This is a genomic window from Paraburkholderia sp. CI2 (assembly GCF_014201055.1).
Lineage (GTDB): Bacteria > Pseudomonadota > Gammaproteobacteria > Burkholderiales > Burkholderiaceae > Paraburkholderia > Paraburkholderia tuberum.
This window is the reverse complement of sequence record NZ_JACHDL010000005.1, coordinates 173,015-288,357: the sequence shown is the minus strand read 5'-3', so window position 1 is coordinate 288,357 and position 115,343 is coordinate 173,015. Positions and strand designations below refer to the sequence as shown.

Here is a 115,343-nt window from a genome sequence, read left to right as displayed (position 1 = left end):
ATCGGCGCATTCGCGAGCATGCCGATCTTCACCGCGTCGATGCGGATGTCGTCGAACACCGCGTCGAGCTGCGCGGTGACGAAGCCCGGGTCAGGCGCGTGAATCGCGCTCACGCCGCGCGTGTTCTGCGCGGTCAGCGCGGTGATCACGCTCGCGCCATAGGCGCCGAGCGCGGAGAAGGTCTTCAGATCGGCCTGGATGCCGGCGCCGCCGCCGGAGTCGGAACCGGCGATCGTCAGCACATTGGGAATCGATTGAGTCATGGTCGAGCGAGGAAGAAGGGGGGCGCGCTCGTGTGTGCCGCGGCCGGCCCGGCGCAGCCGATCAGTGCTTGGCTTCGCCGATCAGCGCGACCGAATCGAAGGCGCGCTGGTTCGCCTGATGGCGTCGCATCACGAGCCACATCATCAGGCAGACGAAGGTGCCGAACAGCACGATCACGATGGTGACCGGCACGTCGAGCCACACGAGCACCGCGTACAGGCACAGCATCACGAGCACGGACAGATTCTCGTTGAAGTTCTGCACGGCGATCGAATGGCCCGCCGACAGCAGCACGTGCCCGCGATGCTGCAGCAGCGCATTCATCGGCACGACGAAAAAGCCCGACAGGCCGCCCACGAACATCAGGAAGATATACGCGAAAATCAGATAGCCCGACACGTGCATGCGGCCAAAATACACGCCCCAGTGCGGGGGAAACAGATCGCGCGTGTAGAACGCCATCAGCATCACGGAGATACCCATCATGATGCCGACCGGCAATACCGACAGCGACTTCTTCAACGGCACACGCGAAGCCGCGAAAATCGCGCCGAACGCGACGCCAACCGCGACCACCGCCTGCAGGATCGCCGCCTCGGACAGCGACATGCCCAGCGACACTTCGGCCCACTTCAGCACGATGAATTGCAGCGTCGCGCCCGCACCCCAGAACAGCGTCGTCACGGCGAGCGAAATCTGTCCGAGCTTGTCACGCCACAGCACGAGAAAGCAGTCGGCGAAATCGGTGATCAGGCGGATCGGCCCGTGCTCCTGTCGCGGATAGCGCGCGCCGGTGTCGGGAATGCGCAGATTGAACAGCGCGGCGATCACGTAAATGGCCATGATCACGACCATCGCGGCTTCCGCGGGCGTGTTCACGGTGGGGACGTGCCATTTGAGAATCGGCGCGGCGATATGCGGGCTGATCAGCGCGCCGCCGAGCACCGTGCCGAGAATGATCGAGCCGACCGTGGTGCCTTCGATCCAGCCGTTCGCGGCAACGAGCCGGTCAGGCGGCAACAGTTCGGTGAGAATGCCGTATTTGGCGGGCGAGTAGGCCGCCGCGCCGAAGCCGACGATGCCGTACGCAATCAGCGGATGTGCGCCGACCAGCATCGTTATGCAGCCAACCACCTTGATCGTATTGGTGATGAACATCACGCGTCCTTTCGGACGGGAGTCGGCGAATGCGCCCACGAAGGCGGCAAGAACGACGTACGACAGCACAAAAAACAGCTTGAGCAGCGGCGTCATCCAGTTCGGAGCGTGAAGATCTTTCAGCAGTGCGATAGCAGCGATCAGAAGCGCATTGTCGGCCAGCGACGAAAAAAACTGCGCGGCCATGATGGTGTAAAAACCTTTTTTCATCTGATGCGATGCTGTCCTCGCTGCGGTCTGTCCGCCCCGGCCGTTTGTCATGTGTCCGGGCTTATGCCGATCGAAATGGGTTGTGCGCACGGCTTTATATCATGAAAATAGCTGAATTCGGACTAGCAGAATCCTTGATCGCACCGCCCAGCGGGCCGCCGAGCGCTGAAAACGCCCTGTAAGCCGCTGATTCGCAAGTGTCTTTACGAAAAAATCCCATGCCGCGCCCCCTTTCCGCCACGATTCATACCGCTGCTCTCGCCAATAACCTCGCTGTCGCGCGGCGCTATGCGCCGAAATCGAAAATCTGGGCCGTCGTCAAGGCTAATGCCTACGGGCATGGCCTCGCGCGCGTGTTTCCCGGTTTGCGCGCTACGGACGGCTTTGGGTTGCTGGACCTCGAAGAAGCGGTGAAGTTGCGTGAATTGGGCTGGGCGGGCCCAATTCTTCTGCTGGAAGGCTTTTTTCGGCCGACCGATATCGACGTAATCGACCGCTACAGTTTGACCACGGCGCTGCATTCGGACGAGCAGTTGCGCATGCTCGAAATGGCGCGTCTGTCGAAACCGGTCAATATTCAGTTGAAGATGAACACCGGCATGAACCGGCTCGGCTACACGGTCGAAAAATTCCGTGCCGCGTGGGAACGTGCGCGCGCCTGTCAGGGCGTCGGCCAGATCACGTTGATGACGCATTTTTCCGATGCCGATGCCGAGCGCGGCATCGCGCATCAGATGGAGGCGTTCGAGCGTGGCGCGCAGGGCATCGCCGGTGCGCGCAGTCTGTCGAATTCGGCCGCGACGCTGTGGCATCCGGAAGCGCATTTCGACTGGGTGCGTCCGGGCATCATCCTGTACGGCGCGTCGCCGTCCGGCGTGACGGCCGCGATCGACGGCACGGGCCTGCAGCCCGCGATGACGCTCGCGTCGGAACTGATCGCCGTGCAGACGCTCGGCGAAGGCAGCTCGGTCGGCTATGGGTCGAGGTTCACTGCGCGCGGTCAGATGCGCATCGGCGTGGTCGCGTGCGGTTACGCGGACGGCTATCCGCGCGTCGCGCCGGAAGGCACGCCGGTGATCGTCGATGGCGTGCGCACACGGATCGTTGGACGTGTGTCGATGGACATGCTGACCGTCGACCTGACCCCGGTGCCGACCGCCAACGTCGGCTCGCGCGTGGAATTGTGGGGCACCGCGCTGCCCATCGACGACGTCGCGCAGGCCTGCGGCACGATCGGCTACGAGCTGATGTGCGCGGTCGCGCCGCGTGTGCCGGTTCGGGCGGAGTAACGCGTGGCGAAAGCGAAGACGTTGTACATCTGCGGGGAATGCGGCGGACAGTCGCCGAAGTGGTCCGGTCAATGCCCGTCCTGCCAGACGTGGAACACGCTCGTCGAATCGGTCGCGGAGGCGCCGTCCGGTCACCGTTTCCAGTCGCTCGCGAAGAGCACGCCGGTACGGCGCCTCGCCGACATCGACGCGTCGGACGTGCCGCGCTTTTCCACCGGCGTCAGCGAATTCGACCGCGTGCTCGGCGGCGGCCTCGTGCCGGGCGGCGTGGTGCTGATCGGCGGCGATCCGGGCATCGGTAAATCGACGCTGTTGTTGCAATCGCTCGCGGAAATCGCGGCGGACAAACGCGCGCTCTATATCAGCGGCGAAGAATCTGGCGCGCAGATCGCGTTGCGCGCGCAACGGCTGGCGTTGCTCGAACCCGGCTCGAAGGCAAGCGAGCTGCAATTGCTCGCGGAAATCCAGCTCGAAAAAATTCAGGCGACGATCACGGAGCAACGGCCTGAAGTCGCCGTGATCGATTCGATCCAGACCGTCTATTCGGATGCTTTGACATCGGCGCCGGGCTCGGTCGCGCAGGTGCGCGAGTGCGCGGCGCAACTCACGCGCATCGCCAAGCAGTCGGGCACGACGATCATCATGGTCGGGCACGTGACGAAAGAGGGCGCGCTCGCGGGACCGCGCGTGCTCGAACATATCGTCGATACGGTGCTGTATTTCGAGGGGGATACGCACTCGTCGTACCGTCTCGTGCGCGCGATCAAGAACCGTTTCGGCGCGGTCAACGAACTCGGCGTGTTCGCGATGACCGAGCGTGGTTTGCGCGGCGTCGCGAATCCGTCGGCATTGTTTTTATCGCAGCACGAGCAGTCGGTGCCGGGCTCATGTGTGCTCGTCACGCAGGAAGGCACGCGGCCGTTGCTCGTCGAAGTGCAGGCGCTCGTCGATGCGGCCAACGCGCCAAATCCGCGACGCCTTGCGGTCGGCCTCGAACAGAACCGGCTCGCGATGCTGCTCGCGGTGCTGCATCGGCACGCGGGCATCGCCTGTTTCGATCAGGACGTGTTCCTGAACGCGGTGGGCGGGGTGAAGATCTCCGAGCCCGCCGCCGACCTCGCGGTATTGCTCGCAATCCATTCGTCGATGCGCAACAAGCCGCTGCCGAAGGGGCTCGTCGTATTCGGCGAAGTGGGCCTCGCCGGCGAAATCCGGCCGTCGCCGCGCGGTCAGGAGCGCCTGAAGGAAGCAGCCAAGCTCGGCTTCTCGGTGGCGGTGATTCCGAAGGCCAATGCGCCGAAACAGCCAATCGAAGGCTTACAGGTCGTTGCGGTCGAACGGATCGAACAGGCCATCGACCGCGTCCGCACGCTCGAATAGACGGGGGCCGGGACGGCTCGCCAGTACTTTGTACGCTTGCGGTACCGTAATGCCCGGTAAATATCTTCATATTGGCTGTAACCTGGTCGCCATCCCTTTTTTCTAAGCTGTAAGGATATGCATCCCGTCTGATGCTCGAAAAAGGATCGCGCCTTGAAACAGTCTCGTGAAACCGCTGCCCACCATAACATCCAGGTGCGCGGCTGCCGGGTCTCCGCACCGATTCATCAGCCGTGGGGCGGCGCTTGCCGGATCGTCGAGTGGATCGACACCGCGGGCCAGATCTCGCGGCGGGTGGTGGCCGAAGACGTAACGGCCGCCGAAGTGCGTGCCACGATCAGCCGCCATGTGGAAGGCCGCAAGCACCTGCTGTACGACGACGAAAAGTCGCCGCGCCAAACGCTGCCGAGGCAGACGCCGACGCGGCGTTGACGGCGGCGGGTTTTTCGATTGACCGGGCCTTGATCTTCATTGCGCCCGCGTCGCGGCTGCGCCACGCGCATTAGGCCCCGTCGTCGTGTGAGTCGGCGGCGCTCGCGGCCACCGCCGCATACGCGTGCGGATTGAACAGCGGATGCTGCGCCGCTTCAGCGGGCGTCAGCACCGGCGACACGCAGCAATCGAGCGATTCCAGCGATTCCACCCATTCGCCGAGCGTGCGCGTCGCAATCAGATTGGCGACTTCCTGAATGAGTGCCACGGCATCGGGACCGCCGATCGCCTGACCCAGGCTCCAGTGACGCGTCGCCCATTCCGGCCGATCGAGCGCCATGCACAGCGTTTCCCAGAACTTCAATTCGAGCGCGCCGACCGCGAGCCAGCGTTCATCGCTGGTGCGGTAGAGGTTGTAGCAGGGCACGCCGCCGTTCAACAGACCACTGCCCGCGGCGGGCGCCGCACCTTCGTTGACGAGCGACACCTGCGCGACGAAGTTGTGCGCATAGCTCGTGTGCGTCATCGATACATCGACGAAGCGGCCCGCGCCGCCTCGCGCGACATGCCAGAGCGCCGCGAGAATTTGCGTGACCGCGCTCAATGCGCCGCCGAGCAGATCGGCGATCTGGAAGTTCGGCAGGATCGGCGCACCGTCGCGGTTCGCCAGTTGATCGAGCACGCCTGCATAGCCGATGTAATTCAGATCGTGGCCGGCATGGTCCGCGAACGGACCGCTCGCGCCATATCCGCTGATCGCGCAATAGACGAGCCGCGGATTGGCTGCGCTGAGCGTCGCGTAGCCGAGGCCGAGCCGCTCCATCACGCCGGGCCGGAAGCTCTCGATCAGCACGTCGGCTTCAGCCGCGAGTGCGCGCAGCACCTGGCGTCCTGCTTCGGACTTGAGGTCGAGGCGCGTCTCGCGCTTGCCGCGATTGACCATCCGGTAAAACGCGCCGGGTCGGCCCGCGACACGATCGCTCGACGACTGCATCATCGTGCGAGTCGGGTCGCCCGCGCCGGGCGCCTCGATCTTCAGCACATCGGCGCCGAGCTCGGCGAGGCGCAGCGCGGCCACCGGACCCGGCAACAGACGCGTGAGGTCGAGCACGCGCAGTCCTTGCAACGGCGGCGCATCGGCTGCCGATGCAGCTTCGGATTCTGGGGCCGATAACCCGGACGATGAATTCGCAAATGACAAAGCCAAGCTCCCGTGGATGCCGGCGCGGTGCCGCTAGCCGATCTGTTCGAGTTCCTCGTGCGTCTCGAGCCATTCGGCTTCGAGCGTGTCGAGGCGCGCGTTCACGTCTGCCTGACGGCGGATCGCCTCCGTCAGCTTGCTCTTCTGCTCCGGTTCGTAACTCGCGGGATCGGCGACGAATGTATCGAGCGTCGCTTTCTCCGCGTTGAGTGCGTCCATTTCCTTTTCGATTTTCGCGATGCGGCTTTGCAGCGGCTTCTTCAGATGCGCGAGCTTCTGCCGCGTTTCCGCTTCGAGGCGGCGCTGTTCCTTGCGATTGACGTTGCTGTCGCCACTTGCCGCGCCGTTGGACGCTGCGTCCGACGCACCGGAAGCATTGGCCTTCAGCGCGGCGCGCTGCTCGGCTGCATGCTGCAGCAGCCAGTCGCGGTAGTCGTCGAGATCGCCGTCGAATTCCTGCAGACGATGCTTCGCGACCAGCATGAACTGATCGGTCGTCGCGCGCAGCAGATGCCGGTCGTGCGAGACCAGGATCAGCGTGCCTTCGAATTGCGCGAGCGCCATCGTCAGCGCGTGGCGCGTTTCGAGGTCGAGGTGGTTGGTCGGCTCGTCGAGCAGCAGCAGGTTCGGCTTTTGCCAGATGATCAGCGCGAGCGCGAGGCGTGCCTTCTCGCCGCCCGAGAACGGCGCGATCTTCGCGGTCGCCATGTCGCCGGAAAAGTTGAAGCTGCCGAGGAAGTCGCGCAGCTCCTGCTCGCGCGTATCGGGCGCGAGACGCGCGAGGTGCTGCAACGGGGTGTCGTCCGGACGCAGCGTTTCGAGCTGATGCTGCGCGAAGTAGCCGATGCGCAGACCCTTGCCTTCGCGTACGTGGCCGCTCAACGGTTCGAGCGTGCCCGCGAGCGTCTTGATCAGCGTCGACTTGCCCTGGCCGTTCGCGCCGAGCAGGCCGATGCGCTGACCATTCTGGATCGACAGCATCACGCGCTCGACGATCGGAATCCCGCTGCCGTCTTCGGCATGGTAGCCGCAGCGCACGTCTTCCATCACCATCATCGGATTCGGCGCGGAGTCGGGAGTGCGGAACTCGAACGTGAACGGCGACCCGACGTGCGCGGGCGCGATCAGCTCCATCTTCTCGAGCGCCTTCACCCGGCTTTGCGCCTGACGCGCCTTGGTGGCCTGCGCCTTGAACCGGTTGATGTAGCTCTGCAGATGCGCGACCGTGCGCTGCTGCTTTTCGTACGCGCTCTGTTGCAGCGCGATCTGCTGCGCGCGCAGCACTTCGAATTGCGAGTAGTTGCCGCCGTAGCGTTTGATCTGCTGGTTCTCGAGATGCAGCGTGACGTTGCAGGCGGAATCGAGAAACTCGCGGTCGTGCGAGATCACGATCAGCGTGCCCGCATAGCGATTCAGCCAATCTTCCAGCCAGACGATCGCGTCGAGGTCGAGGTGGTTGGTCGGTTCGTCGAGCAGCAGCAGATCGGAGCGGCACATCAGCGCCTGCGCCAGATTCAGGCGCATGCGCCAGCCGCCCGAGAAGCTGCTGACCGGCTCGCGGGTCTGCTCGAGCGTGAAGCCGAGGCCGAGCAGCAACGCTTCGGCGCGAGCCGGCGCGGTGTAGCCGTCGGCGTCGGCGAACGCGGCGTGCGCTTCGGCTTCTGCCGCGCCGTCGTGCGCCGCGGAGGCCGAAGCGATGCGCGCTTCGATGTGGCGCAGCGCGGCGTCGCCGTCTAGCGTGTAGGCGAGGGCGGTTTTGTCGACGGCGGGCGTTTCCTGTGCGACGTGCGCGATGCGCCAGGTCGGCGGGATCGAGAAATCGCCGCCGTCCGCATGCAGCTCGCCGAGCAGCACGGCGAACAGCGTCGACTTGCCCGCGCCGTTCGCTCCGACGAGGCCGGCTTTTTCACCGGGGTTCAAGGTGAATGTGGTGTTGTCGAAAAGCGGCTTGGTGCCGCGCGCGAGGCTGAACTGATTGAAGCGGATCACGACGTGGCCGGCTGAAGAAAACCGCTATTTTAGACTGCCCGGCGCGTTGCCGGGCGCGCGGCGCCGATTGCCCGTCTGTCACTTCGCGCGCAGCGCTCATCGGCCATCCGGCCGACTGTATCGGCAGCGCTTTTGGCATAGACTGACGGCTTTCACGGGAGGGCACATGACATCGATCTTTTCGTTTTCGGCACGCACGCTCGGCGGCGAGGAAGCGAGTCTCGCGCAGTACGAAGGCAAAGTTATGCTGATCGTCAATACCGCGAGCGAATGCGGGTTCACGCCGCAATACGCGGGCTTGCAGAAACTGTATGACGCGTACGCGGCGCGCGGGCTCGCGGTGCTCGGTTTTCCGTGCAACCAGTTCGGCAAGCAGGAGCCGGGCGACGCCGCGCAGATCGGCAGCTTCTGCGAGAAGAACTACGGCGTGACGTTTCCGATGTTCGACAAGATCGACGTGAACGGTCCGAACGCGCACCCGCTGTTCCGCTATCTGACGATCGAGGCGCCGGGACTGCTCGGTCTCGAGGCGATCAAGTGGAATTTCACGAAGTTTCTGATCGGCCGCGACGGCAACGTCGTCAAGCGCTATGCGCCGCTGACCAAGCCCGAGGCGATCACCGGGGATATCGAAGCGCTGCTGTAAGCGGGCACGCCTACAGGATCGGCGAAAAGAGCCGCGCGACGTGCATCAGCATGCGTCGCAGCGCGCTCGACTTGTGGTACTCGTCGCGGTCGATTTCGCGCGACTCGGCAAAGTCGTCGAGCAGCATCGTCTCGACTTCGAGCGCGAAGCCGCGGTCGACGGTCAGCACCATGATCTCGAAGTTCAGGCGAAACGAGCGGTTGTCGAGATTGGCGCTGCCGATCGCGGCCGCGCTGCTGTCGATCAGCACGACCTTCTGATGCAGGAAGCCCGGCTGATAGCGGAAGATGCGAATGCCCGCGCGCAGCGAGTCGTACGCATAGAGCTTCGACGCCGCGAACACCACGAGGTGATCGCGCCGGCTCGGAATCAGGATGCGCACGTCGACGCCGCGCAGCGCAGCGAGGCGCAACGCAGCGAATACGGCTTCGTCGGGGACGAGGTAGGGCGTCGTGATCCAGATGCGTTCACGTGCCGCGTTGATTGCTTCGACGAAAAACAGCGAGCAGGTCTCCTGCTTGTCGGCCGGGCCGCTCGGCAGCACGAGGCAGTGCATGTTGTTCGCGGCGCGCTCGTTGGCGCCGTGGTCGCCGGGCTGGTCGAAGGATGGGGTCACGGAATCCGCGGCCGGCGCGTCGAACTTGGGCAACTGCTGCGTGGCCCAGTACCAGTCCTCGATGAAGACGAACTGGATGCTTGCGACCGCCGGACCACGCACTTCGATGTGCGTATCGCGCCACGGCGACAGCGGCGGCTTCGCGCCCAGATATTCGACCCCGACGTTATGACCGCCGACAAACGCGCGCTCGCCGTCGACCGCCACGATCTTGCGGTGATTGCGGAAATTCAGTTGCAGACGGTTGACGAAGAGGCGGTTCGTGGCGAACGGCTGCATCTCGATGCCGGCGGCGCGCAGCGCCGCGACGTAGCGGTGCGGCAGATCGAAGCTGCCGATACTGTCATACAGGAAGTACACCCGCACGCCCTGTTTGGCTTTGGCGATCAGCGCGTCCTTCAGCATGTCGCCGAGCGCGTCGTCGCGCACGATGAAGAATTGCACGATCACATAGCGGCGCGCGTTCTCGATCGCCTCGAAGATCGCCTCGAAAGTCGCCGTGCCGTTGACCAGCGTGCGCACGCTATTGCCGGGCAGGAACGGCATGCCGCCGAGGCGCGTCAGCGACTGCACGAGCCGCGAGCCGAGCTGCTGCGTCGGCACCCCGGCCGACGACGCCTGCGTGTCCCACACCAGCGGATGCGCGCGCGTGCGCAGCAGCTCGTTCTCGACGCGGCGCGCGTCCGCGTAGCCGGCGAACTTGCTGCGGCCAAGGAACAGGTAGGGTACGAGCGTCAGATAAGGCATCGCGACCAGCGACACGGCCCACGCGATCGCCCCTTGCGAGGTGCGGGTATGGAGAATCGCGTGAGCGGCCGCGATGATGCCGAGAATGTGGGCAACAGCAACCAGCGTGCCGACGTGAAGCAGGTCGAATGACATAAGCTCGCGAACAGTTGGCGAAGCGCCGTGGTTCAGGAAACGGAGGCGGGCACGGGCTCGCTCCGTGGTCTGCGGCGAACGCGTCGGGCAACGGGCTCAGGCTGCGGTTGCGGGCAAGGCCACGCGCTGTCGCGGCGATTGCTCGTGACCCTGCCTGAGAAACGCGCTTGAAACGACGCTCAAACGGTCAGCATGCCGGACTCAGACCGGCAAGTCGCTGGCCTGGATCAGAAACACGTTGTCGTCGCCGGCGCTGGTCGACAGCCACACGAGGTCGAGACCGCCGAACGCGGCCTCGACGTGCTCGCGTTCGTTGCCGATCTCGATGACGAGCACGCCGTCTTCGGTCAGCCAGTTGCGCGCGTCGGCAATGATCCGTCGCACGATGTCCATGCCGTCCGCGCCACCGGCGAGCGCCATCTCCGGCTCGTGCCTGTATTCGGCCGGCAGCTCCTGCATCGACGTGGCGTTCACGTACGGCGGATTGCTGATGATCACATCGTAGCGGCGCTCGGCGAGCGGCGCATACAGATCGCCTTCGAACAGCGCGATGCGCTCGTCGAGGTGGTAGTCCAGCACATTGCGCGTCGCGACTTCGAGCGCGGGCGCGGACAGATCGACCGCGTCGACGTCGGCGTTCGGGAACGCGTGCGCGGCGAGGACCGCGAGGCACCCGGAGCCGGTGCACAGTTCGAGCACCGCGCCGACCTGCTCGGGGTCCTCGACGTACGGCTGCAGGCCGTCCTGCAGCAGCTCGCCGATGAACGAGCGCGGCACGATCACGCGCTCGTCGACGTAAAAGCGATAGCCGTGCATCCACGCTTCCTGCGTGATGTACGCGGCCGGCACGCGTTCGGCGGCGCGTCGCTCGATCACTTTCAGCACCGCCTCGATTTCGGCCGTGGTCAGGCGCGCGTCGAGAAACGGTTCGAGCAGGTCGAGCGGCAAATGCAGCGTGTGCAGGATCAGATAGGCGGCTTCGTCGTAGGCATTGGCCGAGCCGTGGCCGAACGACAGTTTGGCCTCGCTGAAGCGCGACACTGCATAACGCAGCAGGTCGCGGACGGTGCAAAAAGGAAGCGTCATCGCAAAGTTCCAGGTTACGCGATCAGTTGTTCGAGCACGCGGCGATACACGTTCTTCAGCGGCTCGATATGGGCGACTTCGATATGTTCGTCGATCTTGTGGATGCTCGCGTTCAGCGGGCCGAACTCGATCACCTGCTTGCAGATGCGCGCGATGAAGCGGCCGTCCGACGTGCCGCCGGTGGTCGACAGTTCGGTGTCCACGCCGGTTTCGTCCTTGATCGCCTGCGCGAGCGCGCTCGACAGCTCGCCGCTCGGGGTGAGAAATGGCAGACCGCTCACCGTCCATTGCAGTTCGTATTCGAGGCCGTGTTTGTCGAGAATCGCATGCACGCGCTTTTGCAGTCCTTCGACGGTGCTCGCGGTCGAGAAGCGGAAGTTGAACATCACGTCCGCGTGGCCGGGGATCACGTTGGTCGCGCCGGCGCCGCTGTGGAGGTTCGACACCTGCCAGGTGGTCGGCGGGAAATATTCGTTGCCTTCGTCCCAGCGCTCGGCGACGAGTTCGGCGAGCGCTGGCGCCAGCAGGTGCACCGGATTCTTCGCCAGATGCGGGTAGGCGATATGGCCCTGCACGCCCTTGACGATCAGCTTGCCCGACATCGAGCCGCGCCGGCCGTTCTTGACCATGTCGCCGAAACGCTCGCTCGAGGTCGGCTCGCCGACGATGCAGTAGTCCATGCGCTCACCGCGCTGCTGCAATGCTTCGACGACCTTGACGGTGCCGTCGGTGGCGGGGCCTTCCTCGTCGCTCGTGATCAGGAACGCGATCGAGCCGCGGTGCCCGGGGTGTGCCGCCACGAACTCCTCGCTCGCGACGACGAAGCCGGCGATCGACGCCTTCATGTCCGCCGCGCCGCGGCCGTACAGCTTGCCGTCGCGCTGGGTCGGCTCGAACGGCGCCGACTGCCATTGTTCGAGCGGGCCGGTCGGTACCACGTCGGTGTGGCCGGCGAACGCGAGCAGCTTGCCTTGCGTGCCGTCGACGCCGCGTTTGACGGCCCACAGGTTGGTCACGCCGTTGGATTCGATCGTCTCGTGCTCGAAGCCGAGCGCGGCGAGGCGCTCGATCAGGAGACGCTGGCAATGCTGATCGTCGGGCGTGACGGACGCGCGCGCAATCAGTTGTTCGGTAAGGGCGAGGGTGCCGGACATGGATTCAGTACAAGCCACTTTGAAATGAAAAAATGCCGGCTCGCGGTGAGGCACCGCAGCCGGCAACAGCCTTTGAACGACGCGGCGCGAGGCCGCGCGTTCGACTACCTCGTGCTGGAGCCTGGCGCTGAGCGCCGCGCTCAGACAAACAGCGCCGCGTACTCGTCCGCCGAAAAGCCGAGCGACTTCACCCGCCCGTTCACGACCAGCACCGGCCGCTTGATCACCGACGGCTTGTGGATCATCAGCGCGATCGCGCCCGGCTGCGTTTCCGCGGCCGCCTTCATGTCGTCGGACAGCGCGCGCCACGTCGTGCCGCGGCGGTTCAGCAGCGCGTCGAGCTTGACGTCCTTGAGCCAGTCCTGCACGAGCGGCTCGGTCACGCCGGCCTTCTTGAAGTCGTGGAACTCGAACTCGACGCCGTGCTCTTCGAGCCACACACGGGCCTTCTTCACGGTGTCGCAGTTCGGAATGCCGTAGACGACGGTTTTGGTGCCGCGCGCCATCAATCGCCTCGCAGCAACTCGTTCAGGCCGACCTTCGCACGCGTCTTCGCGTCGACCTTCTTGACGATGACCGCGCAGTACAGGCTGTGCGTGCCGTCCTTCGACGGCAGGTTGCCCGCCACCACGACCGATCCCGCCGGAATGCGGCCGTACGTGACTGCGCCGGTTTCGCGGTCGTAAATCCTGGTGCTCTGGCCGAGGTACACGCCCATCGAGATCACCGAGTTTTCCTCGACGATCACGCCTTCGACGACTTCCGAGCGCGCGCCGATGAAGCAGTTGTCTTCGATGATGACCGGGTTCGCCTGCAGCGGCTCCAGCACGCCGCCGATGCCGACGCCGCCCGACAGGTGCACGTTCTTGCCGATCTGCGCGCACGAGCCGACGGTGGCCCACGTGTCGACCATCGTGCCTTCGTCGACGTACGCGCCGATGTTGGTGTACGACGGCATCAGCACGACGTTCTTCGCGATGAACGAGCCGCGGCGCGCGATCGCGGGCGGCACCACGCGGAAGCCGCCGGCGGCGAAGTCTTCAGCGGTGTAGTTCGCGAACTTCGACGGCACCTTGTCGTAGAACTGGCTGTAGCCGCCGGCCGGCATCGGCGCGTTGTCTTCCAGACGGAACGACAGCAGCACGGCTTTCTTCAGCCACTGGTTGACGACCCAGTCGCCGTCCTTCTTTTCGGCGACGCGCAGCGCGCCCTTATCGAGTTGCTCGATCGCATGGGCGACGGCTTCGCGCACTTCTGCCGGCGCGGCCTTCGGCGACAGTTCGGCGCGGTTGTCCCAGGCGGTATCGATGATGCTCTGAAGTTGTTGCGACATAGGCGTGATTATCTGAAGGGTTGAAGTCTGAAGAAGGGGATGCCGTGTAGCTCAAGCGGGGCTCAGGCTGCACTCAGTTGACACTGGACGAGCGGCAGAATTCGACGATCCGCTGCGCGCCCGCCGTGCATTCGTCGACGTCGGCGACGAGCGCGAGGCGCACGAAATTGCGGCCGGGGTTCACGCCGTGCGCGGTGCGCGCGAGGAACGAGCCCGGCAGAACCGTCACATTATAGTCGGCGTAGAGGCGCTGGGCGAACTCGGTGTCCGTGAGGCCGGTGCGCTCGACGTTGGCCCACAGGTAGAACGCGGCGTCGGGCAGCCGCACGTCGAGCACGTCGGCGAGCATCGGCGTGACGGTCGTGAACTTGCGCAGGTACCTGGCGCGGTTCTCGCGCACGTGCGTCTCGTCGCTCCATGCGACCACGCTCGCGCTTTGGAACACGGTCGACAGCGCCGTGCCGTGGTACGTGCGGTACAGCAGGAATGCCTTGAGAATCGCGGCGTCGCCGGCGACGAAGCCCGAGCGCATGCCCGGCACGTTCGAGCGCTTCGACAGACTCGACAGCATCACGAGGCGCTCGAAGCCGCGTCCGAGCTTGTGCGCGGCTTCCAGTCCGCCGAGCGGCGGCGTCGACTCGTCGAAATAGATTTCCGAGTAGCACTCGTCCGAAGCGATCACGAAGCCGTAGCGGTCCGATAGCGCGAACAGCTCGCGCCAGTCGTCGAGCGTGAGCACGGCGCCGGTCGGGTTGCCCGGCGAGCAGACGTACAGCAGTTGCGTGCGGGCCCACACGTCGGCGGGCACCGCCGAGTAGTCGCACGCGAAGTTGCGCGCCGGGTCGCTGTTGACGAAGTACGGCTGCGCGCCGCCGAGCAGCGCCGCGCCTTCGTAGATTTGGTAGAACGGGTTCGGACAGAGTACGATCGCAGGCTCGCCGTCAGCATCGCGGCGCGGATTGAGCACCGTCTGCGCGAGCGCGAACAGCGCCTCGCGCGAGCCCGCCACCGGCAGCACCTCGGTCAGCGGATCGAGCGGCGGCAGGTCGTAGCGTTGCGTGACCCATTTCGCGATCGACTCGCGCAGCGGCGCCGAGCCGAGGGTGGCCGGATACGCGGCGAGGCCGCCGAGCGAGTCGATGACGGCGTCGCGGATCAGCGGCGGGGTTGGATGTTTCGGCTCGCCGATGCCGAAGCTGATGTGCGCAAGGCCGGCCGGCGGCGTGACGTCCTTGAAAAGCAGGCGCAGCTTTTCGAACGGATAGGGCTGAAGGGAGTCGAGTAGCGGATTCACGGACGAAATGGCCTGATCGGGATGGACGCGGACGAATGGCGGGACAACCGGGCACGCGCGCCGGCGGGCGGCGGCGAACGGACGATTATAGCGTGGCGCGCCCGCGGACCAGGCGGGAGCCAGGCGCGCGGCGCGGGAGCAATCCGCGAGGCGGCACACCGGGGCGCCGCGGCGGGAACGGCGCGAAATCCGCCACGGTTCGTGTAAAAGAATACGCAGGAGCAGCAATGTACGCAGCAGTTCAGGAGACGGCCGGCTGGACCCTCATACGACCCGCCCACGATGCCCGTCGGAGTCCCGCCCCATGACCAACTGGCTTCGCAACGGCTGGCCGACGCTCGCGATCATGCTGGGCGCGTCGGTCTGGGGGATGGTCTGGTATCCGCTGCGGATGCTGGCCGCGCTCGGGGTGACCGGCACCGCCGCGAGCGCGCTCACGAGCGGCACCGGCTGCCTGTTCGTGCTGCTCGTGCGGAATGGCGCGCTGAAGACCGTGCGGTGGCACTGGCTGCTGCCGGCGCTCGCGCTCGCCGCGGGCGTCACGAATCTCGGCTTCGTGTGGGGCGCTATCCACGGTCAGGTGATGCGCGTGCTGCTGCTGTTCTATCTGACGCCCGCGTGGACCGCGCTGTTCGCGCATTTCATCCTGCACGAGCGGCTCACGTGGTCGGGCGCGGCGCTGGCCGCGCTGTCGCTCGCGGGCGCGATGACGATGCTATGGTCGCCGCGTCTCGGCATTCCGGTACCCGGCAATCCCGCCGAATGGGCCGGGCTCGCCGGCGGCATGGGCTTCGCGATGAGCAACGTGCTGATCCTGAAGACGAGCCGCGTGCTGCCGGACATGAAGCCCGAAATGCGCACCGCGGTGATCTTCGGCGGCGCGGCGCTGTTCGGCGCGCTCGCGTCGCTGTTCGAGCCGATGTCCGCGCCGCCCGTCGGCGCGCATCTGGGCACGGCGGCGCTGCTGGTGCTCGGTCTCGGTCTGCTGCTCGCGTCGAACAACATGCTCGTGCAATACGGGCTCTCGCGCGTGCCGGCCAATCGCGCGTCGATCATCATGCTGTTCGAACTCGTCGTGACGGCGCTGTCGGCGTGGCTGTTCGCCGGCGAAGTACCGGGCCCGCGCGAATGGGCCGGCGGCGCGTGCATCGTGCTCGCGTCGGCCTTGTCGAGCTGGGTGCATCGGACGAAATTGGCGCCGCCCGATCCCGCCATCGGGGGCACGGACGGGCCCGGCGGCGACGATGGACGCGGTGGTCAATGCGGTAGCAAACGCGGCGGCCAACGCGGTGACGAACCCGGCCCTGACGGCGACAGTGACGACCGCCGAAAGGGCGGTAAGAATCGTCCGCGCGCGATGGTATGATTCCCCCTCATTAGCCGGCGCATGCGTACCTGTGTGTGCCTCAGAGATGCATGAGCGCATGCAGCCGGCAACCAAATTGCGAAGGCTCGCGAGGTTGCGTGGGGCCGTCCCGCTGCGGCGGTGAACGACTGGCGCAACCTCGCGAGCCACCTATCACTCTCTCTTTTCAAACAGCGAAATCGCCGTGCGGCTCACCTCGATCAAACTCGCTGGTTTCAAATCCTTCGTCGATCCCACGCATTTCCAGGTCCCAGGCCAGTTGGTTGGCGTGGTCGGTCCGAACGGATGCGGCAAATCCAACATCATCGACGCCGTGCGCTGGGTGCTCGGCGAATCGCGCGCCTCTGAATTGCGCGGCGAGTCGATGCAGGACGTGATCTTCAACGGCTCGACCGCCCGCAAGCCCGGCAGCCGCGCGAGCGTCGAACTCGTGTTCGACAACGCGGACGGCCGCGCCGCCGGCCAGTGGGGCCAGTATGCGGAGATCGCCGTGAAGCGCGTGCTGACGCGCGACGGCACGTCGAGCTACTACATCAACAATCTGCCGGCGCGGCGCCGCGACATCCAGGACATCTTTCTCGGCACCGGCCTCGGGCCGCGTGCGTACGCGATCATCGGGCAGGGCATGATCGCGCGGCTGATCGAGGCGAAGCCCGAAGAGCTGCGCGTGTTCCTCGAAGAAGCCGCCGGCGTGTCGAAGTACAAGGAGCGCCGCCGCGAGACCGAGAACCGTCTGCACGACACGCGCGAGAACCTCACGCGCGTCGAGGACATCGTCCGCGAGCTTGGCGCGAATCTCGAGAAGCTCGAGGGGCAGGCGGTCGTCGCGACCCGTTATCGCGAGCTGCAAAGCGACGGCGAGGAAAAGCAGCGTCTGCTGTGGTTGCTGCGCAAGAACGAGGCGGCCGGCGAACAGCAGCGCCAGCAACGCGCGATCGAGCAGGCGCAGATCGACCTCGAGGCGCAAACCGCGAAGCTGCGCGAAGTCGAGGCGGAACTCGAAACGCTGCGCGTCGCGCACTATTCGGCGAGCGACGCGATGCAGGGCGCGCAGGGCGCGCTGTACGAGGCGAACGCGGAAGTGAGCCGGCTGGAAGCCGAGATCCGCTTCATCGTCGAATCGCGCAACCGCGCGCAGGCGCAGATCGCCGCGCTGACCGCGCAGCGCGAGCAGTGGCAATCGCAGGCCGGCAAGGCGCAGGACGATATTGCCGACGCTGAAGAGCAACTGGCCGTCGCTGAAGAAAAAGCCGTGCTCGCCGAAGAGGACGCCGCCGCGAAGCACGATGCGCTACCCGCCCTCGAAGCGCGCTGGCGCGACGCTCAGGCGGAGCTGAACACCGAGCGCGGCGGCATCGCGCAGACCGAGCAGGCGCTGAAGCTCGAAGCCGCGCATCAGCGCAATGCCGATCAGCAGTTGCAGCAGCTGCAGCAGCGCCATGAGCGGCTGAAATCGGAACAGGGTGGCCTCGACGCGCCCGACGAGGTGCAGCTCGAGGCATTGCGCGTGCAGCTCGCCGAGCACGAGGAAATCCTTCACGACGCGCAGGACCGCCTCGCCGACGCGCAGGAAACACTGCCGCGGCTCGACGTTGAACGCCGCGCCGCGCAGGAGCGCGTGCAGGCCGAAAGCGCGCAGATCCATCAGCTCGACGCGCGCCTCGCCGCGCTCAGGCAGTTGCAGGAAAACGTGCAGACAGAAGGCAAGATCCAGCCGTGGCTCGACAAGCACGAGCTGGGCAGCCTGCCGCGTCTGTGGAAGAAGCTGCATGTCGAGGCCGGTTGGGAAACCGCACTCGAAGCGGTGCTGCGCGAGCGCCTCGCCGCGCTCGAAGTGTCGAATCTCGACTGGGTCAAGGCGTTCGCAACCGACGCGCCACCGGCCAAGCTCGCGTTCTACGCGCCGCCCGCGGCTGGTCAGCCTGCCCCGGCGGCGGGCGCGCTGCGCTCGCTGCTGTCGCTCGTGCGCATCGAGGACGCGGGTATTCGCGCGGTGCTGACCGACTGGCTGGGCCTCGCGTTCGTCGCCGACGATCTGCAGCAGGCGCTTTCGATGCGCGCGCAGCTGCCCGAGGGCGGCGCGTTCGTCGTCAAGGCGGGGCACGTGGTCACGCGCGTCGGCGTACAGCTGTATGCGGCCGATTCCGAACAGGCCGGCATGCTCGCGCGTCAGCAGGAAATCGAAAACCTCGGCCGCCAGGTGCGCGCGCAGGCATTGCTCGCCGACGAGGCGAAGGCCGCCGCGATCCGCGCCGAAGCCGCGCACACGCAAGCCGCGCAGGCGCTCGCCGAGCTGCGCCAGCAGGCCGAACGCGCGACGCAGCGGGTGCACGCGTTGCAGATGGACGTGCTGAGGCTCACCCAGGCACACGAACGCTACACGCAGCGCAGCACGCAGATTCGCGAGGAACTCGAAGAGATCGCCGCGCAGATCGACGAGCAGCGGGCGCTGCGCGCCGAGTCGGAAGCGAACTTCGAGCGTCACGACGGCGAGCTCGCCGAACTGCAGGCGCGCTTCGAAGACCACCAGCTCGCGTTCGAAGCACTCGACGAAGAACTGACGACCGCCCGCGGCGAAGCACGCGAGCTCGACCGCGCCGCTACCGACGCGCGCTTCGCCGCGCGCAACATGGCGAACCGCATCGACGAATTGAAGCGCAGCATCCAGGTCGCGCACGAGCAGAGCGAGCGCGTCGCGGGCGCGCTCGAAGACGCGCGCGCCGAACTGGAAACGATCAACGAGCAGACCGCGCACACCGGGCTGCAGGACGCGCTCGACATCCGCGCCGTGAAAGAAGAGGCGCTGCGCGCCGCGCGCGTCGAGCTCGACGACCTGACCGCGAAGCTGCGCTCGGCCGACGAAACGCGCCTCACCGCCGAGCGCGCCCTGCAGCCGCTGCGCGACCGCATCAATGAATTGCAGTTGAAGGAGCAGGCCGCGCGCATCAGCGGCGAGCAGTTCGTCGAGCAGCTGGCCGCGGCCGGTGTCGATGAAGCCGAACTGCAAGCCAAGCTGACGGCGGACATGAAGCCGTCGTACCTGCAGGGCGAAGTCACGCGCATCAACAACGCGATCACCGCGCTCGGGCCGGTCAACATGGCCGCGCTCGACGAGCTGAAGGCCGCGACCGAGCGTAAGAGCTTCCTCGATTCGCAGTCGGCCGACCTGACGAGCGCGATCGAAACGCTCGAAGATGCGATCCGCAAGATCGACGCCGAAACGCGCACGCTGCTGCAAAGCACGTTCGACGAAGTGAACCGCCATTTCGGCGAGCTGTTCCCGCGTCTCTTTGGCGGCGGCCAGGCGAAGCTGATCATGACCGGCGACGAAATCCTCGACGCCGGCGTGCAGGTGATGGCGCAACCGCCGGGCAAGAAGAATTCGACGATTCACCTGCTGTCGGGCGGCGAGAAAGCACTGACCGCGACCGCGCTCGTGTTCGCGATGTTCCAGCTGAATCCCGCGCCGTTCTGTCTGCTCGACGAAGTGGACGCGCCGCTCGACGACGCCAACACCGAGCGTTTCGCGAATCTGGTACGGGCGATGTCCGACAAAACCCAGTTCCTGTTCATTTCGCACAACAAGATCGCGATGGAGATGGCGCAGCAGCTGATCGGCGTGACGATGCAGGAGCAGGGCGTCTCGCGGATCGTCGCGGTCGACATGGAAACGGCGGCGGGTTTCGCCCAGAATATCGTTTGAGTTAACGCCTTCGCGGGCATCGGCATCCAGCGCAGCGGCCTCGATGAGCGCCGCGCGGTACGTGGAGCGGACGACATGCCCGCGCGGATAGAAGAATTGCTGATGGAGCATGCATGGACGAGTTGACACTCGGTTTGATCGGCGCGGGTGCCGTGGTGGTGGGGGGCGTGGTCGTGTACAACGCGTGGCAGGGCGCGAAGGTGCGCCGCAAGATGCCGCGGCCGATGCCGGCCGACACCGCCGAGAGCTTTGCGCGGGACGAGCATGAGGAGCAGAGCCCGTTCATCGAGCCGGCCCGGCCGACCACGCGGCGCGAGCCGAGCGTGAGCGCCGAGGCGGCCGCGGACCCGAGCGCGGCGCGCGTCGAGCCGACGTTCGGCGCGGGCGCCGCACCGCTCGATACACCGGCCGATATCCAGGCCGAGATGACGTCGCCGAACGGTTATCCATCGGCGGACGCCGATACCGTGGGCGAAGGCGAACATGCGGCGGCGCCGGGCGCGCACGCGAAGCGGCCCACGGCCGAAGCGCCCGCGGCCCAGCCCGCGTCCGCCGGGCACGAGCGGGTCGAACCGATCCTGCCGGCCGCCACGACGATTTCGTCGGCGCCGCCCGCGATCGTCGATCGACGCATCGACTGTATCGTGCCGATCCGGCTGAACGGCCCCGTGGCCGGGGACAAGGTGCTTCCGCTCGCGCAGCGCTTGCGTCGCGCGGGCAGCAAGCCCGTGCACATCGAAGGCAAACCCGAAGGCGGCGGCGCGTGGGAGCTGCTGCAGAACGGCACGCGCTACGAAGAGCTGCGCGCGGCCGCGCAGCTCGCGAACCGTAGCGGCGCGCTGAACGAGCTCGAATTTTCCGAGTTCGTGACCGGCGTACAGCAGTTCGCCGATGCGCTCGACGCGGCGCCGGAATTCCCCGACATGCTCGAAACCGTCGCGATGGCGCGCGAGCTCGACGGCTTTGCCGCCCAGTGCGACGCGCAGTTGTCGATCAACGTGCTGTCGGACGGCGCGCCGTGGTCGGCCAACTACGTGCAGGCGGTCGCATCGCAGGACGGTCTGCTGCTGTCGCGCGACGGCACGCGCTTCGTCAAGCTCGACTCGCGGCAAAGCCCGGTGTTCATGCTGCAGTTCGGCGACACCAACTTCCTGCGCGACGACCTCACGTACAAAGGCGGCGAGATGATCACGCTGGTGCTCGACGTGCCGGTCGCCGACGAAGACATCCTGCCGTTCCGGCTGATGTGCGATTACGCGAAGTCGCTGGCCGAGCGCATCGGCGGACGCGTGGTCGACGACGGTCGCCGGCCGCTGCCGGAAAGCGCGCTGCTCGCGATCGAAAAACAGTTGATGACGCTGTACGCGAAGCTCGAACAGGCGGGTATTCCGGCGGGTTCGCCGGCCACGCGGCGCCTGTTCAGCCAGTAAGCCTTTTTCAGCGTTCTACGCGTTTTGACGACGGCCGCACGATGTGCGGCCGTCGTCGTTTCCGGCTTGCGTCGCAGCGCGGCCCGCCCCGATTCAGCGATGTAAAGGGGCACGCTTCCTGCGATAATCCGATGTCCGACTTTCTTCTCGAGAAGCTTCCGACAGCATGGCCCGATCCTCCGTCCCTCCTTCCGCAACCAGCGCTCCGGCCGAGCGGGCCGTGTGGTTGCGCGCGGAACTCGAACGCGCGAACTACGCGTATTACGTGCTCGATCAACCGGACCTGCCGGACGCCGAGTACGACAAGCTGTTCAAGGAGCTGGAGCGCATCGAGGCCGAGCATCCCGATCTGATCGTGCCGGATTCGCCGACGCAGCGCGTCGGCGGCGAGGCCGCGAGCGGTTTCGAGCCGGTCGTGCACGATCTGCCGATGCTGTCGTTGAACAACGGTTTCGCCGACGAAGACATCGTCGCGTTCGACAAGCGCATCGGCGACGCGCTCGGCAACAACGCGAGCGAGCCGCCGGTCCCCGTCGACTACGCGGCCGAGCTGAAATTCGACGGCCTCGCGATCTCGCTGCGCTACGCCGACGGCGTGTTCGTGCAGGCCTCCACGCGCGGTGACGGCACAACCGGCGAGAACGTCACCGAAAACGTCCGCACGATCCGCTCGATTCCGTTGAAGCTGAAGGGTAAGCGCGTGCCCCACGTGCTCGACGTGCGCGGCGAAGTGCTGATGTTCAAGCGCGATTTCGAGCGCCTGAACGAACGCCAGCGCACCGCCGAACAACGCGAATTCGCGAACCCGCGCAACGCGGCGGCGGGCAGCTTGCGGCAGCTCGATTCGAAGATCACCGCGCAGCGGCCGCTGTCGTTTTTCGCGTATGGCATCGGCGTGCTGGAAGGCATCGAGATGCCGGCCACCCATAGCGAACTGCTCGACTGGTACAAGGAGATGGGCTTGCCGGTCAATGGCGAGCGTGCGGTCGTGCAGGGCGCCGAAGGCCTGCTCGGCTTCTTCCGCGCGGTCGGCGAGAAGCGCGACAGGCTCCCCTACGACATCGACGGCGTGGTCTATAAGGTCAACCGGCGCGACGAGCAGGATGCGCTCGGTTTCGTGTCGCGCGCGCCGCGCTTCGCGCTCGCGCACAAATTCCCCGCGCAGGAAGCGCTGACGAAGCTGGTCGCGATCGACGTGCAGGTCGGCCGCACCGGCGCGATCACGCCGGTCGCACGGCTGGAACCGGTGTTCGTCGGCGGCGCGACGGTCACGAACGCGACCTTGCACAACGAGGATGAAGTGCGCCGCAAGGACATCCGCATCGGCGACACGGTGATCGTGCGGCGCGCCGGCGACGTGATTCCGGAGGTGGTCAGCGCGCTGCTCGAGCGTCGTCCGGCCGACGCGCGCGAGTTCGTGATGCCGACGCGGTGCCCGGTGTGCGGTTCGGCGATCGAGCGGCTGCCCGACGAGGCGATCGCGCGCTGCACGGGCGGGCTCTTCTGTCCGGCGCAGCGCAAGCAGGCGTTGTGGCACTTCGCGCAGCGGCGCGCGCTCGATATCGACGGCCTCGGCGAGAAGATCATCGATCAACTGGTCGAACAGAACCTGGTGCGCACGCCGGCCGATCTGTTCAATCTCGGCTTCACGACGCTCGCGGAACTCGACCGCTTCGCCGAAAAGTCCGCGCAGAACCTGCTCGACTCGCTCGACAAGGCCAGGCACACGTCGCTCGCGCGCTTTATCTACGCATTGGGGATTCGCCATGTCGGCGAATCGACCGCGAAGGATCTCGCGAAGCACTTCGGCTCGCTCGATCCGATCATGGATGCGTCGCTGGAAGAACTGCTCGAAGTCAACGACGTGGGGCCGGTCGTCGCCGAATCGATCCACCAGTTCTTCGCCGAGGACCACAACCGCACGGTGATCGAACAGCTGCGCGCGCCGGGCAAGGTCACGTGGCCCGAGGGGCCGCCAGCGCCGAAGGCGCCGCAGGGCGTGCTGGCCGGGCAGACGGTCGTGCTGACCGGTACGCTGCCAAACCTGTCGCGCGAGGACGCGAAGGAAATGCTCGAGGCGGCCGGCGCGAAGGTGGCGGGGTCGGTATCGAAGAAAACCAGTTACGTGGTGGCGGGGGCCGACGCGGGCAGCAAACTTTCGAAGGCCGAGGAACTCGGCATCCCCGTACTCGACGAAGATGGTATGCGCAAGCTCCTGGAGGGGCACTGATGATTCACGACATTCTGAAGATGGGCGATCCGCGCCTGCTGCGAATCGCCGAGCCGGTCGTTCACTTCGACACGCCCGAGCTGCACCGGCTCGTGGAAGACATGTTCGAGACCATGCACGCGGCGAACGGCGCGGGTCTCGCCGCGCCGCAGATCGGCGTCGATCTGCAGGTGGTGATCTTCGGCTTCGGTTCGAACGAGCGCTATCCGGACGCGCCGCCGGTGCCCGAAACGGTGCTGATCAACCCGACCGTCACGCCGGTCTCGCAGGACATGGAAGAAAGCTGGGAAGGTTGCCTGTCGGTGCCGGGGCTGCGCGGCGTGGTGAGCCGGTTTTCGATGATCCGTTATCACGGCTTCGATCAGTTCGGCAATCCGATCGACCGGGTCGCCGAGGGTTTTCACGCACGGGTTGTGCAGCACGAATGCGATCATCTGATCGGCAAGCTGTATCCGATGCGGATTACCGATTTCTCGAAGTTCGGCTTTACCGAGGTCCTGTTCCCGGATCTCGATACGAATAGCGACGACTGACACAGCTGCCGCCAACAAAAAACCCACGCCAAAGTGCGTGGGTTTTTTGTTGTGCCGATGCGCCCGCTCTCAGCAAGGAGGCGCATTGGACGGACCTCAGAACGACTCGTCTTCCGACAGATAGCGCCACTGTCCCGGCGGCAGCGCGCCGAGCATCACCTGGCCCATGCGCACGCGCTTCAGGCCCACCACCTCGAGACCGACCAGTTCGCACATGCGGCGAATCTGACGCTTCTTGCCTTCGCGCAGCACGAAACGCAGCTGCTCGCCGTTCTGCCAGCTGACCTGCGCGGGCTTCAGCGCGACGTCGTCGAGCGACAGGCCGTGGCGCAGCAGCGCGAGTTTTTCGGCCGGGAAATGGCTTTCGACGTCGACCGTGTGATCGCCGTAGGCGACGCGCACCAGATACTCCTTGTCCACGTCCGAGTGACCGCCGATCAGTTGCTTCGCGATGCGGCCGTCCTGCGTCAGCACGAGCAGGCCCGTCGAATCGATGTCGAGACGCCCGGCCGGCGCGAGCTGGCGCAGATGCGACGCCGAGAAGGAGATCCCCGAACGGTCGCCTTCCCAGCGATTCTCCGGCGTGACGAGCGTGATGGCCGGCTGATAGCCGTCCTCCGCCTGGCCCGACACGAGCCCGACCGGCTTGTGAACGATCACGGTCACCTGGCTCGACTGAAAGGCTTCGGCGGCCGGGTCGAGGTCGATGCGCTGATCCGGGAACACCTTCGTGCCGAGCGTATCGACGCGCTCGCCGTCGACCATGACCCAGCCTTTCTCGATCCATTCGTCGGCCTCGCGACGCGAGCACAGACCGAGCTTGGACATCAGCTTCGACAGACGCAGCATGCCCGGCGCGTCTTCGCGATCGCGGCGGGGCGGGTGCGGGGTGTCGATGGTGGTGTCGACGGGGCGGGCGGTTGCTGATGCCGAGGCTCGCGGCTTGGCGGCGCGGGCTGGTCGGTCGTCGCCGAAGCGGCGGTTCGCGGCCGGCAACGTGCCGTCGAAGCTGCGCGCAGGGCGCTCGCGACGCTCGGTGCGTTCGCCGTAGCCGCCTTTTGCCGGCTTCGCGAAGCTGCGTTCGCCACGCTCGCTTTCGAAGCGGCGCGAGGTGCTGTCGCTGCGCGCGCCTCGATCGCCACCGCGACGCTCCTGCGGCTCACCGCGATCGCTACCGAAGCGCGGACGGTCGGCGGCCTCGCGCTCCCGGCGCACCGGACGATCGCCACGCGCGCCGCCTTCCGACGGCCTGCCTGTGCCTGGACGCGGACCGCTGAACGGACGGCGTTCGCCGGCGTCGCGGCCCGGTGCGCGCTCGCCAAAACTGCGCGGTGCGCGCTCGCCGCGCTCCGCATTGCCCTCGAAACGACGGGGTGCGCGTTCTGCACGCTCGCCGAACTCGCGCCGAGGAGCGCGTTCGCCACGCTCAGCGCTGCCTTCGAAACGACGCGGCGCGCGTTCGCCACGCTCGCCGAATTCGCGTCGAGGAGCGCGTTCACCACGCTCAGCGTTGCCTTCGAAACGACGCGGCGCGCGTTCAGTCCGTTCGCCGAATTCGCGTCGAGGCGCGCGTTCACCACGCTCAGCGCTGCCTTCGAAACGACGCGGCGCGCGTTCAGTCCGTTCGCCGAATTCGCGCCGAGGCGCGCGTTCACCACGCTCAGCGCTGCCTTCGAAACGACGCGGCGCGCGTTCAGGCCGTTCGCCGAACTCGCGCCGAGGCGCCCGTTCGCCACCTTCAGCGTTGCCTTCGAAACGACGCGGCGCGCGTTCAGTCCGTTCGCCGAAATCGCGTCGAGGCGACCGTTCGCCACGTTCAGCGTTGCCTTCGAAACGACGCGGCGCGCGTTCAGTCCGTTCGCCGAATTCGCGCCGAGGCGCCCGTTCGCCACGCTCGGCGTTGCCTTCGAAACGACGCGGCGTGCGTTCAGTCCGTTCGCCGAAATCGCGCCGAGGCCCGCGTTCACCACGCTCAGCGCTGCCTTCGAGACGACGCGGCGCGCGTTCTCCGCGCTCGCCTCGCTCAGCCGCACCTTCGAAGCGGCGCGGTGCGCCCGCGGCAGCCGCGCCCCGTTCGCGCACGCCCGACCCTTCGGCACGCGGCGCGCGTGCACCGGCGCCCGCCGGCTTCGCACCGACCGGCCGCTTCGCGCCACCACCCGTCGACGCCGCGCCTTCGCGCTTCGCGCCGGCCTCGGCCTCGAATGGCTTCGGCCGCGCTGGACGGGTCGGCTTACGCGCCGACGCGCTGCCGGGGCGGACAGGGGCGCGTTCGGACGACGCCGGCCGCGGATGCTTCGCTGTTAATTTGATTCGCATGAAATCTCACACTGCGATCGCGCGCAGTAGTTCGGTCTCGACCTGAATTTGCAGGCGGTTGTCCGACAGGCTGTGTCCTTCGAGCAGAAACACGTCCTCGACGCGTTCGCCGAGCGTATTGATCCGCGCCGAGGCGACGCCGACCCGGTGCTCAGCCAGCACGCGCGCGATCGAATAAAGAAGGCCCGGCCGGTCGTTCGCCGACACGGACAGGATGTAGTATTGGCCGCGCTCATCGGCCCGCAGGTCGACGCGCGGCGTAATGGGGAAGGTGCGCGACAGCCGTGACAGCCGGCCCTTCGACGGTCCCGGCAGCAAGGTGCCGTGGCCCGCGAGGCGCGCGGTCAGCTCCTGCTCGACCAGATTGGCGATGTCGCGATAGTGCACGTCCTCTTCGGTGTGCGCGACGAGGAAGTTGTCGAGCGCGTAGCCGTGGCGCGTCGTGCTGACGCGCGCATCGAGCACCGACAGGCCGTTGCGGTCGAAATACGCGCAGATGCCCGCGAACAGATCGGGCTGGTCCTTCACGTAGACGAGCACCTGCAGCGCCTCGCCGATCGGCGACGGCCGCGCGCGTACGAGCGGCGTCGGCGTTTCGACGTGGCGGTACAGCACGCGCGTCTGCCACGCGATGTCCGCCGCGTCGTGGCGCAGGAAATAGCCGACGTCCAGCTTGTCCCACAGCGCCCGTTGCGCGCCTTCCGGCACGGTTTCGAGACGCAGCAGCGCGAGCGCCTCTTCCTGGCGCGACTTCAGCTCGGAATGCTCGTCCGGCTGGGCACCGCCAAGCACGGCGAGCGTGATGCGGTAGAGGTCTTCGAGCAGCTTGCCTTTCCACGTGTTCCAGACCTTCGGGCTGGTGCCGCGGATGTCGGCGACGGTCAGCAGATAGAGAGCGGTCAGGCGGCGCTCGGTGCCGACCAGCTCGGCGAAGCGTTTGATCACTTCAGGGTCGCTCGTGTCCTGCTTCTGCGCGACCTGGCTCATCGTCAGATGCTGCTGCACGAGCCACACGACCAGCTCGCCATCCTCGCCTTCGATGCCGTGCTGGCGGCAGAAGCGCCGTGCGTCGGCCATGCCCAGCGTGGAATGATCGCCGCCGCGGCCCTTCGCGATGTCATGAAACAGTGCGGCCACGTACAGCACCCACGGCCGGTCGAAGTTGACGATCAACTGGCTGCAGAACGGGTATTCGTGCGCATGCTCGGCGACCGCGAAGCGGCGCAGATTGCGCAGCACCATCAGGATGTGCTGATCGACCGTGAACACGTGGTACAGGTCGTGCTGCATCTGCCCGACGATGCGCCGGAAATTCAGCAGATAACGCCCGAGCACGCTCGTCTGGTTCATCAACCGGAACGCATGCGTGATACCGGCCGGCTGCTTCAGGATTTCCATGAAGAGCCGGCGATTTTCCGGATCGCGCCGCCAGTGCTGGTCCATCACGTCGCGGGCGTTGTAGATCGCGCGCAGCGTGCGCGCCGACAGTCCCTTCACGCCCGGGGTGCGCTCGTATAGCAGGAACGCCTCGAGGATCGCATTCGGCTCGCGCTGGAACACGTCGTCGGAGGCGATTTCGAGCATGCCCTGCTTTTCGACGAAGCGATCCGACAGCACGCGCGTGATGCCGCTCGTGCTCGGAAACAGCTGCGCCTCGATGTTCTGGATCAGGATCGTCGCGAGTTGCGTGACCGCTTTCGCGGCCCAGTAGTAGCGGCGCATCAGCTGCTCGCTCGCGCGCTTGGTCGCGGTCGGCTTGAGGCCGAAGCTTTCCGCGACCGGCGTCTGCAGGTCGAACACCAGGATGTCCTGGCGGCGCCCGGCGATCACGTGCAGCCGCGCACGCAGCGACTTCAGAAAGCCTTCGTTGTGGCGCAACTCGCGCGCCTCGCGCTCGGTGATCAGTCCGCGTGCTTCGAGTTCGCGCCAGCTGCTGCCGAAGCCGGCCGCCTGTGTGATCCACAGGATCAGCTGCAGGTCGCGCAGCCCGCCCGGGCTTTCCTTGATGTTCGGCTCGAGCGCGTAGGGCGTGTCCTGAAACTTCGCGTGACGCTGGCGCATTTCGAGCACCTTCGCCTGGAAGAACGCCTTCGGGTCGAGCGCCGCACGGTAGCGCCGAGCGAAATCGTCGAACAGTGCGGTGCTGCCGGTGATGCGGCGCGCTTCCAGCAGCGAGGTACGCACCGTGACGTCGTTGGCCGCTTCCTCGATGCATTGCGACACGCTGCGCACGCTGCTGCCGAGTTCCAGCCCGAGATCCCACGCGAGGCTGATGAAGCGCTCGATGCGCGCGTCCAGATGCTCGAGCCGCGCGTCGGGCAACAGCACCAGGATGTCGATGTCGGAGTGCGGCGCGAGTTCGCCGCGCCCATAGCCGCCAACCGCGACCAGCGCGAGGTCGTCGGGCAGCTCGCAGGTGTCCCAGGCGGCGCGCAGCGAATGGTCCGTGGCGCGCGCGAGGGCGGCCATCAACGCGTCGACGTTGGTGGCCGTTCGGAAGCGTTCCAGCAACTGGGCTTTGGCCACTTTGTAGTCCGCCTTGAGCGACGAGGCATGGGAGGGGGCGACGGCTGGAACGCTACTCATTGGCAGGAAGGCGGTGTGGTCGGAATCGGTCAGGCCGTGGCCGCGACCACGGGCGGACGCGCGGGCGTGCCGGCCGACACGGTCAGCACGTCGTAGCCTGTCTCGGTGACGAGCACCGTATGCTCCCACTGCGCGGACAGGCTGCGGTCCTTGGTCTTGACGGTCCACTGGTCGGGCATCGTGCGGATGTCACGGCGGCCGGCGTTGATCATCGGCTCGATCGTGAAGATCATACCGGCCTGCAGTTCGAACCCGGTGCCGGGGCGACCGTAGTGCAGGATCTGCGGATCTTCGTGGAATACGGTGCCGATGCCGTGTCCGCAATATTCGCGCACCACGCTGTAGCCGAGGCCTTCGGCGTGCTTCTGGATCGCATAGCCGATGTCGCCGAGATGCGCGCCGGGTCGCACCTGGTCGATGCCGAGCCACATGCATTCGAAAGTGGCTTGCACGAGGCGCTTTGCCATGATCGACCCTTCGCCGACGATGAACATGCGGCTCGTGTCGCCGAAATAGCCGTCCTTGATCACGGTGATGTCGATGTTCAGCGCGTCGCCGGTTTTGAGCGCCTTGTCGCCCGGAATGCCGTGGCAGATCACGTCGTTGACGGAAATGCAGGTGGCTTTCGGGTAGGGCGGGTAGCCGGGCGGCTGGTAATTCAGCGGCGCGGGGACCGTGCCCTGGTCCTTCAGCATGTATTCGTGACACAGACGGTCGAGCTCGCCAGTGGTGACGCCGGCCTTGACGAACGGCGTGATGTAGTCGAGCACTTCGCTCGCGAGCCGGCAGGCGACGCGCATCTTCGCGATATCGTCTTCGTTTTTGATGGTGATAGCCATGGTTTCCTCGGAAGCCTTGCTGGATAAGGCTTACTGGGTGTTGCGGTGGCCGGGCGGAGGGGCGTCTGCCGGGCACGGAATGCCGGTCGATCCTTAACGCTCCCCGCGCGTGGCGGAATCGAGCCATTTTACAGCAGTGGGGGCCGGGTCGTTGCGCAGGATCGGGCGGCAATGGGCGAAAAGCGCCAGAATCGGCAAATTGGCGGCCCAAAGGACGCCAGGCCGGGCTTCGGGCCCGGCGGCGCGGTCCCGTGCGTAGGACCATCGGCCGCTGGTCGGGCCGGTTGAGTCAGTCGGTCGACGCGTGCTATACTCTCGGGCTAAGTCGGTCCTAGTCCGCTTTTATTCGCGAGTCCGCAAATTCGCGCATGGCAGCTGGGCGGAGCGGCTTCTCGCGGCACTCCGGTTGTTGGGTGTCGTGAGTGAGAGAAAGTCGTGTCAGGCAACCAATTCGCAAGCCGGCGCACCCAGGGTGTCGTCGCGTTCCAGCCAAGGTAGAGGCGGGCGCGGCCGATACGGCAGCCGGTTTAAGACCCAACCCTCGTGGAGAATTTCATGGCAGTTACGATGCGTCAAATGCTGGAAGCAGGTGTCCACTTCGGTCACCAGACCCGTTTCTGGAACCCGAAGATGGCCCCCTTCATTTTCGGTCATCGCAACAAGATTCACATCATCAACCTCGAAAAGACGCTGCCGATGTACAACGACGCGCTGAAGTACGCGCGTCAGCTGGCATCGAACCGCGGCACGATCCTGTTCGTCGGTACGAAGCGTCAATCGCGTGACACGATCGCCCAGGAAGCGCAGCGCGCTGGTATGCCGTTCGTGAACGCGCGCTGGCTCGGCGGCATGCTGACCAACTTCAAGACGCTGAAGGTTTCGATCAAGCGCCTGAAGGACATGGAAGCGGCGCTGGAAGCCGGTGAAACCGAGCGCATGAGCAAGAAGGAAGCGCTTCTGTTCGAACGTGAAATGGCCAAGCTGCAGAAGTCGATCGGCGGCGTGAAGGACATGGGCGGCATTCCGGACGCGATCTTCGTGGTTGACGTCGGCTACCACAAGATCGCCGTGACCGAAGCAAACAAGCTCGGCATTCCGGTCATCGCCGTGGTCGATACGAACCACTCGCCGGAAGGTGTGGACTACGTGATCCCGGGTAACGACGACGCCAGCAAGGCCGTCGCCCTGTACGCGGCTGGCGTGGCCGATGCGATCCTCGAAGGCCGTGCCAACGCGGTCAACGAAGTGGTCCAGGCTGCGCGTGGCGGCGACGGCGACGAGTTCGTCGAGGTCAACCCGGAAGCGTAAGGCTGCCCAGGGTCCGGCATAAAAGGGGGCTTTCTACAGGCCCCCTTTTTTTAAGTCGCGACGTCTATGACAGTTGTTGTAACGGGCATCTGGCAGAGTGCTCGGGGCGACGCGAGGCGCGTCGCTCGCAAAAAATGCGCGAAAACGCTGAAACGAATTCCTGCCGCCGGCATCGAAATGCGGGCGGCGTGTGACAGACAGAACTCAAGGAGCAAATGATGGCGGCAATTACCGCAAGCATGGTTGCAGAACTGCGCGCGAAGACCGACGCGCCGATGATGGAATGCAAGAAGGCGCTGACGGAAGCCGACGGCGATCTGGCGCGCGCTGAAGAACTGCTGCGCGTGAAGCTCGGCAACAAGGCGAGCAAGGCGGCATCGCGCGTGACGGCCGAAGGCGTCGTCGCATCGTTCATCAACGGCAACGCTGGTTCGCTCGTCGAGCTGAACTGCGAAACCGACTTCGTCTCGAAGAACGACGACTTCCTCGCGTTCTCGAAGAAGATCGCCGAACTCGTCGCGACGCAAAACCCGGCTGACGTCGCGGCGCTGTCAGCCCTGCCGCTCGACGGCCAAACCGTCGACGCAGTGCGCCTCGCGCTGGTCGGCAAGATCGGCGAAAACCTGTCGATCCGCCGTTTCGTGCGCTTCGACACCGCGAACAAGCTGGCGGCGTACCTGCACGGCACGCGCATCGGCGTGCTGGTCGAGTACACCGGCGCGGACGAACAGGTCGGCAAGGACGTGGCGATGCACATCGCCGCGATGAAGCCGGTCTCGCTGTCGTCGGACGACGTGCCGGCGGACCTGATCGCCAAGGAACGCAGCATCGCTGAACAGAAGGCCGCCGAATCGGGCAAGCCGGCTGAAATCGTTGCGAAGATGGTCGACGGCAGCGTGCAGAAGTACCTGAAGGAAGTGTCGCTGTTGAACCAGACGTTCGTGAAGAACGACAAGCAGACGATCGAGCAGATGCTGAAGGCGGGCAACTCGAGCGTGCAGAAGTTCGCGCTGTTCGTGGTCGGCGAAGGCATCGAGAAGAAGCAGGACGACTTCGCAGCGGAAGTGGCCGCCCAGGTCGCTGCGGCAAAGCAACAATAAGCGTTACCCAAGTTTCACCGCCGTACCGTTTGGACCCGCGGCGAGGCAAGACCTCGCCGCGGTCGGCAGCGCCGCAAGGCCGCGCACGAGTTGACCCTCGCCGCGCGGCCGCCGCTGGCGAACCTCAGGGTTCGCCAATTTGGCGGTGCTTGCCCGAATCAGCATTTCACCCCTACATTAGTCCCTTGTTGTTGCCCTGTTCTGCGCGATCTGGATACCCCTATGCCCACTGCCTATAAACGCGTCCTGCTCAAACTCTCCGGTGAAGCTCTGATGGGCGACGATGCCTTCGGCATCAATCGCGGAACCATCGAACGAATGGTGGCGGACGTGGCCGAAGTGGTCCGTCTCGGAACACAACTGGCCGTGGTGATCGGCGGCGGCAATATTTTTCGCGGCGTCGCGGGCGGTGCGGCGGGTATGGACCGCGCAACGGCCGACTACATGGGTATGCTCGCCACGATGATGAACGCGCTGGCGCTGCAGGACGCGATGCGTCACGCCGGCATCGAGGCGCGCGTGCAATCGGCGCTGCGCATGGACCAGGTCGTCGAGCCGTACATCCGGCCCCGCGCGATCCGCCAGCTCGAGGAAGGCAAGGTCGTGATCTTCGCGGCCGGCACCGGCAACCCGTTCTTCACGACCGACACGGCCGCTGCATTGCGCGGCGCGGAAATCGGCGCGGAAGTGGTGCTGAAGGCGACCAAGGTGGACGGCGTCTATTCGGCCGATCCGAAGAAGGATTCGAGCGCGACCCGCTACAGCACGATCAGCTTCGATGAGGCAATCGGCCGCAATCTGCAGGTGATGGACGCGACGGCTTTCGCTCTGTGCCGCGACCAGAAGCTGCCGATCCGCGTGTTTTCGATCGTCAAACCCGGTGCGCTCAAGCGCATCGTGCTAGGTGAGGACGAGGGCACCCTCGTCCACGTGTAAACTTCGTTTACATTACGTGGGCTTTGACGCGAGCCCGGGCCGCCGCATCGCGCGTGCCGGGCGGCTCGCACCGTTTTGAAGGTTCGGAGGTTTAAAAATGTCTGTGGCTGATATCAGGAAGGGCGCTGAACAGAAGATGCAGCGCTCCATCGACGCGTTCAGGAACGACCTGTCGAAGATCCGCACGGGCCGTGCGCACACGGGCCTGCTCGATCATATCCAGTGCGACTACTATGGCTCGCCGGTGCCGATTTCGCAGGTCGCGAACCTGACGCTGATCGACGCGCGCACGATCGGCGTGCAGCCGTGGGAAAAGAAGATGGTCCAGGTCGTCGAAAAGGCGATCCGCGAGTCGGATCTCGGTCTGAACCCAGCTACCCATGGCGATGTGATCCGCGTACCGATGCCAGCATTGACCGAAGAGCGTCGCCGCGAGCTGACCAAGGTCGTTCGCAGCGAAGCCGAAACGGCCAAGGTGGCCGTGCGCAACCTGCGCCGCGACGCCAACGAGCAACTGAAGAAGCTCGTCAAGGACAAGGAAATCTCGGAAGACGACGAGCGTCGTGCCGGTGACGACGTCCAGAAGCTGACGGACAAGTTCGTCGCCGAAATCGACAAGCTCGTCACAACGAAAGAAGCCGAGATCATGACGGTCTGACGCCGTTCGGCTCAGCACCTTCTGATTTCCACTTCTTTACTGGCATTACTGTCCCGACGGCCATGACCTATACCAGCTCAACCGTGCGCGTGCCTGAAGTCGCCGCGGTGCCGCGACATATCGCGATCATCATGGATGGCAACGGCCGTTGGGCCACGCAGCGGCGTCTGCCCCGCGTGGCGGGCCATACGCGCGGCGTCGACGCGGTGCGGGCGGCCGTCGAGGCGTGCGCGCGGCGGGGCGTCGAATATCTGACGCTGTTCGCGTTCAGCTCGGAGAACTGGCGCCGTCCGAACGAAGAGGTATCGTTCCTGATGCGCCTGTTCGTCACCGCGCTCGAGCGTGAGATCGGCAAGCTGCACGCGAACGGGATCCGTTTGCGCGTGGTCGGCGATCTCGAGCGTTTCGACGACAAGATCCGCGATCTGATCAAGCGCGCGGAAACCAAGACCGCGCGCAATACCCGTCTCACGCTGACCATCGCCGCGAACTACGGCGGGCGCTGGGACATCATGCAGGCCACCCGCAAGCTCGTCGAGCAAGCGGCGGCGGGCAAGCCGGTCGAGGTCAACGAGGACGCGTTCGCCGAGCACCTGTCGATGGCCTACGCACCCGAGCCGGACCTGTTCATCCGCACCGGCGGCGAGCGCCGCGTCAGCAACTTCCTGCTGTGGCAGCTTGCCTACACCGAGTTCTATTTCACCGACACGTTCTGGCCGGATTTCGACGCCGACGCGCTCGGTCACGCCATCGCTTCGTACACGGAGCGGGAACGCCGCTTCGGCCGCACCAGTGCTCAGCTCGAGCCGCAATCGCAGAACGTCGATTCGCTTCCATGCTAAAGACCCGTGTCATCACGGCGATCGTGTTGCTGGCAGTGTTCCTGCCTGTCACGCTGTTCGCGCCTGTCGGCGCATTCGGCGCGCTGATCGCTTTCGTCGTCGTGTTCGCCGCGTGGGAGTGGGCGCGCCTGCTGAAGCTCGGTGGCGCGGGTCCGGTGCTGTACGCGCTCGTCGCGGCACTCGGACTCGTCACCAGTACGCGGGTGGGCATCGGCACCGAGCCTGCGCGGCCGTTCTTCCAGGCGGCGGCGATTTTCTGGGTGATCGCCGGTCCATTCGTGCTGCTGCGCAAGCCCGTGCTCGCGCAGGGCGCGTGGCGCGCGTTTCTGTTTCTTGCCGGAATCGTCGGTTTGATCGCGTGCTGGCATGCTCTCGTCGCCGCGCGCATGCAGGGTGTGCCGTTCGTGCTGTCGCTGCTGCTATTGGTATGGCTCGCCGATATCGGCGCATACTTCTCCGGGAAGGCATTTGGCAAGCACAAGCTGGCGCCAGCGATCAGTCCGGGTAAAACCTGGGAGGGGGCGATCGGCGGCTGGCTGCTGGTCATGATCGTCGCGGCCGCGGCGATCTTTTTGCACGCGTTCGAGCCGACCCTGTATTCTGCGCTGCTGGCGCAACTGGGTGCGCTGCGCACGGTGCTCGCGCTGACCCTGCTGGTGGTTTTCAGCGTGGTCGGTGACCTGTTCGAATCGATGATGAAACGTCAGGCCGGCGTCAAAGACTCGAGCGGCCTGTTGCCGGGGCACGGCGGCGTGCTCGATCGCATCGACGCGTTGTTGCCGGTGCTGCCGCTCGCCATGCTGCTGCTCGGCTAGAGAAAGAGATATGCAAAAACGTCTGACATTGCTCGGTTCCACGGGCTCGATTGGAGACAGTACGCTCGACGTGGTCGCGCGTCATCCCGAGCGTTTTTCGATTTACGCGCTGAGCGCGCATCGCAACGGCGACAAGCTCGTCGGGCAATGCCTGCGCTTCGCGCCCGAAGTGGCGGTGGTCGGCGACGCCGACACGGCCGCGAAGGTCGCCGCGAAGCTGCGCGAAGCGGGCAGCAAGACCGAGGTCACGTACGGGCCGCAGGCGCTCGTCGACGTCGCGAAGGGCGAGGGCTGCGACACGGTGGTCGCGGCGATCGTCGGCGCGGCCGGTCTCGCGCCGAGCCTTGCCGCGGCGCGCGCCGGCAAGCGCATCCTGCTCGCGAACAAGGAAGCGCTGGTGATGTCCGGCGCGATCTTCATGGACGCGGTGCGCGACCACGGCGCGGTGCTGCTGCCGGTCGACAGCGAACACAACGCGATTTTCCAATGCCTGCCGCGTGAAGCGTCGCTGCATGGCGGCGTTTCAAAGATCATCCTGACCGCATCGGGCGGCCCGTTCCGCACGCGCGAACCGGCCACGCTCGTCGACGTGACGCCTGACGAAGCCTGCAAGCATCCGAACTGGGTGATGGGCCGCAAGATCTCGGTCGACTCGGCCACGATGATGAACAAGGGCCTCGAAGTGATCGAGGCGCACTGGCTGTTCAACCTGCCCGGCGAGCGCATCGACGTGCTGATCCATCCGCAGAGCGTGATTCATTCGCTGGTGTCGTACGCGGACGGTTCGGTGCTCGCGCAGCTCGGCAACCCCGACATGCGCACGCCGATCGCGCACGCGCTCGCGTTTCCGGATCGCGTCGATTCCGGGGTCGCGCAGCTCGATCTCGCGGAGATCGCGTCGCTGTCGTTCGAAAAACCCGACTACGCGCGCTTCCCGTGCCTCGCGCTCGCCATGAAGGCGCTTGCGGAAGGCGGCGTCGCGAGCGCGGCGTTGAACGCCGCGAACGAGATCGCGGTGGAGGCATTTCTCGCGCGCCGCATCGGCTTCATGGCGATTGCCGAGGCGGTCGACTCGGTGCTGAACGCGTTGCCGAACCGCAGCGCGCACGCGCTCGACGACGTCATCGAAGCGGACGCCGCCGCGCGCCGAGCTGCTACCGAATTCATCGCGCGTCTGCCTGACGGCGCCCGTCGCACGGAACGCGTCGTCCAGTGAGGCGTTTATGAATCTGCTGATCGAACTGGTCGCTTTCGCGGTTGCGATTGGCGTACTCGTGGTAGTCCACGAGTACGGGCACTACAGCGTCGCGCGTCTGTGCGGCGTGAAGGTGCTGCGCTTCTCGATCGGCTTCGGCAAGCCGCTCGTTCAGTGGGTCAGTCCGAAGACGGGCACCGAGTGGACGATTGCCGCGCTGCCGCTCGGCGGCTACGTGAAGATGCTCGACGAGCGCGAGACCGGCCCCGGTTCGATTCCCGAGGCGGATCTGCCGCATGCGTTCAACCGCCAGTCGGTGTGGCGGCGCTTCGCGATCGTCGCGGCCGGTCCGGTCGCGAATTTCTTGCTCGCGATCGTGCTGTTCGCGCTCGTGTTCGCAACTGGCGTGACCGAACCGGCCGCCGTGATCGCGACACCCGCGCCGAACACGCCGGCCGCGCTGGCGGGCTTCGAGGGCGGCGAGACCATCGTCGGTGTGCGCACCGGCCATAGCGATGAGACCGAGCCGGTGCGGTCGTGGTCGGATCTGCGCTGGAAGCTGCTCGGCGCCGCGTTCGATCAGCAGCGCATCGTGCTCAGTGCAAAAGACGCGCACGGCACGTCCGATTTTCCGATGGACCTGCGCGGCCTCGGCGAGAAAGACGTCGACGACGATCTGATGTCGCGCCTCGGCTTCGAGCCCGGCGGCGGCAAGCTGACGGTGGCGGGCGTGCAGGCGGGCAGCGCCGCGCAAAAGGCGGGGCTCGTCGCCGGCGACCGGCTGCGCGCGATCAACGGCACGCCGACCGATAATGCCTCGGCCTTCATCGCTTTTGTAAAATCGCACGCCGGCGTGCCGGTCACGCTGCGGGTGGAGCGCGGGGGCCGTGGCGGTCATGCGGCGGGCGCGCTCGAAGAAATCACCATCGTGCCGCAGCTGCAGCGCGATGCAGCGAGCGGGCAGCAGATCGGCCGCATCGGCGCGGAGCTGGCGACCCAGGTGCCGTCGATCGACGTGCGCTACGGGCCGCTCGAGAGCCTCCACCTCGGCGCGCGCCGTACCTGGGATCTCGCGGTGTACTCGGTCAGGATGTTCGGCCGGATGATCGTCGGCGAGGCGTCGCTGAAGAATCTGTCCGGTCCGGTGACGATCGCCGACTACGCGGGAAAGAGCGCACGTCTGGGTCCTGCCGCGTTTCTGTCGTTCCTGGCCCTTGTCAGCATTAGCCTCGGCGTGCTGAACCTGCTACCAATTCCGGTATTGGATGGGGGTCATCTGTTATATTATTTGGTTGAAGCTGTGACCGGTAAAGTTGTCTCCGATCGCTGGCAACTCGTTTTTCAGAGGGCGGGGCTTGCCTGCATCGTCGCGTTGTCGGCGATTGCGCTGTTCAACGATCTGGCTCGTTTAATCCATTTTTAAAGTGTCCGGCGGCGTTCACGAGGGCGGCCGCCAGGCCTGATGCAGCTATACATACTGGGGAAGCACGTTGTTCAAACCTCATCGCTTTGGTCCAAAGACGGTTGTAGCCGCGGCGTTCGCCGCGCATGGGCTGGTTGCTCACGCAACGACGCCCTTCGTGGTGCAAGACATTCGCATTGAGGGATTGCAACGCGTCGAACCGGGCACGGTGTTCGCGTACCTGCCCATCAAGCAAGGCGATACCTTTACCGACGACAAGGCGTCCGAAGCGATTCGCGCGCTGTACGCGACGGGCTTCTTCAACGACGTCAAGATCGCGACCGAAGGCAACGTGGTGATCGTGCAGGTGCAAGAGCGCCCGGCCATCGGTACGATCGACTTCGCCGGTATCCACGAGTTCGACAAGGACAACCTGATCAAGGCGCTGCGCGCGGTCGGGCTGTCGCAAGGCCGCTACTACGACAAGGCCCTCGTCGACAAGGCCGAGCAGGAACTGAAGCGGCAGTATCTGACGCGCGGTTTTTACGCGGCTGAAGTCACCACGACGATCACGCCGATCGACCGCAACCGCGTCGGCATCCTGTTCTCGGTGGCCGAAGGTCCGAGCGCGAAGATCCGTCAGATCAACTTCATCGGCAACAAGACATTCAGCACCGGCACGTTGCGCGACGAAATGCAGCTGTCCACGCCGAACTGGTTCTCGTGGTACACGAAGAACGACCTGTACGCGAAAGACAAACTCACCGGCGACCTCGAGAACGTCCGCTCGTACTACCTGAACCGCGGCTATCTCGAGTTCAGCATCGAATCGACCCAGGTGTCGATTTCGCCGGACAAGAAGGACATGTACCTGACGGTCACGCTGCATGAAGGTCAGCCGTACACGATTTCGAACATCCGCCTCGCCGGCAATCTGCTCGACCGCGAAGCGGAACTGAAGAAGCTGATCAAGATCAAGCCGGGCGACCGCTTCTCGGCCGAAAAGCTGCAGGCCACCACGAAGGCGATCGTCGACAAGCTCGGCGAGTACGGCTACGCGTTCGCGACCGTCAATGCACAGCCGCAGATCGACCAGAACAACCACACCGTCGACCTGACGCTTCAGGTCGACCCGAGCCGTCGCGTGTACGTGCGCCGCATCAACGTGGTCGGCAACACGCGCACGCGCGACGAAGTGGTGCGCCGCGAAATGCGCCAGCTCGAAAGCTCGTGGTTCGATTCGAACCGCCTCGCGCTGTCGAAGGACCGTATCAACCGTCTCGGCTACTTCACCGACGTCGACGTGACCACGGTGCCGGTCGAAGGCACGCCCGACCAGGTCGACATCGACGTGAAGGTCGCCGAAAAGCCGACCGGCGCGATCACGCTTGGCGCGGGCTTCTCGTCGACGGACAAGGTGGTGCTGTCGGCGGGTATCTCGCAGGACAACGTGTTCGGCTCCGGCACGAGCCTCTCGGTGAACATCAATACCGCGAAGACGTACCGTACGCTGACGGTCACGCAGGTCGACCCGTACTTCACGGTGGACGGTATCAAGCGGATCACCGACGTCTACTACCGCACGTACCAGCCGCTGTACTATTCGACCGATTCGAGCTTCAAGATCGTCACGATTGGCGGTGACCTGAAGTTCGGCATTCCGTTCTCCGAAGTCGACACGGTGTTTTTCGGCGTCGGCTTCGAGCAGAACCAGCTCGACATCGACTCGAATACGCCGCAAAGCTATATCGACTACGTGAACCAGTTCGGCCGCGTGTCGAACAACGTACCGCTGACGGTCGGTTGGTCGCGCGACGCGCGTGACAGCGCGCTGGTGCCGAGCCGCGGCTACTTCACGCAGGCGAACGCCGAGTACGGCACGCCGATCGGGGGCACGCAGTACTACAAGGCCGACATCAACGCGCAGTACTATTACTCGTTCGCGCGTGGCTTCGTGCTGGGCTTCAACTTCCAGGGCGGCTACGGTAACGGCCTCGGCGGCAAGCCTTATCCGATCTTCAAGAACTACTTCGCCGGCGGTATCGGTTCGGTGCGCGGCTACGAGCCGAGCTCGCTCGGTCCGCGAGACGCGAAGACCAACGACCCGATCGGCGGCTCGAAGCTGCTCGTCGGCAATATCGAGCTCACGTTCCCGCTGCCGGGCACGGGCTACGATCGCACGCTGCGTGTGTTCACGTTCCTCGACGCCGGTAACGTGTGGGGAACGGAAGGTAACAGCATCGGCGCAAATGGCCTGCGTTACGGCTACGGTGTGGGTCTCGCGTGGATCTCGCCGATCGGCCCGCTCAAGTTGAGCCTTGGCTTCCCGCTCACGAAGCACACTGGCGACCAGTACCAGAAGTTCCAGTTCCAGATCGGGACGGCGTTCTGATCGGGCGGCGGGTGTTCCCGGCGGCCGGCGTTGCCGGCGGCCGGCTGCGGCGGCGGACCCGGTCAAACTACAGTATCGAGAGGATGACTTTGCTAACCGGTATGTTTTCGAAACGTGTAGCGTGCGCATTGGCGCTGGCAATGACCCTCGGGGTCGGCATGGCGCACGCGCAGGAGGCGAGGATCGCCGCGGTGAATTCCGACCGCATCCTGCGCGAATCGGCGGCGGCGAAAGCCGCGCAGCTGAAGCTCGAGGCCGAATTCGCGAAGCGGGACAAGGATCTCGCCGACATGGCGCAAAAGCTCAAGTCGATGTCCGATGCACTCGACAAGAATGGCGCGACAATGTCGGCGACCGATCGCGCGCAAAAGCAGCGCGACCTGTCGCAGCTCGACTCGGACTTCCAACGCAAGCAGCGTGAGTTCCGCGAAGACCTGAACCAGCGCCGCAACGAGGAACTCGCGGCGGTGCTCGATCGCGCGAACAAGGTCATCAAGCAGATCGCCGAAACGCAGCACTACGATCTGATCGTCCAGGAAGCGGTGTACGTGAGCCCGCGCATCGATATCACCGACCAGGTGCTGAAGGCACTTGCGGCATCGGGCAACTAAGGACAATGAGGGCGACTGAGGGCGGCGCACGGTCGCCCCGCACGCCTCGGCGCGCGCCCTCGCAATGATTGAACAGGTTGGAGACAGGATAGGCATGGCATTTACGCTCGAGGACATCGTCCAGCGGTTCGGCGGTGAAGTAGTCGGTAACGGGGCGCAGCGCGTGAGCAGTCTTGCGCCGCTCGACCAGGCAGGCCCGGACCAGTTGGCGTTCCTCGCCAATCCGAAGTATCTGTCGCAGGTCGAAACGACCCGCGCCGGCGCAGTGCTGATCAATGCCGGCGACCTTGCGAAGCTCGCCTCGCGCGAAGCTCGAAACTTCATCGTCACGCCGAATCCCTACGCTTACTTTGCGCGCATCGCGCAAACCTTCATCGACCTGGCCGCGCCGAGGGCGGTCCCCGGCGTGCATCCGAGCGCAACCGTCGATCCTTCCGCCCAGGTCGCCGCGAGCGCGGTGATCGGTCCGCGTGTCACCGTGGAAGCGGGCGCCGTGATCGGCGAGCACGCGCGGCTCGACGCCAACGTCGTAATCGGCCGCGGCACCCGGGTCGGAGCGAACTCACATCTGTATCCGAACGTGACCGTGTACCACGGCTGCAAGCTCGGCGAGCGCGTGATCGTCCACGCGGGCGCGGTGATCGGCTCGGACGGCTTCGGCTTCGCGCCCGACTTCGTCGGCGAGGGCGACGCACGCACCGGCAGTTGGGTCAAGATTCCGCAGGTCGGCGGCGTGTCGATCGCGAACGACGTCGAAATCGGCGCGAACACCACGATCGACCGCGGCGCGATGGCCGACACGATCATCGAGGAGTGCGTGAAGATCGACAACCTCGTGCAGATCGGCCACAACTGCAAGGTCGGCGCCTACACGGTGATCGCGGGCTGCGCGGGCATCGCGGGCAGCACGACCATCGGCCGTCATTGCATGATCGGCGGCGCGGTCGGCATTGCCGGACACGTGACGCTCGCCGATTACGTGATCGTCACCGCAAAGTCGGGCGTGTCGAAGTCGCTGCTGAAGCCCGGCATGTACACGAGCGCGTTCCCGGCCGTGAACCACGCGGACTGGAACAAAAGCGCCGCGCTGCTGCGCAATATCGACAAGCTTCGCGATCGCATCAAAGCGCTGGAGAACGCCACCGTCGACAAAGCCGGCAATGCCACTGACGGCGCCGCAGGTCAACCCGCAGGCAACAAGATCTGACAGTTATCCCGGCGACCCATCCGCACCGCGTAAAATAGTGGTCGAGCATCATGAAGCAAAGCCGGTGGCCGTGACCGGGTGGCACGACCACCGGTCATCAGAGGCGCCGGTCGTGCGCGTTTTCAACCCACCTGCACCCAGCATCCGCAGTCATCATCGCGCAGTCAATGCGTGAGCAGAAACACCATGAGCACCGAAAAAATCAATCTCGACATTCATAAGATTCTCACGCTGCTGCCGCATCGTTATCCGATCCTGCTGGTCGACCGGGTGCTCGAACTCGAACCGCACAAGAGCATCAAAGCGTTGAAGAACGTGTCGATCAATGAGCCGTATTTCCAGGGACATTTCCCGACGCGGCCGGTGATGCCAGGCGTGCTGATCCTCGAAGCCCTCGCGCAGACCGCGGCGCTGCTGACGTTCTCGGAAGAGCCGAGCGATCCGTCGAACACGCTGTACCTGTTCGTCGGCATCGACAACGCGCGCTTCAAGCGCGTGGTGGAACCGGGCGATCAGCTGATCCTGAACTGCACGTTCGAGCGTCACATGCGCGGCATCTGGAAGTTCAAGGCGCGCGCCGAAGTGGATGGCGTCGTCGCGGCGGAAGCCGATCTGATGTGCGCGGTGCGCCACACGGACAAAGACGCGTAAAGCCCGCGTCGGGGCAGGTCGCGGCGCGGCAAGGCGCGCGCGCGGCGGCCCTGGCGGCAAGGCCATCCACACAACGCAACAGAATCAGAAGCGAGGACGCATGAGCAGGATCCATCCCACCGCGATCATCGAAGCGGGCGCGCAGCTGGACGAATCCGTCGAAGTCGGGCCCTATGCGGTGATCGGCGCACACGTGACGATCGGTGCGCGCAGCACGGTCGGCTCGCACAGCGTGATCGAAGGCTATACCACGCTCGGCGAAGACAACCGCATCGGCCACTACGCATCGGTCGGCGGGCGTCCGCAGGACATGAAGTACCAGGACGAGCCGACCAGGCTCGTGATCGGCAACCGCAACATGATCCGCGAGTTCACGACGATCCACACCGGCACGGTGCAGGACGCGGGCGTCACCACGCTCGGCGACGACAACTGGATCATGGCCTACGTGCACATCGGTCACGACTGCCACGTCGGCAACAACGTGATCCTGTCGAGCAACGCGCAGATGGCCGGTCACGTGACGATCGGCGACTACGCGATCATCGGCGGCATGTCGGGCGTGCATCAGTTCGTGCGCATCGGTGCGCATTCGATGCTCGGCGGCGCGTCGGCGCTCGTGCAGGACGTGCCGCCGTACGTGATCGCCGCGGGCAACAAGGCCGAGCCGCACGGCATCAACGTCGAAGGGCTGCGTCGCCGCGGCTTCTCTGCCGACGCGATCTCGGTGCTGCGCACCGCGTATCGCGTGCTGTACAAGAACGGCCTGTCGCTCGAAGAAGCGAAGGTGCAACTGAGGGAACTCGGTTCGGCCGGCGGTGACGGCGACGCCCCGGTGCAGACGCTGCTCGCGTTCGTCGAAGCGTCGCAGCGCGGCATCATCCGCTAACCGATGACGTTGCAACCCAGTCCGCTGCGCGTCGCGATGGTGGCCGGCGAGCCGTCCGGCGACCTGCTCGCCGCGTCGCTGCTCGACGGCCTCGCCAGCCGGTTGCCGGCCGCCACGCAGTACTACGGCATCGGCGGTCCGCGCATGATCGCTGCGGGTTTCGGCGCCCACTGGCCGATGGAAAAGCTGACGGTGCGCGGCTATGTCGAAGCACTGCGGCACATTCCTGAAATCCTCGGTATCCGCAACGAGCTCAAGCGTCAGCTGCTCGCCGAGCCGCCGTCCGTGTTCGTCGGCGTCGACGCGCCCGACTTCAATTTCGGGCTCGAGCACGCACTGCGCGAGGCCGGCATTCCGACCGTGCACTTCGTCTGCCCGTCCATCTGGGCGTGGCGTGGCGGGCGCATCAAAAAGATCGCCAAGGCCGTCGACCACATGCTGTGCGTGTTCCCGTTCGAAACCGCGCTGCTCGAAAAGGCGGGTGTCGCGGCGTCGTACGTCGGGCATCCGCTGGCCGATCAGATCCCGCTCGAACCCGACACCCTCGGTGCGCGCCGCGCACTCGGTCTCGCGGAAAGCGGGCCGGTGATCGCGGTGCTGCCGGGCAGCCGGCGCTCCGAGATCGATCTGATCGGCCCGACGTTCTTCGCGGCGATGGAGATGATGCAGCACCAGGAGCCCAGCGTGCGCTTCGTGATGCCGGCGGCGACGCCCGCGTTGCGCGCGTTGCTGCAGCCGCTCGTCGATGCACATCCGGGCCTCTTGCTGACCATCACCGAAGGCCAGTCGCAACTCGCGATGACCGCCGCCGACGCGATTCTCGTGAAGAGCGGCACTGTCACGCTCGAAGCCGCGCTGCTGAAAAAGCCGATGGTGATTTCGTACAAGGTGCCCTGGCTGACCGGCCAGATCATGCGCCGCCAGGGCTATCTGCCGTACGTCGGCCTGCCGAACATCCTGGCCGGGCGTTTCGTGGTGCCGGAGATCCTGCAGCACTTCGCCACGCCGCAGGCGCTCGCCGAGGCGACGCTGAAACAGTTGCGCGACGAGGCGAACCGGCGCACGCTGAAGGAAATCTTCACGGAGATGCATCACGTGCTGAAGCAGAACACCGCGCAGCGCGCGGCCGAAGTCGTGGCGAGCGTCGTCGAGCAGCGGGCAGGGCGGCCATGACCGCCGCGCGCGCGCCTCGCCGGAAGATCGCGGCCACCGTTCGGGTAGTGGCGCAAGCCGGCCTGAACTTCGAGAGCGCCGACGACATCGTCTGCGGCGTCGACGAGGCAGGGCGCGGACCGCTGGCCGGTCCGGTCGTCGCGGCGGCGGTGATTTTCGATCCCGCCAAACCGATGATCCGTGGCCTCGACGATTCGAAGGCGCTGAGCGCACTCAAGCGCGAAGCGCTGTACGACAAGATCGTCGAGCGTGCGCTCGCGTACTGCATCGCGTCGGCGACAGTCGAGGAAATCGATTCGCTGAACATCCTGCACGCCACCATGCTCGCGATGAAGCGCGCGGTCGAGGGCCTGTCGGTCGTGCCGACGCTCGTGAAGATCGACGGCAACCGTTGCCCGACGCTCAGCATCCGTAGCGAGGCGGTGATTGGCGGCGACGCGCTCGTGAAGAGCATCTCGGCGGCGTCGATTCTCGCGAAGGTCACGCGCGACCGCATGCTGGTCGAACTGCACCAGGCGTATCCGATGTACGGCTTCGACGCGCATGCCGGTTATGGCACGCCGCAGCATCTCGCGGCGCTGCGCGAGCATGGGCCGTGCGAGCATCATCGGCGATCGTTCGCGCCGGTGCGCGAAGCGCATTTGCGGTTCGGCACTGGCGTGCCGTTGCCGCCGGCGGACGCCGTCGTCGTGGCCGATGCGCTGCTGCTCGACGGCGATGCGTTCGGCGAAGCCGGCTTCGCGTGACCGACCCCATCAGCGCGGCTCGAGCGCGCTGCGCGCTTGCGTGCCGTTGATTGCCGCTGATTCCTTTTCCCTTCTCACCGCCTTCGCTGCCTGTGAAAGCCATCACCTCGCGGGATAATCCGCTCTACAAGCGCCTGAAGGCACTGGCCGGCTCGACGCATCAACAGCGCCGCAGCGGCCACGCGCTGCTCGAGGGCTTCCATCTCGCGAGCACGTATCTGGACGTCGCAGGTCAGCCGGAGCTATGCGTCGTCACCGACGGCGCGTTGCGTCACGACGAAGCGCAGGCGATCGTGTCACGGATCGACGAGCATCGGCTCGTGACGCTGCCGGATGCATTGTTCGGGCAGTTGTCGAATGTCGTGCATGGGGTCGGGATTCTGCTGCTCGTCGAGAAGCTCGACGCACCGCTGCCCGAGCGCGTCGAGCAAAACTGTCTCGTGCTCGACGGCGTGCAGGACGCGGGCAACGTCGGCTCGATTCTGCGCAGCGCAGCGGCTGCGGGTATCGAGCACGTGTTCTGCGCGCCGGGCACCGCATACGCGTGGTCGTCGAAGGTGCTGCGTTCCGGGATGGGCGCGCACTTCCTGTTGCAGATTCATGAGGATGTCGAAGCGCGTGCGCTGATCGAACGGCTCGCGGTACCGATCGTCATCACCGATTCGCACGGTGCCGAAGCGATCTATGACAGCGACCTGAGCAGGCCGCTCGCGTGGGTGTTCGGCAACGAAGGGGCGGGCGTGTCGCAGGCGTGGCGCGATGCCGTGTCGTTGCGGGTGACGATTCCGCAGCCCGGCGGTATGGAGTCGCTGAACGTGGCGGCCGCGGCGGCGGTCTGCGTGTTCGAGCAGTGCCGGCAGCAGCGCGGGCGCAAAAAGTAGACTTAAGTGGCGTTGCGAGGGCTCTGGCCCGGCAACGCAACGCCTGCTCGGCCATCCCTCAATACGACGGCCGATCCAGCTTGATCTCCTGCAGGATCGTCGTCGCGATCTCCTCGATCGACTTGTGCGTCGACGACAGCCACTTGATCCCCTCGCGCCGCATCATCGTTTCGGCTTCGTTGATCTCATAGCGGCAGTTTTCCGGCGCCGCATACTTGCTGCCCGGCCGCCGCTCGTTACGGATCTCCGACAGCCGCTGCGGATCGATCGACAAGCCGAACATCTTCTGTCGATGCTCGCGTAGCGGCGTCGGCAGCTTGCCGCGTTCGAAATCTTCGGGAATCAGCGGATAGTTGGCCGCTTTCACGCCGTACTGCATCGCCAGGTAAAGGCTCGTCGGCGTCTTGCCGCTGCGCGACACGCCGACGAGGATCACGTCGGCGTCTGCGAGATTGCGATTCGATTGACCGTCATCGTGCGCGAGCGAGAAATTGATCGCCTCGATCCGGTTCTTGTACTCCTCGGTGTCCGCGTTCTGATGGCCGCGCCCCATCGCGTGGCTCGACTTCAGTTCCAGTTCCTGCTCGAGCGGCTCGACGAAGGTCTGGAACATGTCGAGCACGAGCGCGTTCGAACCCTTCACGATCTGATTCGACGAGCTATCGACCAGCGTGGTGAACACGATCGGTCGACGGCCGTCCTGCGCGACCGCTTCGTTGATCTTTTCGAGCGTTGCGTAGGCCTTCTCGGTCGAGTCGACGAATGGCACGCGGACCAGGCGGAATTTCTGGTCGAACTGGGAGAGGATCGAATGCGCGAAGGTTTCGGCAGTAATCCCGGTACCGTCTGAGACGATGAATACGGTGGGCGGCATCAGAGGAGCTGTGAACGTGAAAGGCAAATGAGCCGGAAAGCGCGAGCGCGACAACGCGCTCGAATCAAACCGCGCGGCGGCGGGCGCGCCGCGCTCGTGCCCCGCGCGGGCGGTCTCGCAAAAGCCGGCTGGCTCGGTCGGCGCGCGATTCGAGGCGCAATTCTCGACCGACTGCCACATTTCAGGAGTCGGCACGGTAGAATAGCGGCAACCTGTTGGATAAGCAATTGCAGGCGATTGGCCGCTAACTTGCCGCGAACGGTCGTTCAACGTCACGTTATCTAATGTCAATATGCGTTGAACGCAACAGATCGAGCGGTAAGTCCGCTCAACCGCGTTCTTCGGTGCGTCCGCCCCGTGCTCCATGGCCGGCGCGCCATGCAACGCATCTCTGCCGTCCAGGCGATTGCTTATCTAACAGGTTGTGCAAGACACGGGGTCGAGGCTTCCAATGGGCTACCCGTGTTCAAGCCCACTTGCACAGCCGTGAATTTCTTTCACACTTAGGGGCTTGTATGACTAACGCAGTTACCGTCGCAAAGGACAAGGCGTATGTAGTTCCGTTCGAGCAGTTGCGGATGACCGACGTGGAAATCGTCGGCGGCAAGAACGCGTCGCTGGGCGAGATGATCAGCCAGCTCGCCGAAGCCGGCGTGCGCGTGCCGACCGGCTTCGCGACCACCGCGCTCGCATTTCGTGACTTCCTGCAGCACAACAATCTGACCGAACGCATCGCCAAACGTCTCGAGACGCTCGACGTCGACGACGTGAAGGCGCTCGCCGAAGCGGGCAAGGAGATCCGTCAATGGATCGTCGACGCGCCGCTGCAGCCGCAGCTCGAGGCTGACATTCGCGTGGGGTTCGACACGTTGCAACAGAGCTCGCCCGAGGAACTGTCGTTTGCCGTGCGTTCATCCGCGACCGCGGAAGACCTGCCGGACGCATCGTTCGCCGGTCAGCAGGAAAGCTACCTGAACGTGGTCGGCATCGACGACGTGCTCGATCGCATGAAGCACGTGTTCGCGTCGCTGTATAACGACCGCGCCATCTCCTATCGCGTCCACAAGGGCTTCACGCATGCTGAAGTCGCGTTGTCGGCGGGCGTGCAGCGCATGGTGCGTTCGGACGTCGGCGCCGCGGGCGTGATGTTCACGCTGGACACCGAATCGGGCTTCAAGGACGCCGTCTTCATCACGTCGAGCTATGGCCTCGGCGAAACCGTCGTGCAGGGCGCGGTGAATCCGGACGAGTTCTACGTGTTCAAGACCACGCTCGCGCAGGGCAAGTACCCGATCATTCGCCGCTCGATCGGCTCGAAGCTGATCAAGATGGAGTTCACGAAGCCGGGCGAGCCGGGCCGCGTGAAGACCGTCGACGTCGCGCACGAACAGCGCAACCGCTTCTCGATCACCGACGAAGACGTGATCGAGCTCGCGAAGTACGCGGTGATCATCGAGAAGCACTACCAGCGTCCGATGGACATCGAGTGGGGCAAGGACGGCCGCGACGGCAAGATTTTCATCCTGCAGGCGCGTCCGGAAACGGTGAAGAGCCAGGGCGGCGGCAAGGCCGAGCAGCGCTTCAAGCTGAAGGGCCAGTCGGCCGTGCTGGCAACGGGCCGCGCGATCGGTCAGAAGATCGGCGCGGGTCCGGTGCGCGTGATCCACGACCCGTCGGAGATGGACCGCGTGCAGCCGGGCGACGTGCTCGTCGCCGACATGACCGACCCGAACTGGGAGCCGGTCATGAAGCGTGCGTCGGCGATCGTCACGAACCGTGGCGGCCGCACCTGCCATGCGGCGATCATCGCGCGTGAGCTGGGCGTGCCGGCCGTGGTCGGCTGCGGCGACGCGACCGACGTGCTGAAGGACGGCGCACTCGTCACCGTGTCATGTGCGGAAGGCGACGAAGGCAAGATCTACGACGGCCTGCTCGAAACCGAAATCACCGAAGTGCAGCGCGGCGAACTGCCGCCGATTCCGGTGAAGATCATGATGAACGTCGGCAATCCGCAGCTCGCATTCGACTTCTCGCAACTGCCGAACGCAGGTGTGGGTCTCGCGCGGCTCGAGTTCATCATCAACAACAACATCGGCGTGCACCCGAAGGCGATCCTCGAGTACCCGAACGTCGATCAGGACCTGAAGAAGGCGGTCGAAAGCGTCGCGCGCGGTCACGCGTCGCCGCGCGCGTTCTACGTCGACAAGCTGACCGAAGGTATCGCAACGATCGCGGCAGCGTTCTATCCGAAGCCCGTCATCGTGCGTATGTCGGACTTCAAGTCGAACGAGTACAAGAAACTGATCGGTGGTTCGCGCTACGAGCCGGACGAGGAAAACCCGATGCTGGGTTTCCGCGGCGCGTCGCGCTATATCGCGGAAGACTTCGCCGAGGCGTTCCAGATGGAATGCGTCGCGCTGAAGAAGGTGCGTGAAGAGATGGGTCTCGACAATGTCGAGATCATGGTGCCGTTCGTGCGTACGCTGAAGCAGGCGGAGCGCGTGGTCGGGCTGCTCGCGAAGTTCGGCCTGAAGCGGGGCGAGAAGGGCCTGCGTCTGATCATGATGTGCGAAGTGCCGACGAACGCGATCCTCGCGGAAGAGTTCCTGCAGTACTTCGACGGATTCTCGATCGGCTCGAACGATCTCACGCAGCTCACGCTCGGCCTCGACCGCGACTCGGGCATGGAGCTGCTCGCGGTCGATTTCGACGAGCGTGATCCAGCGGTCAAGTTCCTGCTCAAGCGCGCGATCGAAACCTGTCTGCGTCTCGACAAGTACGTCGGTATCTGCGGCCAGGGGCCGTCGGATCATCCGGACTTCGCGCAATGGCTGACTGACGAAGGCATCGAGTCGATCTCGCTCAACCCCGACACGATCATCGATACGTGGCAGCAGCTCGCAAAGGCGAAGCAGTAACTCGCGAGGTATCGAATGCCGCTTTCGCAGGCGGCATTCGGCACGCGTTAAAGGCACGTGCGCTTCGTGCTATAAACACCCCGGTAGAACCGGGGTGTTTTGCATTGTGGAGGTCGACGTGGCGCCTGGTGGACTGTTCTGGTGGATCGGGGCGGGTGTGCTTGTCGTGCTGGAGCTGATGAGCGGCACCTTCTATCTGTTGATGATCGCGTTCGGCTTCGTCGCGGCCGCGCTTGCGCGCATTGCCGGCGCCGGGACCGATCTGCAATTCGTAGTGGCGGCGCTGGTTGCGCTCGCGGCGGTCGTGGTGCTCAGACGCTCGCGCTTCGGCCGTCGTAGGCGCGAGCAGGCGTCGCGCAATCCGGATGTCAATCTGGATATCGGGCAGACGCTGAACGTGCCGGCCTGGCAGGGGCGCAAAGCACGCGCGACCTATCGTGGCGCGGCATGGGACATCGAGCTGGCCGCGGGCGAACCCGAAGACGCGCAGGTCTACGAGATCAAGGAGTTGCGGGGCAGTTGCCTCGTCGTCGTCGCGAGCCGGCAGCCGAAGGCGCGCGCGAGCGCGACCTGACGATCTGAGCGCCGGCCGCCCAAGCTGAAAACGCAGGCCCGACCAACCTGCGCACAACTATTCGAAGCAGAATCGGAGGGTAGCGATATGGATTCAACCATCGTCGGGGCAGTGCTGCTGATCGTCGTGATCGTGCTCGCGTCGCAGACCATCAAGATCGTGCCGCAGCAGCATGCGTGGGTGCTCGAGCGCCTCGGCCGTTATCACGCGACGCTGACGCCGGGTCTGAGCTTCGCGTTCCCGTTCGTCGACCGGGTCGCGTACAAGCACGTGCTGAAGGAAATTCCTCTCGAAGTGCCGAGCCAGGTCTGCATTACGCGCGACAACACGCAACTGCAGGTCGACGGTGTGCTGTATTTCCAGGTCACCGATCCGATGAAGGCATCGTACGGATCGAGCAACTTCGTGTTCGCGATCACGCAGTTGTCGCAGACCACGCTGCGCTCGGTCATCGGCAAGCTGGAGCTGGACCGGACCTTCGAGGAGCGCGATTTCATCAATCACAGCATCGTGTCCGCGCTGGACGAGGCGGCCGCGAACTGGGGCGTAAAAGTGCTGCGCTACGAGATCAAGGACCTGACGCCGCCAAAGGAAATCCTTCACGCGATGCAGGCGCAGATCACCGCCGAGCGCGAGAAACGCGCGCTGATCGCGGCATCGGAAGGGCGCAAGCAGGAGCAGATCAATATCGCGTCGGGCGGCCGCGAGGCGGCGATCCAGAAGTCCGAAGGCGAGCGTCAGGCAGCGATCAATCAGGCGCAGGGGCAGGCCGCGGCGATTCTGGCGGTGGCCGAGGCGAACGCGCAGGCGATCCAGAAGATCGCGGCGGCGATCCAGCTGAACGGCGGCATGGACGCGGTGAATCTGAAGGTGGCCGAACAGTACGTGAACGCGTTCTCGAACCTCGCCAGGCAGGGCACGACACTGATCGTGCCGGGCGACATGTCGAACATGAGTTCGATGATCGCGTCGGCGCTGACCATCGTGAACAGGAGCAAGGCGGCAGCGGAGCCGCCGCGCGGCGACTTGCGCTGACGAACGGGCAATGCATGCGCAATGAGTGCGTGACGTAAAAGCAAATGGCCCGCACATCGATGCGCGGGCCATTTTTGCATGAGCCGGAAACGAATCGCGTTCAGGTCGGCGAGCGCATCAAGCGCGCCTTCTCGCGCTCCCAGTCGCGCTTCTTCTCGGTCTCGCGCTTGTCGTGCATCTTCTTGCCCTTCGCGAGACCGATCTCGCATTTGACGCGACCGTTCTTGTAGTGAAAATTCAGCGGCACGAGCGTGTAGCCGCGCTGCTCGACCTTGCCGATCAGCTTGCTGATCTCCTCGCTATGCAGGAGCAGCTTGCGCGTGCGCACCGGATCGGGATGGATGTGCGTCGACGCTTCGGGCAGCGGGCTGATGTGCGTGCCGATCAGGAACAGCTCGCCGTTGCGGATCACCACGTAGCCTTCCTTGATCTGGCCGCGCCCGGCGCGCAACGCCTTGACCTCCCATCCTTCGAGCACGAGGCCTGCCTCATAGCGTTCCTCGACCGAGTAGTCGTAGAAGGCTTTTCTGTTGTCTATGATGCTCATGAATGGAAAGTGCCCAACTCGTTTAAAATCACGATTTTAGCAAAGCGGGGCAAGGAAAGCCCGCGGCGCTCGTCCACCGTTGCCACGCGCTGTTCAATTTATGGCAGATGTCCAGAAAACCGTTTTGATTCGCCACTCGGCGGAGCAGATGTTCGACCTCGTCACCGACGTCGACGATTACCCCAAGTTCCTGCCATGGTGCGGGGGCATCGAAATCCGTCACCGGGACGATACCAGCATGGAGGCGAGGATCGATATCAACTTCAAGGGCATCAAGCAGCACTTCGCCACGCGCAACTCGATGGAGCGCCCCACGCGCATCGACATGGAATTCGCGGACGGTCCGTTTCGCAAGTTCACCGGTTTCTGGCGCTTCACGCCGCTGCGCGCCGATGCGTGCAAGATCGAATTCGCGCTGCACTACGAGTTCACCAGCATCCTGCTCGAGAAGATCATCGGGCCGGTGTTCAATCACATCGCCAATACCTTCGTCGAATCTTTCGTGAAGCGCGCCAACCAGCGCTATGGTCAGTCATGAGCACGCGGCTAACGGTCGAGGTCTGCTATGCGCTCGCTGCCGAGCAGGCGCTGATTGCGGTCGAGTTGCCCGCGGGCGCGACGCTGCAACAGGCGATCGGCGCAAGCGGGATTCTGCAGCGCTTTCCGTCGATCGATCTGAACACGCAGAAGGTGGGCGTGTTCGGCAAGCTCAAACCGCTCGATACAGTGCTGGCGGACCATGATCGCGTCGAGATTTACCGGCCGTTGCTGGTGGATCCGAAGGTGTCGCGCCAACGCCGCGTCGAAAAGACACGCAAGGCGGGGTCGATCGAGGGACGGCGTTGGTTGAACAAGGATTCGCGCTAGGCGGCGCTAGTTGGGGGGCGGCGGACTTTTTCGCGCGCCGCCCGTCTTGCATCATCGCGTCACATCACCTCAAGGCGCCGCCGTCTGCGCCTTATCGTTCATGCCCTCGATGCGCGCCGCACCCGACGAATCGTCGTCCGAATGCCGGCGCACCGACCACCAGACCCCCGCCACCAGCAGCAGGATCGCCGCGAGTTCGAGCGGGCGCGGCAGGCGCTCGTCGTAAATGAACGCGTAAAGCAGCGCGAACAGCGTCTCGAACACGATCATCTGGCCGGACAGCGTTAGCGGCAGCCGTTTTGCCGCGGCATTCCACAAGCCGTTGCCGAGCCACGACGCGCCGATCGCGAGTGCGAGGTTGAGCAGCCAGAACGTGTGCCAGCGCGGGTCGGCCAACTCACCCTGCGGGCCGCCCGACGGCAGCACCGCGACCACGAGCCACAACGCGCCGCCGAGCGCGCCAGTCACGACGCCCCACAGCACCGACCACTCATTGCCGCTGAAATGCGTCTGACGCTGCAGGTAACGGGCGTTCTCGACCGCGAACCAGGTCCAGCAGATGAGCGCGCCCACCGCGCAGGCCACGCCGAGCAGGCGCGTCGCGATGCTCACCGGCGCCGCGCCGGCCACCGTAAAGACGTCGATATTGATGCAGACGATGCCCGCCATCACGGTCGCGAGCGGCCATGCGAGGCGCGCGAGCGGCACCGCGCCGTGATCGCGCCGGCCGACCAGCGTGACCGTGACCGGCAGCACGCCGACGATCAGCGAGGCCGGCGCGATTCCGATCAGGTGCACGGCGGCCGTCAGCAGCAGGTAATAGACGATATTGCCGGCCAGCGCGAGCTTGACGAGCGCGATCAGATCCTCGCGGCTCAGCCGTTTGGCGAGCGAACGCGCGATCGGCAGCGCCGCGGCGAGCGACACGACGCCGTACATCGAGTAGCGGCCGGCGACGAGCAGGAGCGGGGAGAAGTCGGGCAGCACCCGCGGCACCAGAAACACCATGCCCCACAAGGCTCCGGCCATGACGCCATATACGACACCGCGCTGCATCGACTGCCTCTGCTGAATAAACTGGAATGGCCGGCAGAATAGCGGTTTTGCGAGCAGGGCGTCTTGTTCGATCCTGCATTCGGACCGCTCGACCGCCGCTCGACAGGGTACGTGCCGCGAAAATGCCGCCGGCTCTGCCCCGATTTCGCCTGCGAACGCGCAATCGAAACCCGTTCGAACCCGACGCGAACAGGCAAGCGAAATCGACGCATGCCGGAGCGGCAAAAAATCGTCTGAAATTCGCTAAGCTGCTGTTCGCGCAGTGAAAACCGGGGTGGTATCGCGTATAATTCGCTTTTGCGCCTATAGGATTTGCCATGCGTCTGATCCAAACAGCACTCACATTCGATGACGTGCTCCTCGTCCCGGCCTTCTCCGATGTTCTGCCGCGCGACACCAGCCTCAAGACCCGGCTGACCCGCAACATCTCCGTCAACATGCCGCTCGTGTCCGCCGCGATGGACACGGTCACCGAAGCACGTCTGGCAATCGCCATGGCGCAAATGGGCGGCGTCGGCATCATCCACAAGAACCTCACGCCGGCCGAGCAGGCGCGTGAAGTCGCGAAGGTCAAGCGTTTCGAGTCGGGCGTCGTGCGCGATCCGATCACCGTGCCGCCGCATATGAAAGTGCGCGACGTGATCGCACTGTCGCGCCAGCATGGCATTTCGGGCTTCCCGGTCGTCGAGGGCTCGCAGCTCGTCGGCATCGTGACGAATCGCGACCTGCGCTTCGAAGAGCGTCTGGACGAGCCGGTGCGCAACATCATGACGCCGCGCGAGCGCCTCGTCACCGTCAAGGAAGGCACGCCGCTCGCCGAAGCGAAGGCGCTGATGCACAGCCACCGCCTCGAGCGCGTGCTGGTCATCAACGACGCATTCGAACTGCGCGGCCTGATGACCGTCAAGGACATCACCAAGCAGACCGAGCACCCGGATGCATGCAAGGACGAGCACGGCAAGCTGCGCGCGGGCGCGGCGGTCGGCGTCGGCTCGGACAACGAAGAGCGCGTCGAGCTGCTCGTGCAGGCCGGCGTCGACGTGATCGTCGTCGATACCGCGCATGGCCACAGCAAGGGCGTGCTCGAGCGCGTCAAGTGGGTCAAGCAGAACTTCCCGCACGTCGAGGTGATCGGCGGCAACATCGCAACCGCCGCGGCCGCCAGGGCGCTCGTCGAACACGGCGCGGACGGCGTCAAGGTCGGTATCGGCCCGGGCTCCATCTGCACGACGCGAATCGTCGCAGGCGTCGGCGTGCCGCAGGTCACCGCTATCTCCAACGTGTCCGAAGCGCTGAACGGCACCGGCGTGCCGGTCATCGCCGACGGCGGCGTGCGCTTCTCGGGCGACGTCAGCAAGGCGCTCGCGGCGGGCGCCAGCGCGGTCATGATGGGCAGCATGTTCGCCGGTACCGAGGAGTCGCCGGGCGAGGTATTCCTGTACCAGGGCCGCCAGTACAAGTCGTACCGTGGCATGGGCTCGGTCGGCGCCATGAAGGACGGCGCGGCGGACCGCTACTTCCAGGACAACTCGGCCAACATCGACAAGCTGGTGCCGGAAGGCATCGAAGGTCGCGTCGCGTACAAGGGTTCGGTCAACGCGATCCTGTTCCAGCTGATCGGCGGCGTGCGCGCGAGCATGGGCTACTGCGGCTGCCGCACCATCGCCGAAATGAACGAGAAGGCCGAGTTCGTGCAGATCACCGGTGCGGGCCTGCGGGAGTCGCATGTGCACGATGTGCAAATCACCAAGGAAGCGCCCAACTACCACGTGGACTGAACGCCCATGAAGCCACTGCTGCGCGTTGTACTGATCCTCGATGCGTTGTTGCTGCTGGCGTTCGGCCTGCTGTTCGTGCTGACGCCGTGGACCTCGCTGTACGACGCGTTGCAACTGCTGCCAACGGAGCCGATGCTGGTCGGCCAGGCGTTCGGCGTCGCGCTGATCGGGCTCGCGTGGCTCGCGGTGCATGCGTCGTTCGACGGAGCGCTGACCTCGACGGTCGCGAAGGTCGTCGGTCATGTGCACTGGCTGATCGGCGTGCTGATGCTGGTCTGGCTGCTCGGGCTGCATACGCCGTCGCTGACCGGTTTCGGCCAGATGGTGGCGGTGCTGGCCAGTGTCGTGCTGGTGGTGATCGGGCTCGGCGGCGTGCGACTGTCGGGTGCGGTGCGGCGGCGCGAGAAGGGGATCGTGGTCAAGCCCTCGTCGAGCAAGGCCGACAGTCGTGCCGATAAGCGTGCCGCGAAAGAAGCCGAAAAGGATGCCGCACGGCAGCGTGAACCCGAACGCGACAACGCGCGCGAGCCACGTGCCTCAGCGGGCTTTCCGGTCTCTCACGCCGAGCCGGTGCCAGAGCCCGTCGTGCCGGTCACGCGGCCGGCCAATCCGGCTGCCGCGGCTTCCGTTGCCACTACCGCGCCGCTTCATCCGGCCGCAAGCGAGCCCGGCCTGAGCGAGTCCGAACGCGCTGCGCGCGACACCAGCAACGACGTGCCCGGCGCACCCCGCCCGCCGTTTCATGATTGAAGCGCCGCGCGCGAGGCCGTTTGCCGAAGCTACCGGATTTCGTTCGCGCGCATCGCAGGCGGCGAGGTCCGTGGTTGGCCGCGCCCTTGTGCTTCATCGTAATGTTGGCTGTCCGCGCCGCGCCAAGACCGTCGCCGCGCGGACCGCTTTGAATTCGACGCCGCGCCTCGCGCGCGGCATTCCGTATCCGCTCACTTCTGATTCCGTCCGCTGCCATGCATGACAAGATCCTGATTCTCGACTTCGGTTCGCAAGTCACCCAACTGATTGCACGTCGCGTTCGCGAAGCCAACGTGTATTCGGAAATCCATCCGTACGACGTCGACGCGTCGTTCATCCGCGACTTCGCGCCGAAGGGCGTGATTCTGTCGGGCGGCCCGAGCTCGGTCACCGAGGAAGACACGCCGCGCGTGCCGCAAGCCGTGTTCGAACTCGGCGTGCCGGTGCTCGGCATCTGCTACGGCATGCAGGCGATGGCGCAGCAGCTCGGCGGCAAGGTCGACATCGGTCATCTGCGCGAATTCGGCTACGCCGAAGTGCGCGCGCGCAACCATACGAGCCTGCTCGAAGGCATCAGCGACTTCACCACGTCCGAAGGCCACGGCATGCTGAAGGTATGGATGAGCCACGGCGACAAGGTGCTGGAGATGCCGCCGGGTTTCGCGCTGATGGCATCGACGGAATCGTGCCCGATCGCCGCGATGGCCGACGAGCAGCGCCGCTTCTATGGCCTGCAATGGCATCCGGAAGTCACGCACACGGTGCAGGGCCGCGCGATGCTCGAGCGCTTCGTGCTGCAGATCTGCGGCGCGAAGGCCGATTGGGAAATGGGCCACTACATCGACGAAGCCGTCGCGAAGATTCGCGAGCAGGTCGGTAACGAGCACGTCATTCTGGGCTTGTCGGGCGGCGTGGATTCGTCGGTGGCGGCGGCGCTGCTGCACCGCGCGATCGGCGATCAACTGACCTGCGTGTTCGTCGACCATGGCCTGCTGCGCCTGAACGAAGCCGAGCAGGTGATGGCGCTGTTCGCCGATCACCTTGGCGTGAAGGTGATTCACGTCGACGCGAGCGAAGCATTCCTCGGCAAGCTCGCCGGCGTGACCGATCCTGAAGCGAAGCGCAAGATCATCGGCGCGGAGTTCGTCGAAGTGTTCCAGGCCGAAGCCGGCAAGCTGACCGACGCGAAGTGGCTGGCACAAGGCACGATCTATCCGGACGTGATCGAATCGGCGGGCAAGGGCAAGAAGGCCGCGCAAACCATCAAGAGCCACCACAACGTCGGTGGTCTGCCGGAGACGCTGAACCTGAAGCTGCTCGAACCGCTGCGCGAGCTGTTCAAGGACGAAGTGCGCGAGCTTGGCGTGAAGCTGGGTCTGCCGCACTCGATGGTGTATCGCCATCCGTTCCCGGGTCCGGGTCTGGGCGTGCGGATCCTCGGCGAAGTGAAGCGCGATTTCGCGGACCTGCTGCGCCGCGCGGACGCGATTTTCATCGAGACGCTGCGCAACACGATCGACAAGGAAACCGGCAAGTCGTGGTACGACCTGACGAGCCAGGCATTCGCGGTGTTCCTGCCGGTCAAGAGCGTCGGCGTGATGGGCGACGGGCGCACCTACGAGTACGTCGTCGCGTTGCGCGCGGTGCAGACGCTCGACTTCATGACCGCGCATTGGGCGCATCTGCCGCATGAACTGCTTGGGCATGTGTCGAACCGGATCATCAACGAAGTGCGCGGGATCAACCGGGTCGTCTACGACATCTCGGGGAAGCCGCCTGCGACGATCGAGTGGGAGTAGGGGGAATGGATTTCCCCATATAAATCAACAGCGTGGAAAATCACTCAAAGATAGTTAACGAGAGTGTGATTCTTCTAGGTTGTTGATTCTAAAGGGTGCTTCGTGTGGGCTTTCACCCTTTAGGCACGCCCAGTCAGCGAAGCTGACGGTAAATTCGACGGGGTGCGCAAGCTCTTTTGGGTGGGGTTGGCGTAGCCTCGGAAGAACTACCGTCTGTGACGGTAGTTCTTCCTCTTAGACATCAGGATTTATTCGGGCTCGCAAGGGCATGTAGGTCTCGTGATAGGTGACGGCAATTGGCCGTTTCAATCAGGAGACTATTCTCGTGCTTACAGACTTTGCCCTGCGGAACTTGAAACCCCGCGCGATCCTTTACAAGGTCGCCGATCGCGATGGCATGTACGCCGTCGTTTCGCCGAAAGGCACTATTACCTTCCGATACGACTACCGGATCAATGGCCGACGAGAGACGTTGACCATAGGCCGTTACGGCTTCGGAGGCATTTCACTAGCCGAAGCGCGAGAAAAACTGCGACGTGCCAGGCGGCTGCTGGGCGAGGGTACTTCGCCAGCGCTACAGAAGCAGCGAGAGAAGGGGCGTGGACCGGAGACCCGGACTTTCAGCGATCATGCCACCCGGTGGCTTTATGGGGCCACCATGGCCGAGTCGACCCGCTCGATGCGAAAGGGCGTACTGGATCGCGACATCTTGCCGGCGTTCAATAAACGCCTTCTTGGCGAAATCCATGGGGAGGATCTACGCGCTCTGTGCATGCGCGTGAGAGCGCGAGGCGCAACAGCCACCGCCGTTCAAATTCGGGACCTTGTGAAGCAGATATATGGTTACGGGAATCAGCATGGGGAGAAGGTGGCAAATCCTGCTGATAGCGTAGATGCGGCTTCCATTGCGACTTTCGTGCCGAAGGATCGTGCCTTGTCTCCGCAGGAAATCCACCTGATGTCCAAGCAATTAGAGTTCGTGGCTACCTATCCGACGATCCGGCTAGCGTTGCGCATGATCTTGCTGACGTTGGTGCGAAAGAGTGAACTGATCGAGGCGACTTGGGACGAGGTCGATTTCGAGAAGGCTACTTGGACGATTCCAAAGCAGCGAATGAAGGGGAGGAGGCCGCACGTGGTTTATCTCTCACGCCAGGCGCTCGACATTTTCGTGGCGTTGCATACCTGTGCGGCCGGTTCCAAGTTTGTCTTGCCGTCACGCTACAACGCTGACAGTTGCATGTCCAAGGCGACCCTGAACCGAGTCACGCAGCTCGTGGTCGAGAGGGCCAAAGTCGCGGGCTTACCACTGGAGCCGTTTACCGTTCACGACTTGCGCCGTACTGGATCTACGTTGCTGCACGAGTTGGGCTTCAACCGGGATTGGATCGAGAAGTGCCTGGCGCATGAAGACGGACGGTCCTCGCGCTCGATCTACAACAAGGCCGAGTACGCCGAGCAGCGGCGCCACATGTTGCAAGAGTGGGCGGACATGGTGGATGCCTGGATCAACGAGCAGATCTACGTTCCGAAGCTGCTTCCGGAAAACTTGGCGGCTCCCGTACATGTTGGTGGTGGTCATGGCTGGAGATCGTAGCTTCAGATCGCCGATCAAATAGTTACCCGTAAACGTTTGGCGCGTTCCTTGAAGGCGCGCTCCCCACCTTCGAGGATGTCGCACACGTGCTGTCGGATGAGTGGGTTTTCGAGACTGCCGCTCTCGTACGTAATGAGCGGCAACTGGCCGGGCCTGTGTGGCCCACACTGTGCCACGATCACCTGATCCGCATCGGTGTTCACCACCAAGTTGGCATTGTGCGTCACGATGACGATCTGGCGCCGCTTCTTGGCGTCGCGGAAACGATGCACCAGTTCTTGATAGATGGACTGAGGGTCCAAGTTCTCTTCGGGCTGATCGATGATCAGTGGTCGGTCATCTTCCGCATCGATGGCCAAGTACAGCAGCAGCAAGACGATGCCGCGTGTGCCAGGTGACAACTGCTCGATATCGACGCCGTCATACTGCAAGCCGTAGCCAACAGTGATGTGATCGGTGCTGTACAGCCAGTCCGAAATGTTGCGCGCCCATGCGCGGAACTCGGCGTTCTCCGGCATGTGGGTCCGGAGCGCAGCCTCATTGGCCTTGACGAAATCGAGCAGGGCTGTGGCGGCTTGCGTAGCGTCACCGGTTGCCCACGCCGCCATGAGCCCGGCGCGCGCCGCCCGCAGCAACTCGCCGCGCCCCTTGAAAGGACCGTTGGTTCGCAGGTCCAATAGATCTTCACCCTTGGCGGCCCACTGCGCAAGGTCCACATTTCGACGTACCGAGAACGACAGTTTCGACAACGAGCCTGCCGCCTCATCGATGCGCGTCTTGATAGGCGCGTAGAGATCCGCAAGTTCCCGCTCTTCCTCGACGATTGCTTCGAAGAGGGCGGCGTAGGCGCTGCGACGCGCGTCGACCAGCGCGCGGATGCGCTCGTCTGCGCCTTGGATGCGCTCGATCTGCTGCAGCGCTTTTGTCAGCTTGGCCTCGGCTTTGGTGATCTTGTCCGAAAGAGTGGTGAAGCGTTTGGCGTTCTGTGCATCGACACCGACCAGCGTGCGCAGGCGAGCGAGTTCCCGCTCAAGGAGTGAGAGCGATTGATCCGCGAGATTCACGTCCACGGGGATCAGCGTGGCGGTCGGGTCGGGATTGCCCTGAGCCACCGCATCGGTTTTCGAGGGGCCTTGGAGCGCGGTGACAAGTAGGTTCGCCTGTTTGATGCGCTCGGTCAATAACGTGTCAACCGGGCCGGCATAGTCGAGCCGGAAGGCTTCCCAGTCAGGGGTACTGAGGCCGGCATGCTCACGCTCTTGCTTTAGGTCGGCGAGTAGAGATGGTGCCTGACGGGTGCGGAAGTCGCGCACGTCGTTTTGCAAGTGAAGCAGAGCCTGGTGTCGGCGCTTGGCTTGGTCTACTAGCTGACGCTTCGCATCGACCGCGAGCGAAACCTGTTCATGGCGCCTTGCGCGCTCTTCGTTGCCCTTGGCAACCAGCGACTTGCGGTCGGTCTTGTCCTTGTCGATAGCACGTTTCTTCTCGTCCCGGTCCTTCTCGAGCGCTTTGAGGCCATCTTTCTTGACACGGGCGTCGGTGAGGTCCGCGGATGCCCTGGTCAGGGCCTGTTGCTGACGTTCGCGCTTTTGACGGGACGTCTCCAGACGAAGGTCCAGCAGCTCCTGGAAAGAATCGGCACCTTGACGTTCGTTGAGCGGGTGGGCATTGAAGATCACGCGCTCGATTTCCGTGACCAAGGCATCATTCAAGCCTTCCGCCGAGCAGAGTTGGTTGACGAACTGCTGCGACAAGTACTGGACATACGGGCTGGCCAGCAAATCCTCCATGTCGGTCTGGTCGAGTTCGTTGCCAGTCTTTTCGTCAGACGCCCATTGCAACTCGGCTTTGCTGTCACTGAGATGTTGTTTCGCGCGCAGAATGAAAGAGCGCTCGTTCAAATGAGGGGAGAGCGCAAGACCGCCTGCCGCAATGAGATCGGCCAAGGCGGTTTTTCCCGAGCCCCGCGCGCCGATCACGGCAACCAGTCCCGCGTTCAGTTCAACGGCACCATTCGCGATCCAGGACGCATTCGTCACAGACAGCGAGTTGATGGCATGGCTGTCCAATGCGCCGCGCGGTGGCTCTGCGCTGATGGAAACACGCTCCTCAGGTTCGATGCAGGCCTGGCGCAGCGAGTCGAACATCAAGTCACCCTTGATCCAGCAGCGGCGGTCGCCATCAGGCTTACCGGCCTTTGCGAGCGAATGCGCGTCCGATCCGTGCAAACAAGGTTTGCATCCGTTGTACTGGCTTTCGAGTTCTTCGACGGTGGCCGATTCCTTACCTAGCCAGAAGCGGACCTGCTTGGGATTGGCGCTGAAGATGATGTGGGCAAGGCCCTCGACGTTTTTGCGCTGCGCCGCGAACGAGGCGGTGGTGTCGCGCAGGCCGGATGTTCCGTCCTTCTCCCCGCCGGCGACGGCGATTAGGGTGTTCTTCTTGACCCACTCGTTCTTTGACCATGCCTGCTTGAGCTGGTCGAAGTTCACCTTGAACTGATTGGCACCTTCGGACCGGGCCGCTTCGTCGTCCGTCAGGTCTGGTTTGTGGGCGCGGCCCAGGCGGATGAGGTCGCTGCGTTGGCAGCGGTAGGACTCGCCCAGATAGGGGAACTCAAACTCCAGCAGGAAGCGCTTGATCCGGTCGATGTGGTCGGCATCATGCGGCGAGAAGAGCAGGTGAACGTTGACCGCCGATGCCTTCGCGGTTTCGATCCCGAGTCGCAGCTCGACGTAGGGGAATATCAGACCCACGCCAAGCAAACGTCCACGGTGTTTTTCGTCGACGACCTGTTGGTAGCGTTCAATGCCGAAGTAGTCGGTGATACCCATCGCGCGAATCGGCGGATTCGACGCTTCGATGGCGTCCAGGAAGGCTGCCCAAGGATTTGGACCGACGTACTGGTCGTTCAGGGCGGTACCGGGTGTGTGAATGTGAGGGTCCCAGCGATGCCAGATCGAGCCTCGTTTGCTTTGCACGTCGAACATGTTGGCCACGGAGTCCTCTTTTGGTGTTCTTCTGAGGAGGGACGTACCCGCCACACTCCTGTTGCGTAGCCAGCGAGCGCGATGTTTGTCCCTAAAATGCCTAAAATATAAGGCATTATCAAAGATTTTGCCTAATTCTTAGATTCTGTTTCCACGCGTCAGAGTTGCGCTGCGCCTAAAAAAAGCCTAATATATAGGGCATAAATAGCAGGTAATGCCTAGTTTAATGAGCAAATTCACGATGCCTACACAAGTCACTGAGCGGGTAGCTCGGCTGGGTCAGCGCATTCGGGTGGCGCGGATTCGGCGCGGCTGGTCGGTCGCCGATCTCGCAAGCAAGGCGGGAATCAACCGAAACACCCTCACGGCGCTGGAGCTCGGTAAGCCGGGTACGGCAGTCGGCGTGTGCCTGACGGTACTGTGGGCACTCGGCCTGGACAAGTCGCTGGACGCTGTCGCAGATCCCGACAGCGATCTCCACGGCAAGGCGCTCGAAGCGTCGCGCCGTCCGACTCGGGCGAGCAAGGCCCGCAAGGTGAGCGACGACTATGACTTCTGAGCGCGAGGCTTATGTCTACATTCAGCTGCCCGGCACGTTGGAAACGGTGCCGGCAGCGCTGCTTAGAGTGCAGACGCTACCCGACGGCACGCAGATTGGGCGGTTTCGCTACGGCGACCGTTACCTTCAGCGCCAGGAGGCGGTTGCACTCGATCCGTTCCAATTGCCTCTTGCCAAGGAAGTCTTCGAGTTCACCCAGCTCAAGGGGATTCCCGGTGCGGTTCGGGACGCCGGCCCCGACGCCTGGGGGCGGCGCGTGATCGAGCACAAGCTTGAGCGCAGCGCTGCTGACCTTCAGGAAATCGACTATTTGCTGCATGGACCGCAAGACGGAGCGGGGTACCTGAGCTTCGGGCTGAAGGCCGAACCGCCTGCGCCCAAGCGCCAGTACAACCGCACGCACCAACTGGCCGAGCTGATCGCGGCCACACAGGCGATCGAAGAGGGGCGCCCGGTGGCAGCCCATCTGCTTGAACAGCTCGATCCTGGCACCAGCATGGGTGGTGCACGGCCGAAGGCCACGATCGAGGACGCACAAAGTCTCTGGCTCGGCAAGTTTCCGGCCAGAGATGACCGCTTCAATCTGCAGCGGGTCGAATTTGCTACGCTCGATCTGGCTCGGCGATGCGGCCTGAACGTCACACAGGCACGGCTCCAGCGCGTTGGCGAGAGCGATGTGCTGATGTTGCAGCGCTTCGATCGCGACCACACCGACATGGGCTACCTTCGCTTCGGTCTTGTCAGCGGTTTGACCGTGCTCGACTGCGGGGATAGCCACCTGGACCGTGAACGCTGGTCCTACCCGCTGCTGGCCGACAACTTGCGCCGATGGTCTGACAAGCCAGAAGCCGACTGTGCCGAACTCTTCAGGCGGATGGTCTTCAATGCCGCCGTGACCAACAACGATGATCATCCCCGCAACCATGCCATGCTGCGCAGACAGAAGGGATGGCGGCTGTCACCGGCCTACGACCTCGTGCCCGCGCCCGTGGTCAGCCTGGAGAGGCGCGATTTGGCGTTGACCGTAGGCGATTACGGTCGCACGGCCAGCATCTACAACCTGCTGTCGCAGGCGGGGCGTTTCGGTTTGTCGGCGGAAGAAGCGCGCGGGCAGATCGATCGGCTCGTCGATGTCGTCCGGCATTGGCGCGACAGCTTCTTCGCCTGTGATGTGTCGGCCGAAGACATCGATTACGTCGCTCCGGCCATCCTGCCTGACTGCTTCTTCTTCGAAAGGCGTCCCGATGCGTGAGGCGCAATGCCGACTGGCGACTGGGCAAGTCCAGTTCGCTACTCGAACCCGTCCTATCGCGACGTGGAGGTGCCATGAGTAGCCCAGCGGACAATTACAAGGGATTCACGGACTTGGCCAGCGCTCAGGTCGAAGGCACTGACTATCGAGTCCATGTGCGGGCAAACGCGGGTTCGACCGTGGCAGTAATAGCCCCCCATGGGGGCAGCATCGAGCAATACACGTCGGACGTTGCACGCGACGTTGCAGGAGAGGATTTCAATCTCTACCTGTTTGAAGGAATTCGTCAAGCCGGCAACTATTCCGCGCTCCATCTGACCAGCCACCGGTTTGACGAACCTCGATGTCTGGAGTTGCTGAGCAGCTGCAATCATGTGGTCGCGATACACGGATGTGGCGGTGACGTGCAACAGGCGCTCGTTGGGGGGCCTCGATGAGTCCTTGAAGGCCGCTGTGGCGAGAGCCATCGCCGATCTCGGCATAGATACCCGGCTGCGAGGGCACCAATTCCCGGCAACCGACCCGAACAACATTTGCAATCGTGGGCGCCGCGGCGTTGGCGTGCAGATCGAGATGACGATGGCGCTGAGGCTGCACGGTCCGCGGGAGGCAATCTCTGTGGCCATCCGGTCGGTGCTGCTGGCGTTGCCGATGGCTTAACTGGGGGGAGGAAGAGACAAATGATTCTGATCGATAACGAGACCAAAGTTGACTTGCTCAACAACGAGGCGATCGCCAAGACCATCATCGAACTTTTGCGCGAGAAACCGGATCAGCCTGTCACGATTGGTGTTCACGGCGATTGGGGCGCTGGGAAATCCAGCGTCTTGGAGATGATCGAAGCAGGGTTCTCGGGTAAGGACGATGTGCTATGCCTGAAGTTCAACGGTTGGCGCTTCCAAGGGTTCGAGGATGCCAAGATTGCGTTGATCGAGGGCATCGTTACTGGCTTGGTCGAAAAACGCCCGGCAGTGACCAAGGCCGCCGGCGCGGTCAAGGATGTCTTCAATCGCATTGATTGGTTGAAGGTCGCGAAACGCGCAGGTGGCTTGGCGCTCACTGCATTCACTGGCATCCCGACGCCGGATCAGATCAGTGCCATCGTGGGGACGCTCGAAGGAATGTTCGCGGACCCCGGAAAGCTGGCGACGAAAGAGAACCTCACGTCCGCAATTGACGGTGTGAAGTCGATGTTGAAGCCGGCAGAAACCAAGAACGTTCCGGAGGAGGTCGAGGCCTTTCGCAAAGCGTTCGACAAGCTCCTGAAAGATGCGGGCATCAAGCAACTCATCGTACTGATTGACGACCTCGACCGTTGCTTGCCGGACACGGCTATAGAGACGCTCGAAGCGATCCGGCTGTTTGTGTTTACCGCACGCACAGCGTTCGTCGTTGCCGCGGACGAGGCAATGATCGAATACGCGGTGCGTAAACACTTCCCGGATCTGCCAGAGACCACGGGGCCGCGCGACTACGCTCGAAATTACCTGGAGAAACTGATCCAGGTTCCGTTTCGCATCCCGGCCTTGGGCGAGACTGAGACGCGCATCTACGTGACGCTGTTGCTGACAGGTGCTGAGATCAGCGACGAGGATACCGACTACGCAAAGCTCATTGCCGCTGCGCGGGAACGCCTCAAGCGGCCTTGGGAAAACGCCGGTCTCGACGCTGCGACCGTCAAGGCCGCACTCGGGACAAAAGCGGACAAGGCCAACAACGCGCTCGCGCTCAGCGACCAGATCGGTCCGATTTTGGCGAGTGGTGCCAAGGGCAATCCGCGCCAAATCAAGCGCTTCCTAAATACGTTGTTGTTGCGGGAGCGTACAGCGACCGCGCGCGGATTCGGCGCTGACATCACCTTGCCCGTGCTGGCGAAGCTGATGCTCGCCGAGCGCTTTATCCCACGGCTCTTTGAGCAGATCGCTTTTGTCTCGGCCATTCACCCAAAGGGCCTTTGCGAGGATCTTGAGATGCTGGAGAAAAGTCTCGCCGGCGATGGAGCCAGTGCCAAGAGTGACGGGAAGGCGGTTGCAGGGGATGCACGCAAAGGCCCCAAGGCGATGGAAGCCGCTACGTCCGCACCGGAGAACGCCGTCCTCGCGGAGTGGAAGTCGTCGGACACGGTACGAGACTGGGCGCGCGTGCAGCCCTTGCTGTCTGGTATCGATCTTCGCCCGTACCTCTTTGTGACGAAGGACAAGAAGGACTACTTCGGTCCGGTGTCTGTCTTGGGACACTTGGCCAGCGTGGTGGAGAAGCTCTTCGGCGGAAAGATGATGGTTCAGGGCTATGAGGCCGAACTGAAGCTGCTTGTGCAGCCGGAAGCGGATAAGGTGTTCGAGGCGGTGCGAACCAAGATCATGGGCACCGGCGCCTTCGAAACCATGCCGGCCGGTATTGACGGGCTCATCGTGCTGGTGAAGGCGCAGCCTGGGTTGCAAAGCAAACTGCTGGACTTCCTGGAGGCGTTACCGAACAGCAAGTGCGGCCCGTGGGCCGTGCGCGGCTGGCAGGGTGTCATTAAGGACGCGAAGTGTGTCGGGCGCCTGACGGCGCTGCTGACGGAATGGAGCAAGCTGACCAACAACCCTGCACTCAAAACGGCCTCCGAGTTGACACTGAAAGACACGAAGGGAGTGCGCTGATGGGAACGTCGACAGCGTATGGCGGTCCGGGCGGCGGCACGCCACTGGTGCCTTCGTGGCTTGGAGATGCTGACGGCGGTGGCTCACCGCCGGCATCGCCCTCTGCGGGAGATGGGGCAAACGGCGATGGTCCTGCACCCGGTGATGGCGCCGCGCCCCCTGCCGTGCCAAACCGGCCGGCCATTCCGGCAGTGGCTGATCCTCAGCGCTTTTCCGGCGCACGCAGCAGTTTCACGCGATTTGCTGGCTCGGGGGGCACTGACCGCGCTAGCCTCGGACGCGCTGTCTCGCGGTACGTCTCCACGTCCGCAGGGGGCGCACGCCAGGCGGCTCAACGCATGGGAGCCTCACGCGGTTCCGGTGCGAGATTGCTTGGTTTCCTTGCGGATGCGCAAACCCGTGGTCTTCGAGAAGCGCTGCGCTCGTTGGATCTTGAGTCGCTCGCGGGACGACCGATCACCGAGATCTTTGTGGGCCTGGCTGACTACATCTGCCCTGGGGCGGGTACCGTCGATGAGGGCATCGCGCGCGAGGCCTATATTGAAACAATCATCGAGTTGACCACCGAAGGCTTGACCGACCTTTCGACCTTCACGCCGGACCAGATGCAAACAGTCTTCGAGTTGTATGCAACGCATGCGATTGAAGCTCGAATCTGCAACGACATCGGTACCAAGGCCGTGACGATGCCGACCGACGCACAGGCGGCGCATCGGGTGGAGGCGCAGTTGCGCGATTTCATTCGTGGTGGAGTAAGCGATGCGCTCACGAGAGCGCGTGCCGAATCTCCGAACCTGACCTCGGAGCGCATCCAGTCGTTCGTGGACACCGTCTATGAATCCGCGTTCGCGATCCTTCAATCACTCGGTCAAGCGGAGGCCGACCTATGAAACGACAACTCCTGGCCGGCCGTTTCGGCCCTGACGATCACACTGAAATTCCCACGGCCGCGGACGAACAATTCACCTCGCTGCAGATGGTCGCAGGAGAAAAGTCGCTCGACCATGGCATTGGCGGTGCGCTAACGAGCTTAAAGAAGCTGGGTGTCTTCCCGTCGGAAATCGGCATTGACCTGCTGGTGGTTGCTGCGCACGTTCATGCTGCGGACACTCGTATTTCCCGCGCGGAACAGTCGCAAGACTCATGGACGCGGGAGATCCGCTTGGTCATTCCAGTCAGTGACCCGGCGCGCTGGGCGGGTGCGGTCCCAACGCTGGTGAAAGCCCTGAATTTCTTAACCGGCGATCGCTGGACGATTGGGTTTCGGGCGCGGCCGCCCCGGTTTGCGACCATTGCCCAAGAAGCACCCCCCACCTTGATTGCACCACCGTTCGATTCCGTGAGTCTGTTTTCAGGTGGCCTGGATAGTTTGATTGGCGCTATCGATTTGCTGGAGGTCGGATCGACACCGCTGCTGGTCAGTCACTTTGGGGAAGGCGCGACTAGCGATGCCCAAAGCAAGCTCTTCGCCGGCTTGAAGACGCACTACAGCAAGTCATTGTTCGAGCGTTTGCGCGTGGGCATGACATTCGTCGACGGTCTGGTCGAAAATGTCGGGTCGGAAAACAGCACGCGGGGTCGCTCGTTCTTGTTCTTTGCATTGGGCGTGTTTGCAGGGACAGGGCTGGGGAAGGCCGTCATTCTGCGGGTACCAGAGAACGGGCTGATCGCGTTGAACGTTCCCTTGGACCCATTGCGCCTTGGTTCGAACAGTACACGCACCACGCACCCGTACTACATGGCGCGTTGGAACGAACTGCTTGCAGAACTGGGGGTCAATGGGCGAATTGAGAATCCGTATTGGGAAAAGACGAAAGGGGAGATGACGTCAAGTTGCGGGAATCAAGCGCTGCTGACCAAACTTGCGTCGGATTCTCTGTCGTGTTCGTCTCCAACAAAGGGAAGGTGGCAGGGGCTCGGCATCGAGCATTGTGGGTACTGCTTGCCTTGCCTGATCCGGCGTGCCGCGTTGGATGGAGCATGGGGTGCGGGAGAGGATAAGACAACCTATACGGTGTCCGACCTTCGCGCCAAGACGCTGGACACGCGAGAATCTACGGGCAAGCAGGTGCGATCCTTTCAATACGCGATCGAACGCCTGCGTGGTCGGCCGCAGCTCGCAAACCTCCTGATCCACAAACCTGGCTCGCTTGCCGACGAGATTCCGCACCTCGCTCAGCTCGCAGATGTTTACCGTCGAGGCCTTGCCGAAGTTGCGCGCCTGATCGATGGTGTCGAAACAAGGCCAAGTTGATGCCAGGATCGAACATGGCTACCACAGCAGGCCTCGTAGACTTTCATTGTCATCTGGATCTGTATCCCGATCACCAGGCAGTGGTTCAAGAGGCTGAAGATGCGGGCGTCTTCACACTGGCGGTGACGACTACTCCTAGGGCGTGGTCTCGCAACCATGAACTGGCCCAACGCACGCGTCACGTTCGCGCGGCGCTCGGACTGCATCCGCAGTTGGTCGCAGAGCGGGCAGGCGAAATCGATCTGTGGGATCGACATCTGTCAGAGACACGATATGTCGGCGAAGTGGGCCTCGACGCTGGACCACGCTTCTACAAGTCAATCGATCTGCAGAAGCAAGTCTTTCGGCATGTCCTGCAGCGTTGCGCGGAAGCGGGGGACAAGATCATCACGGTCCATAGCATCCGTGCTGCGAAGATCGTGCTCGATCACATCGAGTCGCATCTTCCACCGACACGGGGAAAAGTTGTGCTCCACTGGTTTACGGGTACGAAGGCGGAGGCGGTGCGCGCACTTGAGCTGGGGTGCTACTTCTCGATCAATGCGGCGATGCTGGACAACCAGCGACACTCGGCCATGGTGGCTGCCATCCCGATCGACAGGTTGCTGACGGAGACGGATGGGCCTTTCACCAAGACTGGGTCGAGGCCTTCGAAGCCCGCAGATGTTGCAGTGGTTGTTGAAGCGCTGAGCAGGTTGCACGACGTTCCATCAGCTACGGTCGCGACGGCCGTACGAAACAACTTGCGCAGCTTGCTAGAAAACGGCGAGCGGATGCCACCAAAGGGCTTGTAGAGGACCGGATTCCTTTGCTCAGCAACCTTCTTTCACCGATGCACTAACCAAAAGACGAGGATAGCAACCATGCCACTCACAGAAAAAGAGATAGCGGACCTAAAGAAGCTGATCAAAGATAGAGCCGACAACTACCCTGACCTTGAAGGCATGGTTGCTGCGGGAAGGCTGTCCTATAAATTTGGTTGGTATGAAGCGAAGAACAAGGAGGCATATGACGCCATCATTCAATATGCCACCTCGATTCGAGTGAGCAAAGACGGGAAGGCGCAGATCAAGGTAGCACGGCAGAGCAAGAGGCTGAAGGCGCTCGCGGAGAAGTTGTGAGTCAAGCCAACTGTTCCGAGCCGTACTGACTGAAGAGAGAATTTTCCGGTATTCTTGAGACTGATTGATGATGGTGTCGAAAACGTAGCTCCCGCGCAAAGTGCTCCATCTCCCGCGCCAGCAAAAGATGTGCGCCCTTGACGGTAAAAGCGACGGTAGTGCCCCATGTTGATCAAGCCCGATCCCTTTAACCACGCGGGTTTGCGAGACCCATTGATGATCGAGTGGGAATGAGGGTAAAAATATCTCAATTAAATCAATGGCTTACGAGGCGTGTTCGGATTGCCTATCAGCGTGCAACGTTGCCTCTAAGTATTTGATTTTTAATGAGTATCTCCACCATTCCGTAGAAAGCTGGGCGTATTTGACGGTATCAAAGACGGTACAAGTGTCGGTAAACCGGACGGTATGGTTCCGTTCGAAATTCGGGTTTCAATTGTTACCGTCATGCGATTCTGGGTATGACGGTAAAGTTTTCCCCGAAAAGCTAGACTCCGCGTGGGTTTGCGGGCGTCTGTAGGTCTTGTGGTTGGTGACGGTAGAAAGTCGTCCCAACCACGAGAACGACACACGATGCTCACCGAATTCGCGCTTCGCAACCTCAAGTCCCGTACAAATCTGTACAAGATTGCCGACCAGCCTTTCTGAGCGTCATTCGTCAGCTTCGGAACTACATGCCAGGGCTTCATGAAGCCGGGTTTCGGTCGTGCACAAGCTCGTACACGGACTGCTATTTCCGCTGTCCACGGCACGTGTACCGACGTAAATTTTGGACAATTCTGTAGTGGCGGAAAGTTGGCCAGGTGAAGAAAAGCCGCACCCTGCGGCTTTTCTGCGCACTCGTCATGCCAGTCGGAGCATGAGTGTGAGGGGATGAATCGGAGAAGGTGTGAACCCGTACGACTCATAGAAAGCCGCTGCGTGTGCGTCAATCGCATGCACAAGCATCGCACGTACGCCAAGATCTTTTGCGATCGAGCTAGCGCGATTGAGGGCGTCCTTCAAAAGGGCAGCGCCGAGTTGGATGCCTTTTGTATTTACGTCTCGCGCTAGCCGGCCAAGCACAACCACCGGAATTGGATCCGGCATATTTCGACGAACGTTGCCGGTTGCATCGACATGGGCAACGGCTCCAGCCGCGAGCGCATAGTAGCCGTAGACGCGGCCGGAATCATCGGTCGTTACAAATACACGGCTTGTCCCACTGTTGTGGTTAATCAGGGCGCGCCGCTTCAGCCAGTCGCCAAGCTCCAGCCTTCCGCAGGAAAAGCTGGCAACGTCGTGCTCGGCCAGCAGCGGCTGCGGAGCAGAAAGCTTCCGATTCATTCGCTGTTTTCATTCCAAGGGGTTTTCACGTCCATAAGTGTGAACGGGTGTGAGAAACCGACGCTAAACGGCGGCGTCATCAGAGACACGGAATGATCCTCCTCTGTTGAGCGGTTTGGAAATGGTTTGCGCGAAGAGCGGAGGCGGTACCGGGTGCGTCGGAAGGAGCCCGTAGGGCGAGTGCAGACGCACCCGGCGCAGCTCGTTTCAGGAGGAGGTGACGCCGAAGTCTGGATGCGGTAGAAGAAGGCTTACCGCCGAAGAAACAGGCCCGACACCGGCTCAAACCGCCAAGTTCACTCCGATGTCGAGCCCCACACGCGCATGGGGCACGGGTGCCGGGCCAGTATGGCACGACCCACCGGTCCCGTCGATAGCGTTTCGGCATTGACGGGGATTGCCGATGCCGGCCGCCGGCCGCCTGTTTGTGTGCGCCCGCTGCCGGGCGCAGGTCGTCGTTTGCCGCCGTTGCGACCGCGGCCAGATCTACTGCGACGGTGACTGTTCTGAGGTCGCACGCCAGGCCAGCATGCGCGTGGCCGGCCAGCGCTATCAGCGCAGTCGTCACGGCCGCTTCGCGCATGCCGAACGGATGCGCCGCTACCGCAGTCGCCAGAATAAAGTGACGCATCAGGGTTCCGCTGTACCTGCCGCCGATGCTCTACTGGCACCGACTTCGACGACGTCGGCGGCAACAGCAGCGGTGTCCGCCACCGCCCCAGCTGTGCCTGTCACGGATCGGCGTAATGAGGCCATTCTAGGATCGGCGTAATCGAGCCACTTGATCATCGCCGCAATCGAGCCAGTGCATGATCGGCGCATTCGGGCCACTCGATGATCGGCGTAATGGAGCCACCTCAGGATCGGCGTAATCGAGCCACTTTGCAGACTCGTTGACTCGCCGGGCCGTAGCCCGAAACGCATTTCGAATTTCCGTAACCCGGTACCTTCGGCATCTTTGCCTGGAGGGCCGATGAGTAACAGGAGGTTCGAAGTGTTTGAGTATCGACAGGTTTTGGCGCGCATGCGTCAGGGCGATTCCGACCGCGACATTGCCGGTGCCCACTTGATGGGGCGCGGCAAGCTGAAGACTGTGCGGCAGGTAGCGCTCGCTCATGGCTGGCTTGATCCCGGGCGGCCCTTGCCAGATGACGCTGAGCTGGCCGGCATCTTCGGGCGCGACCCCAAGGTGCCACGCAGCCGTATTTCCACGCTCGAGCCATTTCGCGAACTGGTACGAGGCTGGTTCGACGCCGACGTGCAGGGCACGACGATTCACAGCGCACTCAAACGCAATCACGGCTACGCGGGCAGCTATTCGGCGGTGCGCCGTATGCTGCTGAACCTGAAGGTCGAGCGCGGCGTCAGGGCGACGACGATTCTTGAGTTTGCCCCGGCCGATGCTGTGCAGGTCGACTTCGGCGCCGGGCCGGTGCTCACGCACGAGTCCGGCATCCCGCTCAAGACGTGGATCTTCGTGATGACGTTGGCCTGGTCGCGGCATCAGTACGCCGAGATCGTGCTGGACCAGACGGTCGAGACCTGGCTGGCCTGTCACCGGCGTGCCTTCGAATGGCTGGGCGGCTGTCCAGCCCGCGTGATCATCGACAACGCGAAGTGCGCGATCACCAAAGCCTGCATGTACAGCCCAGAGGTCCAGCGTTCGTACGCCTCGCTTGCCGAGGGATACGGATTCCGGATCGACGCCTGTCCGCCGCACGACCCGCAAAAAAAAGGAATCGTCGAATCGGGCGTCAAATACGTTAAAAAATCCTTTGTGCCGCTGCGCGAATTTCGCGATCTGGCTGACGCCAACCGGCAACTGCGCGACTGGGTGATGCAACAGGCTGGCACGCGCGAGCACGGCACGACGCGTGAACAGCCGCTCGCACGCTTCGCCGTCGAGAAGCCGCTGCTCACCACGCTGCCTGACGTGCCGCCGGTGCTGGCCGTCTGGAGCGAGGTCAAGGTGCATACGGACGGGCACGTCGTCTACAAGAAGGTACTGTACTCGGTGCCCTTCACGCTGGTCGGCAAGGACCTGTGGCTCAAGGCCACCGACACCGTTGTGCAACTGTTCCACCGGCACGAACTCGTCGCAACCCATCCGCGGTTGCGCAAGCCCGGTGATCGCCAGACGGTGCGTGATCACCAGCCGCCTGAAGCGCAGGCGTGGCTCGAGCACGATCCGCAGTGGTGCCTGGCTCGTGCGAAAGAGATCGGGCCGGCCTGCCACGCAGTGGTCCTCGCAATGTTCAACGACAAGGTACTGGTGAATCTGCGCGGCGCGCAGGGCATCGTCCGTATGCGTGAGAAGTTCGGCGACGCGCGTCTTGACGCCGCGTGCGAGCGGGCCCTCACGTTCGCCAGTCCGAAGTACCGCACCGTCAAGACCATTCTCGACAAGGGGCTCGACAGCCAGCCCGCGACGGCATCGGCGCAAACGCCGGCGCCTGCCGACACCTATGCCAACGGCGGCCGCTTCGGCCGCGATCTCCATTCCATTCTGATCCATTGAACACCTATGAACCCGAGTCCTGAACTGAATACGATTCTCAAGCAACTGCGTCTGTCCGGCGTGCTCGACTCGCTCGAACAGCGTAACCGCCAGGCCATCGACGGGCAGCTCGCCTACACCGAGTTCCTCGCCATGCTGCTGCACGATGAAGTAGCACGCCGCGACCAGAAGAAACTCGGCGCACGTCTTGCCCGCGCTGGCTTCTCGTTGGGCAAGACCCTTGAGACCTTCAACTTCGATCTGCTGCCCGGGCTCAATCGCGCCCACATCCACGATCTGGCTACCGGCCGTTACATCGATGAGAAGGTCTGCGTTCTGATGGCGGGCCAAACAGGGGTTGGTAAGTCGCACTTAGCCCAGGCTCTGGGTCACTGCGCCGCCCGTCAAGGGCGCGACGTGCTGTTCATCTCGCAGACCAATCTGCTCAAGAAGCTCCATGCCGCCCGTGCCACCGGCCTGTATGAACGCAAGTTCCAGCAATTCGTGCGCGTGCCGCTGCTGATCGTCGATGACTTCGCCATCAAACCGCTGCGCGCGCCACACGACGAAGACTTCCACGATCTAGTCGCCGCCAGGTACGAACGCGCGGCCTCAATCCTGACGTCAAATCTCGACTTCACCGAATGGGGCGATGCGTTCCCCGACAACCGCATCCTTGGCGCTGCCACGCTCGACCGTCTACGCCACGGCGCCTATCGAGTCGTCATCGAGGGCGAGAGCTTCCGCAAGCCTAAACCCATGCCGGAAAACAGCGAAAACCTCGTTGCAAAACTCGGCAAAAAACCGCATCCTTGAGTCCCTTCGAAATCGCGTTTCGGGGCCATTCTAAGTGGCCTCATTATGCCGATCATCCCCGGCTCGATTACGCCGATCCGTGACAGTGCCTGAGCGTTGCCATTTCTGCCACTGCGTCTGTCTGGACTTCGTGCGCCTCGGGCCACTACGCCGTCGGGTCTTCCGTGATGTTCGTACTACTACCTACTACACAGGAATTGACCCATGACCATTGGAGTTGAACTCGAGGCGCAGATCCTGCGCTACTACCACGTCGAGAAGTGGCGCTGCGGCACCATCGCACGGCAGTTGCACGTGCACCGTGGCACGGTCCAGCGCGTGCTGGCGCAGGCCGGTCTGCCCCGCGTCGGCGGGATGCTCAGACCTTCGCAGATCGATGCCTACCTGCCGTTTATCCATGACACGCTCAAGAGATTTCCGTCGCTCACGGCCAGCCGGCTGTATGCGATGGTCACCGAGCGCGGCTACCGTGGTAACCCTCATCATTTCCGGCACCTGATCGCGGTACACCGTCCGCGTCCTACACCAGAGGCTTATCTGCGGCTGCGCACCTTGCCTGGAGAGCAGGGCCAGGTTGACTGGGCCCATTTCGATCACCTGCAGATCGGGCGCGCGCGCCGGCCGCTCATGGCCTTCGTCATGGTGCTGTCGTGGTCTCGGCAGATCTATCTGCGCTTCTTCCTCGATGCCCGCATGGACAGCTTCCTGGCGGGCCACGCCGGCGCGTTCGCGGCGTGGTCCGGATTGCCACGGATCCTCCTCTACGACAATCTCAGGAGCGCTGTGCTCGAGCGTCAGGGTGATGCGATCCGCTTCAACCCGACGTTGCTCGCGTTCGCCGCTCATCATCGCTTCGAGCCCCGGCCCGTGGCAGTGGCCAGAGGAAACGAGAAGGGACGCGTCGAAAGAGCTATCAGGTATGTACGTGAGAATTTCTTTGCCGCGCGCAAGTTCGCCGATCTCGACGATCTGAACATCCAGGCCGCGCAATGGTGCGCGGGCATCGCGGCGGATCGTCCCTGCCGGGAAGAGCCCACGATCACGGTGCGTGAAGCCTTCGCCCGCGAGCAGCCAAGCCTGCTTACCTTGCCGGAGAACCCGTATCCCTGCGAACTGCAACTGGCCGTGAAGGTCGGCAAGCAGCCGTATGTGCGCTTCGATCTGAACGACTACACGATCCCGCATACCCACGTGCGGCGCGTGCTCACGGTCCGGGCCGATCCCCGGCAGGTACGCATTCTCGACGGCGCCGATCTGCTTGCAACCCATGTGCGCAGTTACGATCGCGGCGCGCAGATCGAGATTGCCGCGCACATCGACGACCTCGTTGCACGCAAACGCGAAGCCCGTCACCATCGCGGCCTCGACCATCTCGCCCGCGCAGCGCCGGCCAGTCACACACTCATGCTGCGCGCGGCTGAACGCGGCGCCAATCTGGGCAATATCACCGCCCACCTGCTGCGGCTGCTCGACCGTTATGGTGCAGCCGAACTGCAGGCAGCGATCGAGGAAACGCTCGCCAGCGATGCCGCGCCTCACCAGAATCCGGTGCGTCTGGCGCTGGAGCGTCGGCGCGAATCGCGCCAGGTACCGCCGCCAGTAACGGTGAACCTGCCCGAGCACGTGCGTAGCAAGGACACGCTGGTGACCCCTCACCGGCTCGACATCTACGACCAGATAACGGGAGGTACTGATGAGCTCGCCTGAGAACCTGCAGGAGCGCGCGAACGCCCTGCGCCTGTACGGGCTGCTGGCGCATTGGCCGGATCTCACCGACGCCGGCTGGGTTGCGCCGCTGCTGCAGTGGGAAGAAGACGAGCGTGCCCGCCGTTCGCTCGAGCGACGCATCCGGGACGCCCATCTGGGCAGCTTCAAACCGATGTGCGACTTTGACTGGGCCTGGCCCACGCGCTGCGACCGGGCCGCCGTCGAAGAACTGATGTCGCTCGAGTTCGTCAGGGACACCGCCAACGTCGTACTGATCGGCCCGAACGGCGTGGGCAAGTCGACCCTGGCGCTGAACCTCGCCTACCAGGCGCTCGTCAACGGGCACACGGCGCTGTTCACAACTGCTGGCCAGATGCTCGGTGAGCTCGCCGCGCTTGACAGTGACTCGGCGTTACGCCGGCGGCTGCACCGGTACGCCACGCCGGACGTGCTTGTAATTGACGAGGTCGGATACCTGTCCTACTCGAACCGCCACGCCGACCTGCTGTTCGAACTGATCAGCCGCCGGTATGGCGCAGCGAGCACCGTGGTCACGACAAACCGGCCGTTCGCAGAATGGTCGGAGGTGTTTCCGAACGCCGCCTGCGTCGTCTCGCTGGTTGACCGGCTGGTGCATCGTGCTGAAGTCGTCGCAATCGAAGGCGAGTCCTACCGGGTGAAGGAGGCACGTGAACGGGCCGAGCAGCGCGCAAAGAAACGCAGCGCGGCACGCATGGAGAAGAAGAAATCATGAAGCGACTCCACCTGCCTTCGGGCATCACTCACGGGCTGGACTTCCTGATTCCGGACAACTGGTCCGCAAATCAGGCGCTCGCCGTCGTGGAACTCATCGACGATCTACGCGAGCGTATCGCCGCGCACTATCAGATTCCGTTAAATGGCCTGCTGTACGAACAGCGTACGCCTCCCGACAATCCTCACCCTCGCGACATCGATGATCCATTCTGATGACCATCACCCAACAACGGCGGGACGTAACCGCCCCTGTTGTTGACGCTTTTACTCAACCTTGCGCCGCCATCTGGTGGCGCTTTCACACCGCCGTCAACAATAAGACGTGCAAGACCCGCGTTTGCGACTTTCGGCGCGTCTAGCAATTCGGTGAACTGCTTAAATTTTTCCGAATCAAGCCCAAAGAAAGTGCGATTCAGGACGACGGCCTGAGCGCGCTCGCAAGCGGCCTCCAACATAAAGTCAGAGCGGTTTTTGCCAAGCAGGCTCGCTGCGTAATCGATCAGATCACGTTGCTCTGGCAAGGCGCGAAGATTAATAGGTGCGTCGCGCATGATGCACTCCATACTGTATATACGATAGATATACGTATGATTGAGCAGTGTATATCTGAAGTCAATACGCGCCGTGGCAGAATCAGTCAAGTTTCAGCCTGGCGACTGGATCGAGAAGTGCCTGGCGCACGAGGACGGACGTTCCTCGCGCTCGATCTACAACAAGGCAGAGTACGCCGAGCAGCGGCGCCACATGCTGCAAGAGTGGGCAACATGGTCGATGCCTGGATCGACGGGTAGAGCTACGTGCCGAAACTATTGCCCGAGAATGAGGTAGTGCCGGTGCTGAGTGCCGCCTTGTGTGTCGAATCTGCGGGCGATGGAGGACGAGGCCCGGGATATACTGTGTGTCCTCTTTTTTACCGAGCCGGTAGGCAATCAAGGACGCCTTACGGACTCGATCCGGGGGCGGATTCAGCCGTTGGCGGATTGACTGGATCTGGCCCCCGCGTGGGAGGCAATCCGAGACCCGCTGGACTTCGCATTGTTGGAGCGGGTCGGTCGCGCAAATATCACGTCAAGTCATGACTAGCAAACACTCTTCCACCAAGTCACGTCGATCCTCGAAGCTTTCCCGCATCCACGCCCCCGATCACATGTCGCCCGCCGACTGGCAGCGCGCCTTGCGTCGGCAATTCGGGCAAGAGCAAGCGTTCTCGCTGGAGAATCTCGGGACGGAGACGTATTTCTCCGAATTCCGCGTCGGCAATCCGGAGTCGAGCTTCAGCTATCGCGTGTCGATTCGTGGGGTCTGCCCGGGCGACAACTTTTGCGACTGTCCCGATTACGCCACCAACGAACTCGGCACCTGCAAGCACATTGAATTTACCTTGTCGCGACTGCTGCGCAAGCGAGGCGCAAAGGCGGCCTTCGCCCGTGGTTATCAGCCCGCATTCTCGGAGCTGTATTTGCGAAACGAGGGAGGGCGAGCGGTCCATTTTCGCGCCGGCGCGGATTGTCCGGCAAAGGTAGCCAAAGCGGCCGCCGCTTTGTTCGACGAGTCTCGGCGATGGCATCTGCCGGAGGACCGTTTCGAAGATCTCGGGCGCTTTCTCTCCAGGGTGGCGAAGGCCGGGCACGAATTGCGCGCCCATGACGACGCGCTCGATTTCATCGCTGGCCGAAACGATGCGGCGCGCCGTGCCGGGATGCTCGACGGGCAGTTTCCGCAAGGAGGGGCGACGCCCTCGCTGAAGAAGCTGCTCAAGGTGCCGCTCTATCCGTACCAGGCCGAAGGCGCATTGTTCGCCGTGCGTGCCGGGCGCGCCTTGATCGGCGACGAAATGGGCCTCGGCAAGACGGTGCAGGCCGTCGCGGCGGCGGAAATCCTGATCCGGCATTTTGGCGTGTCGAAAGTGCTGGTGATTTGCCCGACTTCGCTCAAGTATCAGTGGCAGAGCGAGATCACGCGGTTCTCCGGCCACGCTTCGAGGGTAGTCGCGGGCGGCCTTGCCCAGAGGCGGGGCGAATATGCGGCCCAGGATCTCTACAAGATCACCAACTATGAGAAGCTGAAATCGGACCTTGACGTGATTTCCGCGTGGGCGCCGGAGCTGGTCATCGTCGACGAGGCGCAGCGCATCAAGAACTGGAACACCATTGCGGCGAAGGCTCTCAAGCGAATCGACAGCCCCTATGCCGTCGTGCTGACGGGAACGCCTCTCGAAAACAAGCTGGAGGAACTCGTTTCCATCGTTCAATTCGTCGACCAGCACCGTCTCGGGCCCACGTGGAAGCTGCTGCACGAACATCAGGTCAAGGACGAGGCGGGACGCGTGACGGGATACACGGGCCTCGAGAAGATCAGCCAGACCCTGGCACCGATCATGATACGGCGTCGCAAGTCCGAGGTGCTGCTGCAGTTGCCCGGGCGCACCGACCAGAATCTGCTGGTGCCCATGACCGAGCTGCAGATGGCGTATCACACGGAAAACGCGGACATCGTGGCCAAAATCGTCCGGCGCTGGCGTAACACCAGGTTTCTGTCGGATCAGGACCAGCGGCGCCTCACCTGCGCTTTGCAGAACATGCGCATGTCGTGCAACAGCACCTATCTGCTGGACCAGGAAACCGATCATGGCGTGAAGGCCGACGAGCTGGCGACGTTGTTCGAGTCGCTTTTCACGCAGCCGGACGAGAAAGTCGTGGTGTTCAGCCAATGGACGCGCACGCATGAGATAGTCATTCGCCGGCTCAAGAAGCTCGGCATCGGCTACGTCAGCTTCCATGGCGGCGTGCCGTCGGAAAATCGGCCCGCGCTGGTGCAGCGCTTTCGGGACGATTCGGACTGTCGGGTATTTCTGTCGACGGACGCAGGTAGCACGGGGCTCAACCTCCAGCACGCGTCGACGCTCGTGAACATGGATCTGCCGTGGAACCCGGCGGTGCTGGAACAGCGCATCGCGCGCATCTATCGGTTGGGCCAGAAAAAGCCGGTACAAGTCGTCAATTACATCGCGAAGGGAACGATCGAGGAGGGCATGCTGTCGGTGCTGGCTTTCAAGCGCTCGCTGGCGGAAGGCATCCTCGATGGCGGCGCCAGCGAAATTCTGCTCGGTGGTTCGCGCCTGACCCGCTTCATGAAGGATGTCGAAAACGTCGCGGGGCGCATGGGAGAGAGCGAGGTCATGGCCGCGGCGGAGGAAGCCGCGAGCGGCGCAGTCGTGTCCGGCGACGCGGCGCGTGACGCGAGCGTCGTGGAAACCGATTTCGCCGGTACCGGAGAGCGGCCTCAAGCTGCGACCATCGATACAGCGCCACGAGGCGCGTCCCTCGAACCGTGGTCAGGGTGGCTGCAGTTCGGCGCGGCGCTGGCGTCGGCGTTGAATGAGCCGGGCGACGGCGCGGTTGCCGCACACCCGTGGGTCGAGCGCGATGCCGTGACGGGCGCGCGAAGTCTCAGGTTGCCGCTGCCATCTCCCGAGACGGCAAGACGACTGGCTGAGGTGCTGTCGACGATCTCGGATGCTCTGCTGCGCAACGGCAGCGCAAACTAGAGTCGCTGAACGTGGGAGTTGGGGCAGGCATCTTCGAGGCGGCCTGCTTCGAGTCGTATTCGAGTTGTACCTGGCGGTGAGATGGGGAAGTTCTAAGCGCAAGCCCGCTCTTCGAGCGCCGCCCTGACCCACCCGAATCCCACGCGCTCTTGCTCGAGCCGCAATCCATGGCGAATCCGGTTGTCGCGGAGGTCATCGAAGAGTTCCCGCTCTTTGGCAGTGAGCCGCGGCAGATCGCGCGTGACCTGATCGCCTTCTTCTCCCCAGAACGCTTCATGCGCCACCAGCGTCGCGCGATCCATCAAGAACGATCCAACATGCGGGAACCGGCTGCGCAATTGATCGAGAATGGCGAAGCCGTGCGTGTCGATGTCGCCCCAGTAGTGGAGCGCACAGTCCGTGAGCCATCGCGCCGGCTCGAGAGCTTCCCAACCGTAGCCCGCCCCGAAGAGCACGATCGACTGCGGAACGTCGGGAAACGCCAAAAAGTTTATCTCGTTTTCCGTGATGAACACGTGGCGGCATGGCAGTGTGAGGCGCGCGAAGCTGTCAGCGTCGAGTGCGATGTCGGGCCGGCCCATGCCGGGCAGAACGGCGAGCCTGTCATCGAGCGCGCGAAATCGAATCCGAGGCGGCTTCTCGCGGAACCCGTAGCGAGCAGCGAATTGGGCGGCGGCTGTCCGGCTGCTGTCGATTGACTCCGACGGCAGCACGAGATCGAGCCATTGGGCGAGGACGCCGCGCCGCGCCTCGATGAATTTCGTGTCGACGTTGGCGATTTCGGCTTGGCGAAGATATACGCCCGGCTGCGGATGTGCTTGCAGCCAATCGACGACTGCCAGCAGTCGTTCCCAATCGCCTGCGAATTCGAGTGCTTGCAACGGGCGCTGCGCAAGCCACGTGGTGAGCTTCGGCTGGCGTGAGCGGGTGATTTCGAGCAGCCGCTCGAACTGGGCTGCGTCGCGGCGCTTGCCGGCGACCGCGAGCGCATCGTCCAGACTGTCCACCCAAGCTGCTTGTGGCAAACGCTGCAGGCCGAGAATTCGATGATTGATTTCTCGCCATTCGATGCGTACGCGCGGTGTCGCGGCAATCTCCGCGATCCATGCGCGTACCGCGTCGAAGCGTTCGGCCAATTCGGACGAGCTCGGGCCTTTTATCGTCAGACGTAGCGGGAACAGCCCCTCGGTGCCGTCTACGAGGCTCCGCAGCCATTCGCCACGCTCCCATAGGCGCTGGAGGCGAACGCGCAGTTCGGCGGTCGTCGTCCAATTCATTGCTCGAACTCCGCCTTGCGCGCGCGGTACTCCTCGATCGACAGGTTGCGCAGCTTCGAGGCGCGTCCGCCCTCGTTCTGAACGAATCCGACGCTCGAAACGAACGGCTCGATGATGTGAATCTTCTGCAGCGGCGTGACGATCAGCAGTTGCAGGTTCAGTTTTTGAAACAATGTGAGACCGTATTGCGCCGATTCGTCGGAGCCTCGTCCAAACGCCTCGTCGATGACGACGAAGCGGAACGATCGAGAACGCACGGCGCCCCATTCGAGGCCGAACTGATAGGCGAGACTCGCGGCAAGGATCGTATAGGCGAGCTTTTCCTTCTGGCCGCCCGATTTACCGCCCGAGTCCGAATAGTGCTCGTATTCGCTGTCGTCCTCACGCCAACGCTCGCTGGCGGCGAACAGAAACCAGTTGCGCACGTCGGTCACTTTGGCGCGCCAGCGCCGGTCCTGCTCGGTCAACCCTTCGCGGCCGCGGAAGCGGTCAATGATCCGTTTGACTTGCAGGAACTTGGTCTCCGAGTATTGGCTATCGTCCGAGCCGGTGAGTTCGCCCTCGGTGCAAGCACGCAGGTCGCTCTGGAATTCGCGGATCTCCGCGTCGGGGCTGGACTGACTCTCGAGGACGATGTATCGGCCCGCGTTGTAGTCGATTTGTCGCAACGATTCGTTGATGCGTTCGATACGTTCCTTGATCGTTTGCCGTTCGCGGGCGAGCTGGGCGTGGAAGTTGGCGATCTCGTTGATCGTATTGACGTTGAGCAGCTCTTTGAAACGCGCTTCGAAGCGCGGCAGATCGTCCGCTTGCAGCCGCGCGAGCATGTCACGGTACTCTGAGGTCGCGTCGAGGCTCGCATCGAAGTCGGCCGTTTCGAGCTTGTAGGCATCCTTGAAGGCCGCCATGGCCTTGACGATTTTTTCGGCAAGGCGGCCGAGCGACTTCGTTTCGTTGTCGATACGGGTTGTCAACGCCTCTCGCACGTCCCGCTCGCGGTTGTCGCATGACTCGACGGAAAGCTGGTGTTCGCCGAGAATCTCCGCTCGCAGCGCCTCGATTCGCTCGGCAAGTTCGGCATTCACTTGCGCAACGAGCGCGTGCGTCTCGTCGCGCAACGTTTGCGCTGCCTCCCGCCTGGCCAGGATACCGCCCAGTTCCGAGTCGGTTTCCGAGATCGCCGCTTCACTCTCTGTCAACGACGCGTGCGCCGAGTCCAATTGGGCCGTTAGCTCCGCGAGGGCGTCGCTTGCCGCTTCGAGGCGGGCTTTTTCGTCTGCCAGACGTGCGATCGCGGTCGCGCAGCTTGCCCAGTCGATGTCGCGGAAGTCGACGAACTCGCCGATGCGCGCAAGCGCTTCGAGCTGCTCGCGCACCTTCGCGTGCTCGCTTTGAGCTTCTCCAAGCTTCTGTCCGATCTCGCCAAGCCGAACCTCGAGCGCTCGCCGTTGTGCTTCGAGGGCGGCAATTTTGGCCGTGTTGCTCCAACCCAGCACGTAGCGGCTGCGATCGTCAAGCGCGCGGCGGTCGTCTTTTTCGTGGCGCTCGCCAAGCGCTTTCGCCTGGCCCGCACGCGTGATCGCGCGCGTCTCGCGCCGAAACTGCTCCTGCGTATCGCAGCATGCATAGTCGAACCGGCGGCCGATTTCGCGCTCGAGCCAGCCATAGAACAGCGAATCGGGCTTGATCGCGAGCTTGTGCGCGAGCGAGTGGCGGTGTAGCTCGATGGCCTCGGCTGCACGCGCGGCGCGTTCAGAGCGCACGCGAAAGTAGACGAGCCGCCCCCGGAGATGAGTGCGATCGACCCACGCCGCGACGTTCGCATAGTGCTCGTCGGGCACGAGCAGCGACAGGCCGAAGTTGCGCAGGACGCGCTCGGCGGCGCCCTCCCAATCGCGCGCATCCTCTTGCACCTGAATGAGTTCGCCGGCGAACGGCAGGGCGTCTTCCTCCAGACCGAGCGCCGAGCATAGGCTCGCCCGCATCGCGACTTGTTCCTTCGGGATGTTGTTACGTCGAGCTTTCAGGCTCGCGATTTCGTCCTCTAGCAGATCACGCTGCGCTTTCCCTTCGCGAAAGGCCACGCTCCATTCGGTAATCGCATTTTGCTCTTGCGCTTCGTCGTCGACGAGCGAGCTGCGCCGCTCGGCCAGACGTTGGCGTTGGGAAGCGAATGCGGCCTCATCCGTGGCCTCGGTTTCGCCGAGCAGCGTAACGATGGTGGCATAGCGTTGCGCGCGTTCGCGGCGACGCGCGCTTTCTCGCTCGTGATGGCGGATTTCGACCTCGAGCTGCGCGATGCGATCGCCGCCTTGTTCGGCCACGGCGCGGCGCAAATCGTCCACGCGCTGGCGCGCCTGGTCGCGCGCTTCTTCGTGCCGCGCCTTGCGTGATATTGCACGCGCGTGATCCTCGTCGAGCAATTGGAGGCGGCGCTCGATGAGGCCGAGCTTGAGCCCGGCGAAGTAGGGTTTCAGTGCTTCACGGCACGCTCGCCAGCCTTCGAGAACGTGTCCTTGCTCGCTGTGGCGATCGCAGTCGTCGACGAGCGGTGTCAGCAGTTCCACCTGGCGCTTGGCTTTCAGTACCGCCTCGTGCGCGCGATTCAGATCGTCGAAGTGAGTGATCAGTGCGTCGACGCGCGGTGCAACGTCGAACGGCTCAAGCATGTGGCTGCGTACGAAGTCGGTGAGATTGCCCACCGATTTCATCGATACCGTTTGATGGAAGAGCTCGAGCGCTTGCTCGTTTTCGATTCCGAAGCGCCGCCGGAACCAGGCGCTGTATTTCGGAAATGTGTCCTCGATTTCGGCACCCAGCCCGCGCAGCTTTTTGCGCAGCTGTGCGATCTCGGTGCCGAAGCGCGAGAAGTCAGCGGCGATCGAGAGATCGCGTTCGGCACAGACGAAGAATCGCGCGGGTTGAGCCTGTGCGTCTTTCATCCAGAACACCTGCGCGAGTGTGACTGTGGCATCGTACCCGGCGTTACGAAACACGCCCAAAATCACCGAATAGCTGTTATGGTCGCGCAGGCTCACGGGCTTGGCCGTCCCCGTGACCTCGTTGCGCTCCGACTTGTAGTAGCCAAGCACATACGAGCGTAACGTACGTTCCTTGCTGTCCGCGCCTGCCGCCTTGTTGTAGGCGATGCGCTGCGCGGGCACGAGGAGGGTGGTGATGGCGTCGACGAGCGTCGACTTGCCGGAGCCGATGTCTCCTGTCAGCAGGCCGTTGCGGCCATCGACCCGCAGCACCCAGACTCGTTGGTCGAAGGTTCCCCAATTGAAAACCTCGAGTCGCTCGAGGCGAAAGCCCGTCAGGGCGTCGTCGACGGCAAAATCGAGGCCGAGCGTACGCGGCTCATTCATCGCGACTCTCCTGTTGGTCAGAAACCGTCGAATCTTGAAGGTGGTGCGCCCGATAGCTCGCGAGCCGCGCGTCGAAATCGAGCAGCCATTGCGCATCGACGAACGCCTTAAGAATGCGCCGCACCTCGAATGTGGGCGGTCCGCTCGTGGTCTTCATCCGGCGTAGGAAGCCGAGCTCGACGATCTTGTTCACGTGTGTATCGATCTGATCGACCAGGCGCGCCTCGTTGGTGCTCGCGGGAAGGAATACGCGTACGAGCTCGACGATGTCCTCGCGCGCAAGGACGAGCCGCGTGTCGCCGCCGCCAGCATCCCATTCCGCCAGCTTCTTTCGCAGCAGCGCGAGCAGCAGGCTCACGGGGAACGAGAGTGGACGCCGGGCAACGAGCCGGGGTAGCTTAGCCTGTTCCCCATCGACTTCAGCGTCATGCGCGGCGCGGCTTTTTACGAAGGCGTAGCCTTCCGCCTCGTCCACGACGAGCTCGAGGCCAAGCACGGCGACGTAGTCGCGCGCGTGCGTCTGCAATTCGAGCAGTGCGGCCCAGAGGCGCTCGTTTCCATCACGATAAACCACGCCCTTGAGCAGCGCGATGGCAACTGTCGACAAATCACCTCGACCAGGCGACGAGGCTTGCTGTTCTTCCGTCATCTCTACCTTGTGAAAATCACACGCGGCATCGTCGTGCGCTTAATGATTGGTGTTCCGTTGGCGTCGTTCGCCTGCCACTCGATCGTATCGGAAATGGCCTCATCGACGGTCGCGCGAAATGATCCAGCTTCGGCGCTCAGTTGCAAATAGGCGACGAGCTCGGCGAGCCCATGCTCGAGAGGCTGCGAAGCGGTCAGTTCGGCAAGCGTCACTTGCGGCCGATCTTGCAGGCATCGACGGATATGGCCTGCGAGGCGCGCGCGATCGACGACGATCTGCGTGTAGAGTGCCGAGGCATCGAGGTTCGCCTCACCGGTTTCGATTGAGACGTTGGCAATGAGAGGGCGCAGCGCCGGCGCGTAAAGCGGGCGTTCCATCGGCAGCTCGATGTCAGTGGATGCGGTCTCGATCTCCATGACGGAGCCTGGTGGGGGCGCTTCGCGCAGCGCAAGCGCTTTCGTTTCGATACCGCGCAGAATGTCCATGATGCGGCGGTTTTCGAGCCACGCTTGATCGTCGAGGAAGCGTCGAAGCTGCTGCGAGAGCTGAGCTACCGTGCGCTGCGTATGCTCGCCGGCTTCCAGCCAGTCATGGTGGACGCGCCGCGTGCGCGCGTCGGGCCTCATTTCCATGACCGCCGGCAGCGCCAGCACGCGCTCGAGCCGTTTCGAGAGTTCCTCTTGACGGCGGCTCGACATCAGGAAGTCCCAAAACGCCCGGAAGCTGCTGCCCTGGTCCGAATCGGCGATCGCGTCGCGCTCGCCCATGATTTCCTCGATGAGCGCACCCTTCGATCCTTCCCAGAGCGCGATTCGCTCGCGCACATGTCGGTCCAGCAGCCGAAAGTTTTGTTCGACTTCACGGAAATCCGTGAGCAGGTCGCGCGCCATCTGCATGAATTGCTGAAAGCGGTCCTTGAGCGCGGCATCGTCGAGCAGCCGAACGTCACCGGCCTCCACGCGGGCGATTTCTTCGTCGATCTGGCCGCGCCGCGTGTGGAGCTCGGCAAGACGCTTTTCGGGGTCCGCCTCGCTGCCTTCGCCCATCTGCCGCAGCAGCTCGAAAAGTGTCAAGAGCCTCGATTCCGTGCCGACAAAGCTGCGTTCCGTCAGCGTGCCGAGCCACGCGATCGCTTTCTCCGTGGCGGGTGTCAGGTCGAACTGCGGTTCATCGGATCCTTGGCGATAGTACTTGCGCAACCATCCCTTTTCAGGGCTGGCCCAGTCGTTCAGATACTCGAGCGCCGGCTTCGGGAAGGCGTCATCGCCGAGTTGTTCGCGCAACGCGTAAAGCTCATCTTCGAGTGCTTCGGCAAGAAGCGGAGCCGCCACCACGCGCACGTTTGGCGCGACGAACACGCGGTGCAGGAAGCTGACAGCGAGCGGCGCGTGGTCGGAGCGTAACAGGCGCCAAGCGGGATGGCGCGTGCGCAGCGCATCGAGGGTAGGGTAGTCGAGGGGCATCGGTGCGAGATGACGGGTTCGGCACCCCTGAGGAGATCGCCGAACTTTGGCTCAAAAGGCCAGTATCCTACTCCGACTGTCATCCCAATTTTGCAAGGATCCGCTCTGGAATGAGTCTCACCGTGTTTCTGGCGGTGTACGTGGGCGCCCGCGCAGGGGTTCGCTCACGGTATCGACGACGGTATCGAATCGGCTTCAGATGCTCGGTCTTGCTGGCTTTTTTAACGGAGCGGGTTCTCGGACGACACGAAACGCCCGTGTTTCTGGCTCAGAACACGGACATCGTGATTTCGCATCAACTGAAAAACCGCTCAATTACTTCTACCTGGAAGTGCGCTGGCAGGGCTATCCGCTGGTGCACAACGCGCATCTGTGCGCGGACCTCGGTTACTACTATCGGGACAACGACGTTGAAGAGGGGGCGCGTAGGGCTATCGAAGCGACAGATTGCCACGACGCGCATACGTCGTGGTATTGCGAGAAGCAGCGCACGGAGATCGCCCGCTACCTGCCGGATAACCGTCAGCTGGTCGCCACCTACGCGGCGCTGCTCGACGATCTGATCGCGCGAGCGCCGCGGTAGTCGTCGCGCGCGGCGCAAGGGCGAGGTGTCGTTGCGAGAACATAATTGCCAGCGTATCCCGGCGCATCAGGTCCTCGCTGCCGCCGCGACTCGCGTCAGAACCCGAAGACCCGCAGCGCGTTGTTGCCGCGGATCGCGTCGCATTGCTCCTTCGGCAGACGCGCGGTGTTGGCGAACGCGCCGCGAATGTCGTACACCTGATGCGGCCAGTCGGTCCCGAACATCACGCGATCCGCGCCGACCACCGAGACGAGAAATTCGAACGACGCCGGGCTATACGTGATGCAGTCGTAGTAGATATGGCGCAGATAATCGATCGGCTTGCGCTTCATCTTGCGACGTTGCGGGATCTCGACCTCGTTGCCTTTCTCGAAGCGGCCCGCCAGATAAGGCAACGCACCGCCCGCATGTGACGCGATGAGCTTCAGATCCGGATACTGATCGAAGAAGCCTTCGAAGATCATGCGCGTGATGGCGAGCGTCGTGTCGAACATGAAACCGACCGCCCAGCTCAGATCGAACTTCGTCATGTCCATCAGATCGACGCCGGGCGGATCGGTCGGATGCACGAGCACCGGCAACGCGCGACGGTCGATCTCGGCCCAGATCGGCGCAAACATCGGATCGGTGAGGCTGCGTCCCGCGATGTTCGCGAGCACCATCACGCCGCTCGCGCCGTTCTCGCAGGTGCGGCGCAGTTCTTCGAGCGCCGCTTCCGGATATTCCCACGGCAGCGACGTGAACCAGCGGATGCGGCCGGGATATTTGGCCTGTGCTTCGGCGATCGTGTCGTTCGATTCGCGCGCGGCGAGGCAACTGGTTGCCTGATCGCCCCAGTACACGTTCGGGCAGGTCAGCGACACGACCGAAATATCGATGCCCGATTCATCCATCTGGCGGATCCGCATGTCGAAATCGAAGTGGCCTTTTTGCGGAATCACGACCGGCGTGTTGCCGCGAAACACTTCCTGCTGACCGTCGGGGCGCGTCTGAATGTTGTACGCACCGCCGCGCTGCCGCAGCAGTTCGAGCCATTTGTGCGTGAAGATGTGCGTATGAACGTCAATGACAGGCATGCGGGATCTCCCGGAGAAAGTGCGGGTGAGAGGAAAACGGGGATGAGCGGGCTACTGGGTGGCGAACTCGTTCACCGGCGCGGCGCGGCGTTTCAGCATGAACGCGCCGACCAGGCCGAGCGCGAAGAACAGCGCGCAGAAATGCGCCGGCATCATGTTGTTGCCAGTCACGTGCAGCAGCCACGTCAGCACCATCGGCGAGAAGCCGCCGAAAACGGCCGCGCCGATGTTGTACGAGATCGCGAGGCCGGTCGAGCGGACTTCGGTCGGGAACAGGCCGGCGAGCGCGGTCGGAATCGGCGCGTTCGACGCGCTGATCAGCAGCGCGAAGCCGAGTTCGACGGACATGATCGACGCGAACGACGGCGCGTTGACGATCCAGTAGTAAGCGGGGTATAGCACGACGAGAAACAGTGCGAGCGCGACGCGAATCATGCGTTCGCCGCCGATGCGATCCGCGAGATGACCGAATAGAGGAATCGTCACCACGCGCAGCAGCACGCTCGCGAGCAGCACGGAAAACGGCAGCGTCACCGGCATATGCAGGTTCTGCACCGCGTAAATCGGCAGATACGTGATGATCACGTAGGCCATCACGTTGAGCGCGGCCGACAGCGCGGTCGCGACGAACAACTCGCGTGGATAGTGCATCACGACGCGCGAGAACGGCACCTTCACACGCGCGCCGAGCTTCTGGAACGCCTCGGTTTCGGGCAGGTTGCGGCGGATATAGAAGCCGACCGGGCCGATCAGCAGACCAAGCAGGAACGGAATGCGCCATGCCCACGACTCGAGCGCCTCATGCGTGAACAGATGCGTGAGCGCGCTGCCCATCGCGACCGCGAGCAACGCGCCCAGGGCCTGCGCGAACATCTGCCAGCTGCCATACAGATTGCGGCGCGCTGTCGGTGCATATTCGATCAACATCGCGGTCGCGGTGCCGAATTCGCCGCCGGCCGAAATGCCCTGCAACAGACGCGCGCACAGCACGATCGCCGGCGCGATCAGGCCGATCTGCTGGAAGCCGGGGGTGAGCGCGATCATCGCGGCGGCCACCGTCATCATCGCGATGACGAGCGTGAGGCCTGCCTTGCGGCCTCTGCGGTCCGCGTACATGCCCAGCAGAATCCCGCCGAGCGGCCGCACGACGAAGCCCGCGCCGAACGTCGCCGTGGTGAGCATCAGCGCGGCGTACTCGCTGTGGCTGGGGAAGAACTGCTTCGCGATGATGATCGACAGAAACCCGAACACGACGAAGTCGTACCACTCGAGCACATTGCCGAGCGTCGACGCCATTGCGCCGATCAAGCGTTTGCGCGAATCGATTGCTGTCACGACTGTCTCCTGTCGTTTTTTGAACGGCTGCGCGCTGCGTAGGAGAGCAATGTAGGGTGCTGTCCGAATGAAAACAATCGAACAAAATCAATGGTCCCATAAAGTAACTTTATGATTGCGCTTCCATGACCCCAACCATCAAACAGTTGCGCGCATTCGCGCTCGTCTGCCGTTTCGGCGTGCTGACGCGCGCGGCCGACGAGATGTTCATCACCCAGCCCGCGGTCAGCGTATTGATCCGGCAAATGGAGGAGGCGCTCGGCCTGCGGCTGTTCGACCGCACGTCGCGCTCGTTGCGGCCGACCGCGGCCGCGCATGAAATCCTGCCGACCGTCGAGCGGATGCTGCGTGATCTCGAGTCGATCCAGTCGAGCGTGAAGGAGCTGGCCGGGCGCGAGCGCGGTCGGCTGCGCTTCGCGGCGACGCCGTCGATCGCGGCGGCGATCGTGCCGAAACTGCTCGCCGAATATCGCGCGCTGTACCCGAATATCGAGGTCTCAGTCGACGACGCCGCGCCCGATCGCCTGACCGCGTCGACGCTGACGGGCGACGTCGAGTTCGGCATCGGCACGATCAGCGAGCGCCCCGAGGGCATCACGCTGCAATGCCTCGCGCGCGACAACTTGTGCGCGATCTGCCGCAAGGATTCGGCACTCGCGAAAAAGCGGCGTGTGAGCTGGAAGGATGCGCTGCAGTATCCGTGGCTCGGCATCAAGTCGACGAGCGGCATCCGCAAGTTGATCGACGAAACGTTGTTCACGCTCGGCATGCGCAAGGCGGTCGAGTACGAAGTGTCCTATATGACGACCGGGCTTTCGATGGTGCAGGCCGGTCTCGGCATCGCGATTTTTCCGGGCATTCTGCTCGGGTCGTTTCCACATCGCGATCTGGTCGCGCGCAGGCTCGAAGCGCCGCTCGTCACACGCGACGTGAATCTGATCCGACGCGCCGAGCATTCGCTGTCGCCGGCGGCCGAGTCGTTTATCGAGCTTTGGTACAAACGCATCGGCAAGCCGGCCGATCTGTAGCGCGTCGCAGTTGCACACGGCCTGTCATACTGTATGAATATACAGTATCATCGCTGCAATGGGCCGCTTGTGCGGCGGTGTGCGGATCGACGGAAAGAATCAGCGAAGGAACGAGGCGCGATGGCTGAACAACTGTGGTTGCCCGGGCTCGAGGCGCCGCCCCCGCCCACCGACGGGCTCTTTTTCGCGGTCTATCCCGATGCCAATACCGCGGCCGGTATCGCTAAGTTCGCGCAGCAGCTTTGTGTGGAGGCACGCGTGCGCAGCGGCGTGCGCGGCAAACCGCTCGCGGCGAACCGCTTGCACGTCACGCTCAGGCATCTCGGCAATTTCGCGGGCGGCTTGCCGGCGGATGTGCTCGAGGCGGCGAAACGGGCGGCCGCGGCGGTCAGCATGGCGCCGTTTACGGTCGAATTCGACGCGGTCGCCAGCTTCGCGAAAAGGCCGCGGCTCGGGCCGGCGGTGCTGGTGGGCGAGCACGGTGTGCACGGACTGCAGGCGCTTCACGATGCGCTCGAAGCGGGCTTGCGCGACGACGGCATCGAGCCCGACGCACGTTTTACGCCGCACGTGACGCTGGCGTACGGGATGCAGTGGATCGAGCGCCATATGGCCGAGGCGGCGTGCTGGAATGTGCGCGAGTTTGCGCTGATGCACAGCCTGCTGGGACGGACCAGACATATCGTCCTCGCACGTTGGCCGTTGGTTGGGCCGAGCTGAGGGAGGGGCGTAGGCCACCTCGGTAACGAATTCGCGGCTGTTTCGCGAGGCGCCGGCTAGAACCGCACGCTCGTCCCGCAGCCCCCGGCATAGGCGCCGCCGCTCGCCGCGGCGCCACCGCAAAAAACGCCGCAGCCGGAAAGCAGCGCGGCCGCGGTAATCGCCGCCAGCGCGCTACGCACGCCGATCGGCCGAGACGCTTGCTGGCCCCCTCGCACTGGCTGCGCGGCGCAGATCGGATGCGGTTCCGCGACGGGAAGAGCACTGGGACGGCCGATCGGTTTGAATGGCATGGCGGCGTCAAATTCGACGAGAGGGAACCTGTGCGTGCCGCGCCGGTTAAGCGCCGCGCGCGTTGTGCGACTTGATGACTTACTCTAAGTCCACGCTGAAGCACCGTCAAATGCGGGGTTACCGGCAAATCGGCGCCTTTATGCCGTCAAGTGAGCACGGAGCGCCCGTGCGCTCCCTGATAGAATGCTCGGGCCGCAACGTTGTGGATTGCAGATGAAATTGCTTGATGCGCTTGTCGAACAGCGTATTGCCGCCGCCGCCGCGCGCGGAGAGTTCGACGACTTGCCGGGTGCGGGCGCGCCGCTGGCCCTCGACGACGATGCGTTGGTGCCGGAAGAGGTGCGCGTCGCCAACCGGATTCTGAAAAATGCGGGCTTCGTGCCGCCCGCCGTCGAGCAGCTTCGCGCGTTGCGCGATCTGCAAACGGAGCTGAATGCCGTGAGCGATCAGCCGACCCGTTGCCGTCTCCAGGCGCGCATGCTCGCGCTCGATATGGCGCTCGAATCGCTGCGCGGCGGCCCGATGGTCCTGCCGCGCGAATATTGCCGCCGCATCGCGGAGCGTCTCTCTGAGCGCGTGGGCAATGTCGATGTAGCCGCCGCGGGTTCGCAGTGAACGAGCCGCTCCCGTGTGCCGCCTCGATCGGCTCTTCTGCGCAAGCCGAGGCCGCTGAGAAATCCGTTGGCGCCTGCATCGGCGCGGTCTTCGCACCGGCGGCTGATCACCCGATGGCCGCTGCCGCCATCCCTCCCGGAAATTCCGACGCTCCCATCATCTCCGAACGCGACCTGCGCTTCATGGCGCTCGCTCAGGCCGCCGCCGAAGAAGCGCGCGCAGCCGGCGAAGTACCGGTCGGCGCGGTGCTCGTGCGCGGCGACGAAGTCATCGCCACGGGCTTCAATCATCCGATCGGCGCGCATGACCCGTCCGCGCACGCCGAAATGGTCGCGCTGCGCGCAGCCGCGCAGTCGCTCCAAAACTACCGTCTGCCGGGTTGCGAACTCTATGTGACGCTCGAGCCTTGCCTGATGTGCGCCGGCGCGATCATGCACGCGCGCATCGCCCGTGTCGTGTTCGGCGCGCGCGATCCAAAAACCGGCGCGTGCGGCAGCGTGGTCGATGCGTTCGCGAATCCTCAGCTGAACCATCACACGACGGTCAGCGGCGGCGTCCTCGAAGCCGAATGCGGTGCCGCGCTCAGGTCGTTTTTTGCCGAGCGGCGTCGGACGAGTCGCGCAGCCCGCGCGGCGGCGCGCGGCGAAACGGCTGAAGCGGCCGAAGCGGCCGTGGACACCGCCACATCCTCCAGCAGCGAACCGCCCCCAACCACGCCGCTCTAAAACAACAACGCCCAACGGGTCTCGCCATGACCGCATCTCGCACCATCGAACTGATTGCGCCATCCGGCTATCCGCATGATCCGGAGGTGCTGCATCGCGCGCTGCATCGGCTGCGTGCGCAGGGGCATCGAGTCGACGGCGAGGGGGCCGCGAAGCGCCGCTACCAGCGCTTCGCGGGCACCGACGGCGAGCGCGCGGCCGATCTGAACCGGCTCGCCGATCCATCGCGTGAGCTGCCCGATGTCGTGTTGGCCGTGCGCGGCGGCTACGGCGCGGTGCGGATTCTGCACGGTCTCGACTACGAAGGGCTGCAGCGGCGGCTCGCCGATCAGCCGATAGCGCTGGTCGGTCACAGCGACTTCACCGCGATCCAACTGGCGCTGCTCGCGCGCGCCGGCTTGAAGACCTTCGGCGGCCCGATGCTGATGAGTGATTTCGGCGCCGAGCAGCTCAGCGAATTCACGATGCGGCATTTCTGGTCGGCGTTGACGCAGCCGACCATCACGGTCGCGAGCGACACGCCGCAAGCGCAGAGCGTCGACGTAACGGGCACGCTGTGGGGCGGCAATCTGGCGGTGGTGGCGTCGCTTGTCGGCACGCCGTACATGCCGCCGGTGCAGGGCGGCATCCTGTTCGTCGAGGACGTCAACGAGCAGCCGTTCCGCATCGAGCGGATGATCTATCAACTGCATCTGGCCGGCATCCTCGCGCAGCAGAAGGCGCTCGTGCTCGGTGATTTCTCGGGCGGCAAGCTGTACGACTACGACAACGGCTACGACCTGCACGCGATGATCGAGCAAGTGCGCTCGCTGATCGGCATTCCTGTCGTGACGGGGCTGCAGTTCGGGCACGTTCATAACATGGTGACGCTGCCGGTCGGCGCGGCCGCGCATCTGGTCGCCAATGCGCATGGCTTCAGGCTGACGGCGTCGGGCTATCCGAGCATTGGCTGAAGCCGTCGTGGGCGGGGCGGAGGCGGGCGGATCGCCCGCTCTTTTTGCGTCAGTAACGCAACTAACTGTCAGCATTTCCACACTCACCACCTCCCACACCCATCGCCAATGTTGGCAGTTTTTGTTGACAAAAACTGGCTGCCAGTACTCGTCTTGGCATCGTCAAAACCGGGTAAGATTCCCGCCATACAGCCGCGCAGCTTGGGTCACAGGGCTTATGCTGACGCAACGCAGCACAAAAACTGTCGAAAATCGACACAAAAATTGTTGACAATATTTGTGTCCGTCCTATGATGACCAACATACCGAGACGCCAATCATGTCCGACACCGAATCCGTCGCGAACAGTTCGAAGCCCGAAGCAATCGCCGAGCGCATCCGCGCGGCGATCCTCGAGCACCGGCTGGCACCCGGCGCGAAACTCACCGAAGCTCAGCTATGCGAAGTATTCGGTGTGAAGCGCGGTCCCATCCGCCAGGCGCTGTCGCAGCTGGCGAGTGAGCGCCTCGTCGATCTCGAGCCGAATCGTGGCGCGTTCGTCGCGAGTCCGTCGTTGCAGGAGGTGCACGAGGTGTTCGAAATGCGCCGCATCATCGAGCTGGCCGTCGTCGAAAAGATCTGTAGCGGACACGGCATGCGGCGTCTGAAGAACATCGGCGGCATGATCGGCCGGGAACGCAAGGCATTCGAAACGCGGGATTTTCCGGCATGGATCCGCTTGTCGGGCGAGTTTCATACGGAGCTCGCGAACCTGACCGGCAACTCAGTGCTGTGCGATTGCCTGAACGGGCTGGTCGCGCGTTCCACGCTGATTTCCGCGCTGTACGAATCGCTCGGACGCAGCCCGTGCTCGTTCGAGGACCACGAAGCGATTCTCGCCGCGCTCGACGCCGGCGATGCGAAGCAGGCGGCCGCGCTGATGTCGCGCCATCTGCAAAGCGTCGAGTTGAAGATGCTGGATCGCCCCGCGCGCGGGGCAGCGGATCTGCATGAAGTATTCGGCGCGCTTGCGTCGAAAGAAGCATCCACCTGGACAGCCGAAGCCGACTCCACCCCAGGCTGAGGCAAGCAGCAGGCGAGCGCCCGTTCGTGGTGCGCGCCGCACTGAATTGAACTGAACCGATAGATGCACGGCCAGGCGGCCTCGCGTGAGCGCCGCCGGCCTGAACACGCACGTCCGTCGCGAGACGACGGAGCTCGGGTAGCGACGCATCGCCGGAAAGCCGCGGCGGCTGGCGATGCGACAACCACAAGTACGTCAGTACGGAGACACGCGCGGCACGGTCCGGAACCACGACGCCGACTTCTTCGACCCACGCGGGACGAGAAGCGAGCAACTGGCATGGCCGATGCAATGTCCGTCGATGCTCTTTCGACGGTCCCTATCCAAAGGAGGAATCATGGCTCAGTTCAGTGCAGCGCCAGGCAGTCACCCCATCTCCAACTATCCGGACGGCACGGCTCAAACCGAGCCGTCGATGCCGGCCGGCTACAGCGAGCGGCTCTACAACGAGGACCTCGCGCCGCTGCGCGCGCAGAACTGGAGCGCGTACAACATCTTCGCGTTCTGGATGTCGGACGTGCATAGCGTGGGTGGCTATGTATTCGCGGGGAGTCTGTTCGCGCTCGGCCTGACGAGCTGGCAGGTGCTGGTGTCGCTGCTGATCGGCATCACGCTCGTGAACGTGCTGTGCAACCTGATCGCAAAGCCGAGCCAGCTGAACGGCGTGCCGTATCCGGTCGCGTGCCGCGCGACCTTCGGCGTGCTCGGCGCGAATGTCCCCGCAGTGATCCGCGGCCTGATCGCGGTCGCGTGGTACGGCATCCAGACCTATCTCGCGTCGAGCGCGCTCGTGATCGTCGTGCTGAAGTTCGTGCCGCAACTGCTGCCGTACGCGGACGTGCATCGGCATGGCCTGCTCGGTCTGTCGACGCTCGGTTGGGCGGGCTTCATGCTGCTGTGGGTACTGCAGGCGCTGGTGTTCTGGCACGGCATGGAGACCATCAAGAAGTTCATCGACTTCGCCGGGCCAGCCGTCTACGTCGTGATGTTCATTCTCGCCGGCTACATGGTGTATCGCGCGGGTTGGCGCAACATCGGCATCAACCTCGGCGGCGTCAAATATCACGGCATGGAAGTGGTACCGGTGATGATCACGGCGATCTCGCTGGTGGTGTCGTACTTCTCCGGACCGATGCTGAATTTCGGTGACTTCTCGCGCTATGGCAGGAGCTTTCGCAGCGTCAAGCGCGGCAACTTCTGGGGCCTGCCGGTCAACTTCCTCGCGTTCTCGCTCGTCACGGTGATCACGACCGCGGCCACGCTGCCGGTGTTCGGCGAACTGATTACGGACCCGGTCGAGACCGTGGGCCGCATCGACTATCCGATGGCCGTGATTCTCGGCGCGCTGACCTTCACGATCGCGACGATCGGCATCAACATCGTCGCGAACTTCGTGTCGCCGGCCTTCGACTTCTCGAACGTTGCACCGCGTCTGATCAGCTGGCGCGCGGGCGGCATGCTCGCGGCGGTCGCGTCGGTGTTCATCACGCCGTGGAACCTGTTCAACAATCCGGCCGTAATCCACTACACGCTCGACGTGCTCGGCAGCTTCATCGGACCTTTGTACGGCGTCCTGATCGTCGACTTCTACCTCGTCAAGCGTCAGAAGATCGTGCTCGACGATCTGTACACGGTCGCGCCGAGCGGCTCGTACTGGTATCGCAACGGCGTCAACTATCGCGCGGTGGCCGCGTTGCTGCCGGCCGCGCTGATCGCGGTGATCTGCGTGATGGTGCCGGGGCTCGACGGCTGCGCGAATTTCTCATGGTTCATCGGCGCGGGACTCGGCGCGCTGTTTTACCGGATGCTCGCACGCTGAGTTTCACGGGCTTTCGCCGCTGCAATAACGAGTCGAACAGGAGTCGCCATGCGTATCAAACTGATCAATCCGAACACGACGCGCCGCATGACCGAGGCGATGGGGCGCTGCGCGCGCGACGTCGCCGCGCCCGGCACCGACGTGATCGCCGTCAATCCGACGATGGGGCCGCCGTCGATCGAGGGCTATTACGACGAAGCGCTCGCCACGCCCGGTCTGCTCGCCGAAGTCGCGGCCGGCGAACTGGACGGCTGCGACGGCTACGTGATCGCGTGCTTCGGCGACCCCGGTCTCTATGCGGCCCGCGAGTTGGCGCGCGGCCCGGTGATCGGCATCGCCGAGGCGGCGATGCACGCGGCGAGCGTGCTCGCGCCGGGCTTTTCGGTCGTGACGACGCTCGCGCGCACCTGCGGCATGGCCTGGCATCTGGCCGAGCGCTACGGCATGAAGCGCTTCTGCCGCAACGTGCGTGCGACCGACGTCGCCGTGCTCGATCTCGACAAGCCGGGCTCGTCGGCGCGCCGCATCATCCTCGACGAATGCCGGCGCGCGCTCGCCGAGGACGGCTCGGACGCGATCGTGCTCGGCTGCGCGGGCATGGCCGAACTGTGCGCGGAGATCGAGGATGCGCTCGGCGCGCCGGTGATCGAAGGCGTGACGGCGGCCGTCAAATGGACCGAGGCGCTGGTGACGCTGCGTCTCGCGACGGCCAAGCGCGGCGACTACGCGCGGCCGCTCGCGAAGCGCTACGACGGCGCGCTCGCGTCGTTCAGCCCCGGTCCGCTGCGGGTAAACGCCGAGTCGGCGGACTCGCACATACACTCGCTGTAACACGCACTATCTGCCCGGCTGTATGGGCGCACCGGGGTGTTTTCGCTACACTGGGTCAACTCGGCGCTGCGGTTTCCGCAGCCGCTGAAGCCGCCCGTTGCGTGGCTACACGTGTGAACCCCGCACCGATGTCGAGGGGTTTCGAACCGCGTTCACGCGCATTCCTGGTCCCGTCACTACGCATCCGTCAAACCATGCCACTCGACCCGAACTACCCGCGCGATCTGATCGGCTACGGCCGCCACCCGGTGCATCCGAACTGGCCGGGGCGAGCGCGCGTTGCGGTGCAATTCGTCCTCAATTACGAAGAGGGCGGCGAAAACTGCGTGCTGCACGGCGATCCCGCTTCCGAGCAGTTCCTGTCGGAGATCGTGGGCGCGGCGGCATATCCGGCGCGGCATATGAGCATGGAGTCGATCTACGAATACGGCTCGCGCGCGGGCGTGTGGCGCATCCTGCGCGAATTCGAAAGGCGCGACCTGCCGCTGACGGTGTTCGGCGTCGGCATGGCGATCGAACGGCATCCGGAAGTTGCGCGGGCGTTCGTCGAACTCGGACATGAGATCGCGTGCCACGGCTATCGCTGGATTCACTATCAGGACATGTCGCCGGAGCAGGAAGCGCAGCACATGCGCCTCGGCATGGAGGCGATCGAGCGCGTGACCGGCGTGCGGCCGCTCGGCTGGTACACCGGCCGCGACAGTCCGAATACCCATCGGCTGGTCGCCGAATACGGCGGCTTCCTGTACGACTCCGATTACTACGGCGACGACCTGCCGTTCTGGATGGACGTCGAGGTGGCGGGCGGCAAGACCGTGCCGCAACTGATCGTGCCGTACACGCTCGACACCAACGACATGCGCTTCGCCACCCCGCAAGGCTTCAACACCGCGGACCACTTCTTCACCTACCTGCGCGACGCATTCGACGTGCTGTACGAAGAGGGCGACGAAGTGCCGAAGATGCTGTCGATCGGCATGCACTGCCGGCTGCTCGGGCGGCCGGGGCGTTTTCGGGCGCTGCAGCGCTTTCTCGATCACATCGAACAGCACGATCGCGTATGGGTGTCGCGGCGCGTCGATATCGCGCGACACTGGCACGAAACTCATCCTTACCAGCAAGACAGCCGCGAGGCCGCGGCATGAAGGCGATGCAATACACCCTGGACCAACTCAACAGGATCTCGACCGACGCGTTCGTCGCGGCGCTGTCGGGCGTCTTCGAGCACTCGCCGTGGGTCGCCGAAGTCGCGGCGCGAGAGCGTCCGTTCGCGAGCATCGACGAGCTGCATCGCAGGATGTCGCAGATCGTCGAAACGTCTGGCGAGGGCGAGCAGCTCGCGCTGATCAACGCGCACCCGGAGCTGGCCGGCAAGGCCGCGGTGCGCGGCGAGCTGACCGCCGAGTCGACGCGCGAGCAAAGCGGCGCGGGTCTCGCGCAATGCACGCAGGAAGAGTTCGACAAGCTGCATGCGCTCAATCAAGCGTATCGCGAGAAATTCGGTTTTCCGTTCATTCTCGCGGTGCGCGGCTACGACCGCCACGGCATCATCGCGAACTTCGAATCGCGCATGAACAACAGCCGCGCCGACGAACTGCGCGCGAGCCTCGATCAGATCTATCGCATTGCACGTTTGCGGCTCGACGACCTGATCGGCGCGTGACGCGCACTGCGTCACGCAGCGAGCCGTAACGTTTTTCCCGCACCAATCGATCTCAAGGACGACAAAGATGGCACTTCCGATTCTCGACCCCAACGCGCCGGAATTCACGCGCCGTTACGTGAACCTGGCGGACCCGCGTCTGGGCGCGCAGGCGCTCGAGGCCAGCGACGAATTCTTCGCGCCGAAGGACCGCATGCTGAATCCGGAACCGGCCGTCTTCATTCCGGGCAAGTACGACGACAACGGCAAGTGGATGGACGGCTGGGAAACGCGCCGCAAGCGCACGACCGGCTACGACTGGTGCATCGTCAAGCTCGCGCGGCCCGGCGTGATCAAGGGACTCGACCTCGACACGAGCCACTTCACCGGCAACTTCCCGCCGGCGGCGTCGGTGGAAGCGGCGCGCGTTGCGGATGGCGAGCCGAATCAGGCGACGCAATGGACCGAGATCGTGCCGTCGACCACGTTGCAGGGCAATAGCCACCACTACCTCGAAGTCGGCGACGCGAGCGCGTACACGCATCTGCGCGTGAACATCTATCCGGACGGCGGCATCGCGCGTCTGCGTGTTTACGGTCAGCCGCAGGTCGACTGGGCCGGCGCGAGCCGCACCGAGCAGTTCGATCTCGCCGCGATGGAAAACGGCGCGTATCTGGTCGGCGCGAACAACCAGCACTTCGGCGCGGCCTCGACGCTGCTGATGCCGGGTCGCGGCGTGAATATGGGCGACGGCTGGGAAACGCGTCGTCGTCGCGAGCCGGGCAACGACTGGGCGATCATTGCGCTCGCGCAGCCGGGCGTGATCCGCAAGATCGAAGTCGACACCGCGCACTTCAAGGGCAATTATCCCGATCGCTGCTCGATCCAGGCCGCGTACGTGAAGGGCGGGACCGACAGCTCGCTCGTCACGCAGGCGATGTTCTGGCCGGTGCTGCTCGGCGAACAGAAACTGCAGATGGACAAGCAGCATTTCTTCGAGAGCGAGATCGCGGCGCTCGGTCCCGTTACGCATGTGCGCTTCAACATCTATCCGGACGGCGGCGTGTCGCGTCTGCGTCTGTGGGGTACGCTCGAATGAAAACGCTCGCCATCGAACCGCTGACGAAAGCGGCGTTCGCCGCATTCGGCGACGTGATCGAACTCGAAGGCGCGAAGCAGATTCCGATCAACCTCGGCACGACGATCCGCTATCACGACCTCGCGAAGGTCGACGTGACCGACGAGCACGGCCGCACGCTCGTCAATCTGTTTCGTGGCCAGCCGCGCACGCTGCCGTTCGAAGTGAAGATGCTCGAGCGTCATCCGCTCGGCAGCCAGGCGTTCGTGCCGCTCAACGACAAGCCGTATCTGGTCGTCGTCGCGCCCGCGGGCGAACTCGACACGAAGAAGATCCGCGCGTTCGTCACCACTGGCTGGCAGGGCGTCAACTACGCGAAAGGCGTGTGGCACCATCCGCTGATCGCATTGGGCGAGACGAGCGACTTTATCGTCGTCGATCGTGGCGGCGAGGGGCTCAATCTGAACGAGCAGGATCTGGCGGAGTCGCTGTGGCTCACGGAAGATGCGCTGAGCGCGGTGGCGGTTTGATGGCGATGCAGCTGCCGGGTCGCCGGCAGCGTTGTGGTTCGAAGAACAGGCCCGCGACGTGCGTTACGTCGTGGGCTTTTTTGCATGGATGGCGATCACTTGCGCCTGCCAAGCAGCGGCGAATGCCCAATGACTTCCCTTGACCGTTCGGGCGGCTCCGGCGCCGAAAATCCCGCTGCTTCGATGGCCGGTTTGAGTCCCCTGAATTGCAGGCTTTTCTTCGGCGAGCGCAGCGATGTCATGCCGTCGTCCCATGCATGCAGCATCTGCTTGGCGACCGCACGCCACTGCGGTTCGTTGCGCGCTGCTTCGATCAACTCGTGGCCGACGTCGACAGCGGAGTCGCACAGCGCTTCAACCATCTGCGCATATTGCCGCGGGGCGATGCCCATGCGCGTGTTGAAAAATCGTTCCAGCGTTTTACCGGCTGCCCAGGTTTTGCGGCCGTCAACAGGCAGCCCGGGCGGATTGGCTGCGAAGCGCGGATAAGCCTGGGTCGTCACGACATCGTAGACGGGCGTGAACGCGACATCGTCGACCGAGGTATAGAACAGTGCGACGTTCTTGGTGTGGCAGTCCGCATTGCGCACGACGTAGTTCGTCAGCAAATGCCAGCCGAGCTGCTGGAGTTGCATCCGCATGGTGTCGCGATCGAGCAGATACGCTCTTGCCGCGTTGAGCATTTTCTCGCTCGTCGAATTGTATTTTTCGTGCGGCGGCAAGCCGAGCAGACCGCACAAGTCTTCGACGCCATACGCCGGCAGTCCCTGCGCGTCGACATCGAAGCGCTCGACGACGAGCACCCTGCCATCGTCCGACATCCGCGTGCGCGCAACGTGCGCCACCCCCAGCCGCTCCAGCACCCGCATCGAATGGAACTCGTTGAAACCGAGAAAGGGCGTGTTGTCGTCCGAACCTTTGACGATGTGACGGCTCGTTCGAATCGTCGGCTTACCGAGCTGCAACGGTGTCGATGCGGCAGACTGCGCCTGCGGCGCGATGAACTTCGGCACGACGCCCGAAATGGCCGCTCGCGCGTATTCACGTACGAGTTGCGCGAAATGTTCGGCGGTGTTGTCGCCGTGCAGGATGTGCTGGACGTCGAGCGCCTGGAGTTCGGTGCCCGGCGCCACGCCTTCGGGCGTCACGGTGACCCGGCCGATCCCCATCGAGCCCACGACGGCGAGCAGTGACAGGTCGGTTCCGTCGAGCAAGGGCCCGAATTGCTCGCGGATCAGATTCAGCAGATAGCCTTCGGGCAGGTTCTGCCGGAAAAACGGATGCAGGTCGCGTGGCCAGCGCCAAGGCTCTTCGCGCACCGGCATCGTCAGGCTGACGAAGTCGGCCGCGCTCGCATCGCCGTTATATTTGAGGACATAGTCGTCGCGCTCGCGAAACAGCGTGGCAACCTTCTTGCCTAGCACCTGAACGTCGAGCTTCATGGCTGCGCGTCCGGGTTGCGCTGTTCAGCGAGGATGTCTTCCAGCGTGCGGCCATGTCCATGCGCGACGAACTTGAGGTCGTAACCGGCAGCCTCGAGCAGGCGCACGAGCACGGACACGCTCATATCGTTCCTGGCGAGCGTTTCCATCCGCGCGACGGTCGTGCGGGCCACGCCCGCGCGGCGTCCAAGTTCTTCCTGCGATAGTTTGCTGTCCCGTCGCACGGCTTTCAGCATGTCCGAGACATCGGCGAGGTTGGTCATTTGTAGCCTCAGGGCGTCAAATTCAACGTATTTGACGTTTATTGTAGCCCAAGAGACACAACAAGGTTATTCGCATTTGTGTCTCTTGGGCTACATTTTATGTATCTTTGGCGATTTTTGTAGCCCAAGGGCGACAAACTCCGATTATCGATCTCGCTGACCGCGCACGTCACCTTCCCAAACAACAACGGGCTTGCCGCTCTCGCGACAAGCCCGCTTCGCACTCCAGCCTCTGCCTCGGCACCGGCTCCGTGATCCGGACAGACGTCCTTACTTCGCCGCGCCGCCTTCGAACCACGCGGCGATCTTCATCCGCTCGTCGTCGGTCATATGCGTGACGTTGCCGAGCGGCATCGCCTTCAACGTGACCGCCTGCTGGTAAATGCGCTGCGCGTTCTGCGAAATTTCGTCGGGCGTATCCATCAGCACGCCGGCGGGCGCGCTGCCCATCATCGTCGGATGCGCGGAGTGGCAGGCCACGCAGCGCTGCTGCAGCACCGGCGCGATGTCGGCGACCTTCAGCGTCGGCGCGTTGGCGGCCTGCGCCTGCGGCACCACCGGACGCGGCATGGTCCACACGAGTGCCGTGCACATCAGCGCGACGCCGACGAGCGGCAGATACCACAACACCTGGCCGCGATGGCGCATCACGAAGAACTGACGGATCAGCGCGCCGGCCAGCATGATGACGACGAGCACCGCCCAGTTGTACGGATGCGTGTAGGTCATCGCGTAGTGGTTCGACAGCATCGCGAACACGACCGGCAGCGTGAAATACGTGTTGTGCACCGAGCGCTGCTTGCCGCGCTTACCGTAGATCGGGTTCGGCGTGTCGCCCTTCAGCATCGCGTCGACCATCTTGCGCTGGCCCGGAATGATCACGAAGAACACGTTGGCCGACATGATCGTCGCGAGCATCGCGCCCACGATCAGATACGCTGCGCGGCCCGCGAAGATATGGCAGGCGAGATACGCCGCGATCAGCACATAAACGCCGACGCAGATGCCGAGAAGTTTGTCGCGTGTGCCGAGAATGCGGCACAGCGAGTCGTAGACGATCCAGCCGGCCGCGAGGAAACCGATCGCCGAGGCGACGGCGACCACCGGCCCCATGTCGAGCACGTTCCTGTCGATCAGGTAGGTGCTCGGCGAGAACAGATACAGCACGGTAAAGAGACCGAAGCCCGACAGCCACGTCGTGTACGACGGCCATTTCGACCAGTGCAGGTCTTCGGGCATTTCGGGCGGCGCGACCGTGTACTTCTGCATGTTGTAGAAGCCGCCGCCGTGCACGTGCCACAGCTCGCCGAACACGCCGCGACGGCGCTGGTTCGGATCGGTCGGCGGCTTCAGGCTATTGTCGAGCGCGACGAAATAAAACGATTCGCCGATCCATGCAATGGCGGCGATGACGTGGAACCAGCGAATCGCGAGGTTCAACCAGTCGGTGATAAAGCCTTCCATGAAACTCCTCCACTTCTGATTCGTTGCGTGCGCGATGACGTTCGACGTCGTCGGTCATCGCGCCGACTGCGGATAGAAGACGCAGCGCGGGTTGTTATGGGTATCGCGGGGCGTTGTGCCTGTCCAGGTCTGTTCGTGCCGGTTCGGACGCGGCTCGTATCCAGCAGGGCTAGCTGCCCCGATACGTGCTGTACGAAAACGGCGACACCAGCAGCGGCACGTGATAGTGCGCGTCGGCATCGGCGACGCCGAAGCGCAGCACGACGCGATCGACGAAGCGTGGTTCCGGCACCTTCGTGCCGAGCGACGCGAAGTAGTCGCCCGCGCCGAACACGAGTTCGTACTCGCCCGCGACGAGCGCGTCGCCTTCGAGCAGCGGCTCGTCGCAGCGGCCGTCGTGATTGGTGACAGTGGTTTTGAGCGCGCGGCGCGTGTCGCCCGCGAGCGCGAAGAGTTCGACCTTGATGCCTGCGCCGGGACGGCCGTTCGCGGTGTCGAGCACGTGGGTAGTGAGCTTGCCCATTCGCAATTGTCCTTGTGTGAATGCGAGGTGTCGGCGGCGGCCCGATCCATTACGTTTGCGGCGGATCGAGGCTCCACGTCGGTGGCTACATACCCGTCGGCGAATCGAAGCGAGCGCCGTGGCAGCCATTGTAGAAAGGATGCTCTGTCCCGAGCGCGAGCGATAGGAAAGATAATAGTTCGCGCATGATGGACAGCCAGACGAAAGCCGCGCCGGCTCATCGGCCGATCGTACCGGCGCCAAAAATGCACCACTATATTGGCGGTGTGAAGTTGGGTATCGCAACCGCGCGGGTTGTCAGCGGGATTTTGGCTACCGAAGGTAAGCGCTGTGCGGCGCGACACACCCGTACAAAGGCAGGCCTTTGGCACGGACAACCCCGAAGACGGCGACTCACGCTGGGTAACCGGGCCAATGGCGTTCAACGGAACGCGACGGCACGGTGGCGTGCCGCCGCATCGCGTTCGAACGGCTTTGCATGCAGGCAATCAGGCGGACAGACGAATGACGATGAATGAAGCACTGAAACAACCCGGTAAAACGATGCTCGTGAAGCACGCGGACGTGCTGGTCACGATGGATGACGAGCGGCGCGAACTGCGCGACGCCGGGCTGTATATCGAGGACAACCGGATCGTCGCGGTCGGACCGACCGCGCAACTGCCGCAAACGGCCGACCAGGTACTCGACCTGCACGGCCATCTCGTGATTCCGGGCCTCGTCAACACGCATCACCACATGTACCAGAGCCTCACGCGCGCGATTCCCGCCGCGCAGAACGCCGAGTTGTTCGGCTGGCTCACGAACCTGTACAAGGTGTGGGCGAACCTCACGCCTGACATGATCGAAGTATCGACGCTGACCGCGATGGCCGAACTGCTGCTGTCGGGTTGCACGACGTCGAGCGACCATTTGTATATCTATCCGAACGGCAGCCGTCTCGACGACAGCATCGCGGCCGCGCGCCGAATCGGCATGCGCTTTCATGCGGCGCGCGGCAGCATGAGCGTGGGACGCAAGGACGGCGGCCTGCCGCCCGATTCGGTGGTCGAGCGCGAAGCGGACATCATGAAGGACACGCAGCGTCTGATCGAGACGTATCACGACGATGGGCGCTACTCCATGCTGCGCGTCGTCGTGGCGCCGTGCTCGCCGTTTTCGGTGAGCCGCGACCTGATGCGCGAATCGGCGGCGCTCGCGCGCCAGTACGGCGTGTCGCTGCATACGCATCTGGCGGAGAACCTCAACGACGTCGAGTACAGCCGCGAGAAGTTCGGCATGACGCCGGCCGAGTATGCGCACGATCTCGGCTGGGTCGGCCATGACGTATGGCATGCGCACTGCGTGCAACTCGACGACGCGGGCATTGCGCTGTTCGCGCGCACCGGCACCGGCGTCGCGCACTGTCCGTGCTCGAACATGCGGCTCGCGTCGGGCATCGCGCCGGTCAAGCGCATGCGGCTCGCGGGCGTGCCGGTCGGGCTCGGCGTCGACGGCTCGGCGTCGAACGACGGTGCGCAGATGGTCGCCGAAGTGCGCCAGGCGCTGCTGCTGCAGCGTGTCGGTTTTGGGCCCGATGCGATGACCGCGCGCGAGGCGCTCGAAATCGCGACCCTGGGTGGTGCGCGCGTGCTCAATCGCGACGACATCGGCGCGCTCGCGCCCGGCATGGCCGCGGATTTCGTCGCGTTCGATCTGCGTCAGCCGCACTTCGCCGGCGCACTGCACGATCCGGTGGCGGCTCTGGTATTCTGCGCGCCGTCGCAGGTCAGCCATAGCGTGATCGACGGCAAGGTGGTGGTGAACAATGGGCAGTTGGCGACGCTCGAACTCGGGCCGGTGATCGAGCGGCATAACGCGCTCGCGCGGCAGCTTTACGAGGCGGCCGCTTGAGCTCGAGCGGAACGGGCGGCACTCGCGCCGCGCCGCGCGCAAGCCGCGAGTCGCTGATCCGTGAGCGGCGGCGCCAGTGCGATCGGCGCCGCATGCGGCGTCAGGACTTGTCGATCAACGTCCGGGTCGCCTCGCCAACCAGGCCGCGCAGCCAGCGCACTTCGTCGGAGTAATGCACGCGCTCGTGCCACAGCTGGTAGTACTGCATCGGCGGAAAGTCGAGTGGCGCGGCCACCACGGTCAGCGGCAGGAACTTCGCGTAGTAGTCGGCAAAGAGGCGCGTCGTCGTGAAGATCAGATCGGATTTGATCAGCACGTACGGCGCGAGATTGAAGTAGGGCAACGTGACGACCACATGGCGCTTGAGCCGCTCGCGCGCGAGATGCACGTCGATCGCGCCGCGCTGGCCGACCGAATACGGCGTCGGCGCGAGATGTGGCGCGTTCAGGTACTGGTCGAGCGTGAGCCCGCCGCGTTTGGCGAACGGATGCGTGTTGCTCATCAGGCACACGATCTGATCGACGAACAGGTTCGACAGATGCAACTGCTCGGGCGGCTCCGGCCAGTTGCCGACCACGATGTCGAGCTTGCCGTCCTCGAGCGCGAGTTCGTAGTCGAACGCGGGGCCGAGCGAATGGAATTCGAGCGTCGCGTTCGGTGCGGCCTTGCGGAAACGTTCGACGACCGTCGGCACGAACAGCACGTTCAGGTAGTCGGGACAGCCGATCCGGTAGCAGCGGATCGACGTGGCCGGATCGAAGTTGTGCTGCTGGAACTTGATGCGCTCGATTTCGCGCAGCGCGTTCTGCACCGGTTCGAGCAGGCGCAGACCGTACTCGGTCGGCACCATGCCGGACTTGCCGCGCACCAGCAGCGGGTCGCCGGTGATGTCGCGCAGACGGCGCAGCGCCGCGCTGATGGCAGGTTGGGACTGGTTCAGTTTGACGGCGGCGCGGGTGACGCTGCGCTCCATCAGCAGCGTGTGCAACACGCGCAGCAGGTACGTGTCGATCGCCTCGCGTTGCTGGCTCATGGATTCTCCGAATATATGTGCTGGCTGATCGAACGAACGTGGGGGTATATGCGTTTTAATATGGACGAAAAACGGCGTCAAGGGCGACATACCCGCAGAGCTTGTAGCGGCGGGGGTTTGCGGGAATTTTGTCAACTCGACTGAGTGGGGCGAATTAGGTATTGTCATCCGGTTGTGGTGACGGATCGCCCGCCGGCGGCAAGCAGGCGGCAAGCAGCGTCACGAACGCACTACGGAATCTCATGAGCGACACTCCACTTAGCGACGGCGCGCAACTCACCGGCCAGGCGGTGCCTCGGCTCGCAATGACGGGCATCACGAAGCAGTACCCGGCCGTGCGCGCCAACGACGACGTCACGCTCGTCGTCGCGCCCGGCGAAATCCACGCGGTGCTCGGCGAGAACGGCGCGGGCAAGAGCACGCTGATGAAGATCATCTACGGCGCCGTGCGACCCGACGCCGGCGAGATCCGTTGGGAAGGCGAGACGGTCGACATCGCGAGTCCGGCGGCCGCCCGCAAGCTCGGCGTCGGCATGGTGTTCCAGCACTTCTCGCTGTTCGAGACGCTGACGGTCGGCGAAAACATCGCGCTCGCGCTCGACGAACCGTTCGATCTGAAGACGTTGGCCAAACGCATCCGCGAGGTGTCGGCCGACTACGGGCTCGACATCGATCCGCAGCGGCATGTCCACAGCCTCACCGTCGGCGAGCGGCAGCGTGTCGAAATCGTGCGCTGCCTGCTGCAGAATCCGCGTCTGTTGATCATGGACGAACCGACCTCGGTGCTGACGCCGCAGGCGGTCCGCAAGCTCTTCACGACGCTGCGCCGGCTCGCGGCCGAGGGCTGCAGCATCCTCTACATCAGCCACAAGCTCGACGAAATCCAGGAGTTGTGCGACACCGCGACGGTGATGCGCGGCGGTCGCGTGACCGGCCATGTGACGCCGAAGAACGAGACGCATGCCTCGCTCGCGCAGTTGATGGTCGGCCACTCGCTGCCGGACTACACGCGGCGCGAGCACAAGCCGGGCGCGGTGCTGCTCGATGTCAGGCAGTTGTCGGTCGCGAGCGACGATCCGTTCGGCACCTCGTTGCGCGACGTGTCGTTCAGCGTGCATGCGGGCGAGATCTTCGGCATTGCCGGTGTGTCGGGCAACGGGCAGGCGGAACTGCTCGCGGCGTTGTCCGGAGAGAAGCGCGCTGAAAAACGCAGCCTGCCGGCCGACGCGATCACGATCTGCGGCAAACCGGCCGCGCGCCTCGGCGCGGGCGGGCGGCGCGCGCTCGGCTTCGGCTTCGTGCCCGAAGAGCGGCTCGGCCGCGGCGCGGTGCCGGCGATGAGCCTCGCCGACAACGCGCTGCTCACCGCGCATCGGCAGAGCATGGTCAACTCGGGCTGGATCAAAACGGGTGTGATGCGCGCATTCGCCAAGCGCTGCATCGACGCGTTCGACGTGCGCTGCGGCGGCCCCGACGCGCTCGCGCAAAGTCTGTCGGGCGGCAATCTGCAGAAATACATCATGGGCCGCGAGATTTTGCAGGCGCCGAAGGTGCTCGTGGTCGCGCAGCCGACGTGGGGCGTCGATGTCGGCGCGTCGGCGTTCATCCGTCAGCAACTGCTCGATCTGTCGGCGCGCGGCGTTGCGATTCTGGTGATCTCGGAGGAACTGGAAGAGCTGTTCGATATCTGCGATCGCATCGCGGTGCTCGCGGGCGGGCGGCTTTCACCGGTGCGCGCGACCGGTGCGACCAACGCCGAGGAAATCGGCCGCTGGATGGCGGGGCTGTTCGGCGACCGCGAGGGCGCGGCGCCCGCGGCGGATCAGCCGGCGCATGCATGAGGCGAGGCGTTGCCCGCCGGCCACGCCGAGACGCTAACCACGCACGCGAATGCGGACCCTGAAGAACAGAACCCGAACAAATACACGCTACCCATGATGCTTCCCTATCGACTCGAAGCCCGCACGTCGCCGTCGCGCACGATGCAGCTCGCCGTGCCGCTGATCGCCGCGTTGCTGACGCTCGCGATCGGCTTCCTGATCTTCGGCCTCGTCGGCCGCGACCCGTTGCAGGCGATGCACGGGTTTTTCATCGAGCCGCTGTCCAGCATCAACGGCTGGTCGGAGCTGCTGCTGAAGGCGTCGCCGTTGTGCCTGATCGGCCTCGGTCTCGCGATCGGCTATCGCGCGAACGTGTGGAACATCGGCGCCGAAGGGCAGATGCTGCTCGGCGGCATCGCGGCGAGCGGCGTCGCGATCTATTTCGATCAGGCGAGCGGCTGGTGGATCCTGCCGACCATGATGGCGGCCGGCATCCTCGGCGGCATGGCGTGGGCCGCGATTCCCGCGTTTCTGAAGAGCCGCTTCAATACCAACGAGATTCTCGTGAGCCTGATGCTCACGTACGTCGCGACGCAACTGCTGATCTATCTCGTGAGCGGCCCGTGGCGCGATCCGCAGGGCATGAACTTCCCGCTGTCGGAGATGTTCAGCGGCGACGCGCTGTTTCCGACGCTGTATGGCGACTGGCACTGGAAATTTCTGCGTGGCACGCGCCTGAACGCGTCCGTGTTCCTCACGCTGATCGCGATTCCGCTCGTCTGGCTGTTCATGCGCAAGAGCTTCGCGGGCTACCGGATGAACGTCGGCGGACTTGCGCCGCTCGCCGCGCGTTACGCCGGTTTCTCCGACAAGAAGACGATCTGGACGTCGCTGCTGATTAGCGGCGGCCTCGCGGGCCTCGCCGGTATGGGCGAAATCGCCGGTCCGATCGGCCAGTTGCAGGCGACGTGGTCGCCGGGCTACGGCTTCACCGCGATCATCGTCGTGTTCGTCGGCAGGCTGCATCCGCTCGGCATCGTGCTCGCCAGTCTGCTGATGGCGTTGCTGTATCTCGGCGGCGAAGCGGTGCAGACCTCGATGCAATTGCCGCAGGCGCTCTCGGGCGTGTTCCAGGGGCTGCTGCTGTTCTGCCTGCTCGGCGCCGACCTGTTCGTGAACTACCGCGTGCGGCGCCGCTCGGCCGCAGCAGTGGCTCGTTGAGTTTGCCAATCAGCTCGCTAATCCGCTTTCAGACACGATATGGATATCCAGCAAGCCAGCGCGCTCACGTCGAGCGCGATCACCGCGTCGATCCCGCTGATGTTCGCGGGCGCCGGCGAACTCGTCGCCGAAAAATCGGGCGTACTCAACCTTGGCGTGGAAGGGATGATGCTGATGGGCGCCGTCAGCGGCTACGCGGTCACGTCGATCACCGGCAGCCCGTGGCTCGGCGTGCTCGCCGCGATCGGCGCCGGTCTCGCGATGTCGCTGCTGTTCGCGTTCCTCACGCTGACGATGCTCGCCAACCAGGTCGCGACCGGCCTGTCGCTGACGATCTTCGGCATCGGGCTGTCCGCGTACGTCGGCAAGCCGTACACGTCGGCGGCGGTGCGCGCGACGATCGATACGTGGACGATCCCCGGCCTGTCGAACATCCCGGTGCTCGGCCCGGCGCTGTTTACCCTCACGCCGCTCGATTACCTCGCGTTCCTGATGTTCGCCGCGATCGGCTGGTTCCTCTATCGCACGCGCGCGGGACTCGTGCTGCGCTCGGTCGGCGAATCGCCGCAGGTCGCGCATTCGGTCGGCTTTCCGGTGGTCGGCGTGCGCTATGGGGCGGTCGCGTTCGGCGGCGGCATGGCGGGGCTCGCGGGCGGCTACTATTCGATCGTCAATCTGCACCTGTGGCAGGAGAACCTGACCTCGGGCCGCGGCTGGATCGCGCTCGCGCTCGTGGTGTTCGCGACGTGGCGCCCTGGGCGACTGCTGATCGGCTCGCTGCTGTTCGGCGCGGTGACGGGGCTGCAGTTCTATGCGCAGGCGATCGGTGTGCCGGTGCCGACGCAGTTCCTCGCGATGCTGCCGTACGTCGCGACGATCGTCGTGCTCGCGCTGATCTCGCGCAATCCGAACACGATTCGCCTGAATGCACCCGCGTCGCTCGGCAAGCCGTTTTTCTCGGCGGGCTGACGGCGACACAGGTTCTTGATCGATCCGCTCAAACTATTCGCTCATTACGACAGGAAAAAAACATGAAGAGAAGACATCTGCTGACCGCTTTCGCTTGGGGTGCGGCGTCGCTGGCACTTGCGGCGCCGCTCGCGCAAACCGCGCAGGCCGCCGACGTGCCGGGCGTCGCGTTCGTCTATCTCGGCAATCCGGGCGATGCCGGCTGGACCTACGCGCACGATCAGGGCTCGCGGGAAGCCGAAGCGAAGTTCGGCAACAGGATCAAGATCACGCGCGTCGAGAACGTGCCCGAATCGGCCGACTCCGAGCGCGTGTTCCGCGATCTCGCGAACAAGGGCAACAAGATCATCTTCGGCACGAGCTTTGGCTACCAGGACTTCGAGCTGAAGGTCGCGAAGGACTTCCCGGACACCATCTTCCTGCACGCGACCGGCTACAAGAAGGCGCCGAACTTCGGCACCTACGACGTGCGCATGTATCAGGGCGCGTACCTGGCCGGCGTCGCCGCGGGCTACGTGACGAAGAGCAACACGCTCGGCTTCGTCGCGTCGGTGCCGATTCCGGAAGTGGTGCGCAACATCAACGCGTTCACGCTCGGCGCGCGCTCGGTGAATCCGAAGGTGCATACGAAGGTGATCTGGATCAACAGCTGGTTCGATCCGGGCAAGGAAAAGCAGGCCGCCGAAACGCTGATCGGCCAGGGCGCCGACGTGCTGCTGCAGAACACCGATTCGAGCGCGACGCTCGCGACCGCGTCGGAGAAGCACGTGCACGCGTTCGGCTGGGATTCGGACATGAAGAAGTTCGGTCCTGATGCGCATCTCGGCTCGGTCGTCGCGCACTGGGGCGTGTACTACAGCGCGGTGATCCAGCAGGTGCTCGACGGCAAGTGGAAGAACGATCCGGTGTGGTGGGGCATTCCGCAGAAGGCTGTCAACCTCGAGGACCTGAACACCTCGGCGATTCCGGCCGATGGGCAGAAGCAGGTTGCCGCGAAGCGCGACGAACTCGCGAGCGGCAAGCGCGACGTGTTCACGGGCCCGATCAAGGATCAGTCGGGCACGGTGAAGGTGCCTGAAGGCAAGACGCTGACCGATCCGGAACTGCAGCGCCTGAACTGGTACGTGGAGGGTGTCGACGGGTCGCTGCCGAAGTAAATCGGGCGGTCCGTTGTTGAAAAAAAGCTGCGTCCAGCCCCGCCTGGACGCAGCTTTTCTGTTTGCGGCTTGCGCGTGGCAGCGGGCAAGCGTGTCGTGCGGTCGCCGCTCAGTCCTCGATGCGCAGGCCGACCTTCAGCGTTACCTGCCAGTACGCGACCTTGCCGTTCTCGATCTGGCCGCGCGTTTCCGTGACCTCGAACCAGTGCAGATTGCGCAGCGTTTCCGACGCTTTGGCAATCGCGGTAGTGATCGCGTCGTCGATCGATTTCTTCGACGAACCGGTCAGTTCGATCTTCTTGTAAACGTGTTCTGACATGAGTTCCTCCTTGGTGTGCGCCGCTGGTCAGTAAAACGCTGCTCGGAAACGTGCATGGAAAAAAGTATAGGCAACGGTTCGCGCAGTCCGACGGACATATGCGTCCTCGCCAGCGCAATCGCCTGCGCGGCGGATCAGACGTCGCCGCTCGAACCATCGATACCGCACATCGCATGCCC

At 63.9% G+C, this 115,343-nt stretch carries 97 protein-coding genes and 2 pseudogenes (1 of these 99 cut by a window edge); 68 read left to right on the top strand and 31 right to left on the bottom strand.

Going from position 1 to position 115,343, the window contains the following annotated elements:
- Both thiD and lplT read right to left on the bottom strand, forming a co-directional pair.
- Nucleotides 1-263, bottom strand: partial view of a bifunctional hydroxymethylpyrimidine kinase/phosphomethylpyrimidine kinase gene (gene thiD / locus HDG32_RS10335; RefSeq protein ID WP_184066230.1) — the start only. It extends 544 nt beyond the left edge of the window; only the first 263 of its 807 coding nucleotides appear in the window; the start codon lies at nucleotides 261-263; the stop codon falls past the left edge of the window.
- A 61-nt stretch (nucleotides 264-324) separates the two neighbouring features.
- Entirely contained in the window at nucleotides 325-1,632 is a 1,308-nt protein-coding gene (lplT, locus tag HDG32_RS10330) for a lysophospholipid transporter LplT (protein WP_184066227.1), read from the bottom strand.
- 218 nt (nucleotides 1,633-1,850) lie between these two features.
- On the opposite strand from lplT, the gene alr reads away from it, so the two are divergent.
- From alr to HDG32_RS10315, 3 genes are all read left to right on the top strand, one after another.
- Complete coding sequence (alr, locus tag HDG32_RS10325) at nucleotides 1,851-2,921, top strand: alanine racemase (protein ID WP_184066224.1); 1,071 nt, start codon at nucleotides 1,851-1,853, stop codon at nucleotides 2,919-2,921.
- Nucleotides 2,922-2,924: 3 nt separating this feature from the next.
- Nucleotides 2,925-4,301, top strand: coding sequence for a DNA repair protein RadA (gene radA / locus HDG32_RS10320; RefSeq protein ID WP_184056927.1), 1,377 nt, complete (start codon nucleotides 2,925-2,927; stop codon nucleotides 4,299-4,301).
- Nucleotides 4,302-4,454: 153 nt separating this feature from the next.
- Nucleotides 4,455-4,733 carry a DUF2866 domain-containing protein gene (locus tag HDG32_RS10315; protein WP_090800615.1) on the top strand — a complete coding sequence of 93 codons (279 nt, stop codon included), beginning with the start codon at nucleotides 4,455-4,457 and terminating at the stop codon, nucleotides 4,731-4,733.
- A 70-nt stretch (nucleotides 4,734-4,803) separates the two neighbouring features.
- Here HDG32_RS10315 and HDG32_RS10310 read toward each other — a convergent pair whose 3' ends face one another.
- Entirely contained in the window at nucleotides 4,804-5,859 is a 1,056-nt protein-coding gene (locus HDG32_RS10310; RefSeq protein WP_018417629.1) for a CaiB/BaiF CoA-transferase family protein, read from the bottom strand.
- 108 nt (nucleotides 5,860-5,967) lie between these two features.
- Complete coding sequence (locus tag HDG32_RS10305) at nucleotides 5,968-7,923, bottom strand: ATP-binding cassette domain-containing protein (protein WP_184066221.1); 1,956 nt, start codon at nucleotides 7,921-7,923, stop codon at nucleotides 5,968-5,970.
- A 166-nt stretch (nucleotides 7,924-8,089) separates the two neighbouring features.
- Between HDG32_RS10305 and HDG32_RS10300 the strand changes: the two genes are divergently transcribed.
- Nucleotides 8,090-8,569 carry a glutathione peroxidase gene (locus HDG32_RS10300; protein ID WP_090800611.1) on the top strand — a complete coding sequence of 160 codons (480 nt, stop codon included), beginning with the start codon at nucleotides 8,090-8,092 and terminating at the stop codon, nucleotides 8,567-8,569.
- 10 nt (nucleotides 8,570-8,579) lie between these two features.
- Here the strand turns inward: HDG32_RS10300 and cls are convergent, their stop codons facing one another.
- The 6 genes from cls to dapC all read right to left on the bottom strand — a co-directional run bounded on the left by cls (nucleotide 8,580) and on the right by dapC (nucleotide 14,934).
- Complete coding sequence (gene cls / locus HDG32_RS10295) at nucleotides 8,580-10,067, bottom strand: cardiolipin synthase (protein ID WP_184066218.1); 1,488 nt, start codon at nucleotides 10,065-10,067, stop codon at nucleotides 8,580-8,582.
- Nucleotides 10,068-10,268: 201 nt separating this feature from the next.
- Nucleotides 10,269-11,153, bottom strand: a complete 885-nt coding sequence (gene prmB / locus HDG32_RS10290) for a 50S ribosomal protein L3 N(5)-glutamine methyltransferase (protein ID WP_184066215.1) — start codon at nucleotides 11,151-11,153, stop codon at nucleotides 10,269-10,271.
- Nucleotides 11,154-11,167: 14 nt separating this feature from the next.
- Complete coding sequence (gene dapE / locus HDG32_RS10285) at nucleotides 11,168-12,307, bottom strand: succinyl-diaminopimelate desuccinylase (RefSeq protein ID WP_184066212.1); 1,140 nt, start codon at nucleotides 12,305-12,307, stop codon at nucleotides 11,168-11,170.
- Nucleotides 12,308-12,447: 140 nt separating this feature from the next.
- Nucleotides 12,448-12,813, bottom strand: coding sequence for an ArsC family reductase (locus HDG32_RS10280; protein WP_018417635.1), 366 nt, complete (start codon nucleotides 12,811-12,813; stop codon nucleotides 12,448-12,450).
- Nucleotides 12,813-13,640, bottom strand: coding sequence for a 2,3,4,5-tetrahydropyridine-2,6-dicarboxylate N-succinyltransferase (gene dapD, locus HDG32_RS10275; protein ID WP_184066209.1), 828 nt, complete (start codon nucleotides 13,638-13,640; stop codon nucleotides 12,813-12,815). The genes HDG32_RS10280 and dapD overlap by 1 nt, the downstream gene beginning before the upstream one ends.
- Before the next feature lie 73 nt (nucleotides 13,641-13,713).
- Nucleotides 13,714-14,934, bottom strand: coding sequence for a succinyldiaminopimelate transaminase (dapC, locus tag HDG32_RS10270; protein ID WP_184066206.1), 1,221 nt, complete (start codon nucleotides 14,932-14,934; stop codon nucleotides 13,714-13,716).
- A 304-nt stretch (nucleotides 14,935-15,238) separates the two neighbouring features.
- Here dapC and HDG32_RS10265 point away from each other — a divergent pair, with 304 nt between their 5' ends.
- From HDG32_RS10265 to def, 5 genes are all read left to right on the top strand, one after another.
- Nucleotides 15,239-16,300 carry a DMT family transporter gene (locus tag HDG32_RS10265; protein WP_184066203.1) on the top strand — a complete coding sequence of 354 codons (1,062 nt, stop codon included), beginning with the start codon at nucleotides 15,239-15,241 and terminating at the stop codon, nucleotides 16,298-16,300.
- A 184-nt stretch (nucleotides 16,301-16,484) separates the two neighbouring features.
- A complete protein-coding gene (smc, locus tag HDG32_RS10260) occupies nucleotides 16,485-20,003 on the top strand; it encodes a chromosome segregation protein SMC (protein WP_184066200.1) in 3,519 nt (1,172 codons plus the stop codon).
- 113 nt (nucleotides 20,004-20,116) lie between these two features.
- Nucleotides 20,117-21,433, top strand: a complete 1,317-nt coding sequence (locus HDG32_RS10255; RefSeq protein WP_184066197.1) for a cell division protein ZipA C-terminal FtsZ-binding domain-containing protein — start codon at nucleotides 20,117-20,119, stop codon at nucleotides 21,431-21,433.
- 166 nt (nucleotides 21,434-21,599) lie between these two features.
- Nucleotides 21,600-23,663, top strand: a complete 2,064-nt coding sequence (gene ligA, locus HDG32_RS10250; RefSeq protein WP_184066194.1) for an NAD-dependent DNA ligase LigA — start codon at nucleotides 21,600-21,602, stop codon at nucleotides 23,661-23,663.
- Nucleotides 23,663-24,196 carry a peptide deformylase gene (gene def / locus HDG32_RS10245; RefSeq protein ID WP_184066191.1) on the top strand — a complete coding sequence of 178 codons (534 nt, stop codon included), beginning with the start codon at nucleotides 23,663-23,665 and terminating at the stop codon, nucleotides 24,194-24,196. Before ligA ends, def begins: the two co-directional genes overlap by 1 nt.
- A gap of 96 nt (nucleotides 24,197-24,292) precedes the next feature.
- On the opposite strand, the gene HDG32_RS10240 is transcribed toward def, so the two are convergent.
- From HDG32_RS10240 to map, 3 genes are read right to left on the bottom strand one after another with little or no spacing between them, the layout of a single operon-like run.
- Nucleotides 24,293-26,515 (bottom strand): pseudouridine synthase, encoded by a 2,223-nt coding sequence (locus tag HDG32_RS10240; RefSeq protein WP_184066187.1) that lies wholly within the window; start codon nucleotides 26,513-26,515, stop codon nucleotides 24,293-24,295.
- Nucleotides 26,516-26,521: 6 nt separating this feature from the next.
- The gene (locus HDG32_RS10235) at nucleotides 26,522-29,101 is read right to left on the bottom strand and encodes a [protein-PII] uridylyltransferase (RefSeq protein ID WP_184066184.1); all 2,580 of its coding nucleotides are present in this window, start codon (nucleotides 29,099-29,101) and stop codon (nucleotides 26,522-26,524) included.
- 29 nt (nucleotides 29,102-29,130) lie between these two features.
- A complete protein-coding gene (gene map, locus HDG32_RS10230) occupies nucleotides 29,131-29,940 on the bottom strand; it encodes a type I methionyl aminopeptidase (protein ID WP_184022635.1) in 810 nt (269 codons plus the stop codon).
- A gap of 555 nt (nucleotides 29,941-30,495) precedes the next feature.
- Between map and rpsB the strand changes: the two genes are divergently transcribed.
- From rpsB to HDG32_RS10150, 16 genes are all read left to right on the top strand, one after another.
- On the top strand, nucleotides 30,496-31,248 hold the full coding sequence (gene rpsB, locus HDG32_RS10225; RefSeq protein WP_013089705.1) for a 30S ribosomal protein S2: 753 nt from the start codon (nucleotides 30,496-30,498) through the stop codon (nucleotides 31,246-31,248).
- Between the two features lie 218 nt (nucleotides 31,249-31,466).
- Nucleotides 31,467-32,348, top strand: a complete 882-nt coding sequence (gene tsf / locus HDG32_RS10220) for a translation elongation factor Ts (protein ID WP_184066181.1) — start codon at nucleotides 31,467-31,469, stop codon at nucleotides 32,346-32,348.
- Between the two features lie 222 nt (nucleotides 32,349-32,570).
- Nucleotides 32,571-33,284, top strand: a complete 714-nt coding sequence (gene pyrH / locus HDG32_RS10215) for a UMP kinase (RefSeq protein WP_090800588.1) — start codon at nucleotides 32,571-32,573, stop codon at nucleotides 33,282-33,284.
- Nucleotides 33,285-33,381: 97 nt separating this feature from the next.
- Nucleotides 33,382-33,942 (top strand): ribosome recycling factor, encoded by a 561-nt coding sequence (gene frr / locus HDG32_RS10210; protein ID WP_090800586.1) that lies wholly within the window; start codon nucleotides 33,382-33,384, stop codon nucleotides 33,940-33,942.
- A 62-nt stretch (nucleotides 33,943-34,004) separates the two neighbouring features.
- Nucleotides 34,005-34,784, top strand: coding sequence for a polyprenyl diphosphate synthase (gene uppS, locus HDG32_RS10205; protein ID WP_184022637.1), 780 nt, complete (start codon nucleotides 34,005-34,007; stop codon nucleotides 34,782-34,784).
- Nucleotides 34,778-35,599, top strand: a complete 822-nt coding sequence (locus HDG32_RS10200; RefSeq protein ID WP_184066178.1) for a phosphatidate cytidylyltransferase — start codon at nucleotides 34,778-34,780, stop codon at nucleotides 35,597-35,599. The genes uppS and HDG32_RS10200 overlap by 7 nt, the downstream gene beginning before the upstream one ends.
- A gap of 10 nt (nucleotides 35,600-35,609) precedes the next feature.
- Nucleotides 35,610-36,815 (top strand): 1-deoxy-D-xylulose-5-phosphate reductoisomerase, encoded by a 1,206-nt coding sequence (locus tag HDG32_RS10195; protein ID WP_184066175.1) that lies wholly within the window; start codon nucleotides 35,610-35,612, stop codon nucleotides 36,813-36,815.
- A 7-nt stretch (nucleotides 36,816-36,822) separates the two neighbouring features.
- A complete protein-coding gene (gene rseP / locus HDG32_RS10190) occupies nucleotides 36,823-38,217 on the top strand; it encodes an RIP metalloprotease RseP (protein WP_184066172.1) in 1,395 nt (464 codons plus the stop codon).
- Between the two features lie 67 nt (nucleotides 38,218-38,284).
- On the top strand, nucleotides 38,285-40,588 hold the full coding sequence (gene bamA, locus HDG32_RS10185) for an outer membrane protein assembly factor BamA (protein ID WP_184066169.1): 2,304 nt from the start codon (nucleotides 38,285-38,287) through the stop codon (nucleotides 40,586-40,588).
- Nucleotides 40,589-40,677: 89 nt separating this feature from the next.
- Complete coding sequence (locus HDG32_RS10180; protein WP_026225318.1) at nucleotides 40,678-41,199, top strand: OmpH family outer membrane protein; 522 nt, start codon at nucleotides 40,678-40,680, stop codon at nucleotides 41,197-41,199.
- Nucleotides 41,200-41,293: 94 nt separating this feature from the next.
- Nucleotides 41,294-42,406, top strand: a complete 1,113-nt coding sequence (lpxD, locus tag HDG32_RS10175; RefSeq protein ID WP_184066166.1) for a UDP-3-O-(3-hydroxymyristoyl)glucosamine N-acyltransferase — start codon at nucleotides 41,294-41,296, stop codon at nucleotides 42,404-42,406.
- Between the two features lie 186 nt (nucleotides 42,407-42,592).
- Nucleotides 42,593-43,057, top strand: a complete 465-nt coding sequence (fabZ, locus tag HDG32_RS10170; RefSeq protein WP_006048683.1) for a 3-hydroxyacyl-ACP dehydratase FabZ — start codon at nucleotides 42,593-42,595, stop codon at nucleotides 43,055-43,057.
- Nucleotides 43,058-43,157: 100 nt separating this feature from the next.
- Nucleotides 43,158-43,946: an acyl-ACP--UDP-N-acetylglucosamine O-acyltransferase gene (gene lpxA / locus HDG32_RS10165; RefSeq protein WP_184066163.1), complete on the top strand. Its 789-nt coding sequence runs from the start codon at nucleotides 43,158-43,160 to the stop codon at nucleotides 43,944-43,946.
- 3 nt (nucleotides 43,947-43,949) lie between these two features.
- Complete coding sequence (lpxB, locus tag HDG32_RS10160; RefSeq protein WP_184066160.1) at nucleotides 43,950-45,119, top strand: lipid-A-disaccharide synthase; 1,170 nt, start codon at nucleotides 43,950-43,952, stop codon at nucleotides 45,117-45,119.
- Entirely contained in the window at nucleotides 45,116-45,865 is a 750-nt protein-coding gene (rnhB, locus tag HDG32_RS10155; protein ID WP_184066157.1) for a ribonuclease HII, read from the top strand. The genes lpxB and rnhB overlap by 4 nt, the downstream gene beginning before the upstream one ends.
- Before the next feature lie 92 nt (nucleotides 45,866-45,957).
- A complete protein-coding gene (locus HDG32_RS10150) occupies nucleotides 45,958-46,746 on the top strand; it encodes an RNA methyltransferase (RefSeq protein ID WP_090800571.1) in 789 nt (262 codons plus the stop codon).
- Between the two features lie 58 nt (nucleotides 46,747-46,804).
- On the opposite strand, the gene HDG32_RS10145 is transcribed toward HDG32_RS10150, so the two are convergent.
- Complete coding sequence (locus tag HDG32_RS10145; protein ID WP_184066329.1) at nucleotides 46,805-47,620, bottom strand: pyruvate, water dikinase regulatory protein; 816 nt, start codon at nucleotides 47,618-47,620, stop codon at nucleotides 46,805-46,807.
- 515 nt (nucleotides 47,621-48,135) lie between these two features.
- On the opposite strand from HDG32_RS10145, the gene ppsA reads away from it, so the two are divergent.
- The 3 genes from ppsA to HDG32_RS10130 all read left to right on the top strand — a co-directional run bounded on the left by ppsA (nucleotide 48,136) and on the right by HDG32_RS10130 (nucleotide 52,147).
- Nucleotides 48,136-50,538: a phosphoenolpyruvate synthase gene (gene ppsA / locus HDG32_RS10140; protein ID WP_184066154.1), complete on the top strand. Its 2,403-nt coding sequence runs from the start codon at nucleotides 48,136-48,138 to the stop codon at nucleotides 50,536-50,538.
- A gap of 118 nt (nucleotides 50,539-50,656) precedes the next feature.
- Nucleotides 50,657-51,112, top strand: coding sequence for an NfeD family protein (locus HDG32_RS10135; RefSeq protein ID WP_090805347.1), 456 nt, complete (start codon nucleotides 50,657-50,659; stop codon nucleotides 51,110-51,112).
- Between the two features lie 87 nt (nucleotides 51,113-51,199).
- On the top strand, nucleotides 51,200-52,147 hold the full coding sequence (locus HDG32_RS10130; protein WP_184022647.1) for an SPFH domain-containing protein: 948 nt from the start codon (nucleotides 51,200-51,202) through the stop codon (nucleotides 52,145-52,147).
- A gap of 100 nt (nucleotides 52,148-52,247) precedes the next feature.
- Here HDG32_RS10130 and smpB read toward each other — a convergent pair whose 3' ends face one another.
- Nucleotides 52,248-52,694 carry an SsrA-binding protein SmpB gene (smpB, locus tag HDG32_RS10125; RefSeq protein WP_013089686.1) on the bottom strand — a complete coding sequence of 149 codons (447 nt, stop codon included), beginning with the start codon at nucleotides 52,692-52,694 and terminating at the stop codon, nucleotides 52,248-52,250.
- A gap of 100 nt (nucleotides 52,695-52,794) precedes the next feature.
- Between smpB and HDG32_RS10120 the strand changes: the two genes are divergently transcribed.
- Both HDG32_RS10120 and HDG32_RS10115 read left to right on the top strand, forming a co-directional pair.
- The gene (locus HDG32_RS10120; RefSeq protein WP_018417666.1) at nucleotides 52,795-53,232 is read left to right on the top strand and encodes a type II toxin-antitoxin system RatA family toxin; all 438 of its coding nucleotides are present in this window, start codon (nucleotides 52,795-52,797) and stop codon (nucleotides 53,230-53,232) included.
- Nucleotides 53,229-53,561, top strand: coding sequence for an RnfH family protein (locus HDG32_RS10115; protein WP_184066151.1), 333 nt, complete (start codon nucleotides 53,229-53,231; stop codon nucleotides 53,559-53,561). Before HDG32_RS10120 ends, HDG32_RS10115 begins: the two co-directional genes overlap by 4 nt.
- Nucleotides 53,562-53,630: 69 nt before the next feature.
- Here HDG32_RS10115 and HDG32_RS10110 read toward each other — a convergent pair whose 3' ends face one another.
- Entirely contained in the window at nucleotides 53,631-54,617 is a 987-nt protein-coding gene (locus HDG32_RS10110; protein ID WP_184066148.1) for a DMT family transporter, read from the bottom strand.
- 317 nt (nucleotides 54,618-54,934) lie between these two features.
- Here HDG32_RS10110 and guaB point away from each other — a divergent pair, with 317 nt between their 5' ends.
- The 4 genes from guaB (at nucleotide 54,935) to HDG32_RS10090 (ending at nucleotide 60,541) form a co-directional block, all read left to right on the top strand.
- Nucleotides 54,935-56,395: an IMP dehydrogenase gene (guaB, locus tag HDG32_RS10105; RefSeq protein WP_184066145.1), complete on the top strand. Its 1,461-nt coding sequence runs from the start codon at nucleotides 54,935-54,937 to the stop codon at nucleotides 56,393-56,395.
- A gap of 6 nt (nucleotides 56,396-56,401) precedes the next feature.
- Entirely contained in the window at nucleotides 56,402-57,145 is a 744-nt protein-coding gene (locus HDG32_RS10100) for a hypothetical protein (protein ID WP_184066142.1), read from the top strand.
- A gap of 215 nt (nucleotides 57,146-57,360) precedes the next feature.
- Nucleotides 57,361-58,944 (top strand): glutamine-hydrolyzing GMP synthase, encoded by a 1,584-nt coding sequence (gene guaA, locus HDG32_RS10095; protein ID WP_013089680.1) that lies wholly within the window; start codon nucleotides 57,361-57,363, stop codon nucleotides 58,942-58,944.
- A 325-nt stretch (nucleotides 58,945-59,269) separates the two neighbouring features.
- The gene (locus HDG32_RS10090; protein WP_184066139.1) at nucleotides 59,270-60,541 is read left to right on the top strand and encodes a tyrosine-type recombinase/integrase; all 1,272 of its coding nucleotides are present in this window, start codon (nucleotides 59,270-59,272) and stop codon (nucleotides 60,539-60,541) included.
- Nucleotides 60,542-60,555: 14 nt separating this feature from the next.
- Here the strand turns inward: HDG32_RS10090 and HDG32_RS10085 are convergent, their stop codons facing one another.
- Nucleotides 60,556-63,531, bottom strand: a complete 2,976-nt coding sequence (locus HDG32_RS10085; RefSeq protein WP_221307687.1) for a TrlF family AAA-like ATPase — start codon at nucleotides 63,529-63,531, stop codon at nucleotides 60,556-60,558.
- Nucleotides 63,532-63,772: 241 nt separating this feature from the next.
- On the opposite strand from HDG32_RS10085, the gene HDG32_RS10080 reads away from it, so the two are divergent.
- From HDG32_RS10080 to HDG32_RS10040, 9 genes are all read left to right on the top strand, one after another.
- Nucleotides 63,773-64,090: a helix-turn-helix transcriptional regulator gene (locus HDG32_RS10080; protein ID WP_184066133.1), complete on the top strand. Its 318-nt coding sequence runs from the start codon at nucleotides 63,773-63,775 to the stop codon at nucleotides 64,088-64,090.
- The gene (locus HDG32_RS10075) at nucleotides 64,080-65,342 is read left to right on the top strand and encodes a type II toxin-antitoxin system HipA family toxin (protein WP_184066130.1); all 1,263 of its coding nucleotides are present in this window, start codon (nucleotides 64,080-64,082) and stop codon (nucleotides 65,340-65,342) included. The genes HDG32_RS10080 and HDG32_RS10075 overlap by 11 nt, the downstream gene beginning before the upstream one ends.
- 74 nt (nucleotides 65,343-65,416) lie before the next feature.
- A complete protein-coding gene (locus tag HDG32_RS10070) occupies nucleotides 65,417-65,779 on the top strand; it encodes a poly-gamma-glutamate hydrolase family protein (protein WP_184066127.1) in 363 nt (120 codons plus the stop codon).
- Nucleotides 65,780-65,783: 4 nt separating this feature from the next.
- Nucleotides 65,784-66,002: a poly-gamma-glutamate hydrolase family protein gene (locus HDG32_RS10065; RefSeq protein ID WP_184066124.1), complete on the top strand. Its 219-nt coding sequence runs from the start codon at nucleotides 65,784-65,786 to the stop codon at nucleotides 66,000-66,002.
- A gap of 20 nt (nucleotides 66,003-66,022) precedes the next feature.
- Nucleotides 66,023-67,987, top strand: coding sequence for a Qat anti-phage system ATPase QatA (gene qatA / locus HDG32_RS10060; protein WP_184066121.1), 1,965 nt, complete (start codon nucleotides 66,023-66,025; stop codon nucleotides 67,985-67,987).
- The gene (gene qatB, locus HDG32_RS37005; protein ID WP_311539656.1) at nucleotides 67,909-68,877 is read left to right on the top strand and encodes a Qat anti-phage system associated protein QatB; all 969 of its coding nucleotides are present in this window, start codon (nucleotides 67,909-67,911) and stop codon (nucleotides 68,875-68,877) included. Before qatA ends, qatB begins: the two co-directional genes overlap by 79 nt.
- Entirely contained in the window at nucleotides 68,874-70,241 is a 1,368-nt protein-coding gene (qatC, locus tag HDG32_RS10050) for a Qat anti-phage system QueC-like protein QatC (RefSeq protein WP_184066115.1), read from the top strand. Before qatB ends, qatC begins: the two co-directional genes overlap by 4 nt.
- 14 nt (nucleotides 70,242-70,255) lie before the next feature.
- On the top strand, nucleotides 70,256-71,035 hold the full coding sequence (gene qatD / locus HDG32_RS10045) for a Qat anti-phage system TatD family nuclease QatD (RefSeq protein ID WP_184066112.1): 780 nt from the start codon (nucleotides 70,256-70,258) through the stop codon (nucleotides 71,033-71,035).
- A gap of 69 nt (nucleotides 71,036-71,104) precedes the next feature.
- On the top strand, nucleotides 71,105-71,362 hold the full coding sequence (locus HDG32_RS10040) for a hypothetical protein (protein ID WP_184066109.1): 258 nt from the start codon (nucleotides 71,105-71,107) through the stop codon (nucleotides 71,360-71,362).
- An 843-nt stretch (nucleotides 71,363-72,205) separates the two neighbouring features.
- On the opposite strand, the gene HDG32_RS10035 is transcribed toward HDG32_RS10040, so the two are convergent.
- Complete coding sequence (locus HDG32_RS10035) at nucleotides 72,206-72,688, bottom strand: GNAT family N-acetyltransferase (protein WP_184066106.1); 483 nt, start codon at nucleotides 72,686-72,688, stop codon at nucleotides 72,206-72,208.
- A gap of 994 nt (nucleotides 72,689-73,682) precedes the next feature.
- On the opposite strand from HDG32_RS10035, the gene istA (HDG32_RS10030) reads away from it, so the two are divergent.
- From istA (HDG32_RS10030) to HDG32_RS10010, 5 genes are all read left to right on the top strand, one after another.
- Nucleotides 73,683-75,206, top strand: a complete 1,524-nt coding sequence (gene istA / locus HDG32_RS10030; RefSeq protein ID WP_311539655.1) for an IS21 family transposase — start codon at nucleotides 73,683-73,685, stop codon at nucleotides 75,204-75,206.
- 6 nt (nucleotides 75,207-75,212) lie between these two features.
- Nucleotides 75,213-76,001, top strand: a complete 789-nt coding sequence (gene istB, locus HDG32_RS10025) for an IS21-like element helper ATPase IstB (protein ID WP_184066104.1) — start codon at nucleotides 75,213-75,215, stop codon at nucleotides 75,999-76,001.
- Between the two features lie 204 nt (nucleotides 76,002-76,205).
- Nucleotides 76,206-77,708 carry an IS21 family transposase gene (gene istA / locus HDG32_RS10020; protein WP_184066102.1) on the top strand — a complete coding sequence of 501 codons (1,503 nt, stop codon included), beginning with the start codon at nucleotides 76,206-76,208 and terminating at the stop codon, nucleotides 77,706-77,708.
- The gene (gene istB / locus HDG32_RS10015; RefSeq protein ID WP_184066100.1) at nucleotides 77,695-78,462 is read left to right on the top strand and encodes an IS21-like element helper ATPase IstB; all 768 of its coding nucleotides are present in this window, start codon (nucleotides 77,695-77,697) and stop codon (nucleotides 78,460-78,462) included. The genes istA (HDG32_RS10020) and istB (HDG32_RS10015) overlap by 14 nt, the downstream gene beginning before the upstream one ends.
- A complete protein-coding gene (locus HDG32_RS10010) occupies nucleotides 78,459-78,677 on the top strand; it encodes a hypothetical protein (protein WP_184066098.1) in 219 nt (72 codons plus the stop codon). Before istB (HDG32_RS10015) ends, HDG32_RS10010 begins: the two co-directional genes overlap by 4 nt.
- Here the strand turns inward: HDG32_RS10010 and HDG32_RS10005 are convergent.
- The gene (locus tag HDG32_RS10005; protein ID WP_260336425.1) at nucleotides 78,647-79,015 is read right to left on the bottom strand and encodes a DUF1778 domain-containing protein; all 369 of its coding nucleotides are present in this window, start codon (nucleotides 79,013-79,015) and stop codon (nucleotides 78,647-78,649) included. The two genes, HDG32_RS10010 and HDG32_RS10005, sit on opposite strands and share 31 nt — an antisense overlap.
- A gap of 103 nt (nucleotides 79,016-79,118) precedes the next feature.
- Here HDG32_RS10005 and HDG32_RS36340 point away from each other — a divergent pair.
- Together HDG32_RS36340 and HDG32_RS09995 are read left to right on the top strand one after the other, a co-directional pair.
- Nucleotides 79,119-79,252: pseudogene (locus tag HDG32_RS36340) on the top strand (integrase); the annotation flags it as partial.
- A gap of 287 nt (nucleotides 79,253-79,539) precedes the next feature.
- Complete coding sequence (locus HDG32_RS09995) at nucleotides 79,540-82,011, top strand: DEAD/DEAH box helicase (protein WP_260336424.1); 2,472 nt, start codon at nucleotides 79,540-79,542, stop codon at nucleotides 82,009-82,011.
- A 92-nt stretch (nucleotides 82,012-82,103) separates the two neighbouring features.
- Here HDG32_RS09995 and HDG32_RS09990 read toward each other — a convergent pair whose 3' ends face one another.
- Genes HDG32_RS09990 through HDG32_RS09975 form a run of 4 tightly spaced genes read right to left on the bottom strand, consistent with a single transcriptional unit; the run spans nucleotide 82,104 to nucleotide 88,768 of the window.
- Entirely contained in the window at nucleotides 82,104-83,288 is a 1,185-nt protein-coding gene (locus HDG32_RS09990; protein ID WP_090800543.1) for a Wadjet anti-phage system protein JetD domain-containing protein, read from the bottom strand.
- Complete coding sequence (locus tag HDG32_RS09985; RefSeq protein WP_184066096.1) at nucleotides 83,285-86,656, bottom strand: ATP-binding protein; 3,372 nt, start codon at nucleotides 86,654-86,656, stop codon at nucleotides 83,285-83,287. Before HDG32_RS09985 ends, HDG32_RS09990 begins: the two co-directional genes overlap by 4 nt.
- A complete protein-coding gene (locus tag HDG32_RS09980; protein ID WP_090800540.1) occupies nucleotides 86,649-87,305 on the bottom strand; it encodes a DUF4194 domain-containing protein in 657 nt (218 codons plus the stop codon). Before HDG32_RS09980 ends, HDG32_RS09985 begins: the two co-directional genes overlap by 8 nt.
- 2 nt (nucleotides 87,306-87,307) lie before the next feature.
- Nucleotides 87,308-88,768, bottom strand: a complete 1,461-nt coding sequence (locus HDG32_RS09975) for a DUF3375 domain-containing protein (RefSeq protein WP_184066094.1) — start codon at nucleotides 88,766-88,768, stop codon at nucleotides 87,308-87,310.
- Between the two features lie 236 nt (nucleotides 88,769-89,004).
- Here HDG32_RS09975 and HDG32_RS09970 point away from each other — a divergent pair.
- Nucleotides 89,005-89,351: pseudogene (locus HDG32_RS09970) on the top strand (DUF2827 family protein); the annotation flags it as partial.
- A 95-nt stretch (nucleotides 89,352-89,446) separates the two neighbouring features.
- Here the strand turns inward: HDG32_RS09970 and HDG32_RS09965 are convergent.
- Both HDG32_RS09965 and HDG32_RS09960 read right to left on the bottom strand, forming a co-directional pair.
- Nucleotides 89,447-90,427 (bottom strand): amidohydrolase family protein, encoded by a 981-nt coding sequence (locus tag HDG32_RS09965; protein ID WP_184066092.1) that lies wholly within the window; start codon nucleotides 90,425-90,427, stop codon nucleotides 89,447-89,449.
- Nucleotides 90,428-90,478: 51 nt separating this feature from the next.
- Nucleotides 90,479-91,762: an MFS transporter gene (locus HDG32_RS09960; RefSeq protein ID WP_184066091.1), complete on the bottom strand. Its 1,284-nt coding sequence runs from the start codon at nucleotides 91,760-91,762 to the stop codon at nucleotides 90,479-90,481.
- 125 nt (nucleotides 91,763-91,887) lie between these two features.
- Here HDG32_RS09960 and HDG32_RS09955 point away from each other — a divergent pair, with 125 nt between their 5' ends.
- From HDG32_RS09955 to HDG32_RS09900, 12 genes are all read left to right on the top strand, one after another.
- A complete protein-coding gene (locus HDG32_RS09955) occupies nucleotides 91,888-92,790 on the top strand; it encodes a LysR family transcriptional regulator (protein ID WP_184066088.1) in 903 nt (300 codons plus the stop codon).
- 120 nt (nucleotides 92,791-92,910) lie between these two features.
- Nucleotides 92,911-93,510 (top strand): 2'-5' RNA ligase family protein, encoded by a 600-nt coding sequence (locus tag HDG32_RS09950; RefSeq protein WP_184066086.1) that lies wholly within the window; start codon nucleotides 92,911-92,913, stop codon nucleotides 93,508-93,510.
- Between the two features lie 507 nt (nucleotides 93,511-94,017).
- The gene (locus HDG32_RS09945; RefSeq protein ID WP_018417683.1) at nucleotides 94,018-94,419 is read left to right on the top strand and encodes a DnaJ family domain-containing protein; all 402 of its coding nucleotides are present in this window, start codon (nucleotides 94,018-94,020) and stop codon (nucleotides 94,417-94,419) included.
- Nucleotides 94,416-95,144, top strand: coding sequence for a tRNA adenosine(34) deaminase TadA (gene tadA, locus HDG32_RS09940; RefSeq protein ID WP_184066084.1), 729 nt, complete (start codon nucleotides 94,416-94,418; stop codon nucleotides 95,142-95,144). Before HDG32_RS09945 ends, tadA begins: the two co-directional genes overlap by 4 nt.
- 26 nt (nucleotides 95,145-95,170) lie before the next feature.
- Nucleotides 95,171-96,097: a muramoyltetrapeptide carboxypeptidase gene (gene ldcA / locus HDG32_RS09935; protein ID WP_184066083.1), complete on the top strand. Its 927-nt coding sequence runs from the start codon at nucleotides 95,171-95,173 to the stop codon at nucleotides 96,095-96,097.
- A 319-nt stretch (nucleotides 96,098-96,416) separates the two neighbouring features.
- Entirely contained in the window at nucleotides 96,417-97,160 is a 744-nt protein-coding gene (locus HDG32_RS09930; RefSeq protein ID WP_184066082.1) for a GntR family transcriptional regulator, read from the top strand.
- A gap of 337 nt (nucleotides 97,161-97,497) precedes the next feature.
- Nucleotides 97,498-98,979, top strand: a complete 1,482-nt coding sequence (locus tag HDG32_RS09925; RefSeq protein ID WP_184066081.1) for an NCS1 family nucleobase:cation symporter-1 — start codon at nucleotides 97,498-97,500, stop codon at nucleotides 98,977-98,979.
- Nucleotides 98,980-99,027: 48 nt separating this feature from the next.
- Nucleotides 99,028-99,810, top strand: a complete 783-nt coding sequence (locus tag HDG32_RS09920) for an aspartate/glutamate racemase family protein (protein WP_184066080.1) — start codon at nucleotides 99,028-99,030, stop codon at nucleotides 99,808-99,810.
- Between the two features lie 194 nt (nucleotides 99,811-100,004).
- Nucleotides 100,005-100,955, top strand: a complete 951-nt coding sequence (gene puuE / locus HDG32_RS09915; RefSeq protein WP_184022666.1) for an allantoinase PuuE — start codon at nucleotides 100,005-100,007, stop codon at nucleotides 100,953-100,955.
- A complete protein-coding gene (uraD, locus tag HDG32_RS09910; RefSeq protein WP_184066079.1) occupies nucleotides 100,952-101,473 on the top strand; it encodes a 2-oxo-4-hydroxy-4-carboxy-5-ureidoimidazoline decarboxylase in 522 nt (173 codons plus the stop codon). Before puuE ends, uraD begins: the two co-directional genes overlap by 4 nt.
- A 67-nt stretch (nucleotides 101,474-101,540) precedes the next feature.
- The gene (alc, locus tag HDG32_RS09905) at nucleotides 101,541-102,551 is read left to right on the top strand and encodes an allantoicase (protein WP_184056821.1); all 1,011 of its coding nucleotides are present in this window, start codon (nucleotides 101,541-101,543) and stop codon (nucleotides 102,549-102,551) included.
- A complete protein-coding gene (locus HDG32_RS09900; protein ID WP_184066077.1) occupies nucleotides 102,548-103,060 on the top strand; it encodes an ureidoglycolate lyase in 513 nt (170 codons plus the stop codon). Before alc ends, HDG32_RS09900 begins: the two co-directional genes overlap by 4 nt.
- 95 nt (nucleotides 103,061-103,155) lie before the next feature.
- On the opposite strand, the gene HDG32_RS09895 is transcribed toward HDG32_RS09900, so the two are convergent.
- From HDG32_RS09895 to uraH, 4 genes are all read right to left on the bottom strand, one after another.
- Nucleotides 103,156-104,502 carry a type II toxin-antitoxin system HipA family toxin gene (locus HDG32_RS09895; protein ID WP_184066075.1) on the bottom strand — a complete coding sequence of 449 codons (1,347 nt, stop codon included), beginning with the start codon at nucleotides 104,500-104,502 and terminating at the stop codon, nucleotides 103,156-103,158.
- Complete coding sequence (locus HDG32_RS09890; protein WP_184056811.1) at nucleotides 104,499-104,765, bottom strand: helix-turn-helix transcriptional regulator; 267 nt, start codon at nucleotides 104,763-104,765, stop codon at nucleotides 104,499-104,501. Before HDG32_RS09890 ends, HDG32_RS09895 begins: the two co-directional genes overlap by 4 nt.
- A 270-nt stretch (nucleotides 104,766-105,035) precedes the next feature.
- A complete protein-coding gene (locus HDG32_RS09885; protein ID WP_184066073.1) occupies nucleotides 105,036-106,229 on the bottom strand; it encodes a urate hydroxylase PuuD in 1,194 nt (397 codons plus the stop codon).
- Nucleotides 106,230-106,398: 169 nt separating this feature from the next.
- The gene (gene uraH, locus HDG32_RS09880) at nucleotides 106,399-106,752 is read right to left on the bottom strand and encodes a hydroxyisourate hydrolase (protein WP_018417696.1); all 354 of its coding nucleotides are present in this window, start codon (nucleotides 106,750-106,752) and stop codon (nucleotides 106,399-106,401) included.
- Between the two features lie 504 nt (nucleotides 106,753-107,256).
- On the opposite strand from uraH, the gene HDG32_RS09875 reads away from it, so the two are divergent.
- Nucleotides 107,257-108,645, top strand: a complete 1,389-nt coding sequence (locus tag HDG32_RS09875; RefSeq protein WP_260336422.1) for an 8-oxoguanine deaminase — start codon at nucleotides 107,257-107,259, stop codon at nucleotides 108,643-108,645.
- Between the two features lie 100 nt (nucleotides 108,646-108,745).
- Here the strand turns inward: HDG32_RS09875 and HDG32_RS09870 are convergent, their stop codons facing one another.
- Entirely contained in the window at nucleotides 108,746-109,678 is a 933-nt protein-coding gene (locus tag HDG32_RS09870) for a LysR substrate-binding domain-containing protein (protein WP_184022674.1), read from the bottom strand.
- A gap of 242 nt (nucleotides 109,679-109,920) precedes the next feature.
- Between HDG32_RS09870 and HDG32_RS09865 the strand changes: the two genes are divergently transcribed.
- The 4 genes from HDG32_RS09865 (at nucleotide 109,921) to HDG32_RS09850 (ending at nucleotide 114,845) form a co-directional block, all read left to right on the top strand.
- Nucleotides 109,921-111,519 (top strand): ABC transporter ATP-binding protein, encoded by a 1,599-nt coding sequence (locus HDG32_RS09865; RefSeq protein ID WP_184066071.1) that lies wholly within the window; start codon nucleotides 109,921-109,923, stop codon nucleotides 111,517-111,519.
- 93 nt (nucleotides 111,520-111,612) lie between these two features.
- Nucleotides 111,613-112,719, top strand: a complete 1,107-nt coding sequence (locus HDG32_RS09860) for an ABC transporter permease (protein ID WP_090805345.1) — start codon at nucleotides 111,613-111,615, stop codon at nucleotides 112,717-112,719.
- Nucleotides 112,720-112,758: 39 nt separating this feature from the next.
- Entirely contained in the window at nucleotides 112,759-113,688 is a 930-nt protein-coding gene (locus tag HDG32_RS09855; RefSeq protein ID WP_090800507.1) for an ABC transporter permease, read from the top strand.
- Between the two features lie 62 nt (nucleotides 113,689-113,750).
- Nucleotides 113,751-114,845, top strand: a complete 1,095-nt coding sequence (locus HDG32_RS09850) for a BMP family ABC transporter substrate-binding protein (RefSeq protein WP_184066068.1) — start codon at nucleotides 113,751-113,753, stop codon at nucleotides 114,843-114,845.
- Between the two features lie 109 nt (nucleotides 114,846-114,954).
- Here HDG32_RS09850 and HDG32_RS09845 read toward each other — a convergent pair whose 3' ends face one another.
- On the bottom strand, nucleotides 114,955-115,164 hold the full coding sequence (locus tag HDG32_RS09845) for a dodecin (protein WP_018435559.1): 210 nt from the start codon (nucleotides 115,162-115,164) through the stop codon (nucleotides 114,955-114,957).
- Nucleotides 115,165-115,343: the final 179 nt, after the last annotated feature.

Excerpts from the sequence above, each read along its gene's own strand:
- lplT (WP_184066227.1), bottom strand. The coding sequence starts at position 1,632 with ATGAAAAAAGGTTTTTACACCATCATGGCCGCGCAGTTTTTTTCGTCG.
- alr (WP_184066224.1), top strand. The coding sequence starts at position 1,851 with ATGCCGCGCCCCCTTTCCGCCACGATTCATACCGCTGCTCTCGCCAAT.
- HDG32_RS10300 (WP_090800611.1), top strand. The coding sequence starts at position 8,090 with ATGACATCGATCTTTTCGTTTTCGGCACGCACGCTCGGCGGCGAGGAA.
- cls (WP_184066218.1), bottom strand. The coding sequence starts at position 10,067 with ATGTCATTCGACCTGCTTCACGTCGGCACGCTGGTTGCTGTTGCCCAC.
- prmB (WP_184066215.1), bottom strand. The coding sequence starts at position 11,153 with ATGACGCTTCCTTTTTGCACCGTCCGCGACCTGCTGCGTTATGCAGTG.
- dapE (WP_184066212.1), bottom strand. The coding sequence starts at position 12,307 with ATGTCCGGCACCCTCGCCCTTACCGAACAACTGATTGCGCGCGCGTCC.
- HDG32_RS10280 (WP_018417635.1), bottom strand. The coding sequence starts at position 12,813 with ATGGCGCGCGGCACCAAAACCGTCGTCTACGGCATTCCGAACTGCGAC.
- dapD (WP_184066209.1), bottom strand. The coding sequence starts at position 13,640 with ATGTCGCAACAACTTCAGAGCATCATCGATACCGCCTGGGACAACCGC.
- HDG32_RS10265 (WP_184066203.1), top strand. The coding sequence starts at position 15,239 with ATGACCAACTGGCTTCGCAACGGCTGGCCGACGCTCGCGATCATGCTG.
- HDG32_RS10255 (WP_184066197.1), top strand. The coding sequence starts at position 20,117 with ATGGACGAGTTGACACTCGGTTTGATCGGCGCGGGTGCCGTGGTGGTG.
- ligA (WP_184066194.1), top strand. The coding sequence starts at position 21,600 with ATGGCCCGATCCTCCGTCCCTCCTTCCGCAACCAGCGCTCCGGCCGAG.
- def (WP_184066191.1), top strand. The coding sequence starts at position 23,663 with ATGATTCACGACATTCTGAAGATGGGCGATCCGCGCCTGCTGCGAATC.
- HDG32_RS10240 (WP_184066187.1), bottom strand. The coding sequence starts at position 26,515 with ATGCGAATCAAATTAACAGCGAAGCATCCGCGGCCGGCGTCGTCCGAA.
- HDG32_RS10235 (WP_184066184.1), bottom strand. The coding sequence starts at position 29,101 with ATGAGTAGCGTTCCAGCCGTCGCCCCCTCCCATGCCTCGTCGCTCAAG.
- map (WP_184022635.1), bottom strand. The coding sequence starts at position 29,940 with ATGGCTATCACCATCAAAAACGAAGACGATATCGCGAAGATGCGCGTC.
- rpsB (WP_013089705.1), top strand. The coding sequence starts at position 30,496 with ATGGCAGTTACGATGCGTCAAATGCTGGAAGCAGGTGTCCACTTCGGT.
- tsf (WP_184066181.1), top strand. The coding sequence starts at position 31,467 with ATGGCGGCAATTACCGCAAGCATGGTTGCAGAACTGCGCGCGAAGACC.
- pyrH (WP_090800588.1), top strand. The coding sequence starts at position 32,571 with ATGCCCACTGCCTATAAACGCGTCCTGCTCAAACTCTCCGGTGAAGCT.
- frr (WP_090800586.1), top strand. The coding sequence starts at position 33,382 with ATGTCTGTGGCTGATATCAGGAAGGGCGCTGAACAGAAGATGCAGCGC.
- uppS (WP_184022637.1), top strand. The coding sequence starts at position 34,005 with ATGACCTATACCAGCTCAACCGTGCGCGTGCCTGAAGTCGCCGCGGTG.
- HDG32_RS10200 (WP_184066178.1), top strand. The coding sequence starts at position 34,778 with ATGCTAAAGACCCGTGTCATCACGGCGATCGTGTTGCTGGCAGTGTTC.
- HDG32_RS10195 (WP_184066175.1), top strand. The coding sequence starts at position 35,610 with ATGCAAAAACGTCTGACATTGCTCGGTTCCACGGGCTCGATTGGAGAC.
- rseP (WP_184066172.1), top strand. The coding sequence starts at position 36,823 with ATGAATCTGCTGATCGAACTGGTCGCTTTCGCGGTTGCGATTGGCGTA.
- lpxD (WP_184066166.1), top strand. The coding sequence starts at position 41,294 with ATGGCATTTACGCTCGAGGACATCGTCCAGCGGTTCGGCGGTGAAGTA.
- fabZ (WP_006048683.1), top strand. The coding sequence starts at position 42,593 with ATGAGCACCGAAAAAATCAATCTCGACATTCATAAGATTCTCACGCTG.
- lpxA (WP_184066163.1), top strand. The coding sequence starts at position 43,158 with ATGAGCAGGATCCATCCCACCGCGATCATCGAAGCGGGCGCGCAGCTG.
- lpxB (WP_184066160.1), top strand. The coding sequence starts at position 43,950 with ATGACGTTGCAACCCAGTCCGCTGCGCGTCGCGATGGTGGCCGGCGAG.
- rnhB (WP_184066157.1), top strand. The coding sequence starts at position 45,116 with ATGACCGCCGCGCGCGCGCCTCGCCGGAAGATCGCGGCCACCGTTCGG.
- HDG32_RS10145 (WP_184066329.1), bottom strand. The coding sequence starts at position 47,620 with ATGCCGCCCACCGTATTCATCGTCTCAGACGGTACCGGGATTACTGCC.
- ppsA (WP_184066154.1), top strand. The coding sequence starts at position 48,136 with ATGACTAACGCAGTTACCGTCGCAAAGGACAAGGCGTATGTAGTTCCG.
- HDG32_RS10130 (WP_184022647.1), top strand. The coding sequence starts at position 51,200 with ATGGATTCAACCATCGTCGGGGCAGTGCTGCTGATCGTCGTGATCGTG.
- smpB (WP_013089686.1), bottom strand. The coding sequence starts at position 52,694 with ATGAGCATCATAGACAACAGAAAAGCCTTCTACGACTACTCGGTCGAG.
- HDG32_RS10120 (WP_018417666.1), top strand. The coding sequence starts at position 52,795 with ATGGCAGATGTCCAGAAAACCGTTTTGATTCGCCACTCGGCGGAGCAG.
- HDG32_RS10115 (WP_184066151.1), top strand. The coding sequence starts at position 53,229 with ATGAGCACGCGGCTAACGGTCGAGGTCTGCTATGCGCTCGCTGCCGAG.
- HDG32_RS10110 (WP_184066148.1), bottom strand. The coding sequence starts at position 54,617 with ATGCAGCGCGGTGTCGTATATGGCGTCATGGCCGGAGCCTTGTGGGGC.
- guaB (WP_184066145.1), top strand. The coding sequence starts at position 54,935 with ATGCGTCTGATCCAAACAGCACTCACATTCGATGACGTGCTCCTCGTC.
- HDG32_RS10100 (WP_184066142.1), top strand. The coding sequence starts at position 56,402 with ATGAAGCCACTGCTGCGCGTTGTACTGATCCTCGATGCGTTGTTGCTG.
- guaA (WP_013089680.1), top strand. The coding sequence starts at position 57,361 with ATGCATGACAAGATCCTGATTCTCGACTTCGGTTCGCAAGTCACCCAA.
- HDG32_RS10085 (WP_221307687.1), bottom strand. The coding sequence starts at position 63,531 with ATGTTCGACGTGCAAAGCAAACGAGGCTCGATCTGGCATCGCTGGGAC.
- HDG32_RS10080 (WP_184066133.1), top strand. The coding sequence starts at position 63,773 with ATGCCTACACAAGTCACTGAGCGGGTAGCTCGGCTGGGTCAGCGCATT.
- HDG32_RS10075 (WP_184066130.1), top strand. The coding sequence starts at position 64,080 with ATGACTTCTGAGCGCGAGGCTTATGTCTACATTCAGCTGCCCGGCACG.
- HDG32_RS10070 (WP_184066127.1), top strand. The coding sequence starts at position 65,417 with ATGAGTAGCCCAGCGGACAATTACAAGGGATTCACGGACTTGGCCAGC.
- qatA (WP_184066121.1), top strand. The coding sequence starts at position 66,023 with ATGATTCTGATCGATAACGAGACCAAAGTTGACTTGCTCAACAACGAG.
- qatB (WP_311539656.1), top strand. The coding sequence starts at position 67,909 with ATGGAGCAAGCTGACCAACAACCCTGCACTCAAAACGGCCTCCGAGTT.
- qatC (WP_184066115.1), top strand. The coding sequence starts at position 68,874 with ATGAAACGACAACTCCTGGCCGGCCGTTTCGGCCCTGACGATCACACT.
- qatD (WP_184066112.1), top strand. The coding sequence starts at position 70,256 with ATGGCTACCACAGCAGGCCTCGTAGACTTTCATTGTCATCTGGATCTG.
- HDG32_RS10040 (WP_184066109.1), top strand. The coding sequence starts at position 71,105 with ATGCCACTCACAGAAAAAGAGATAGCGGACCTAAAGAAGCTGATCAAA.
- HDG32_RS10035 (WP_184066106.1), bottom strand. The coding sequence starts at position 72,688 with ATGAATCGGAAGCTTTCTGCTCCGCAGCCGCTGCTGGCCGAGCACGAC.
- istB (WP_184066104.1), top strand. The coding sequence starts at position 75,213 with ATGAACCCGAGTCCTGAACTGAATACGATTCTCAAGCAACTGCGTCTG.
- istA (WP_184066102.1), top strand. The coding sequence starts at position 76,206 with ATGACCATTGGAGTTGAACTCGAGGCGCAGATCCTGCGCTACTACCAC.
- istB (WP_184066100.1), top strand. The coding sequence starts at position 77,695 with ATGAGCTCGCCTGAGAACCTGCAGGAGCGCGCGAACGCCCTGCGCCTG.
- HDG32_RS10010 (WP_184066098.1), top strand. The coding sequence starts at position 78,459 with ATGAAGCGACTCCACCTGCCTTCGGGCATCACTCACGGGCTGGACTTC.
- HDG32_RS10005 (WP_260336425.1), bottom strand. The coding sequence starts at position 79,015 with ATGCGCGACGCACCTATTAATCTTCGCGCCTTGCCAGAGCAACGTGAT.
- HDG32_RS09995 (WP_260336424.1), top strand. The coding sequence starts at position 79,540 with ATGACTAGCAAACACTCTTCCACCAAGTCACGTCGATCCTCGAAGCTT.
- HDG32_RS09990 (WP_090800543.1), bottom strand. The coding sequence starts at position 83,288 with ATGAATTGGACGACGACCGCCGAACTGCGCGTTCGCCTCCAGCGCCTA.
- HDG32_RS09985 (WP_184066096.1), bottom strand. The coding sequence starts at position 86,656 with ATGAATGAGCCGCGTACGCTCGGCCTCGATTTTGCCGTCGACGACGCC.
- HDG32_RS09980 (WP_090800540.1), bottom strand. The coding sequence starts at position 87,305 with ATGACGGAAGAACAGCAAGCCTCGTCGCCTGGTCGAGGTGATTTGTCG.
- HDG32_RS09975 (WP_184066094.1), bottom strand. The coding sequence starts at position 88,768 with ATGCCCCTCGACTACCCTACCCTCGATGCGCTGCGCACGCGCCATCCC.
- HDG32_RS09965 (WP_184066092.1), bottom strand. The coding sequence starts at position 90,427 with ATGCCTGTCATTGACGTTCATACGCACATCTTCACGCACAAATGGCTC.
- HDG32_RS09955 (WP_184066088.1), top strand. The coding sequence starts at position 91,888 with ATGACCCCAACCATCAAACAGTTGCGCGCATTCGCGCTCGTCTGCCGT.
- HDG32_RS09950 (WP_184066086.1), top strand. The coding sequence starts at position 92,911 with ATGGCTGAACAACTGTGGTTGCCCGGGCTCGAGGCGCCGCCCCCGCCC.
- HDG32_RS09945 (WP_018417683.1), top strand. The coding sequence starts at position 94,018 with ATGAAATTGCTTGATGCGCTTGTCGAACAGCGTATTGCCGCCGCCGCC.
- ldcA (WP_184066083.1), top strand. The coding sequence starts at position 95,171 with ATGACCGCATCTCGCACCATCGAACTGATTGCGCCATCCGGCTATCCG.
- HDG32_RS09930 (WP_184066082.1), top strand. The coding sequence starts at position 96,417 with ATGTCCGACACCGAATCCGTCGCGAACAGTTCGAAGCCCGAAGCAATC.
- HDG32_RS09925 (WP_184066081.1), top strand. The coding sequence starts at position 97,498 with ATGGCTCAGTTCAGTGCAGCGCCAGGCAGTCACCCCATCTCCAACTAT.
- HDG32_RS09920 (WP_184066080.1), top strand. The coding sequence starts at position 99,028 with ATGCGTATCAAACTGATCAATCCGAACACGACGCGCCGCATGACCGAG.
- puuE (WP_184022666.1), top strand. The coding sequence starts at position 100,005 with ATGCCACTCGACCCGAACTACCCGCGCGATCTGATCGGCTACGGCCGC.
- uraD (WP_184066079.1), top strand. The coding sequence starts at position 100,952 with ATGAAGGCGATGCAATACACCCTGGACCAACTCAACAGGATCTCGACC.
- alc (WP_184056821.1), top strand. The coding sequence starts at position 101,541 with ATGGCACTTCCGATTCTCGACCCCAACGCGCCGGAATTCACGCGCCGT.
- HDG32_RS09900 (WP_184066077.1), top strand. The coding sequence starts at position 102,548 with ATGAAAACGCTCGCCATCGAACCGCTGACGAAAGCGGCGTTCGCCGCA.
- HDG32_RS09895 (WP_184066075.1), bottom strand. The coding sequence starts at position 104,502 with ATGAAGCTCGACGTTCAGGTGCTAGGCAAGAAGGTTGCCACGCTGTTT.
- HDG32_RS09890 (WP_184056811.1), bottom strand. The coding sequence starts at position 104,765 with ATGACCAACCTCGCCGATGTCTCGGACATGCTGAAAGCCGTGCGACGG.
- HDG32_RS09885 (WP_184066073.1), bottom strand. The coding sequence starts at position 106,229 with ATGGAAGGCTTTATCACCGACTGGTTGAACCTCGCGATTCGCTGGTTC.
- uraH (WP_018417696.1), bottom strand. The coding sequence starts at position 106,752 with ATGGGCAAGCTCACTACCCACGTGCTCGACACCGCGAACGGCCGTCCC.
- HDG32_RS09875 (WP_260336422.1), top strand. The coding sequence starts at position 107,257 with ATGACGATGAATGAAGCACTGAAACAACCCGGTAAAACGATGCTCGTG.
- HDG32_RS09870 (WP_184022674.1), bottom strand. The coding sequence starts at position 109,678 with ATGAGCCAGCAACGCGAGGCGATCGACACGTACCTGCTGCGCGTGTTG.
- HDG32_RS09865 (WP_184066071.1), top strand. The coding sequence starts at position 109,921 with ATGAGCGACACTCCACTTAGCGACGGCGCGCAACTCACCGGCCAGGCG.
- HDG32_RS09860 (WP_090805345.1), top strand. The coding sequence starts at position 111,613 with ATGATGCTTCCCTATCGACTCGAAGCCCGCACGTCGCCGTCGCGCACG.
- HDG32_RS09855 (WP_090800507.1), top strand. The coding sequence starts at position 112,759 with ATGGATATCCAGCAAGCCAGCGCGCTCACGTCGAGCGCGATCACCGCG.
- HDG32_RS09850 (WP_184066068.1), top strand. The coding sequence starts at position 113,751 with ATGAAGAGAAGACATCTGCTGACCGCTTTCGCTTGGGGTGCGGCGTCG.
- HDG32_RS09845 (WP_018435559.1), bottom strand. The coding sequence starts at position 115,164 with ATGTCAGAACACGTTTACAAGAAGATCGAACTGACCGGTTCGTCGAAG.